The 111,254-nt window shown below is 64.9% G+C and carries 114 protein-coding genes, 1 pseudogene and 2 riboswitches (1 of these 117 only partly in view); of the genes and pseudogenes, 66 read left to right on the top strand and 49 right to left on the bottom strand.

The window, feature by feature from the left end:
- Positions 1-908: the 5' portion of a sigma-54-dependent transcriptional regulator gene (locus tag V7066_RS07155; RefSeq protein ID WP_334182376.1), read on the bottom strand. It extends 517 nt beyond the left edge of the window; the window shows 908 of its 1,425 coding nt (coding positions 1-908); its start codon is at positions 906-908; the stop codon falls past the left edge of the window.
- Between the two features lie 260 nt (positions 909-1,168).
- Here V7066_RS07155 and V7066_RS07150 point away from each other — a divergent pair, with 260 nt between their 5' ends.
- From V7066_RS07150 to V7066_RS07095, 12 genes are all read left to right on the top strand, one after another.
- The gene (locus tag V7066_RS07150) at positions 1,169-1,294 is read left to right on the top strand and encodes an aa3-type cytochrome c oxidase subunit IV (protein WP_334182375.1); all 126 of its coding nucleotides are present in this window, start codon (positions 1,169-1,171) and stop codon (positions 1,292-1,294) included.
- A gap of 3 nt (positions 1,295-1,297) precedes the next feature.
- Positions 1,298-2,431, top strand: coding sequence for an NAD(P) transhydrogenase subunit alpha (locus V7066_RS07145; RefSeq protein WP_334182374.1), 1,134 nt, complete (start codon positions 1,298-1,300; stop codon positions 2,429-2,431).
- Between the two features lie 26 nt (positions 2,432-2,457).
- On the top strand, positions 2,458-2,775 hold the full coding sequence (locus tag V7066_RS07140) for an NAD(P) transhydrogenase subunit alpha (protein ID WP_334182373.1): 318 nt from the start codon (positions 2,458-2,460) through the stop codon (positions 2,773-2,775).
- Positions 2,775-4,187, top strand: a complete 1,413-nt coding sequence (locus V7066_RS07135; RefSeq protein ID WP_334182372.1) for an NAD(P)(+) transhydrogenase (Re/Si-specific) subunit beta — start codon at positions 2,775-2,777, stop codon at positions 4,185-4,187. The genes V7066_RS07140 and V7066_RS07135 overlap by 1 nt, the downstream gene beginning before the upstream one ends.
- A 25-nt stretch (positions 4,188-4,212) precedes the next feature.
- Positions 4,213-4,530 carry a hypothetical protein gene (locus tag V7066_RS07130; RefSeq protein ID WP_334182371.1) on the top strand — a complete coding sequence of 106 codons (318 nt, stop codon included), beginning with the start codon at positions 4,213-4,215 and terminating at the stop codon, positions 4,528-4,530.
- A gap of 42 nt (positions 4,531-4,572) precedes the next feature.
- Complete coding sequence (locus V7066_RS07125; RefSeq protein ID WP_334182370.1) at positions 4,573-5,745, top strand: deoxyguanosinetriphosphate triphosphohydrolase; 1,173 nt, start codon at positions 4,573-4,575, stop codon at positions 5,743-5,745.
- On the top strand, positions 5,738-6,430 hold the full coding sequence (locus tag V7066_RS07120; RefSeq protein ID WP_334182369.1) for an NAD(P)H-binding protein: 693 nt from the start codon (positions 5,738-5,740) through the stop codon (positions 6,428-6,430). Before V7066_RS07125 ends, V7066_RS07120 begins: the two co-directional genes overlap by 8 nt.
- 91 nt (positions 6,431-6,521) lie before the next feature.
- Positions 6,522-6,625: riboswitch (glycine riboswitch) on the top strand.
- A gap of 1 nt (position 6,626) precedes the next feature.
- Positions 6,627-6,749, top strand: a riboswitch (glycine riboswitch).
- 88 nt (positions 6,750-6,837) lie between these two features.
- The gene (gene gcvT, locus V7066_RS07115) at positions 6,838-7,932 is read left to right on the top strand and encodes a glycine cleavage system aminomethyltransferase GcvT (RefSeq protein WP_334182449.1); all 1,095 of its coding nucleotides are present in this window, start codon (positions 6,838-6,840) and stop codon (positions 7,930-7,932) included.
- A gap of 12 nt (positions 7,933-7,944) precedes the next feature.
- Complete coding sequence (gene gcvH / locus V7066_RS07110) at positions 7,945-8,316, top strand: glycine cleavage system protein GcvH (RefSeq protein WP_334182368.1); 372 nt, start codon at positions 7,945-7,947, stop codon at positions 8,314-8,316.
- Between the two features lie 159 nt (positions 8,317-8,475).
- Complete coding sequence (gene gcvPA, locus V7066_RS07105; RefSeq protein ID WP_334182367.1) at positions 8,476-9,834, top strand: aminomethyl-transferring glycine dehydrogenase subunit GcvPA; 1,359 nt, start codon at positions 8,476-8,478, stop codon at positions 9,832-9,834.
- Positions 9,831-11,432: an aminomethyl-transferring glycine dehydrogenase subunit GcvPB gene (gene gcvPB / locus V7066_RS07100; RefSeq protein ID WP_334182366.1), complete on the top strand. Its 1,602-nt coding sequence runs from the start codon at positions 9,831-9,833 to the stop codon at positions 11,430-11,432. The genes gcvPA and gcvPB overlap by 4 nt, the downstream gene beginning before the upstream one ends.
- 4 nt (positions 11,433-11,436) lie before the next feature.
- Positions 11,437-11,952: a DUF1453 domain-containing protein gene (locus V7066_RS07095; protein WP_334182365.1), complete on the top strand. Its 516-nt coding sequence runs from the start codon at positions 11,437-11,439 to the stop codon at positions 11,950-11,952.
- Positions 11,953-12,049: 97 nt separating this feature from the next.
- Here V7066_RS07095 and V7066_RS07090 read toward each other — a convergent pair whose 3' ends face one another.
- From V7066_RS07090 to V7066_RS07080, 3 genes are all read right to left on the bottom strand, one after another.
- Complete coding sequence (locus V7066_RS07090; RefSeq protein WP_132263030.1) at positions 12,050-12,178, bottom strand: entericidin A/B family lipoprotein; 129 nt, start codon at positions 12,176-12,178, stop codon at positions 12,050-12,052.
- A 147-nt stretch (positions 12,179-12,325) separates the two neighbouring features.
- The gene (locus V7066_RS07085) at positions 12,326-12,457 is read right to left on the bottom strand and encodes an entericidin A/B family lipoprotein (RefSeq protein ID WP_147219672.1); all 132 of its coding nucleotides are present in this window, start codon (positions 12,455-12,457) and stop codon (positions 12,326-12,328) included.
- A 65-nt stretch (positions 12,458-12,522) separates the two neighbouring features.
- The gene (locus V7066_RS07080; protein ID WP_334182364.1) at positions 12,523-13,509 is read right to left on the bottom strand and encodes a DMT family transporter; all 987 of its coding nucleotides are present in this window, start codon (positions 13,507-13,509) and stop codon (positions 12,523-12,525) included.
- A 44-nt stretch (positions 13,510-13,553) separates the two neighbouring features.
- Here V7066_RS07080 and V7066_RS07075 point away from each other — a divergent pair, with 44 nt between their 5' ends.
- Positions 13,554-13,760 (top strand): hypothetical protein, encoded by a 207-nt coding sequence (locus V7066_RS07075; RefSeq protein WP_334182363.1) that lies wholly within the window; start codon positions 13,554-13,556, stop codon positions 13,758-13,760.
- Positions 13,761-13,770: 10 nt separating this feature from the next.
- Here the strand turns inward: V7066_RS07075 and V7066_RS07070 are convergent, their stop codons facing one another.
- Positions 13,771-15,267 (bottom strand): CpaF family protein, encoded by a 1,497-nt coding sequence (locus V7066_RS07070; RefSeq protein ID WP_334182362.1) that lies wholly within the window; start codon positions 15,265-15,267, stop codon positions 13,771-13,773.
- Positions 15,268-15,405: 138 nt separating this feature from the next.
- On the opposite strand from V7066_RS07070, the gene V7066_RS07065 reads away from it, so the two are divergent.
- Positions 15,406-15,699: an HNH endonuclease gene (locus V7066_RS07065; RefSeq protein WP_334182361.1), complete on the top strand. Its 294-nt coding sequence runs from the start codon at positions 15,406-15,408 to the stop codon at positions 15,697-15,699.
- Between the two features lie 96 nt (positions 15,700-15,795).
- Here the strand turns inward: V7066_RS07065 and V7066_RS07060 are convergent, their stop codons facing one another.
- The 5 genes from V7066_RS07060 to V7066_RS07040 form a co-directional block, all read right to left on the bottom strand.
- Positions 15,796-16,050, bottom strand: a complete 255-nt coding sequence (locus V7066_RS07060) for an ATP synthase F1 subunit epsilon (protein WP_086490360.1) — start codon at positions 16,048-16,050, stop codon at positions 15,796-15,798.
- Between the two features lie 6 nt (positions 16,051-16,056).
- A complete protein-coding gene (gene atpD, locus V7066_RS07055; protein WP_334182360.1) occupies positions 16,057-17,514 on the bottom strand; it encodes a F0F1 ATP synthase subunit beta in 1,458 nt (485 codons plus the stop codon).
- 24 nt (positions 17,515-17,538) lie between these two features.
- Positions 17,539-18,420: a F0F1 ATP synthase subunit gamma gene (locus V7066_RS07050; protein ID WP_334182359.1), complete on the bottom strand. Its 882-nt coding sequence runs from the start codon at positions 18,418-18,420 to the stop codon at positions 17,539-17,541.
- 100 nt (positions 18,421-18,520) lie between these two features.
- Positions 18,521-20,050 (bottom strand): F0F1 ATP synthase subunit alpha, encoded by a 1,530-nt coding sequence (gene atpA, locus V7066_RS07045; protein WP_334182358.1) that lies wholly within the window; start codon positions 20,048-20,050, stop codon positions 18,521-18,523.
- 13 nt (positions 20,051-20,063) lie between these two features.
- On the bottom strand, positions 20,064-20,618 hold the full coding sequence (locus V7066_RS07040; protein ID WP_334182357.1) for a F0F1 ATP synthase subunit delta: 555 nt from the start codon (positions 20,616-20,618) through the stop codon (positions 20,064-20,066).
- Positions 20,619-20,846: 228 nt separating this feature from the next.
- Here V7066_RS07040 and ada point away from each other — a divergent pair, with 228 nt between their 5' ends.
- Positions 20,847-21,995 carry a bifunctional DNA-binding transcriptional regulator/O6-methylguanine-DNA methyltransferase Ada gene (gene ada / locus V7066_RS07035; protein ID WP_442947309.1) on the top strand — a complete coding sequence of 383 codons (1,149 nt, stop codon included), beginning with the start codon at positions 20,847-20,849 and terminating at the stop codon, positions 21,993-21,995.
- Between the two features lie 28 nt (positions 21,996-22,023).
- On the opposite strand, the gene V7066_RS07030 is transcribed toward ada, so the two are convergent.
- Entirely contained in the window at positions 22,024-24,189 is a 2,166-nt protein-coding gene (locus tag V7066_RS07030) for a primosomal protein N' (protein WP_334182356.1), read from the bottom strand.
- A gap of 81 nt (positions 24,190-24,270) precedes the next feature.
- Here V7066_RS07030 and V7066_RS07025 point away from each other — a divergent pair, with 81 nt between their 5' ends.
- From V7066_RS07025 to cysS, 4 genes are all read left to right on the top strand, one after another.
- Positions 24,271-24,978, top strand: a complete 708-nt coding sequence (locus V7066_RS07025; RefSeq protein WP_334182355.1) for a DUF4197 domain-containing protein — start codon at positions 24,271-24,273, stop codon at positions 24,976-24,978.
- 112 nt (positions 24,979-25,090) lie between these two features.
- Entirely contained in the window at positions 25,091-25,741 is a 651-nt protein-coding gene (gene fsa / locus V7066_RS07020; RefSeq protein WP_132263009.1) for a fructose-6-phosphate aldolase, read from the top strand.
- Between the two features lie 90 nt (positions 25,742-25,831).
- Complete coding sequence (gene cobT, locus V7066_RS07015; protein WP_334182354.1) at positions 25,832-27,646, top strand: cobaltochelatase subunit CobT; 1,815 nt, start codon at positions 25,832-25,834, stop codon at positions 27,644-27,646.
- An 81-nt stretch (positions 27,647-27,727) separates the two neighbouring features.
- Entirely contained in the window at positions 27,728-29,179 is a 1,452-nt protein-coding gene (gene cysS / locus V7066_RS07010) for a cysteine--tRNA ligase (RefSeq protein ID WP_334182353.1), read from the top strand.
- Between the two features lie 43 nt (positions 29,180-29,222).
- Here cysS and V7066_RS07005 read toward each other — a convergent pair whose 3' ends face one another.
- Positions 29,223-29,627, bottom strand: a complete 405-nt coding sequence (locus V7066_RS07005) for a DUF3224 domain-containing protein (RefSeq protein WP_334182352.1) — start codon at positions 29,625-29,627, stop codon at positions 29,223-29,225.
- Between the two features lie 265 nt (positions 29,628-29,892).
- On the opposite strand from V7066_RS07005, the gene V7066_RS07000 reads away from it, so the two are divergent.
- Entirely contained in the window at positions 29,893-30,831 is a 939-nt protein-coding gene (locus tag V7066_RS07000; RefSeq protein WP_334182351.1) for a D-2-hydroxyacid dehydrogenase, read from the top strand.
- A 48-nt stretch (positions 30,832-30,879) separates the two neighbouring features.
- Here V7066_RS07000 and V7066_RS06995 read toward each other — a convergent pair whose 3' ends face one another.
- Positions 30,880-31,275 carry a hypothetical protein gene (locus V7066_RS06995; RefSeq protein ID WP_334182350.1) on the bottom strand — a complete coding sequence of 132 codons (396 nt, stop codon included), beginning with the start codon at positions 31,273-31,275 and terminating at the stop codon, positions 30,880-30,882.
- Positions 31,265-31,453 carry a hypothetical protein gene (locus V7066_RS06990; protein WP_334182349.1) on the bottom strand — a complete coding sequence of 63 codons (189 nt, stop codon included), beginning with the start codon at positions 31,451-31,453 and terminating at the stop codon, positions 31,265-31,267. The genes V7066_RS06995 and V7066_RS06990 overlap by 11 nt, the downstream gene beginning before the upstream one ends.
- A gap of 103 nt (positions 31,454-31,556) precedes the next feature.
- On the opposite strand from V7066_RS06990, the gene V7066_RS06985 reads away from it, so the two are divergent.
- Positions 31,557-32,225 carry a S24 family peptidase gene (locus V7066_RS06985; RefSeq protein WP_334182348.1) on the top strand — a complete coding sequence of 223 codons (669 nt, stop codon included), beginning with the start codon at positions 31,557-31,559 and terminating at the stop codon, positions 32,223-32,225.
- Positions 32,226-32,276: 51 nt separating this feature from the next.
- The gene (locus V7066_RS06980) at positions 32,277-32,960 is read left to right on the top strand and encodes an MBL fold metallo-hydrolase (RefSeq protein WP_334182347.1); all 684 of its coding nucleotides are present in this window, start codon (positions 32,277-32,279) and stop codon (positions 32,958-32,960) included.
- Positions 32,961-33,039: 79 nt separating this feature from the next.
- On the opposite strand, the gene V7066_RS06975 is transcribed toward V7066_RS06980, so the two are convergent.
- Positions 33,040-33,432, bottom strand: a complete 393-nt coding sequence (locus V7066_RS06975; RefSeq protein WP_334182346.1) for an MAPEG family protein — start codon at positions 33,430-33,432, stop codon at positions 33,040-33,042.
- A 161-nt stretch (positions 33,433-33,593) separates the two neighbouring features.
- On the opposite strand from V7066_RS06975, the gene rpmF reads away from it, so the two are divergent.
- The 5 genes from rpmF (at position 33,594) to V7066_RS06950 (ending at position 36,660) form a co-directional block, all read left to right on the top strand.
- The gene (rpmF, locus tag V7066_RS06970; RefSeq protein WP_031342399.1) at positions 33,594-33,773 is read left to right on the top strand and encodes a 50S ribosomal protein L32; all 180 of its coding nucleotides are present in this window, start codon (positions 33,594-33,596) and stop codon (positions 33,771-33,773) included.
- Between the two features lie 27 nt (positions 33,774-33,800).
- Entirely contained in the window at positions 33,801-34,862 is a 1,062-nt protein-coding gene (plsX, locus tag V7066_RS06965) for a phosphate acyltransferase PlsX (protein WP_334182345.1), read from the top strand.
- Positions 34,862-35,830: a beta-ketoacyl-ACP synthase III gene (locus tag V7066_RS06960; protein ID WP_334182344.1), complete on the top strand. Its 969-nt coding sequence runs from the start codon at positions 34,862-34,864 to the stop codon at positions 35,828-35,830. The genes plsX and V7066_RS06960 overlap by 1 nt, the downstream gene beginning before the upstream one ends.
- A 114-nt stretch (positions 35,831-35,944) precedes the next feature.
- The gene (locus V7066_RS06955; protein WP_334182343.1) at positions 35,945-36,238 is read left to right on the top strand and encodes an integration host factor subunit alpha; all 294 of its coding nucleotides are present in this window, start codon (positions 35,945-35,947) and stop codon (positions 36,236-36,238) included.
- Positions 36,239-36,279: 41 nt separating this feature from the next.
- Entirely contained in the window at positions 36,280-36,660 is a 381-nt protein-coding gene (locus tag V7066_RS06950) for a MerR family transcriptional regulator (protein WP_334182342.1), read from the top strand.
- Positions 36,661-36,678: 18 nt separating this feature from the next.
- Here the strand turns inward: V7066_RS06950 and V7066_RS06945 are convergent, their stop codons facing one another.
- Positions 36,679-37,224, bottom strand: coding sequence for a SixA phosphatase family protein (locus tag V7066_RS06945; RefSeq protein ID WP_334182341.1), 546 nt, complete (start codon positions 37,222-37,224; stop codon positions 36,679-36,681).
- Positions 37,225-37,246: 22 nt separating this feature from the next.
- Positions 37,247-39,988 (bottom strand): ATP-dependent DNA helicase, encoded by a 2,742-nt coding sequence (locus tag V7066_RS06940; RefSeq protein ID WP_334182340.1) that lies wholly within the window; start codon positions 39,986-39,988, stop codon positions 37,247-37,249.
- 197 nt (positions 39,989-40,185) lie between these two features.
- Between V7066_RS06940 and V7066_RS06935 the strand changes: the two genes are divergently transcribed.
- From V7066_RS06935 to V7066_RS06920, 4 genes are all read left to right on the top strand, one after another.
- Positions 40,186-40,926: a PadR family transcriptional regulator gene (locus tag V7066_RS06935; RefSeq protein WP_334182339.1), complete on the top strand. Its 741-nt coding sequence runs from the start codon at positions 40,186-40,188 to the stop codon at positions 40,924-40,926.
- Complete coding sequence (locus tag V7066_RS06930) at positions 40,923-41,216, top strand: DUF2218 domain-containing protein (RefSeq protein ID WP_334182338.1); 294 nt, start codon at positions 40,923-40,925, stop codon at positions 41,214-41,216. The genes V7066_RS06935 and V7066_RS06930 overlap by 4 nt, the downstream gene beginning before the upstream one ends.
- Positions 41,217-41,301: 85 nt before the next feature.
- Positions 41,302-42,906 carry a lysine--tRNA ligase gene (locus V7066_RS06925; RefSeq protein WP_334182337.1) on the top strand — a complete coding sequence of 535 codons (1,605 nt, stop codon included), beginning with the start codon at positions 41,302-41,304 and terminating at the stop codon, positions 42,904-42,906.
- Between the two features lie 8 nt (positions 42,907-42,914).
- Positions 42,915-43,445, top strand: a complete 531-nt coding sequence (locus V7066_RS06920; protein ID WP_334182336.1) for a DUF1003 domain-containing protein — start codon at positions 42,915-42,917, stop codon at positions 43,443-43,445.
- 4 nt (positions 43,446-43,449) lie between these two features.
- On the opposite strand, the gene V7066_RS06915 is transcribed toward V7066_RS06920, so the two are convergent.
- From V7066_RS06915 to ettA, 3 genes are all read right to left on the bottom strand, one after another.
- A complete protein-coding gene (locus V7066_RS06915) occupies positions 43,450-44,112 on the bottom strand; it encodes a prolyl hydroxylase family protein (RefSeq protein ID WP_334182335.1) in 663 nt (220 codons plus the stop codon).
- A gap of 153 nt (positions 44,113-44,265) precedes the next feature.
- Positions 44,266-45,345: an RcnB family protein gene (locus tag V7066_RS06910; protein WP_334182334.1), complete on the bottom strand. Its 1,080-nt coding sequence runs from the start codon at positions 45,343-45,345 to the stop codon at positions 44,266-44,268.
- A gap of 220 nt (positions 45,346-45,565) precedes the next feature.
- Entirely contained in the window at positions 45,566-47,239 is a 1,674-nt protein-coding gene (gene ettA / locus V7066_RS06905; protein WP_334182333.1) for an energy-dependent translational throttle protein EttA, read from the bottom strand.
- Between the two features lie 465 nt (positions 47,240-47,704).
- Here ettA and V7066_RS06900 point away from each other — a divergent pair, with 465 nt between their 5' ends.
- Together V7066_RS06900 and V7066_RS06895 are read left to right on the top strand one after the other, a co-directional pair.
- Positions 47,705-48,172 (top strand): GNAT family N-acetyltransferase, encoded by a 468-nt coding sequence (locus tag V7066_RS06900; RefSeq protein WP_334182332.1) that lies wholly within the window; start codon positions 47,705-47,707, stop codon positions 48,170-48,172.
- Positions 48,173-48,263: 91 nt separating this feature from the next.
- Complete coding sequence (locus V7066_RS06895; protein ID WP_334182331.1) at positions 48,264-49,652, top strand: M28 family peptidase; 1,389 nt, start codon at positions 48,264-48,266, stop codon at positions 49,650-49,652.
- Positions 49,653-49,821: 169 nt separating this feature from the next.
- On the opposite strand, the gene V7066_RS06890 is transcribed toward V7066_RS06895, so the two are convergent.
- Positions 49,822-50,703: an HpcH/HpaI aldolase/citrate lyase family protein gene (locus V7066_RS06890; protein ID WP_334182330.1), complete on the bottom strand. Its 882-nt coding sequence runs from the start codon at positions 50,701-50,703 to the stop codon at positions 49,822-49,824.
- Positions 50,704-51,210: 507 nt separating this feature from the next.
- Here V7066_RS06890 and V7066_RS06885 point away from each other — a divergent pair.
- From V7066_RS06885 to V7066_RS06865, 5 genes are all read left to right on the top strand, one after another.
- On the top strand, positions 51,211-51,441 hold the full coding sequence (locus V7066_RS06885; protein ID WP_334182329.1) for a biotin/lipoyl-containing protein: 231 nt from the start codon (positions 51,211-51,213) through the stop codon (positions 51,439-51,441).
- Positions 51,442-51,515: 74 nt separating this feature from the next.
- Positions 51,516-52,058: a peroxiredoxin gene (locus tag V7066_RS06880; RefSeq protein WP_334182328.1), complete on the top strand. Its 543-nt coding sequence runs from the start codon at positions 51,516-51,518 to the stop codon at positions 52,056-52,058.
- Between the two features lie 160 nt (positions 52,059-52,218).
- Positions 52,219-53,346 (top strand): peptide chain release factor 2, encoded by a 1,128-nt coding sequence (gene prfB, locus V7066_RS06875; RefSeq protein WP_334182327.1) that lies wholly within the window; start codon positions 52,219-52,221, stop codon positions 53,344-53,346.
- A gap of 102 nt (positions 53,347-53,448) precedes the next feature.
- Entirely contained in the window at positions 53,449-54,174 is a 726-nt protein-coding gene (locus V7066_RS06870; protein WP_334182326.1) for a class I SAM-dependent methyltransferase, read from the top strand.
- A gap of 75 nt (positions 54,175-54,249) precedes the next feature.
- The gene (locus V7066_RS06865) at positions 54,250-55,656 is read left to right on the top strand and encodes an NAD(P)H-dependent flavin oxidoreductase (protein ID WP_334182325.1); all 1,407 of its coding nucleotides are present in this window, start codon (positions 54,250-54,252) and stop codon (positions 55,654-55,656) included.
- A gap of 72 nt (positions 55,657-55,728) precedes the next feature.
- On the opposite strand, the gene V7066_RS06860 is transcribed toward V7066_RS06865, so the two are convergent.
- The 9 genes from V7066_RS06860 to miaA all read right to left on the bottom strand — a co-directional run bounded on the left by V7066_RS06860 (position 55,729) and on the right by miaA (position 65,223).
- A complete protein-coding gene (locus V7066_RS06860) occupies positions 55,729-56,592 on the bottom strand; it encodes a GGDEF domain-containing protein (protein WP_334182324.1) in 864 nt (287 codons plus the stop codon).
- Between the two features lie 204 nt (positions 56,593-56,796).
- A complete protein-coding gene (leuA, locus tag V7066_RS06855; RefSeq protein WP_334182323.1) occupies positions 56,797-58,473 on the bottom strand; it encodes a 2-isopropylmalate synthase in 1,677 nt (558 codons plus the stop codon).
- Positions 58,474-58,734: 261 nt separating this feature from the next.
- On the bottom strand, positions 58,735-59,364 hold the full coding sequence (locus V7066_RS06850; protein ID WP_334182322.1) for a TMEM175 family protein: 630 nt from the start codon (positions 59,362-59,364) through the stop codon (positions 58,735-58,737).
- Positions 59,365-59,439: 75 nt separating this feature from the next.
- Complete coding sequence (locus tag V7066_RS06845) at positions 59,440-59,760, bottom strand: I78 family peptidase inhibitor (protein WP_334182321.1); 321 nt, start codon at positions 59,758-59,760, stop codon at positions 59,440-59,442.
- A gap of 73 nt (positions 59,761-59,833) precedes the next feature.
- Positions 59,834-60,481: a YceI family protein gene (locus tag V7066_RS06840; protein ID WP_334182320.1), complete on the bottom strand. Its 648-nt coding sequence runs from the start codon at positions 60,479-60,481 to the stop codon at positions 59,834-59,836.
- Positions 60,482-60,591: 110 nt separating this feature from the next.
- On the bottom strand, positions 60,592-61,611 hold the full coding sequence (gene ilvC / locus V7066_RS06835) for a ketol-acid reductoisomerase (protein ID WP_334182319.1): 1,020 nt from the start codon (positions 61,609-61,611) through the stop codon (positions 60,592-60,594).
- 98 nt (positions 61,612-61,709) lie between these two features.
- A complete protein-coding gene (gene ilvN, locus V7066_RS06830; RefSeq protein WP_054441698.1) occupies positions 61,710-62,228 on the bottom strand; it encodes an acetolactate synthase small subunit in 519 nt (172 codons plus the stop codon).
- Between the two features lie 31 nt (positions 62,229-62,259).
- Positions 62,260-64,002, bottom strand: a complete 1,743-nt coding sequence (gene ilvB, locus V7066_RS06825) for a biosynthetic-type acetolactate synthase large subunit (RefSeq protein WP_334182318.1) — start codon at positions 64,000-64,002, stop codon at positions 62,260-62,262.
- A 219-nt stretch (positions 64,003-64,221) separates the two neighbouring features.
- On the bottom strand, positions 64,222-65,223 hold the full coding sequence (gene miaA / locus V7066_RS06820; RefSeq protein WP_334182317.1) for a tRNA (adenosine(37)-N6)-dimethylallyltransferase MiaA: 1,002 nt from the start codon (positions 65,221-65,223) through the stop codon (positions 64,222-64,224).
- On the opposite strand from miaA, the gene serB reads away from it, so the two are divergent.
- Together serB and V7066_RS06810 are read left to right on the top strand one after the other, a co-directional pair.
- Positions 65,216-66,100, top strand: coding sequence for a phosphoserine phosphatase SerB (gene serB / locus V7066_RS06815; protein ID WP_334182316.1), 885 nt, complete (start codon positions 65,216-65,218; stop codon positions 66,098-66,100). The genes miaA and serB overlap by 8 nt on opposite strands.
- A gap of 14 nt (positions 66,101-66,114) precedes the next feature.
- Positions 66,115-66,774 carry a DUF1345 domain-containing protein gene (locus V7066_RS06810; protein WP_334182315.1) on the top strand — a complete coding sequence of 220 codons (660 nt, stop codon included), beginning with the start codon at positions 66,115-66,117 and terminating at the stop codon, positions 66,772-66,774.
- A gap of 127 nt (positions 66,775-66,901) precedes the next feature.
- Here the strand turns inward: V7066_RS06810 and purL are convergent, their stop codons facing one another.
- Positions 66,902-69,073 carry a phosphoribosylformylglycinamidine synthase subunit PurL gene (gene purL, locus V7066_RS06805; RefSeq protein ID WP_334182314.1) on the bottom strand — a complete coding sequence of 724 codons (2,172 nt, stop codon included), beginning with the start codon at positions 69,071-69,073 and terminating at the stop codon, positions 66,902-66,904.
- A 139-nt stretch (positions 69,074-69,212) separates the two neighbouring features.
- Here purL and V7066_RS06800 point away from each other — a divergent pair, with 139 nt between their 5' ends.
- From V7066_RS06800 to tgt, 9 genes are all read left to right on the top strand, one after another.
- Complete coding sequence (locus tag V7066_RS06800) at positions 69,213-69,476, top strand: exodeoxyribonuclease VII small subunit (protein ID WP_147220516.1); 264 nt, start codon at positions 69,213-69,215, stop codon at positions 69,474-69,476.
- Positions 69,477-69,479: 3 nt separating this feature from the next.
- Complete coding sequence (locus tag V7066_RS06795) at positions 69,480-70,388, top strand: polyprenyl synthetase family protein (protein WP_334182313.1); 909 nt, start codon at positions 69,480-69,482, stop codon at positions 70,386-70,388.
- Positions 70,388-70,906: a pantetheine-phosphate adenylyltransferase gene (coaD, locus tag V7066_RS06790; RefSeq protein ID WP_334182312.1), complete on the top strand. Its 519-nt coding sequence runs from the start codon at positions 70,388-70,390 to the stop codon at positions 70,904-70,906. Before V7066_RS06795 ends, coaD begins: the two co-directional genes overlap by 1 nt.
- A 99-nt stretch (positions 70,907-71,005) precedes the next feature.
- A complete protein-coding gene (locus V7066_RS06785; RefSeq protein WP_334182311.1) occupies positions 71,006-71,692 on the top strand; it encodes a peptidylprolyl isomerase in 687 nt (228 codons plus the stop codon).
- 52 nt (positions 71,693-71,744) lie between these two features.
- Positions 71,745-72,779, top strand: coding sequence for a tRNA preQ1(34) S-adenosylmethionine ribosyltransferase-isomerase QueA (queA, locus tag V7066_RS06780; protein WP_334182310.1), 1,035 nt, complete (start codon positions 71,745-71,747; stop codon positions 72,777-72,779).
- 42 nt (positions 72,780-72,821) lie between these two features.
- The gene (locus V7066_RS06775; RefSeq protein ID WP_334182447.1) at positions 72,822-73,757 is read left to right on the top strand and encodes an ABC transporter ATP-binding protein; all 936 of its coding nucleotides are present in this window, start codon (positions 72,822-72,824) and stop codon (positions 73,755-73,757) included.
- On the top strand, positions 73,754-74,527 hold the full coding sequence (locus V7066_RS06770; protein WP_334182309.1) for an ABC transporter permease: 774 nt from the start codon (positions 73,754-73,756) through the stop codon (positions 74,525-74,527). The genes V7066_RS06775 and V7066_RS06770 overlap by 4 nt, the downstream gene beginning before the upstream one ends.
- A 17-nt stretch (positions 74,528-74,544) precedes the next feature.
- Positions 74,545-75,618: a DUF481 domain-containing protein gene (locus V7066_RS06765; protein WP_334182308.1), complete on the top strand. Its 1,074-nt coding sequence runs from the start codon at positions 74,545-74,547 to the stop codon at positions 75,616-75,618.
- A 19-nt stretch (positions 75,619-75,637) separates the two neighbouring features.
- On the top strand, positions 75,638-76,774 hold the full coding sequence (gene tgt, locus V7066_RS06760; RefSeq protein WP_334182307.1) for a tRNA guanosine(34) transglycosylase Tgt: 1,137 nt from the start codon (positions 75,638-75,640) through the stop codon (positions 76,772-76,774).
- Between the two features lie 85 nt (positions 76,775-76,859).
- Here the strand turns inward: tgt and V7066_RS06755 are convergent, their stop codons facing one another.
- The 7 genes from V7066_RS06755 to rpiB all read right to left on the bottom strand — a co-directional run bounded on the left by V7066_RS06755 (position 76,860) and on the right by rpiB (position 81,424).
- Positions 76,860-77,084: a hypothetical protein gene (locus V7066_RS06755; RefSeq protein WP_334182306.1), complete on the bottom strand. Its 225-nt coding sequence runs from the start codon at positions 77,082-77,084 to the stop codon at positions 76,860-76,862.
- 118 nt (positions 77,085-77,202) lie between these two features.
- The gene (gene rpsD, locus V7066_RS06750; protein ID WP_086490306.1) at positions 77,203-77,817 is read right to left on the bottom strand and encodes a 30S ribosomal protein S4; all 615 of its coding nucleotides are present in this window, start codon (positions 77,815-77,817) and stop codon (positions 77,203-77,205) included.
- Positions 77,818-78,158: 341 nt separating this feature from the next.
- On the bottom strand, positions 78,159-78,911 hold the full coding sequence (locus V7066_RS06745; protein ID WP_334182305.1) for an RNA methyltransferase: 753 nt from the start codon (positions 78,909-78,911) through the stop codon (positions 78,159-78,161).
- Positions 78,904-79,392 (bottom strand): transcriptional regulator NrdR, encoded by a 489-nt coding sequence (nrdR, locus tag V7066_RS06740; RefSeq protein ID WP_147220525.1) that lies wholly within the window; start codon positions 79,390-79,392, stop codon positions 78,904-78,906. Before nrdR ends, V7066_RS06745 begins: the two co-directional genes overlap by 8 nt.
- A 34-nt stretch (positions 79,393-79,426) precedes the next feature.
- On the bottom strand, positions 79,427-79,651 hold the full coding sequence (locus V7066_RS06735; RefSeq protein WP_147220526.1) for a hypothetical protein: 225 nt from the start codon (positions 79,649-79,651) through the stop codon (positions 79,427-79,429).
- A gap of 19 nt (positions 79,652-79,670) precedes the next feature.
- Positions 79,671-80,969 carry a serine hydroxymethyltransferase gene (glyA, locus tag V7066_RS06730; RefSeq protein ID WP_334182304.1) on the bottom strand — a complete coding sequence of 433 codons (1,299 nt, stop codon included), beginning with the start codon at positions 80,967-80,969 and terminating at the stop codon, positions 79,671-79,673.
- Between the two features lie 17 nt (positions 80,970-80,986).
- Positions 80,987-81,424, bottom strand: coding sequence for a ribose 5-phosphate isomerase B (rpiB, locus tag V7066_RS06725; protein ID WP_159827962.1), 438 nt, complete (start codon positions 81,422-81,424; stop codon positions 80,987-80,989).
- Positions 81,425-81,689: 265 nt separating this feature from the next.
- On the opposite strand from rpiB, the gene V7066_RS06720 reads away from it, so the two are divergent.
- Entirely contained in the window at positions 81,690-83,402 is a 1,713-nt protein-coding gene (locus V7066_RS06720; protein ID WP_334182303.1) for a M20/M25/M40 family metallo-hydrolase, read from the top strand.
- Positions 83,403-83,501: 99 nt separating this feature from the next.
- Complete coding sequence (locus V7066_RS06715) at positions 83,502-83,744, top strand: hypothetical protein (RefSeq protein ID WP_334182302.1); 243 nt, start codon at positions 83,502-83,504, stop codon at positions 83,742-83,744.
- A 52-nt stretch (positions 83,745-83,796) separates the two neighbouring features.
- On the opposite strand, the gene rpoD is transcribed toward V7066_RS06715, so the two are convergent.
- Genes rpoD through V7066_RS06700 form a run of 3 tightly spaced genes read right to left on the bottom strand, consistent with a single transcriptional unit; the run spans position 83,797 to position 88,234 of the window.
- Entirely contained in the window at positions 83,797-85,824 is a 2,028-nt protein-coding gene (gene rpoD / locus V7066_RS06710; protein WP_334182301.1) for an RNA polymerase sigma factor RpoD, read from the bottom strand.
- A 40-nt stretch (positions 85,825-85,864) separates the two neighbouring features.
- Positions 85,865-87,754 carry a DNA primase gene (gene dnaG, locus V7066_RS06705; RefSeq protein WP_334182300.1) on the bottom strand — a complete coding sequence of 630 codons (1,890 nt, stop codon included), beginning with the start codon at positions 87,752-87,754 and terminating at the stop codon, positions 85,865-85,867.
- Positions 87,755-87,781: 27 nt separating this feature from the next.
- On the bottom strand, positions 87,782-88,234 hold the full coding sequence (locus V7066_RS06700) for a GatB/YqeY domain-containing protein (RefSeq protein ID WP_147220533.1): 453 nt from the start codon (positions 88,232-88,234) through the stop codon (positions 87,782-87,784).
- Positions 88,235-88,397: 163 nt separating this feature from the next.
- On the opposite strand from V7066_RS06700, the gene carA reads away from it, so the two are divergent.
- From carA to greA, 5 genes are all read left to right on the top strand, one after another.
- Entirely contained in the window at positions 88,398-89,564 is a 1,167-nt protein-coding gene (gene carA, locus V7066_RS06695) for a glutamine-hydrolyzing carbamoyl-phosphate synthase small subunit (RefSeq protein WP_334182299.1), read from the top strand.
- Positions 89,564-89,734: a hypothetical protein gene (locus V7066_RS06690; RefSeq protein ID WP_334182298.1), complete on the top strand. Its 171-nt coding sequence runs from the start codon at positions 89,564-89,566 to the stop codon at positions 89,732-89,734. The genes carA and V7066_RS06690 overlap by 1 nt, the downstream gene beginning before the upstream one ends.
- Positions 89,731-90,108: a hypothetical protein gene (locus V7066_RS06685; protein ID WP_334182297.1), complete on the top strand. Its 378-nt coding sequence runs from the start codon at positions 89,731-89,733 to the stop codon at positions 90,106-90,108. Before V7066_RS06690 ends, V7066_RS06685 begins: the two co-directional genes overlap by 4 nt.
- Positions 90,109-90,155: 47 nt before the next feature.
- The gene (gene carB / locus V7066_RS06680) at positions 90,156-93,479 is read left to right on the top strand and encodes a carbamoyl-phosphate synthase large subunit (RefSeq protein WP_334182296.1); all 3,324 of its coding nucleotides are present in this window, start codon (positions 90,156-90,158) and stop codon (positions 93,477-93,479) included.
- Between the two features lie 129 nt (positions 93,480-93,608).
- Entirely contained in the window at positions 93,609-94,085 is a 477-nt protein-coding gene (gene greA / locus V7066_RS06675; RefSeq protein ID WP_334182295.1) for a transcription elongation factor GreA, read from the top strand.
- A gap of 85 nt (positions 94,086-94,170) precedes the next feature.
- Here the strand turns inward: greA and V7066_RS06670 are convergent, their stop codons facing one another.
- From V7066_RS06670 to V7066_RS06650, 5 genes are all read right to left on the bottom strand, one after another.
- The gene (locus V7066_RS06670) at positions 94,171-94,392 is read right to left on the bottom strand and encodes a DUF4170 domain-containing protein (RefSeq protein ID WP_334182294.1); all 222 of its coding nucleotides are present in this window, start codon (positions 94,390-94,392) and stop codon (positions 94,171-94,173) included.
- Positions 94,393-94,522: 130 nt separating this feature from the next.
- The gene (locus V7066_RS06665) at positions 94,523-95,116 is read right to left on the bottom strand and encodes a hypothetical protein (RefSeq protein ID WP_334182293.1); all 594 of its coding nucleotides are present in this window, start codon (positions 95,114-95,116) and stop codon (positions 94,523-94,525) included.
- Positions 95,103-95,423, bottom strand: a complete 321-nt coding sequence (locus tag V7066_RS06660) for a hypothetical protein (protein WP_334182292.1) — start codon at positions 95,421-95,423, stop codon at positions 95,103-95,105. The genes V7066_RS06665 and V7066_RS06660 overlap by 14 nt, the downstream gene beginning before the upstream one ends.
- The gene (locus V7066_RS06655; RefSeq protein WP_334182291.1) at positions 95,424-95,747 is read right to left on the bottom strand and encodes a phage holin family protein; all 324 of its coding nucleotides are present in this window, start codon (positions 95,745-95,747) and stop codon (positions 95,424-95,426) included. It abuts the gene before it with no gap.
- A gap of 81 nt (positions 95,748-95,828) precedes the next feature.
- Complete coding sequence (locus tag V7066_RS06650) at positions 95,829-96,341, bottom strand: hypothetical protein (protein ID WP_334182290.1); 513 nt, start codon at positions 96,339-96,341, stop codon at positions 95,829-95,831.
- A 213-nt stretch (positions 96,342-96,554) separates the two neighbouring features.
- On the opposite strand from V7066_RS06650, the gene eno reads away from it, so the two are divergent.
- Positions 96,555-97,841 (top strand): phosphopyruvate hydratase, encoded by a 1,287-nt coding sequence (eno, locus tag V7066_RS06645; RefSeq protein ID WP_334182289.1) that lies wholly within the window; start codon positions 96,555-96,557, stop codon positions 97,839-97,841.
- A 122-nt stretch (positions 97,842-97,963) separates the two neighbouring features.
- Here the strand turns inward: eno and V7066_RS06640 are convergent, their stop codons facing one another.
- The 3 genes from V7066_RS06640 to V7066_RS06630 all read right to left on the bottom strand — a co-directional run bounded on the left by V7066_RS06640 (position 97,964) and on the right by V7066_RS06630 (position 99,710).
- Positions 97,964-98,530, bottom strand: a complete 567-nt coding sequence (locus V7066_RS06640) for a MarR family transcriptional regulator (protein ID WP_334182288.1) — start codon at positions 98,528-98,530, stop codon at positions 97,964-97,966.
- A 202-nt stretch (positions 98,531-98,732) separates the two neighbouring features.
- Positions 98,733-98,879 carry a hypothetical protein gene (locus V7066_RS06635; protein ID WP_334182287.1) on the bottom strand — a complete coding sequence of 49 codons (147 nt, stop codon included), beginning with the start codon at positions 98,877-98,879 and terminating at the stop codon, positions 98,733-98,735.
- Positions 98,880-99,221: 342 nt separating this feature from the next.
- Positions 99,222-99,710 carry a GNAT family N-acetyltransferase gene (locus V7066_RS06630; protein ID WP_334182286.1) on the bottom strand — a complete coding sequence of 163 codons (489 nt, stop codon included), beginning with the start codon at positions 99,708-99,710 and terminating at the stop codon, positions 99,222-99,224.
- Positions 99,711-99,828: 118 nt separating this feature from the next.
- Here V7066_RS06630 and V7066_RS06625 point away from each other — a divergent pair, with 118 nt between their 5' ends.
- The 9 genes and pseudogenes from V7066_RS06625 to V7066_RS06585 form a co-directional block, all read left to right on the top strand.
- A complete protein-coding gene (locus tag V7066_RS06625; protein WP_334182285.1) occupies positions 99,829-100,071 on the top strand; it encodes a hypothetical protein in 243 nt (80 codons plus the stop codon).
- Between the two features lie 171 nt (positions 100,072-100,242).
- Positions 100,243-101,613: a TolC family protein gene (locus tag V7066_RS06620; RefSeq protein WP_334182284.1), complete on the top strand. Its 1,371-nt coding sequence runs from the start codon at positions 100,243-100,245 to the stop codon at positions 101,611-101,613.
- On the top strand, positions 101,610-102,638 hold the full coding sequence (locus V7066_RS06615) for an HlyD family secretion protein (protein WP_334182283.1): 1,029 nt from the start codon (positions 101,610-101,612) through the stop codon (positions 102,636-102,638). Before V7066_RS06620 ends, V7066_RS06615 begins: the two co-directional genes overlap by 4 nt.
- A complete protein-coding gene (locus V7066_RS06610; RefSeq protein ID WP_334182282.1) occupies positions 102,635-103,780 on the top strand; it encodes an ABC transporter permease in 1,146 nt (381 codons plus the stop codon). Before V7066_RS06615 ends, V7066_RS06610 begins: the two co-directional genes overlap by 4 nt.
- Positions 103,777-104,886 (top strand): ABC transporter permease, encoded by a 1,110-nt coding sequence (locus V7066_RS06605; RefSeq protein WP_334182281.1) that lies wholly within the window; start codon positions 103,777-103,779, stop codon positions 104,884-104,886. The genes V7066_RS06610 and V7066_RS06605 overlap by 4 nt, the downstream gene beginning before the upstream one ends.
- An 84-nt stretch (positions 104,887-104,970) precedes the next feature.
- Positions 104,971-107,253 carry a TonB-dependent receptor gene (locus V7066_RS06600; protein WP_334182280.1) on the top strand — a complete coding sequence of 761 codons (2,283 nt, stop codon included), beginning with the start codon at positions 104,971-104,973 and terminating at the stop codon, positions 107,251-107,253.
- A 24-nt stretch (positions 107,254-107,277) separates the two neighbouring features.
- A complete protein-coding gene (locus V7066_RS06595; RefSeq protein ID WP_334182279.1) occupies positions 107,278-108,912 on the top strand; it encodes an alkaline phosphatase D family protein in 1,635 nt (544 codons plus the stop codon).
- A gap of 163 nt (positions 108,913-109,075) precedes the next feature.
- Complete coding sequence (gene acpA / locus V7066_RS06590; protein ID WP_334182278.1) at positions 109,076-110,755, top strand: acid phosphatase; 1,680 nt, start codon at positions 109,076-109,078, stop codon at positions 110,753-110,755.
- A 133-nt stretch (positions 110,756-110,888) separates the two neighbouring features.
- Positions 110,889-111,254, top strand: a pseudogene (locus tag V7066_RS06585) (M20/M25/M40 family metallo-hydrolase); the annotation flags it as partial.

The following is a 111,254-nucleotide window of genomic DNA, read 5'->3' as shown; positions in this document are numbered from 1 at the left end:
AAATGGCCTTCGCTGACGAGGTCCTGCAAAGGCAGGTTGCTGGCAGCTATCAGGCGGGCATCGATGCGGAACGAATGGCGCGCACCGATCGGGCGCACGTCGCTCTTGCGGATCGATTCCAGCAGGCGTTCTTGCACGGAAAGCGGCAGGCGGTCGATCTCGTCGAGCGCGAGCGTGGCGCCGTCGCAATGTTGGAGCGCGCCGATCTGCCGGTCGAAAGCACCGGGGAAGGCGCCTTTTTCGTGGCCGAACAGCGTGGATTCGATGGAATTGGCCGGTAGTCCACCGACATTGACGATCCGCAGCGGCGATTTCGCGCGCGGGCTGGCCGCGTGCATCGCCCGGATCAGCATCTCCTTGCCTGAGCCGGTGTCGCCTTCGATCAGCACGGGACCATGCCCGCGCGCGGCCTTGGCGGCGACGGCCAGCGCCTTGCGGAAGTTCGGTGCGGCCCCGATCATCGATTCGAAATCGGGGTTGGAAGGCATCTTCTCGGTGAGCGGCGCCAGTTCGTCGCGCGGGGCTTCGCGTGTGGTGGCGGAGCGCAGGGCGTGCATCAGCCGGTCCGGAGCGACCGGTTTCACCAGATAGTCGGTCGCGCCTGCACGCATGGCCTCCACCGCGAGGAGCGGCGAAGTGCTGGCGGTGAGCATGAGGATCGGCAGGGCCGGGCGGCGGGATTTCAGCTCGGCGATCAGCGCGCAGGCGTCGTCTCCGGGAACCCATTGGTCGAGGATGATCGCGGAAAGCTGCATGCCCTGCCGCGTGCCGAGCGTGGCGATCGCGGTCTCGGAATCGCGCGCGATGACCGTGCGCCAGCCTTCCCGCGCCGCCAGCGCGGAGACCAGGCGGCTCTGGGCCGGCTCGTCATCGATGAGCATGAGGAGGCGCTGTTCCTGGTCCGCCATAATTCGCCCGCCCGTGTCGCCTCCTTGGTGTTGCCTAGCGCATGTAGAAGAAACCGGTAAAGAGCGGATTAAGGCTCCGATCGGTTCATTGCAAATATCGGAAGTCTATTCGGAAATTCGCGGTAGGCAAATTCCGGAGTGCCCTTTGGGTTTTTGCATCCGACCTGGATCATGTCACAGGTGCTTGGCTCTTGATGCGTGAGCATTCCTGCGGTTAAGTATCCTCCACAATAGCGATAATCATTAGGGGATACCGTTTCATGGCTTCAGGCAACGATATCAAGACCGCTACCGAGACCTACAACGGCTTCGTCAAGGTCACGGCCTGGAGCACCGGGGTCATCATCGTCATCGTCGCCTTTGTCGTCAGCCTGATCGCCCGCTAGGCCGTGGCGGCAGGCACGCGGATCGCCGTTCTTCGCGAGCGGGCATCCGGTGAGACGCGGGTTTCGGCAACGCCCGAAACCGTCCGCAAACTGATCGGCCTCGGCGCGCAGCTCGCAGTCGAAAGCGGGGCCGGATCGAGCGCCAGTATCGCCGATGCGGATTATCTGGCGGCGGGGGCTGAAATCGGTACGGCGGAGCAGGTGCTCGCCGGGGCCGATATCGTCTTCGGTATCCAGGGACCCGACCCTTCGCTGCTTGGGCCGGTTCGGCCGGGCGCCTGGATCGTCGCCGGTCTCGATCCTTTCGGCCAGCACGGCCGCGTGGAGGCTTACGCGGCGTCGGGGTTGGAAGCGCTGGCGATGGAATTCATGCCGCGCATCACCCGCGCGCAATCGATGGATATCCTGTCCTCGCAGTCGAATCTGGCCGGTTACAAGGCGGTGCTCGTCGCCGCCAACATCTATGGCCGCGCCTTTCCGATGATGATGACCGCCGCCGGTACGGTCAGTGCGGCCAAGGCTTTCATCATGGGCGTGGGGGTCGCCGGATTGCAGGCGATCGCGACCGCCCGCCGCCTCGGCGCGCAAGTGTCGGCCACGGACGTGCGCTCGGCGACGAAGGAGCAGATCCTCTCGCTCGGAGCCAAGCCGATCTTCGTCGAGAACGTCGCCGGAATCGAAGGCGAAGGATCGGGCGGCTATGCCACCGAAATGAGCGAGGAATACCGGCGCGCGCAGGCGGAACTGGTCTCCAGCCATCTCGCTAAGCAGGATATCGTCGTCACGACCGCCCTGATCCCCGGCCGCGCCGCACCGCGCCTGATCTCCGACGCGCAGATCGCGACGATGAAACCGGGCAGCGTGATCTTCGATCTCGCCGCACCGCAGGGCGGCAATGTCGAGGGCTGCGTGGCCGACGAGGTGGTGGAGCGTCACGGTGTCAGGATCGTCGGCTATTCCAACACGCCCGCGCACTTGCCCGCCGATGCCTCAGCCCTGTTCGCGCGCAACCTGTTCAATTTCCTCTCGGCATTCTGGGACAAGGAACAGGGCAAACCGGTCCTCGACGAGGAAATCGGCAACGCCATCCGCCTGACCCAGGGCGGGAAAGTGGTTCACGAGCGGCTGCTCGCCTGAAGAGCGCTTAGAAGGGAAGGGGGCTCATGGACTTCATCTCGATCCTGTCGATCTTCGTACTGGCCTGTTTCGTGGGCTATTACGTCGTCTGGTCGGTGACGCCGGCGCTGCACACGCCGCTCATGGCGGTCACCAATGCGATTTCCTCGGTCATCGTCGTCGGTGCACTGGTCGCCAGTGCGGCGCAGGGCTCGCCGCTGGCCAAGTGGCTGGGGCTGGGCGCGGTGGTGCTCGCCAGTGTCAATATCTTCGGCGGCTTCGCCGTCACCGAGCGGATGCTGGCGATGTACAAGAAAAAGGACAAGCCGGCGCCCAAAACCACCGATAACGGAGGCACGCGCTGATGGAGGTTCATGCCGTGAACCCATGGGTCGCCGGAGCCTATCTGGTGGCTGGGGTCTGCTTCATCCTCGCCTTGCGCGGACTGTCATCACCGGCCACGAGCCGAAGAGGCAATCGCTACGGCATGGTCGGGATGGCCATAGCGGTCGCGACGACGCTCGTGACTCACGAGATCGCCAGCCTGCCCGAGATCCTCGTCGCCATCGCGATCGGCGGCGGCTTCGGCTTCGTGATCGCCCGGCGCATCCAGATGACGGCGATGCCGCAGCTCGTCGCCGCGTTCCACTCACTGGTCGGTCTCGCGGCAGTGCTGGTCGGGATTGCTGCCTACTACAACCCGTCGGCGTTCGGCATTCTCGATGCGAGCGGACTGGATATCCTCAAGGGCAGCCGGATCGAGATGGGGCTGGGCGTCGCCATCGGCGCCGTGACGTTCTCCGGTTCGGTGATTGCCTTTGCCAAGCTCAATGGCAACATGAGCGGCGCGCCGATCCTGCTTCCCGCCCGTCATGTCATCAATCTCGGCACGCTGCTGGCGATCGTGGTGCTCGTCGGCCTGTTCCACTGGAACACGCCGACGCTGTTCTGGGCGATCGTGCTGCTCAGCTTCGCGATCGGTTTCCTGCTGATCATCCCGATCGGCGGGGCGGACATGCCGGTCGTCGTCTCGATGCTCAATTCCTATTCGGGCTGGGCGGCGGCCGCCATGGGCTTCACGCTGCACAACACGGCGATGATCATCACCGGGGCGCTGGTCGGTTCCTCGGGCGCGATCCTCAGCTACATCATGTGCCGGGCGATGAACCGCAGCTTCCTTTCCGTGATCGCCGGTGGTTTCGGTGCCGAGGCCGGAGCGGGCGGCGCGGCCGCCGCGACGGACCGACCGTGGAAACGCGGTTCGGCCGAGGACGCCGCGTTCCTGATGAAAGAGGCGGAGAACGTCATCATCATCCCCGGCTACGGCATGGCTGTGGCCCAGGCCCAGCACGTCCTGCGCGAGATGGGCGACCAGCTCAAGGCGCACGGCGTCGGCGTGAAATACGCGATCCACCCGGTCGCGGGCCGTATGCCGGGGCACATGAACGTGCTGCTGGCCGAAGCGAACGTGCCGTATGACGAAGTCTTCGAACTGGAAGACATCAACGGCGAGTTCGCCCAGTGCGACGTCGCCTTCATCATCGGCGCCAACGACGTGGTGAACCCCGCCGCCAAGACCGACAAGAGTTCTCCGATCTACGGAATGCCGGTCTTCGACGTGGAGAAGGCCAAGACCATCTTCTTCATCAAGCGTTCGATGGGCGGGCAGGGCTATGCGGGGGTCGACAACGACGTGTTCTACATGGACCAGACCATGATGCTCCTCGCCGATGCGAAGAAGATGGTCGAGGATATCGTGAAAGCGCTGGCAGACTGATGCGGCGGCCTTATAGGGCCGCCGCATGTTGCGCATCTTCAAGCGAATCCTGCTGCTCGTCGGTCTTGTCGTCGTGCTCGTTCTGGGCGCCCATCTCTATGCCGGGTGGCGGCTGCGCACGGCGCTGGTGGAGGCGGGCCTATCGGACCGGGTCGCCACTTGCATGTCGAAGCGCATGGTCAAGCGGCTCAGCCTGCCGCAACTGATGAAGCTGCGGAATCTCGAAGGCGACAAGCCGACACTCGGCGCCTGGGTTAGGGCCGTGAAGCAGGTCGACGACAGCGAGGTCATTCTCGTGACCACCTCGTCGGCGGCCTTGTGCAGGACGGGACTTGCTCGCTAGTAGGGCGCCGAGAGCAAGCCAGCTTTCGGGAAAGACACCAGCTTGACCCCTGAACCTACCCTTGCACCTTACGCTTCCGATCCGGCCCGTTCGCGCGGCCGCGAGTTCTCCGTGGACGCGAGCCTGCCGCGCGGCCAGCGCAGCCCCTACCAGCGCGACCGCGACCGGATCGTCCATTCGATCGCCTTCCGCCGCCTGCGCTACAAGACCCAGGTCTTCATCGCGCCGGATGGCGACCACTACCGCGTGCGCCTGACGCACAGCCTGGAAGTAGCGCAAGTCGCCCGCGTGATCGCCCGCATCCTCCGTCTGGACGAGGACCTGACCGAAGCGCTCGCTCTTGCGCACGATATCGGCCATCCGCCGTTCGGCCATGCCGGTGAGGACGCGTTGGATGCCGCGCTGCACAAGGCGGGTGGGTTCGATCACAACGCCAATTGCCTGCGCACGCTGATGCGGATCGAGAGTCCCTATTGCGAGCACGACGGGCTGAACCTGACCTGGGAGACGCTGGAAGGTCTCGCCAAGCACAACGGCCCGGTCAGTGAGCCGAACTGGGCGCTGGCCGAACTCGACGCGGCCTATGGCCTGGAATTGGGCACTTACGCCTCGCTCGAAGCGCAAGTGGCGGCGCTGTCCGACGACATCGCCTACGACAACCATGACATCGACGACGGCCTGCGCGCGGGCTTCCTCGATCTCGACGAACTGCTCGCGCATCCGTTCATCGTGCCGCGCTGGGCCGAAGTCGAGCGCCGCTATCCCGGCGTGCCTCGTGACCGCCAGCTCGCGGAGCTGATCCGCAGCCAGATCGGCTTCATGGTCAATGACTTGCTGGACGAAACGAAGAAGCGTCTGATCGGCATCGAGAGCGTCGATCAGGTGCGCAGCGCTGGCCGCCAACTCGTGGCCTTCTCGCCCGAAGTCGAGGAAGGCGAGCGCCAGTTCAAGCGCTTCATGTACGAAAAGCTCTATTACCACCCGGAACAGCTTGAGACTGCCCGCCGCGCTCGTGCGCTTCTGGCGGAACTCTACTCGGCCTACTCGCAGGAGCCGGTGTTGATGGAGGAGAGCTGGATCGACGGACTGCCGCGCCATGAACCGGCGCGCAGCCGCCATATCGCCGACTACATCGCGGGCATGACCGATCGCTACGCCATCTCCTGCCATGCCCAGATCTACGGCAGCACCCCTGAAGGGCTGCGCAATGTCTGATACGATTGCGGCGGGGCGACGGATCTGCCTCGTCGGTGCCAGCGGTCTCGTCGGTTCGGCGGTGATCGAGGAAAGCATTGGCCGCACGGACCTGCGCATCATCGGCGTGGCGCGGCGTGAAGTGTCCTTGCCGAAAGGTGCGCGGCTGGAAATCCTCCTCGGCGATACGGCGCAATGGCCGGTCCTGATCGAGGCCGCCCATGCCGACGTGTTCGTCTGTGCCCTCGGCACGACCCGCAAGGCGGCGGGCAGCGACGATGCCTTTCGCGTGGTCGATCATGATCTCGTGCTGGAGACCGCCAAGGCGGCGCGTCTGGCCGGGATCGACCGCATGATCCTGGTTTCCTCGGTGGGTGCCGATCCCGAGAGCGGCAATCTCTACTTGCGTACCAAGGGCGAAGTGGAAAACGCGCTCGGCGAACTCGGTTTTGCCCGTCTCGACATTCTTCGGCCCGGTCTGCTTCGTGGAAAACGCGAGGAAGACCGGCCGCTCGAATGGGCGGGGCAGGTGGTTGCACCCTTGGCGGACATACTGGTGTTTCATGCAAGACTGCGCCGGTTCCGCTCGATTGCCGCAGTCCGTCTGGCGCAAGTGATCCTGACGCTTTCCGGTGAAACAGTGCCGGGCCGGTTCGTCCATGAACACGATTCCATGGTGGAAATCCTGCGCGGCGCAAGATTCTGAGGTAATAGATCTACCGGTGGTGGAAATTGTGATGCAGTGCAGCGTGATTGCGTTGACTTGCACGCAGCGCTCCAGCAATTGACGAAATATCGCTGACAGCGCGGGAGAGACCTGCTGATTCGCATCTGCGAAAAGGTGGGCGCCGAAGGAGCAACCGCCCCGGAATCTCTCAGGCAAAAGGACCGCGCCAAGTCGATAGCGAGACTCTGGAAAGTGTCTCATTCCCATCGGGATTGAGGCCGCCGACGGTGTAACTTTGGCCTGCCTGTCATGGGCGTGTCGAGGGAAGCTCTCAGGTTTCCGTGACAGAGGGGGCACCTGGAATGGTGTGCCGAACTGTGCGGAGTCATGTCTTGAGCGAATACCCGATTTCCGATTCCGATCAGGAACCCGAAGAACTGGCCCCGATGCTGCTGCCGCTGGACGGCTGGCACCGCGATCACGGCGGCCGCATGGTCGAATTCGCCGGTTACATGATGCCCGTTCAGTACGAAGGCATCATGGCCGAGCACCTCTGGACGCGTGAGAGCGCTGGCCTGTTCGACGTCAGCCACATGGGCCAGCTGCTGGTCACCGGCGAGGAAGACGCGCAGACCGACGTGGAACCGGCGCTGGAAGCCGCGCTGCCGATCGACCTTTCGACGCTGAAGCTGGGCGCGGTGCGCTATTCGCTGCTGCTGGACGAGAACGGCGGCATTCTCGACGACCTGATGGTCTCGCGCTGGCCGGGCGGTTTCTACCTGGTCGTCAACGGCGCCACCAAGTGGGACGATATCGGTACGCTGCGCGAATATCTGCCCGACGACATCACGCTCAACCACCTGGACGATCGCGCGCTGCTGGCGCTGCAAGGTCCTAAAGCGGTTGATGCGCTCGAACGCGTTGCGCCGGGCGTTGCCGCACTCACCTTCATGAAGGGCGGCCGTTTCACGCTGGGCGGCGTCGATGCCTGGATCAGCCGCTCGGGCTACACCGGTGAGGACGGCTTCGAAATTTCGATCCCCGGCGAAGCTGCCGCCGACGTGGCCGACTTGCTGCTTGCCCAGCCCGAAGTGAAGCCGATCGGCCTTGGCGCGCGGGATTCGCTGCGTCTCGAAGCTGGCCTGCCGCTCTATGGTCATGACATGGATCCCGAGCGCGGCCCGGTTGAGTCCGGCCTTGCGTTCGGTGTCAACAAGCGCCGCCGCCTGGAAGGCGGCTTCCCCGGCGCCGAGCGCGTCCAGCGCGACTTCGCTGAGGGCACCGCGCAGAAGCGCATCGGGCTGAAGCTCGAAGGCCGTCAGGCCGCGCGTGAAGGCGCCAAGGTTTTCCATGGTGAACAAGAGGTTGGCGTGGTGACTTCGGGCGGTTTCTCGCCCTCGCTCCAGCATCCCATCGCCATGGCCTATGTCGACGCTGCCTTCGCGGCGGACGGCACGGCCCTTTCCATCGAAATCCGGGGCAAGAAGCTCGACGCCACAGTCGCAGCCATGCCCTTCGTCCCCAACCGCTATCACCGCTGAGGAAATTCTCCCATGACCCGTTATTTCTCGCAGGAACACGAGTGGATCGAAATCGAGGGCGACCTCGGCACCGTGGGCATCACCGATTACGCACAGGGCCAGCTTGGCGACATCACCTTCGTCGACCTGCCCGCCGAAGGCGCGACCTTTGAAAAGGGCGATTCGGTTGCCGTCGTCGATTCGGTGAAGGCCGCTTCGGACGTCTACACCCCGGTTTCGGGCACCATCGCCGAAACCAACGAAGTTCTGGCCGACCAGCCGGAACTGGTGAACACCGACGCCGAAGTCGGCGGCTGGCTGTTCCGCATCACCCTGTCGGACGCTTCGGAACTGGAAGCGCTGATGGATGAGGCGGCCTACAAGGAATATGTCGAAAGCCTCTGACGTCCAGTCCTCCCCGGAACGGGGAGGGGGACCGTCCGCAGGACGGTGGAGGGGACTTGCCGCCAGGCGCGACAGTCGCGCCAGGCCGAGAATCCCCTCCGTCAGCCTTCTCAGGCTGCCACCTCCCCCACGGGGGAGGACAATCATGCAGGAAACCCCATGCGCTATCTTCCCCTGACTCCGGCCGACCGTGCCGAGATGCTCGGCGTCATCGGCGCCGCCAGCGTTGACGATCTCTTCGTCGACGTGCCCGCCGAAGCCCGCCTGTCCGGCCCGATCGAAGGCCTGCCTGCTCACGCCAGCGAAATGGCTGTCGAGCGGCACATGTCCGCGCTTGCGGCCAAGAACCTCTCGGCCGGCACCGCACCGTTCTTCATCGGCGCGGGCGCCTATCGCCATCACGTTCCGGCCTCGGTCGATCACCTGATCCAACGCGGCGAGTTCCTGACCGCCTACACGCCCTATCAGCCGGAAATCGCGCAAGGCACGCTGCAGGTGCTGTTCGAGTTCCAGACGCAGGTTGCGCGCCTGTTCGGCACCGACATCGCCAACGCATCGATGTACGACGGTTCGACCGCGTGCTGGGAAGCCATCCTGATGGCCAGCCGCATCACCCGCAAGACGCGCGCCGTGCTGTCCAGCGGCCTGCACCCGCACTACGCCGAAGTGGTGCGCACGATGGCTAAGTTCACCGAAGACGACATCGTCTCGCTGAAGCCTGAACTGGTGGCCGAAGCCGATGACGCCGCCGTGATCGCCGCGATCGACGACAAGACCTCCTGCGTCGTCGTCCAGTATCCGGACGTGATGGGCCGCATCCCCGATCTGGCAGCGATTGCCGATGCCGCGCACGCCAAGGGCGCGCTGCTGGTGGCGGTCGTCACCGAGCCGGTGGCGCTGGGCATGATCGAGGCGCCGGGCGCGCTGGGTGCCGATATCGTCGTAGGCGAAGGCCAGTCGATCGGCGTTGGCCTGCAGTTCGGCGGTCCGTACCTCGGCCTGTTCGGCTGCCGCGAGAAGTTCGTGCGCCAGATGCCAGGCCGTCTCTGCGGCCAGACCGTGGACGCCGAAGGCAAGCGCGGCTTCGTGCTGACGCTCTCCACGCGCGAACAGCACATCCGCCGCGAGAAGGCGACCAGTAATATCTGCACCAATTCAGGGCTTTGCGCGCTGGCTTTCAGTATTCACCTGACCCTTCTGGGCGGTGAGGGCCTGGCGCAGCTTGCTGCCGTGAACCACGACAAGGCGCAGACCCTGATCGAGCGTCTGGCCAAGGTGCCGGGCGTGAAGGTCCTGAACGACGCCTACTTCAACGAGGCAACCGTGGTGCTGCCGCGCGACGCCCGCGAAGTCGTCCGTGACCTCGCCGACCGCAAGGTGCTGGGCGGCGTTTCGCTCGGCCGCCTGTTCCCGGAGAACAGCGATCTGCACAAGGGCCTGCTGGTAACGGCGACCGAGACCGTGACCGACGAGGATATCGAAACCTTTGCCCGTGAGCTTGAAGGAGTGCTGGCATGAACGCGGTAAACGCAAGCGGCTGGCGCCCGAGCATGGGTGAAGCCGGTGAAGGCACGACCTTCAAGACCGCTTCGGGCGACTATGGCCTGATGCTGGAAGAGGCGCTGAGCTTCGAACTCGGCTCGTCCGAGAAGTGCGGCGTCGATCTCGACAAGCCCAGCCGTCCGGCGGCTGCGGGCCTGTCGAAGTTCCTGCGCAAATCGACCCCGGCGCTGCCGGGCCTGACCGAGCCGGAAACCGTGCGCCACTACACCCGCCTGTCGCGCCAGAACTACGCGATCGACCTCGGGCCGTTCCCGCTCGGTTCGTGCACGATGAAGCACAATCCGCGCCTGAACGAGAAGATGGCCCGCCTGCCGGGCTTTGCCGACGTTCACCCGCTCCAGCCGCAGAAGACGGTCGAGGGCGCGCTGGAAGTGATCGAGCAGCTGGCCGACTGGCTGATCACGCTGACCGGCATGGCCTCGGTGGCGATGAGCCCGAAGGCCGGTGCGCATGGCGAACTTTGCGGTCTGCTCTGCATCCGCGCCGCACTCGATGCGCGCGGTGAGAAGCGCGATGTGGTGTTGGTGCCTGAAAGCGCCCACGGCACCAACCCGGCGACCGCCGCTTTCGCGGGCTTCAAGGTCCAGTCGATCCCGGCGACCCCGGAAGGCCGCGTCGATGTAGAGGCGCTGAAGGCGAAGCTCGGGCCCAACGTCGCGGGCGTGATGATCACCAACCCGAACACTTGCGGCTTGTTCGAGCCCGATATGAAGGCGATCGGCGATGCTGTCCACGCAGCCGGCGGCTACGTCTACTGCGACGGCGCGAACTTCAACGCCATCGTCGGCAAGGTGCGCCCGGGCGACCTCGGCGTCGACGCCATGCACATCAATCTGCACAAGACCTTCTCCACCCCGCACGGCGGTGGCGGCCCGGGTGCCGGTCCGGTCGTGCTGTCCGAAGCGCTGGCGCCTTTCGCGCCGCTGCCCTTCGTCAGCCGCGGTGAAGACGGCCGCGTCCACCTCGTCGAAGAGGAAAACGCGGGCGAGGGCCATGCGCAGGCATTCGGCCGCATGGTCGCCTTCCACGGCCAGATGGGCATGTTCACCCGCGCGCTGACCTACATCCTCAGCCACGGCGCGGACGGTCTGCGTCAGGTGGCCGAGGACGCGGTGCTCAACGCCAACTACGTCCTACGTTCGTGCGAGGACCTGCTGCCGGCACCCTTCGCCAAGAGCGGCCCGTGCATGCACGAAGCGCTGTTCAGCGATGCCGGTCTGGCCGAGGGCTTTTCCACGCTGGATATCGCCAAGGGCCTGATCGACGAGGGCTTCCACCCGATGACGGTCTACTTCCCGCTGGTGGTGAAGGGCGCGATGCTGGTCGAGCCGACCGAGACGGAGAGCAAGGCCGGCCTCGATCGCTTCATCGGTTCGCTGCGCAGCCTGGCCCAGCGCGCCAAGGACGGCGATCAGAGCCTGCACAGCGCACCGCACTTCGCACCGCGTCGCCGTCTTGACGAAACGCTCGCGGCGCGCAAGCCTGTGCTCGTGTGGCAGGGCACGCCGGGTGAGCCGGCGACGCCCTCGCTGAGCGAATTCGGGGGTAGCTGAGCTTATGGGGGGAAACGGATACGCGGCCTGGCTGCCGTTGCTGATATTCGCCGGGATCATGGCCTGGCGCTTTCGCAGCCTTGAAAAGGCCCGGCCGCTCCGTCTCCCCCTGCTCTGGATCGCGCCGGTGATCGTCGCGGCGGCGGTAAGCGTGGCGCTCTACGGCATGCCGCCCAGTCTGTTGGGCTGGACGGCGCTCGCGGCAGGCTTCGCCATCGGCGGCGGGATCGGCATGCAGCGATCGCGCCTCATGCGGCTCCATGTCGAGGGCGAGGGAAACGAGGCGCGGGTGATGATGCGCCAGTCGCCGCTGGCGTTGCTGTTGCTGCTCGTGGTCTTTGCGGCGCGGCGCATGATCCTGCCCGGCGGCATGGCCATGGGCGCGTCCCATCCCGCGGCGAACGCGCTGATCATGACCGACGCCATGCTGGGCTTCGTGCTGGGGATGGTGGTGGTGAGCCGCCTCATCCTCTGGCAGCGGGCGCGGGCGATGGTCGCCGCGCATATAACCGACAGCTGAGACTTCCTCCGCGACCTTCCTTCGAAAAAAATGCGGCGCGAAACGGGGTTTTCCGTTTCGCGCCGCATTTGTGTTCGAGCGGGTCGCTGACGTCGTGTCAGGTCGCGCGATCGACTGCGTTTGCCGCCGATTCGATGTCCTGGCCAACGCCGCGAACGGTATTGCAGGCCGCCGCTCCGAGCACGAGGCCCGAGACTGCGAGCGCCAGAACCGCTTTCCTGATCATGATGGCTTTACCCTTCCAAAGGCGGCGCTCGCGGTGAGCGCCTCCATCCGTCGCTAATCCATTCGGAAATCGAGGGGAAGGGGCCTGTGTTCGCGGCCTGCCATGCCGATGCGGCGTTATGTCGCACCGGCAGGCATTCGCTTCAGGTTACTTGATGGCGTCTTCGCCAGCCTGGCCGACCGACTGGACGTCCTTTCCGGCGCCCTTCACGGTATTGCAGGCCGATGCCGAAACGACGATGCTGCCAACCACGAGGGCGAGAACCAGTTTCTTGACCATTGTCGGACTCCTTATTCATGCGGGTTCCCGGCATTTCATGCGGGAGCGAAAGGAGCAACTCGCAGTCAGGCGCGCGGTTCCCGGATGTCGGGCGTGGCGGGAACGGTTTCCTCCGCGGCGCTTTCGTCGAGCGCCGATGTGGGCGAAATCCGCCGGGACAAGTGATGCTCGCGCCAGGTGATGATGAGCCCGGCGGCGATGATGAGCGGGGCGCCCAGCCAGGTTGCGGCAGGTGGCAGGTGGTCGAAGATCGCGTATCCGTAGGCCGTAGCCCAGATCAGCGCGGTGTAGTCCATGACCACCACGGTGGCGACCGCGCCATGGCGCAGCGCGGCGGTTATGAGCAATTGCGCGAGCGTTCCCGCCAGCCCTACGGCGACGAGCAGCAGCCAGATCTGGGGCGGGTGCCGCTGGCCGTAGAACGGTAGGAGGACGGATGCGAACAGCGAGCCGAAAAAGGCGAACCAGAACACGCAGGCGATCGGGGCTTCGGTCCGGGCGAGGTCGCGGATCTGGAAGCTGACCATGGCGACGATCACGCCCGCGCCAAGTCCTGCGGCAAGACCCGCGAGGGGCAGGGCTCCGGCTTTTCCGCCGATCAGGGTCGCGGGCTGGGTGATGATGAGCACGCCCACGAAGCCCAGCAAGACCGCCAGCCAGCGCCATGGTCCCACGCGGTCGCGCAGGACCACAGCGGTTATCAGCACCGCGAAGAGCGGCGCAGTGAAGCCCAGTGTCGTACCCACCGAGAGCGGCAGCAACATCGCCGCCGTCACATTGCAGACGAGGCCCAGCGTGCCCGAAGTGGCGCGGAAGGCATGCGAGGAGAGGCGACGCGTCTTGAGCGCGCCGATCCTGCCCGTCGCCAGAAGCCATCCGGCAATGAGCGGCACGGCCATGGCCTGGCGCCAGAACACCATTTCCGGGGCCGAGACGCCGCGTTCGCCCGCCAGCTTGATGAGCATGAACATCGTCGAGAGCATCATCATCGCCATCAGCCGCAAGGCGATGGCGAGCAGGGGGCGGTCTTGGCGGGATGGGACGGTGCTCACCGACTGGGCTTTAACTTCGCCGCAGAAGGAGGCAAGGGCGCTGCATGAACGATTCGGACAAGATCATGGGCGCCGTGGGTGCCCTGGCGGCGCTCGTGGCAGCTGTTGCCTGGATCGGCGACCGGCGCCGGATGAAGCGCCGCGACCTTGACCGCGTGGGCTTCATGCCGTGGACGTCCGTGTTCTTCTTCGCACTGATGGCGGCGGTGTTGCTGCTGGGCGTGGTCGGCAAGGACCTGTTCAGGGGCTAGTTCTGCCTGTTCAGAGGCAGGCTTCGAGATAGGCCTGGTCGAAGCCGAACTGGCGCGCCTTTTCCAGCGTGTAGGGGCGCAGGCCGGAGCTACGGAATTCGCCGATGATCTTGCCGTCGTCGGTCTCGTCCAGATACTCGAACTTGAAGAGTTCCTGGGTGACGATCACGTCGCCCTCCATGCCGATGACTTCGGTGATGTTGGTGGTGCGACGCGAACCGTCGCGAAGGCGCTTCACCTGCACGATGATGTCGACCGACTCGGCGATCTGGCGGCTGATGGCTTCCTTGGGGATCTTGATGTCGCCCATCAGGATCATGTTCTCCATACGGCCAAGGCACTCGCGCGGGCTGTTGGCGTGGAGCGTACACATCGAGCCGTCGTGGCCGGTGTTCATGGCGGCGAGCAGATCGAAACATTCGGCGCCGCGAATTTCGCCGAGGATGATGCGGTCGGGCCGCATGCGCAGGGCGTTCTTCACGAGGTCGCCGATGGTGATCGCGCCTTGCCCTTCGAGGTTCGGCGGACGGGTTTCCAGCGGCAGCCAGTGCGGCTGCTGGAGGCGCAGTTCGGCGGCGTCCTCGATCGTCAGCACGCGCTCGCCCGGGTCGATCATCTTGGATAGGGCATTGAGCATCGTCGTCTTGCCCGAGCCGGTGCCGCCCGAGATGACGATGTTCATCCGGCAGGCGCCGGCGATCTTGAGCGCGGTGGCCATCTTGTCGCTCATCGAACCGAAGTCCTTGAGCATGTCGATGGTGATCGGCTTCTCGGAGAATTTACGGATCGAAATGGCAGTGCCGCGCAGCGAGAGCGGCGGCACGATCACGTTGACGCGGCTGCCATCCTTGAGGCGGGCGTCGGCCAGCGGAGTGGTCTGGTCGACGCGGCGGCCGACCTGGTTGACGATGCGCTGGGCGATCTGGAACAAGTGCTGCTCGTCGCGGAACTTGGTGGGGGCGAGCTGGAGTTTGCCCTTCTTTTCGATGTAGGTCTGGTTCGGACCGTTGACCATGATGTCCGACACGTCGGGATCGTTCAGCAGCTCTTCCAGCGGGCCGAAGCCGAGCAGTTCGTCGATCAGCACTTTTTCCAGCGCGAACTGTTCGCGGCGGTTGAAGGTGATCTTGAGCTCGGCGAGGACTTCCATGATGATCGGACGGAATTCCTCGGACAACTCGTCCTTGGTCAGCGTCGCGGCGGCTTCGGGATCGACGCGTTCCAGCAGGCGCGGAAGAACCTGCTCCTTGATCTTGTGGATCGAGGCTTCGAAGCCGCTCTGCTCGGACTGGTCCTCCTGCACGGCATTGGCACGGTCGGCGAGGCGCGACATGGCGTCCTCGCGCGAATTCTTCGGGCCGGTGCGCTCGGCGGGAAGAGGGAAGGGATCGGCCGCAAGAGGAGCAGTCGCTTCCGCGCCCACCTTGAGCGGCTTGGCCACGCCGAACGCGGGCCGGGCGCCCTGACCCAGACCGCCCATGCCGCCGCGTCGCCCGAATGCAGTCATCTCTTCGTCAACCCTTTCAACGCCCGGCTTTCAGCCGTGGCGGAGCACCCGTGATGCGCGCAGGATTAAGGTTGAAACTTTGATAACTTCCTAATGGGGGGCTAATGGCGAGAAGTCTGGAGCGGAGAGCGAAGACAGGTGAAGACCGGCGAAACGCCTGATGAGACGAGAACCTGTTGGCTTTGCGCAAGGCCGCTTGGACGGAAGGTGGAATGGCACCACCCCGTGCCGAAAAGCCGTGGCGGTCGCACGGTCGTGCCGCTTCATCCGATCTGCCACCGCACCATCCATGCGACTTTCACCAATGCCGAACTGGCGCGAATGCCTGCGGCTGCGGAAGTGCTGCTGGAAAAAGAAGAAATCCGGCGCTTCGTGCAGTGGGTGGGAAGCAAGCCACCGGATTTCCATGCGCCGACTGCGCGACGGAAGTGAGCTTGGCCGACGAATGCGAGCAGCCTAAACGAAAAGGGCGCCGCCGGACTTGCCGGCGACGCCCTTTCGAATGCGATCCGCGAGGATCAGTGTGCGTCAGCCCACGTGCTCCGCGAGCACGGTCAGGCCCTTGTCGCCCACTTCGGCGAAACCGCCGGTGATGCGGATCTCTTCCGGGGCCGCGCCGTCGGTCTTGTAGACCTTGAGCGCGCCGTCGGCGATCGTCGACATGAAGGGCGCGTGGCCCTCCAGCACGCCGAACTCGCCTTCGGTGCCGGGGACGACCACCATGTGGACGTCTTCCGAGCGGACGAGCTTGGCCGGCGTGACGAGTTCGAAGTGCAGAGCCATGATCGATTACGCCTCTTCGGCCAGCTTCTTGGCCTTTTCGACCGCTTCATCGATGCCGCCGACCATGTAGAAGGCTGCTTCCGGAAGGTGGTCGTACTCGCCTTCGACGACGGCCTTGAACGACTTCACGGTGTCTTCGAGCTGGACGAACTTGCCCGAAATGCCGGTGAAGACTTCCGCGACGTGGAACGGCTGCGACAGGAACTTCTGGATCTTGCGGGCGCGGGCGACGGTGAGCTTATCTTCTTCCGAAAGCTCGTCCATGCCCAGGATCGCGATGATGTCCTGAAGCGACTTGTACTTCTGCAGGGTTTCCTGAACCTTGCGAGCGGTCTCGTAGTGCTCGGCGCCGACGACGCGGGGCTCAAGGACGCGCGAGGTCGAGTCGAGCGGGTCGACGGCCGGGTAGATGCCCAGTTCCGAGATGGCGCGGTTCAGCGTGGTCGTTGCGTCCAAGTGGGCGAACGAAGCGGCCGGTGCCGGGTCGGTAAGGTCGTCCGCGGGAACGTAGATCGCCTGAACCGAGGTGATTGAACCCTTGGTGGTCGAGGTGATGCGTTCCTGCAGCTGGCCCATGTCGGTGGCGAGGGTCGGCTGATAGCCCACGGCCGAAGGAATACGGCCGAGCAGAGCCGACACTTCCGCGCCCGCCTGGGTGAAGCGGAAGATGTTGTCGACGAAGAACAGAACGTCCTGGCCTTCCTGGTCGCGGAAGTACTCGGCCATGGTCAGGCCCGAGAGAGCGACGCGAGCGCGGGCGCCCGGCGGTTCGTTCATCTGGCCGAACACGAGAGCAACCTTCGAACCGTCCGAGGTGGCGTTGCCTTCGGCGTCCTTGGCGATAACGCCGGCGTCGAGGAACTCGTGGTAGAGGTCGTTGCCTTCACGGGTACGTTCACCGACGCCCGCGAAGACCGAGACGCCGCCGTGGCCCTTGGCGATGTTGTTGATCAGTTCCTGGATGAGAACCGTCTTGCCCACGCCGGCGCCGCCGAACAGGCCGATCTTGCCGCCCTTGGCGTAAGGCGCGAGAAGGTCGATGACCTTGATGCCGGTGACCAGGATCGAGGCTTCGGTCGACTGGTCGATGAAGGCCGGGGCTTCGGCGTGGATCGGGGCGAACATGTCCGAACCGACGGGACCACGCTCGTCGATCGGGTCGCCGACGACGTTCATGATGCGGCCGAGGGTCTTCGGGCCGACGGGGACCGAGATCTGCTTGCCGGTGTTGGCGACGGGCTGACCGCGGGTCAGGCCATCGGTGCCGTCCATGGCGATGGTGCGGACGGTGTTCTCACCGAGGTGCTGCGCGACTTCGAGAACCAGCTTCTGGCCGTTGTTCTCGGTCTCGAGCGCGGTGAGGATCGCCGGCAGTTCGCCTTCGAAGGTGACGTCGACGACGGCGCCGATGATCTGGCTGATCTTGCCAGTGGCGGTCAGGTTTAGCACGGGTGCGGTGGCCATTTTGGTTTCCTTGCCTGCGGTTACTTACAGCGCTTCCGCGCCAGCAATGATTTCAACGAGTTCAGTCGTAATCGCGGCCTGACGGCTGCGGTTGTACTGGATGGTCAGCTTCTTGATCAGGTCGCCCGCATTGCGCGTCGCGTTGTCCATCGCGGTCATCGACGCACCCTGTTCGGAGGCGGCGTTTTCCAGGAGGGCACCGAAGAGCTGCGTGCGCAGGTAGCGCGGCAGCAGCGCGGCGAGGATTTCTTCCTCTTCCGGCTCGTATTCGGTCACCGCATCGGCGGCAGCCGTAGCGGCAACGGCCTTCGGCGCGGGAACGGGGATGATCTGCTGGTCGGTCGGTTCCTGCAGCAGGGCCGAACGGAACTTCGAGTAGAACAGGTGTGCCACGTCGAACTTGCCGGCCTCGTAGAGGGCGACGAGTTCGTTGGCGACGCGTTCCGCTTCGTTGAAGCCGGGGTCACGCACGTCGGTGGTGTCGAACATGTGCGCGATCTGCTTCGGGAACTCGCGGCGCAGCGGCGCGCGGCCCTTGCGACCCACGAGGTAGAACAGAACGGTCTTGCCCTGTGCTTCCAGTTCCTTCGCCTTGACACGCGCGGCCTTGACGATGTTCGAGTTGAACGCGCCGCACAGACCCTTGTCCGAGTTCGCGACGACGAGCAGGTGCACCTTGTCGCTACCCGTGCCGGCGAGCAGCTTGGGGCTGTTCTCGCTGACCGTGATCTTGCTCGCGAGCGAGCCCATCACTTCGGCGAGGCGGGCAGCGTAGGGACGCGCGGACTCTGCGGCGGCCTGCGCCTTGCGCAGCTTGGCCGCAGCGACCATCTGCTTGGCCTTGGTGATCTTCTGGGTCGACTTGACCGAGTTGATGCGGCCTTTGAGTTCCTTGAGCGAAGCCACTCAATTTTCTCCATTCGTCATCCCAGCGAAAGCTGGGACCGTTGGCAACCAAGCGAAGCCTGGCCGAGAGCGACCCCGGCTTGCGCCGGGGCGGCCCAGATCAGGCGAACTGCTTGGCGAAGGCGTCGAGCGCAGCCTTGGTCTTCGCCTTGGCGTCGTTCCCGAAGTCCTTGGTCGTGCGGATCAGTTCGAGGACGTCGGCATGCTGTTCGTGCATGAAGTCGAGCATTTCGGCTTCGTACTCGGTGACCTTCGAAACCGGCAGGGCGTCGAGGTAGCCGTTGGTGCCGGCGAAGATCGACACGGTCTGCTCTTCGAACTTCAGCGGCGAGAACTGCTTCTGCTTGAGCAGTTCGGTCAGGCGCGCACCGCGGTTGAGAAGCTTCTGGGTCGAGGCGTCGAGGTCCGAACCGAACTGCGCGAAGGCAGCCATTTCACGGTACTGAGCCAGCTCCAGCTTGATCGAGCCGGCAACCTTCTTCATCGCCTTGGTCTGGGCCGAACCGCCGACGCGCGACACCGACAGACCCACGTTGATGGCCGGACGGATGCCCTGGTAGAACAGGCCGGTTTCAAGGAAGATCTGGCCGTCGGTGATCGAGATCACGTTGGTCGGAATGTAGGCAGAAACGTCGCCGGCCTGCGTTTCGATGATCGGAAGCGCGGTGAGCGAGCCGTTGCCGTTCTCGTCGTTCATCTTCGCGGCGCGCTCCAGCAGGCGGCTGTGGAGATAGAACACGTCGCCCGGATAGGCTTCGCGGCCCGGAGGACGACGCAGCAGCAGCGACATCTGGCGGTAGGCGACGGCCTGCTTGGAAAGGTCGTCATACACGATCACGGCGTGCATGCCGTTGTCGCGGAAGAACTCGCCCATGGCAGCGCCGGTGTAGGGCGCGAGGTACTGCAGCGGAGCCGGTTCCGAAGCGGTGGCGGCGATGACGATGGAGTATTCCATCGCGCCGTTCTCTTCGAGCTGGCGCACGATCTGCGCGACGGTCGAGCGCTTCTGGCCGACAGCGACGTAGATGCAGTAGAGCTTCTTGCCTTCGTCGTCGCCCGCGTTCGCTTCCTTCTGGTTGATGAAGGTGTCGATCGCGACGGCGGTCTTGCCGGTCTGGCGGTCACCGATGATCAGCTCGCGCTGGCCGCGGCCCACGGGAACCAGGGCGTCGATCGCCTTCAGGCCGGTCTGCACGGGTTCGTGCACCGACTTGCGCGGGATGATGCCGGGAGCCTTGGCTTCGACGCGGGCGCGCTTTTCGGCGACGATCGGGCCCTTGCCGTCGATCGGGTTGCCGAGGGCGTCCACCACGCGGCCGAGCAGGCCCTTGCCGACGGGAACGTCGACGATGGTGTTGGTGCGCTTGACGCTGTCGCCTTCGCGGATTTCGGCGTCCGAGCCGAAGATCACGACGCCGACGTTGTCAGCTTCGAGGTTGAGGGCCATGCCCTGAACGCCGTTGGCGAATTCGACCATTTCGCCGGCCTGAACCTTGTCGAGGCCGTGGATGCGGGCGATGCCGTCACCGACCGACAGAACCGAGCCGACTTCGGAAACCTGGGCTTCGGTGCCGAAGCTGGCGATCTGGTCCTTGATGACCTTCGAGATTTCTGCTGCGCGGATATCCATTGTTCTGCCTTTCTTAGCCCTTCATGGCCTGGGCGAGCGAATTGAGACGAGTGCGGATCGAGCTGTCGATACGCTTGGACCCGATGGTGACGACGAGGCCGCCGAGCAGGTCGGGGTCGACGCTGGTCCTGACCTTGACCTTGCGGCCCTCGCGCAGTTCCAACTTCTGGCGCAGTTCCTCGACCTGCTGGTCGGTCAGCGCGTGAGCGGACGTGACTTCGGCGGTCGATTCGCCGCGCTGGGCGGCCGCGATCGAAGCGAAGGCGCGAATGATCTCGGGCAGGGCGGCCAGGCGGCGGTTGCCGGCCAGAACGCCCAGGAAGTTCTTGGTCAGCGGCGCGAGGCCGAGGACATCGGCAACGGCGTCGATAGCCGCACCGGCAGCCTTGCGGCTGACTTCGGGGTTGCGAATCAGCTCGGCCAGATCGGCGCTTTCGCTGATGGCGAGGGCGATCTTGTCGAGGTCGGATTCGACCGTCGTTACGATGCCGTTCTCGCTGGCAAGATCAAACAGCGCCGAAGCGTAGCGTCCTTGCAAGCTGGCCTTGATGCCGCCGGAATTCTCCACGCGTGTCCTATCCTTACATCGGGTGGGCTGGGACACTTTGGGGCGCACGACAATGACGTGCCCCCCGGCCCGCAGACGGGGCGCGCATAGCGACGATAGTGTCATGATGCAAGCTGCGGGAGACGGCTTGGGGACAATGCTCGGGAAAGCGCTTTAAAAGCAAGGGGCGGGAAGTATCGCCCAAGCGGCTGTTGCAAGGTCATGACAAAGGATTGAACGGAGTTTGCCATGACCTGTCGAATCAGCGATGTCTTCCAGCCGCTTCATACCGCCAATGCGATATATGGTGGGAAGGCGATCGGAACCGTGCCGGAAGAGGTGCAGCGGAGAGGGATTGTGAACGGGATCGAGACCGGCGTGAGCGATGAACGGGCCTGGCAGGCGGTTGAGGCGCGCGACCGCACGTTCGACGGGCGCTTCGTCACCGGCGTGCTGACCACGGGCATCTATTGCCGCCCGTCCTGCTCGGCGCGGCATCCCCGGCGTGAGAACGTGCGCTTCTTCACCGACGCAGGCGCAGCAGAGCAGTTCGGCCTGCGCGCCTGCCTGCGCTGCCGCCCGAACGACGTTTCGCGGGACGAGGAGGCCGTCGCCGCCGCACTGCGGATGTTGGATGCGGGCGAGGAGAAGGCGCCGGGCCTGGCCGAACTGGCCGAGGCGGTGGGGTATAGTCCCACCCATTTCCAGCGGGTGTTCAAGCGTTCGGTGGGTCTTTCGCCCTCAGAGTATCTGCGCGCGAAGCGCGTCGAGCGGGCCGGAGATGCGATGAGCGGCGGCGCCAGCGTGACCGAGGCGATCTACGAGGCCGGGTTCGGCGCGAGTTCGCGGTTCTATGAGGCCAGCGAAGGCAGGCTGGGTATGGCGCCCTCCGCCTGGCGCAATGGCGGACGGGGGGTGGCGATCCACTGGGCGGTCGTGCCGACCAGTCTCGGCCGGATGCTCGTTGCGGCGACGGAGAAGGGCGTCTGTCGCCTCTCGTTCGATGAGGGGCGCGAAGAACTGGCTGCGCGGTTCCCGCAAGCGGAACTGATCGAGGGCGGCGAGGCGTTCGAGAGCCTGCTCGAAAGCGTCGTGGCGGCGGTCGAGCAGCCGGGGCAGTCGCGTGCGATCCCGCTCGATGTGCAGGGTACCGCCTTCCAGGAAGCGGTCTGGCGCGAGTTGCAGCGCATTCCTCCCGGCGAGACCCGCAGCTATGCCCAGATCGCGGCGGCGGTCGGCAAGCCGGGCGCGGTGCGCGCGGCGGGGTCGGCCAACGGCGCGAACAATGTCGCAGTGCTGATCCCCTGCCACCGGGTGGTCCGTTCCGACGGCACGATCGGCGGTTATGCCTATGGCGAGGCGATCAAGCGGGAATTGCTGAAGCGCGAGCGGGAGTAAGCGCAGGGCGACATCGATCCCAATTCATTCAAACGAACGAATAGGGGTCGATGTCGATATTCACCCGCACCCCGCGCGGGAACTGAAGCGGCTTCAGCCACTCCCGCAGGGTCTTCTGCAATTCCGCCGAGCGACGTGCATTGATGAGCAGGCGGAAGCGGTGGCGCCCGCGTAGCAGGGAGAGCGGGGCGGGAGCCGGGCCGAGCACCAGCATGTCGGGATGGTTGGGCGCGGTGCCGCCGATGGCGCGAGCGGCGGCCTTGGCTTCCGCCTGATCCTCCGAGGAGACGATGATCGCTGCCCAGCGTCCGAAAGGCGGGGCGTTGGCATCGCGCCGGGCCTCGATTTCGGCGGCGTAGAAGGCGTCACGGTCTCCGGCGGCCAGCGCCGAGATCACTGAGGCTTCCGGATGACGCGTCTGGATCAGCACCTCGCCGGGTTTCTCGCCGCGACCGGCACGTCCGGCGACCTGCGCGACTTGCTGATAGGTCCGCTCCGCCGCCCGCAAGTCGCCGCCTTCGAGGCCGAGGTCGGCATCGACCACGCCCACGAGCGTGAGGTCCGGGAAGTGATAGCCCTTGGTGACGAGCTGGGTGCCGACGATCACGTCGATCGCCTTGCCCTCGGCCTTGGCGACGAACTCGCCGACCGCCTCTGCGGTGTTCATGGTGTCTGAGGTGACGAGGGCGACGCGGGCTTCGGGCAGGATTTCCGCCACTTCGTCGGCAATGCGCTCGACGCCGGGACCGCAGGCGACGAGGCAATCGCCGGTGCCGCACTCCGGGCAAGCATCCGGCACCGGGACTTCATGGCCGCAATGGTGGCAGGCCAGCCGCTGAGAGAAGCGGTGCTCCACCAGCCAGGCCGTGCAGTTCGGGCACTGGAAGCGGTAGCCGCAGTGGCGGCAGAGCGTCAGCGGCGCATAGCCACGGCGGTTGAGGAACAGCAGCGACTGTTCGCCGCGCGCCAGCCGTGCCTTCATCTCCTCGACGAGGCGCGGGGCGAGCCACTTGCCGCGCTCCGGCGCTTCCTGACGCAAGTCGAGGATCTTGATGTCCGGCAATTGCGCGCCGCCGAAGCGAGAGGGCAGGTCGATCTTGCGATAGACCCCGGCCTCGGCCAGCTGCATCGATTCCAGCGCCGGGGTGGCACTGGCCAGCACGACCGGGATCGCCTCGAACTTGGCGCGCATCACCGCCACGTCGCGGGCATTGTAGCGCACGCCGTCGTCCTGCTTGAACGAGATTTCGTGGGCCTCGTCGACGACGATCAGGCCGAGGTTCGCGTAAGGCAGGAACAGCGCCGAGCGGGCGCCGACCACCACTTGCGCCTCGCCCGCCCCGATCGCGCGCCAGGCGCGGCGGCGCTCGCTGGACTTGAGCGAGGAGTGCCAGAGGATCGGCGGCACGCCGAAGCGATGCTCGAAACGGCGCAGGAAGTTCTCGGTGAGGGCGATCTCGGGCAGCAGCACGAGGACCTGCCGCCCCAGCCGCAGGGCCTCCGCCACGGCCTCGAAGTAGGTCTCGGTTTTGCCCGAGCCGGTCACGCCGTCGAGAAGGAAAGGCGCGAACTTGTGGGCTTTCACGGCCTCGACGAAGATGTCGGCCGCCGCTTGCTGGCCTTCGGAAAGCGTAGGCTGGGCGTGTTCGGGCCGGGCAGGGGGATAGCGGCGGTCGAGATCGACCACGACCGGCTCCAGCAGTCCGGCGCCGACCATGCCGCGCAGCACGCCTTCCGAGACCGAGGCTAGTTCGGCGAGTTCCTTGATCGAGGCCTGCTCGCCCTGGAGCGCATCGAGCGCGGCCGCGCGCTGCGGGGTGAGGCGCGCGGGTTCCTGTCCGGTCAGGCGGTATTCGGTGGTCGTGCCGCCGCCGCGCAGCGCTGCCATGCTGCCCAGCGCCATGCGCGCCACCGAGGACAGCGAGGCGCAGTAGTAGTCGGCGGTCCATTCGATCAGGCGGCGCAGGCGCTCGGGCAATGGCGGGACCGGCAGTGCTTCCAGCAGCGGGCGCAGCTTGGATTCCGGCACGTCCTGCGCGCTCAGGCGATCGGGTTCCCAGACGATGCCCAGCACTTGCCGGGGGCCGAGCGGCGCAATCACAACGGAGCCGAATTCTATCGCCATGCCCTCGGGGACGCGGTAGTCGAGGACGCCAAGTGCGGCGTTGAAGACAAGGATTCGGACGCGTTTCATGTGGGTTGCATATAGGCACTGCTGCCTGGGGGCGTGAAGGAGTTGATAATGGTGAACTGGGGAACAGGGGATAATTCGGCAGTGGCGGCTGAGAATGACGGTGCAGAAACCGGTGCTGACTGGAGCCGTCGCGGGGTTCTCATGGGCCTGCTCGCTACGGGTGTGTTGATGCTTCCGGGATGTTCCACCCTCGCCGGTTCGGGCAGTTCGGCCAGCGCCGATCCGGTCCGCCGCCTCATGCGCACATCCTCGGAGCGTGCCTTTGCATGGCTGGGGCAGCCCGAAGGTTTCTGGACCAGCCCGGTGGCGCGCATCCCGATGCCGGTGCTGTTCGGCCGTCCGGGCCGGACCACCACCGGCGTGCTCAAGTCGAAGGCTTTCCGCGACAAGCTCCAGTACCAGCTCAACCTCTTCGCCACGCCCGGCGCGCGCGCGGCGGGGCCGCTGGTACTCAAGACCGTGCAGAGCGTGGCGATCCCCAACCCCGGCGAAGTCCTGACCGGCGGCAATACCGCCGCGACCACGCTGCTGCGACGGGCCATGGGTCCGGCGCTCGTCAACGCCATGATCCCCGAGATCGAGCGCGCCATCAACGAGGCTCAGGACTCCACGCTGAACCAGGCGATCGCCGCGCTGAAGGGCGTGACGGTGCAGGACACCGCCCATGCCCTTGCGCTCGATGCCGACAACGGCATCTGGTACGAGATCGGCGCGGCCGAGGCGGCGATCCGTCAGGACCCGGCGGAAACGGGCGATGCGGTGCTGATCGGTGCGCTGAAGAAGGGCTGATTCGGCAGGCCGAGGGAAGGGTAGCGGGGACGGGCGCGCTTCCCTATAGGGAGCGCCAGAATCGACGGGCACCGAATGCCCGTCGGCACCCCCGCACCACAGGAACCGCGCCATGAAGTTCTTCGTCGACACCGCCGACACCAACGACATCGCCGATCTCGCCGCCACCGGCCTGCTCGACGGCGTTACCACCAACCCCTCGCTGATCGCCAAGTCCGGCCGCGACTTCCTGGAAGTCACCAAGGAAATCTGCGGTCTCGTCGATGGTCCGGTCAGCGCCGAAGTCGTTGCGCTTGACCATGAAGGCATGATGCGCGAGGCCGAAATCCTCCGCAAGATCGCCGACAACGTCTGCATCAAGGTGCCGCTGACGATCGACGGTCTCAAGACCTGCAAGAAGCTGACTTCGGACGGCACGCTCGTCAACGTCACGCTCTGCTTCTCGGCCAACCAGGCCCTGCTGGCCGCCAAGGCCGGCGCCAGCTTCGTCTCGCCCTTCGTCGGCCGCCATGACGACAACGGCTTCGACGGCATGGATCTGATCCGCGACATCCGCCTGATCTACGACAACTACGCCTTCGAGACCGAGATCCTCGCGGCCTCGATCCGCCACCCCGTCCACGTTCTGGAATGCGCCCGCATCGGCGCCGACGTCGCGACGATGCCGCCGGCGGTCATCAAGAACCTCGTGAAGCATGTCCTGACCGACAAGGGCATCGAAGGCTTCATGGCCGACTGGGCCAAGACCGGCCAGTCGCTCTGATGATAGAGGGCACCGCTCCGGGAGAACCTGGAAGCGGTGCCCGTTTATCCCGGCTTGCACCGGGCGGGCTAAGCCGCCATTGAGCGTGCCATGTCCGAAGAAACTCCCGTCGATCGCTTCAAGCTGGCCCTGACCGGCGCCTCTCGCGCCATTGCGCAGGATGCCGAAGTCGAGGTCAACTGGACCGCCGACGCCCCCAGCTCCACCGGCCAGACCTTCCGCGTGCCGATGCCCGGCCGCTCGATTCCGCAAGCGGCGGTCATGCAGGCGCGCGGCTATGCCGACAGTTTCGCGCTCCGCCTGAAGCACCATAACGACAAGCTGCACATGCGTAACGCTCCGGCCGATCCTTCGGCGCGGGCCTGCTACGACGCGGTCGAGACGGTGCGCTACGAAGCGCTGGGGGCCAATCACTACGAAGGCATGCGCGCGAACCTCGACGCCTCGCTCGAGGCGCGCATCGCCAGCGATCCGATCACCCGCGCGGACAGCCCTGACGGCGTGCCGATCCCGACTGCGCTGGCGCTGCTGCTGCGCGAGCGCCTGACCGGCCAGCCCGTGCCCGAAACCGCGCAGTTCGGTGTCGACATGGTGCGCCGCTGGATCGAATCGAAGGCTGGCGACGATTTCGAGGCGCTCGCCGGTTCCCTCGAAGACCAGAAGGCGTTCCAGAAGCTGTCGCTCGACATGCTCATGCACCTGGAAATGACCCAGGCCGAGCAGATCGAGCAGCCGCCCGAAGAGTCCGAGGACATGGACGGCGACGACGAGACCGAGGAAGACGAGACCGGCGACGAGAGCGGCAAGGAGGAACAATCCACCGAAATGGCCGCGGAACCCTCCAGCGGTCAGGACGAAGGCGAAAGCGAGGCCGAGGGCGAGAACTCGGACGAGATGGAAGACGGCGAAGAGGGCCAGGAAGGCGAAGAGGGCATGATGCCTGTCCGCCCGAACCGCCCCTGGACCGACATTCCCGACAGTTTCGACTACAAGGTCTTCACCGAGGCCTATGACGAGACCGTGGTCGCGTCAGAGCTTTGCGACGACGAAGAACTGACCCGCCTGCGCGCCTATCTGGATGCGCAGCTCAAGGGGCTTCAGGGCGTCGTCACCCGCCTTGCCAACCGGCTCCAGCGCCGCCTCATGGCGCAGCAGAACCGCTCGTGGGACTTCGACCAGGAAGAAGGGCTGCTCGATGCCGCGCGGCTGGCCCGCGTGGTCGTTTCGCCCGGCCAGTCGCTGTCCTACAAGGTCGAGCGCGACGTGGAGTTCAAGGACACCGTCGTCACGCTGCTGCTCGACAATTCCGGCTCGATGCGCGGCCGCCCGATCTCAATTGCGGCAATCAGTGCCGACGTGCTGGCCCGCACGCTGGAGCGCTGCGGCGTGAAGGTCGAGATTCTCGGCTTCACCACCCGCGCCTGGAAGGGCGGGCAGAGCCGCGAGTCCTGGCTGGCGGGCGGGCGTCCGCAACATCCCGGCCGTCTCAATGACTTACGTCACATTATTTACAAGAAGGCTGATGAGCCCTGGCGCCGGGCGCGCAAGAATCTCGGCCTGATGATGCGCGAAGGCCTGCTGAAGGAGAACATCGACGGCGAGGCGCTGCTCTGGGCGCACAACCGCATGCTCGCGCGGCCCGAGGATCGGCGGATCATGATGGTGATCTCCGACGGCGCGCCGGTGGACGATTCGACGCTCTCGGTGAACTCGGCCGGTTATCTGGAAGCGCACTTGCGCCGGGTGATCGAATGGATCGAGGCGAAGTCGCCGATCCAGCTCGTGGCGATCGGCATCGGTCATGACGTGACCCGCTACTACCGCCGCGCCGTGACGATCATGGACGCCGAGCAACTCGGCGGCACGATGATCGAGCAGCTTGCGGGGCTTTTCGAGGAAGAGTGATCGCTTTCAAGGGCTGGTGAACCGCCGGGCGCGTCGCTCATGGCTTGACTGCGCCCGGCTCGTGCCTAATTGCCCTGCGTCATGACCGAGACGCAAAGCCTGACGCTGTTCAACAGCCTGACCCGCCAGCTGGAGCCGTTCCAGCCCGTTCACGCCGGTGAGGCGCGGGTCTACAGCTGCGGGCCGACGGTCTACAACTACCCCCACATCGGCAACATGCGCGCCTATGTCTTCGCGGACATTCTCGGCCGAACGCTGAGCCACAAGGGCTATAAGCTCACTCACGTCATCAACATCACCGACGTTGGCCATCTGACCGATGACGCCGATGCGGGCGAGGACAAGATGGAGAAGATGGCGCGGGCCCAGTCCCAGTCCATCTGGGACATCGCCGCGCACTATACCCAGGCCTACTGGGCAGACATCAAGGCGCTCAACATCCGCCAGCCGGCCAAGTGGTCGATCGCCACCGACTATGTGCCGCAAATGATAGAATTTGCCGAGAAGATCGCGCCAAACCACTGCTATGAATTGGACAGTGGTCTTTACTTCGACGTCACCACGGTCGCCGATTACGGTCGCCTCGCACGCGCCGTGACCGATGAGGGGGAGGGCCGTATCGAAGCCGTCGAAGGCAAGCGCAATGCCGCCGACTTCGCGATCTGGCGCAAGACGCCTGAGGGCGAGAAGCGGCAGATGGAATGGGATTCGCCTTGGGGCCGGGGCGCGCCGGGCTGGCATCTCGAATGCTCGGTGATGTCGGGCGACCTGCTCGGCTTCCCGTTCGACATCCATACCGGCGGCATCGACCACCGCGAGATCCATCACCCCAACGAGATTGCCCAGAATCAGGCATTCTGCTGCACGAATGGTCTCGACTTGGCCTCAAATTCCGGCGCCAAAATATGGATGCACAACAATTTTCTTGTCGAGCGGTCCGGCAAGATGAGCAAGTCCTCGGGTGAGTTCCTGCGTCTGCAATTGCTGATCGACAAGGGCTATCATCCGCTTGGCTACCGCATGATGTGCCTTCAGGCGCACTATCGGTCGGAACTGGAATTCTCGTGGGAAGGCCTCGCGGCCGCGCTGGTGCGGCTCAAGCGCATGATCATCGTGGTCGAACGCCTCGGCGACGTTGAGGCGGGCGACCCGAACCACCCCAAGCTCGCGCCCATGCTCGAAACTTTCGAGAAGGCGATTGGCGACGATCTCAACACGGCCGTCGCGCTGACGGCGCTGGAAGAGGTGTTGGCGGCCAAGAAGGTCGATCCCGCCGCCAAGCGCGCCGTCGTCGAACGGATGGATGCCGTACTGGGCCTCGATTTGTTCGGCACGAGCCGCGCCGATTTGCGCCTCCGCCCCAAGGCCGCTGAGATCACCGAAGCGGAGATCGAGGATGTGCTGGTTCGCCGCAAGGCCGCGCGTGCGGAAAAAGACTTCGCGACCTCGGACGCTCTGCGCGATGAACTCGCCGCCAAGGGTGTCGAGGCGATGGACGGTGATGCGCTCGGTTGGGAATGGAAGCTCGGCTGATTTCCGCCGGGGAGTAATCAGCCGAATTGATTCCTCCCCGGTATCAGAGCTGGTACTCCAGCCAGATCCGGTGCGTGCCGTCTGCGTCTATGGCAATGCCGCCGGAGCCGGAAATTCCAACCAGATCGCGCGTTCCGCTGCCATCCACGATCCGGAACACTTCGTTTTCGCGGCTTCCGCTTTCCGTTGATGCGGAATGGAGGAAATTGAACGAGCCGGATTTTTCGTTCACGGTTCCGTCGAAGCTCTCCATTGCCACATACGTGCCTTTTCCTGCGGCGCGGTCGAACGCTGCGGTAAAGACCGTCTCGGACGTGCCCGTCATCTCGCCCGCGTAGCGCTTCAGCATCGTCGACACGGAGACGGGCAGAGCCGTCTCGATGGATGAACCTGCGCCGATGTCGGCCGGTCGGAAGTTTTCGACCGAGAACGTGGCGAGAGCTTTCATGCATATCTCCGTTCCGACTCTCTCGCTATCGGGAGCGGAGGTCTAGTAATCTCGTTCTCTTATTGTTCCTATTTGGCGCTGTCAAACCGCGAGCCTGACATGGGGCAGTGGGGGGCAAGAACTTGCGATCGGGTGCCTCTCTTGCAGCAGGCGCTATCGCTGCGTCCAAATGCGCAATGGATAGGCGCGAGGCTCGCACTTGCGATTGCCGTTCGCCTTGCCGATCTCTCAAGTCCTGGATTTTGCGCAATTTCGGAGTCTGTCAATGACCATCGCCGTGATCAACGCCAAGTCGCGTGCCTTGCTGGAAGGGCGCCTGCCCGAAGGCATCGAACCGCTCTGGTACGAGGGTGGCGAGCAGCTTCTCGAACTGGCGCCGCGGGCCGAGATCGCCTGGCTGGACCCCGTCTCTCCGGCTTTGGCGGCGGAGTTCATCGCGGCGGCGGACAAGTTGGCCTGGTATACGGCGCTCTCGTCGGGCGTCGATTGGCTCCCTCTGTCGCTGATCGCGGAGCGCGGCATTAAATTGACCAACGGCTCGGGGATTCATGCCCAGTCGGTGGCGGAATATGCGGTGATGGGAATGCTGACGGTCGCGAAGGGTTGGCGCGAGGTCGTGCGGGCGCAGGACCGGCACGAGTGGCTGGCACAGCCTCCCGGCAAGCGCGAACTTCTCGGCTCGAAAGTGCTGGTCGTCGGTGCCGGTGAGATCGGCGGCCGGATCGCGGAGATCCTGCGGGTGTTCGGCGCCGAAGTGACCGGCGTGCGCCGCCGCCCGGGGCCGGACGACCTCGGTTCGGACGACTGGCGCGGCGAACTCGGCCGCTTCGACTGGGTGATCGCGATCGTGCCTTCCACCCCCGAGACGCAGCGCATGTTCGGCAAGGCGGAGTTCGCGGCGATGAAGCCGGGCGCGGTTTTCCTCAATTTCGCACGGGGGACGGTGATCGAGCAGGATGCGCTGCTGGCGGCCATCGATTCGGGACATCTCGGTGGCGCTTTCCTCGACGTGACCGAACCGGAGCCGCTGCCTGCCGACCATCCGCTATGGTTGCGCGAGAATGTCCATATCTCGATGCACCTGGCGGGCCGTGCGCAGGACACCTTGTTCGAGCGGGGGGCGGCGCGCTTTCTTGCCAATCTCGAGCATTTCGTGCGCCAAGAGCCGCTGGAGCACGACGTCGATCTCACCCAGGGGTATTGAATAAGGGGAAGGCAGGACTTCCGCCCTGCCTTCCTGTTTTCCCGCCGATCAGCACTCCTCGAGCAGGAGCAGTTCGAGTTCCAGCCTGAGACACGGCGGCGGTCCGGCGCGGTGATCGGCCTCGGCCACGGTCGCATCCGCGACCAGTTGGCGGGGAATCGCGAACTCGTGCTCTGGCAGGGCCTCGATCAGGCGTTCGCCATCGGCAATGGCGTCCTTGTCGGTGAAGGCGAGGGCCACACTGTGGCGCGACCCGGAAAATGTCGCGCTGTTCCAAGGGCGTTCGGCGTGGCGCAGGAACTCGGCGCGCGGACCGGCAAGCTTGAGAATTTCGGCCAGCAGGAGCAGCCAGGGCCCCCGTAGGAACATCCCCTCTCCAGAGTCGCCCATGGCCTTTCGAGCCGACTGGAGCATCGAGCGGTCGCGGGCAAAATTAACGTGCATGTGGGCTCTCCAGGTAAGTCGTCATGAAAAGTCGGATGCGATCGGCGGTCGGCGCGCGGGGGCGGCGTCCGTTGCGCAAGTCGCCGACAAATCGCGGATCCTGTGCGGCCAGGCGGCCGAACTTCGTCCAGGGCATCCGGGTCAGGCGCAGGAAGCGCTCTATCTGGCGTAGAAGCATGGGACGCGTGGCTCCGACAGTGAGGGAATCGCGATTTGTGTTCCCATTATGTTCCCATCAGGTGAGCCTTGTCTAGGAAATTTCCTACGTGTAGGATTACAAGATGGACAATGCCGAAATCCGCCGTCGCTTGCTGGAGCTGGCTGAAGAGCGCAGCGTAAGCCTTTCCTCCCTGTCTCGAATGATTGGGAAAAATACGACATATCTCCAGCAATTCATTAGAAAAGGAAGTCCTCGGAAACTGGAGGAGGGTGATCGCGGGATGCTGGCGCGCTTTTTCGGGATCGACGAATCGGAGTTCGGCAAGATTTCGGGATCAGGCAGGTCGAAGGAAAAATCCTACGATCTTGGCAGAAATTCCTACGCAGAGGATTGGGTGGATGTTCCGCGTCTGGCTGTCGGCGCCTCAGCCGGGCCGGGTGCCTTGCTGGACGGCGAAGAGGTGTTCGGGACCATCCGGTTTTCGCCTCGCTGGCTCCGTTCCATGGGGCTGCGGCCGGAGATGCTCTCGGCCATCGTCGTCAGCGGCGATTCGATGGAGCCGGTGCTGCGCGACGGCGACGAGATCCTGGTCGACCGGGACTGGCGTCCGTTGCGCGACGGCATCCATGTCGTCCGGCTTGACGATACGGTTCTGGTCAAGCGTCTGGAATCCGGCCGGGCAGGGCGTCTTGCGTTGCTCAGCGACAATCCGGCCTACCGTCCGATCGAATGCGCTCTGGAGGAAATCGAGGTGATCGGCCGTGTCGTCTGGAAGGGCGGGCGAATCTGAGGGGGCGGCGCGAGGTTGCATTCCTGCCGGCGAGCCGTCATTTCCGCAGGCATGAGCGAGACCCAAGAGCAGCAGCCGATGCGCGTCGGCATCATCCCCGTTACGCCGCTTCAGCAGAACTGCTCGCTGATATGGTGCACCAAGACCATGCGCGGCGCTTTCGTCGATCCGGGCGGGGACCTGGCCAAGCTGCGCCAGGCGCTGGAGAAGACCAGCGTGACGCTGGAGAAGATTCTCGTCACCCACGGGCATCTCGATCACTGCGGCATGGCCGGAGTCTTCGCGAAGGAGATGGGGGTTCCCATCGAGGGGCCGCAGGAAGAAGACCGCTTCTGGATCGCGCAGCTCAACGACGATGGACCTCGCTGGAACATGGAGGCCCATACTTTCGAGCCGAACCGCTGGCTGGAAGATGGCGATAAGGTCACGGTGGGCGAACTGGAACTGGATGTGGTCCATTGCCCCGGCCACACGCCGGGCCATATCGTATTCCACCACGCGCCCAGCAAGTTCGCGATGGTGGGAGACGTGCTGTTCCAGGGTGGAATCGGTCGCTGGGATTTCCCGCGCGGCAACCTGGAAGATCTTGTCGATTCGATCACGGGCAAGCTCTGGCCGCTGGGTGACGATGTGACTTTCGTTCCGGGGCACGGGCCGATCAGTACGTTCGGGGATGAGCGGCGGACGAATCCCTATGTCGGCGATGCGGCACTGGAGCGCGGGCTTCCTGCGTGAATTGCCGAGCAGCTGAGTCGCTGCGCTGCAATATTATATTGGTAAAGGGCGGTGCCGTCGGCGCCGCCCTTTTTGATTCTCAGAACCGTCCAAGCGCGATCAGCACGGCTACGACGGCAAAGCCGAGCAGGGTGAGGACGGTGAGGAGGACGCCGACGATCCGCAGCGGATTGGGCCTGTCGATGTCCATGCCGAAGGCGTGGGCGACGCGGCCCAGCATGAACAGCGAGCCGGCAATCGCCAGCCAGTTGCCGCCTTTTCCGCTCATTTCGATGGCTGCGGCGAGGATCAGCACGAAAGGCGTGCTCTCCACGAAATTGAGCTGGGCGCGCATGCGGCGCGACAGCAGGTCGTGTCCGCCGTCGCCGAACAGCACCTTTTCTCGCATGCGTAACCGGGCGATACGCACTATATGCCAGAAGGTGATCACGCCCGCGGCCGCCGCGAGGCACAAAGTTGTCTGTAGAATCATGGATCGATTTCCCTCTGGGTGAATTTCGCTGTCATGCTGCGCAGAGGAACGGGTTGCAACTCGTGCGAAATCGGTTATAGGCGCGCCTTCGCAAGCCGCCGGTCCGCGAATACGGTTTCCGGCGGCCTTTTTGACATTCAATTCCAGGAACAGGTGCCGAAATGGCTGTCCCTAAAAGAAAGACCACCCCCTCCCGCCGTGGCATGCGTCGTAGCCACGACGCGCTGAAGGTCGAGGCTTTCCACGAGTGCCCGAACTGCGGCGAACTGAAGCGCCCCCACAACCTCTGCAACGCTTGCGGCCACTACAACGGTCGTGAGATCGTCGCGGTCGAAGTCTAAGACCAAGACGATTTTCGGAGGTTGCCCATGAGTCTGCCGCGTATCGCTGTCGATGCGATGGGCGGCGACGAGGGCGTGCGCGTCATGATTGAAGGCGCTGCTCTCGCGCGCCGTCGTCACGATCGCTTCAAGTTCCTGTTGGTCGGTGATGAGCCGCGGATCAAGGCCGCGCTCGAAAATCATCCGAACCTCAGGGCAAGTTCCGAAATCCTGCACACTGAAGGCGTCATCAGTGGCGAGGATAAGCCCAGTCAGGCCTTGCGCCGGGCCAAGGGCACCTCGATGGGACGCGCTATCGAGGCGGTGAAGGCGGGTGACGCCGGAGCCGCCGTCAGTGCCGGCAATACCGGCGCGCTGATGGCGATTTCCAAGCTTGCGCTGCGCACGATGCCCGGCATCGATCGCCCGGCGCTGGCCGCTCTGCTGCCGACGCTGGAAGATCATGACCTCGTCATGCTCGACCTTGGCGCCAATGCCGAGTGCGATGCGCGCAATCTCGTGCAGTTTGCCGTCATGGGCGCCGCCTATGCCCGCATCGTGACGGGACGGGAGCAGCCGCGGGTGCGCCTGCTCAATATCGGCACCGAGGAAACCAAGGGCACCGAGGATCTGCGTGACGCAGCGGCGATGCTCAAGGCATCGGCCGGTGATCTGTCGATTTCCTTCGACGGCTTCACGGAAGCCGACAAGCTCGGCCGCGGCGACATGGATGTCGTCGTTACCGACGGTTTTTCCGGCAACGTTGCGCTCAAGGCCGTAGAAGGCACGGCGCGATTCGTGGCCGACCTGCTCCGGCGTGGTTTCAGCAGTTCGCTGCGTTCGAAGATCGGATTCCTGATCTCGAAACCGGCGACCGAGCTGCTCAAGTACCATCTCGATCCCAACAATCATAACGGCGCGGTTTTCCTGGGTCTCAACGGTATCGTGGTGAAGAGCCATGGCGGTGCGAATGCCGCCGGCGTCGCCAATGCCGTCGCGGTCACCGCACGCCTCCTGGAGGAAAACGTGACCGAGCGGATCTCTGCCGACCTCGCCCGCCTGGGCGGGACGTCTTTGCGCAAGCCCCGCGTCCAGCAAGAGAGCGCCTGATGCTTCGTTCGGTTCTTGTCGGCACCGGCTCGGCCCTGCCGCGTCGTTCGGTCAGCAATGCGGAACTCGCAGAGCGAGTCGATACGAGCGACGAATGGATCGTCGAGCGGACCGGCATCTCCAACCGTCATATCGCCGCGCCTGACGAGACGACCTCCAGCCTCGCCACCGATGCGGCGCGCAAGGCGATCGAGGCTGCCGGTTTCGAGGCTTCGTCGATCGACCTGATCGTTCTGGCCACGGCAACGCCCGACCAGACTTTCCCGGCCACGGCCACGATTGTCCAGAACAACCTCGGCTGCCGGGGCGGAATCGCCTTCGACGTCGCTGCGGTCTGCTCGGGCTTCCTCTATGCGGTCGGCGTTGCCGATTCGATGCTGCGTTCGGGCATGGCTAAGCGCGCGTTGGTGATCGGTTCGGAAACCTTCAGCCGTATCCTCGACTGGGAAGATCGGACCACTTGCGTCCTGTTCGGCGATGGTGCCGGTGCGATCGTTCTGGAAGCGCAGGAACAGGATGGCGAATCGGCGCGCGGGGTTCTCGCCACGCGCCTCCATGCCGACGGCGCGCATAACCAGTTGCTCTACGTAGACGGCGGTCCCTCGACCACCGGCACGGTCGGCAAGCTGCGCATGAAGGGCCGCGAGGTGTTCCGCCACGCTGTCGTCAACCTGGCTGAAGTTCTCAAGGAAGTGCTTGAGGAAACGGGACATTCTCCCGAGGATATCGATTGGCTGGTGCCGCATCAGGCCAATGCCCGCATCCTCGATGCAACGGCGCGCAAGCTCAATCTTCCTGTCGAAAAGGTCGTCATGACCGTCGGTCAGCACGCCAATACCTCGGCTGCTTCGGTGCCCCTGGCGCTCGATCATGCGGTCCGCGACGGACGCATTCGCGAAGGCGATCTCGTGGTGCTGGAAGCGATGGGCGGCGGCTTTACCTGGGGTGCCAGCGTTATCCGCATCTGATTTTCGCCCCATTGCGGAACATCGGCGAAACACTTGCCGGGAACCATTGCTTTTCCCACATATTTTCATAATATTGTTGGAAGGGGGGTTGTCGCAGGAGGGGATGCGGGACTTATGCGCTCCACGGACACATTGACCAGGGCGGAAATCGCTGAAGCCATCCACAGGAAGCTCGGTCTGTCCAGATCCGAGTCGCTTGCGATGGTGGAAACTATATTGCAGCATATGTCTGACGCCCTCGCTGAGGGGGAGAACGTCAAGATTTCGGGCTTCGGAACTTTCCTTTTGCGCGACAAGGGCGAAAGGATCGGACGCAATCCGAAAACCGGCGTGGAAGTGCCGATCACTCCGCGCAGGGTCATGACGTTTCGGGCCAGCCAGATGCTGAAGGATCGCATTACCGGCTGATCCGGATACGGCATCAAGTCGGTGATACGGAGAATTCAGGAATGACGGATTCCATCTTCAACGATGGGAAGGCGCCGGACGCGCTTCGCACGATCGGTGAAGTGACGAAGGCGCTCGGCATTCGCCAGCATGTCCTGCGTTACTGGGAAGAGCAGTTTCCTGCGCTTCAGCCGATCAAGCGCAGTGGCAACCGTCGCTATTACCGGCCTGAAGATGTCGCGCTGATCGCCGGCATCGACAGGCTGGTCAATCGCGAGGGCTATACCCTGCGCGGTGCCCGGATGGCGCTGGAAGGCAACGAACCTACCGAGATCGTTGTCGCCCGGGTCGCTGAACCGGCACCTGCGGCTCTGCCGGATTTCGTGGAACAGCACTTGCTGCGGATTCGCGCCCGTCTGACCGACGCCCTCGCGGCGGCTTGATTCCGGTCCAGCCTGAACTCAGTCCAGCGGGGTGGGGCCCAGATCGGGGTCGAGGTCGCGCGGGCGCTTCAGGTGGACCAGACGGCCACCGTTTTCGCTGATCTGGTCCCAGGATTCGATGTTGAGTTCGATCACCGCATAGGCGGCGGTCGGGAACTTCTCTTCCACCATGTCGCGCATGGGGCTGCTGCCGTCGTCGGGAACCAGATCGAAGATCAGGTCTTCGAGGCCGGGATTGTGGCCGACCAGCATGATCGAACGCGGATCGCCGGCCTGTTCGCGCAGGAGATCGAGCAGGGTGGCAGAACTCGCGAGATAGATTCGCCGGTCCCAGGTAATGGGCGGCATTTCTCCGGCCGCCTCAGCGGCGAGTTCGAGCGTCTGGGTGACGCGGACGGCGGGCGAGGCGAGTAAGCGCTTCCAGCCTACCGCATGATCGCGGATATGCAGCCCCATCAGGGCCGCGCCCTTGCGGCCGCGCTTGTTCAGCGGGCGGTCGAAGTCCCGCAGGCGGGCATCGTGCCAGTCGGACTTGGCGTGGCGGAAGATTCCAAGCGTTTTCATGCGAGCCCTTAAATGGCGATCTTCAGGCGTCCGGGGCGAACGGCGAAACGGATGACCGTGCCGCGCTCTCCTGTCTTTCGCCTTCTCCTGAACCATTATGGGCCACGCGGCGCAAGGCCTCCTCCAGCGAAATGCGGAGAACCGGGGTTCCGGCGGGGAAGGCGCTGAGCAGGCGCGACGGGAATGCCGAGGACAGCACCACGAAATGGCCGCGGTCGCCCTTGCTGCGGATCAGGCGGCCGAAGGCCTGGGCGAGCTTGGCGCGGATCAGGCCGTCGTCATAGATCGAGCCGCCGCCCGCCACGCGCCGTGCGCGATGGAGAATGGTCGGACGCGGCCAGGGAACCTGCTCCATGACGACGAGGCGCAGCGATTCGCCGGGAACGTCCACGCCGTCGCGCAGGGCATCGGTGCCGAGCAGCGAAGCGGCGGGATCGTCGCGGAAGATATCGACCAGGGTGCCGGTGTCGATCGGGTCGACGTGCTGGGCGTAGAGCGGCAGGCCGCCGCGCGCGAGGCGATCGGCAATGCGGCCATAGACCGCGCGCAGGCGGCGGATGGCCGTGAACAGTCCGAGCACACCGCCGCCGGCGGCCTCGATCAGCCGCCCATAGGCGCCCGCGAGCGCCGGGATGTCGCCGCGCGGAACATCGGTGACGATCAGCACTTCGGCCTGTGTGGCATAGTCGAAGGGGCTGAGATGTTCGGACAGTTTCGGCGCGACGTCGATATGGTTCACGCCGGAGCGGGCGATGGCCTTGTCCCAGCTTTCGCCGTCGCGCAGGGTCGCCGAAGTCATGACCACGCCGTGGGCGGGTTCGAGGACCGTGCTGGCGAAAGGCTTCATCGGATCGAGCCAGTGGCGGTGGATGCCGACGTCGTACTCGCGCGCTTCCGAACGGTCGAGCGCCAGCCAGTCGACGAATTCCGGATCGGCGGGGCCGCCGAGACGGCCCAGCATCGCTTCCCAGGCCAGGAGGATATCGACGCGCCAGCCCAACGACTGGCGCGCGCCTTCGATGCGGGCGCGGCCCGGGCCGTCGAGCCAGTCCGGTCCGTCTTCCAGAAGGGCTTCGAGCCGCAGGCCGAGGCGAACGAGAGGCTGGCGCAGTTCGCCCAGCGCCTCGCGGGCGGCTTCGGCCACTTCGACGAAGGAGCCGTCCAGCCCGGCCGCTTCGGTTTCCAGGCCATAGCCCGCTTCCTGCCCGCCGCTTTCGTCGCGCGCGTAGACGGTGGCGCGCACGGCTGCGAGCAGGTCCTCGATCGGGCCGGAAGGCTCGCCTTCGGTCAGGCGCTGCATCCAGCCGTCACCGGGAAGCGCTTCGGCGGCGGCGCGGGCGGCGTTGATGGCCTTGGCCCCGGCTTCGTCATAGCTGGCGACATCGGCGAGGCGGGCCGAAAGACCGCGCCTTCGCCCGCGCGAGGCCTTTTCAGGGCCGATCACCCAGCGGCGCAGTTCGATCGCTTCCGCGCCGGTGAGCGCAGCGGCGAAAGTCGAATCGGCAGCGTCGAAGACGTGATGGCCTTCGTCGAAAACGATACGCGTGGGCCGGGCGGCATGGTCGCGGCCCCGGGCGGCGTTGATCATTACCAGCGCGTGGTTGCCGATCACGAGGTCCGCCCCGGCGCTGGCGCGGGCGGCGCGTTCGATGAAGCACTTTCGGTAATGCGGGCAACCGGCATAGACGCATTCGCCGCGCCGGTCGGTGAGGGCGGTGATGCCGCGCTGGCGGAACAGGGTGCCGAGCCAGCCGGGCAGATCGCCGCCGATCATGTCGCCGTCCTGCGTATAGGCCGCCCAGCGCGCGACGAGCTGCGCCATGATCGCCGGGCGCCCGGTGAAGCCGCCTTGCAGGGCGTCTTCCAGATTGAGCAGGCAGAGGTAGTTCTCGCGTCCCTTGCGCACGACCACCGGCGGGGTGCCGTCCGCGCGCCGTTCGGGCCAGGCGCGGCGGCTCTCCTTGCGGAGCTGGCGTTGCAGCGCCTTGGTATACGTGGATACCCAAGTCGTGCCGCCCGAGAGGCCGCTCCAGAGCGAGGCGGGCGCCAGGTAGCCCAGCGTCTTGCCGATTCCGGTCCCGGCCTGGGCCAGCACGACATGGGGGCGTCCCGAGGACTGGCGGGGCGCGAAGGCGGCGGCAGCCTCGGCGGCATAGGCCTGCTGCGAGGGGCGCTGCTCGGCGCTGCTGCCGGTCAGTTGCGCGAGACGTCCGAGAACCTCGTCCTTGTCGAGCACGATCTGCCGGGGCTGCGGCAGTTCGGGGCTTTCCTCCCATTCCGGCAGTTTGGTGAACAGCCAGCGCTCGGCCCGTTCGGGCTTGGCAATGCGCGGGCCGAGCAGGCTGGCCCAGGGCCAGCGCATGCGCACGAGCGATTGCAGCGAGGTCCAGGCGCCTTCGCGCTCCGACCAGGTCGGGCTTTCGCATAGGTCGAGCAAGGCGCCCGCCGCTTCCTGGAGCAGGCGGGGCACGTCGGCATCGTCCTGCGGCACATCGAGGTCGAGCGCCTGGGCGAGGCCCTTCGGCGTCGGCACGACGAAGCGGGCCGGATGCACGAAGGCATAGAGTTCGAGCAGGTCGAGTCCGGACAGGTCCGGGTAGCCGAGACGCGTCGCCACCAGCGGAGCGTTAAGGATCAGCAGCGGGGTGTCGGCCGCCGCAGTAACCGATTCGCCCTTCGAGACCGGGCGCGTATGGCCCGATCCGTCGCGGAGCCAGGAACCGCCATGGCTGGCATGAAGGGCAGGAATGGGCAGGGCGGCCATGGCCTCCGTCTTAGGCATGGCGCGGACAAAAGGGAAACCTCGCAGTCGCCGCTTTCGTCGATAACCAAGCTCTCACGATAAAAAATACATCAAGATACATTTTAGGGTCTTGTAGATCGCGCTTTAAGATATATTTTGAGTCCATCATGAAGAGGAACGAAAACGACATGAGAGATCATCATTCTCACAGGCGCGGCATGGACCGCGCAGAACGCGGCGAGTGCCGCACGGGCCGCCACCACGATTATCCCGGTGATCGTCATCGCGGTGGGTGCCGCGAGGATCATGCGCCGCATGGCATGCGCGGACGCGGTGGCTTCGGTATGGTGCGCGGTCCGTTCGGCCGCGACGATGACGGCTTCGGCGGCGGATTTCCGGGAGGCCGGGGACGTGGTCGCGGTGGACGCGGTGAAGGTTTTCGCGGCGGCTTCGGCGGTGGACCCGGCGACGGGCGCATGGGCGGCGGGCGTCGCAAGCGCCTGTTCGATCAGGCCGAGCTTCAGATCCTGCTGCTTGCGCTGATCGCCGAGACCCCGCGCCATGGCTATGACCTGATCCGCGAGATCGAAAACCTGTCCGGCGGCGACTATGCGCCGAGCCCCGGCGTGGTCTATCCCGCGCTCACGTACATGGAGGAGTCAGGTCTGATCGCTCCGGCGGCCGACGCCGGCTCGCGCAAGTCCTACGAGACGACTGAGGAGGGCCGGGCACAGGCTGCAGCCGATGCCGACAAGGCCGAAGCACTCAAGGCCCGTCTTTCCGCTCTTGCCGAGGCGCGCGAGAAGGTCGACCCTGCGCCGGTGCGCCGTGCCATGCACGCGCTGAAGATCGCGATGTTCGACCGGCTGTCGAAGGACGGCGCCAACCGGGAGGTGATCCTCCAGATCGCCGATGCGCTAGACGAGGCGACCCGCAAGATCGAAAGGATCGAAGGATGAGCACGATCACGGCCCGCGTGGCTACGGAGAGCGGCGGCAAGTATGTCCGCCAGCTCTGCAAGCACTGGAGCCACAAGCTCCAGACCGAAGTGGACGGCGATACCGGTACGGTGACCTTCCCGAACGCCGTCGCCACCATGGCGGCGGACGGCGAGGGCATCACCATCGCGATCACCGGCGAGAAGCGCGAAGATGTGGAGGGCCTGACCGACGTGGTCGCGCGCCACATCGACCGTTTCGCCTTCCGCGAGGCGCCGCTCGCCTACGACTGGCAGTGGCAGGAAGCGTGAAAGCGCCTTGGCGCTTTGGGCATTTCGCGGGGAGCGCTTGCCTTGGCCCTTGCGAAATGCGCGCTTTTGGCCAAAGAGCGCTGCCATGACTGAACAAGCCCTGATCGAAGCCGCACGTGTGTCCAAGGCCTGGCCCTTCCAGGAGGCCCAGAAGCTGCTCAAGCGTTATCCGCAGGGCAAACCTGGTGGCGCGCCGGTGCTCTTCGAGACCGGCTACGGTCCCTCGGGCCTGCCGCATATCGGCACGTTCCAGGAAGTTCTGCGCACCACGCTCGTCCGCCGCGCCTATGAAGCGCTGACCGGCGGCGCGCCGACGCGCCTTGTCGCCTTCTCGGACGACATGGACGGGCTGCGCAAGGTCCCCGAAAATATCCCGAATTCGGAAGTGCTAGCCGCCAATCTCGGCAAGCCGCTCAGCCGCATTCCCGATCCTTTCGGCACGCATGAAAGCTTCGCACATCACAACAATGCGATGCTGCGCGACTTCCTCGACCGTTTCGGTTTCGACTACGAGTTCGTTTCGGCCAGCGACCGCTATAACTCAGGCGAATTCGACGCGGCGCTGACCCGCGTGCTGGAATGCAACCAGGGCATTCTCGACATCATGCTGCCGACCCTGCGCGAGGAGCGTCGCAAGACCTATTCGCCGGTTCTGCCGGTCTCGCCGACCACGGGCGTGGTGCTCCAGGTGCCGGTCGAAGTGCTGGACCCTGCCACCGGCATGATCCGTTTCACCGACGAGGACGGCAGCGTCGTCGAGCAGTCGGCGTTCGGCGGCAAGGCCAAGCTCCAGTGGAAGGTCGACTGGGCCATGCGCTGGTATGCGCTCGGTGTCGACTACGAGATGTGCGGCAAGGACCTGACCGACTCGGTCACCCAGTCCGGCAAGATCGTGCAGGTGCTGGGCGGCCGGAAGCCGGAAGGCCTGATCTACGAACTGTTCCTCGACGAGAACGGCGAGAAGATTTCCAAGTCCAAGGGCAACGGCCTGACCATCGAGCAGTGGCTGACTTACGGCACGGAGGAGTCGCTGGGCTTCTACCTGTTCCGCGAGCCGAAGAGCGCCAAGCAACTCCACGTCGGCGTGATCCCCAAGGCGGTCGACGAATACTGGCAGTTCCGCGGCAACCTTGCCGGGCAGGCGCTGGACAAGCAGCTCGGCAATCCCGTGTGGCATCTGCTGCGCGCGAGTGGCGATGGTGAGGGCGCGGGCGATACCGTGCCGGTGACGTTCTCGCTGCTGCTCAATCTCGTGGGCGTGCTCGGCGCCGATGCGACGGCGGATCAGGTCTGGTCCTACCTCGGCAACTACGTGGCCGACGCCAATCCCGAGGCGCATCCCGAACTCGGCGAAATGGTCCGGGCGGCGCTGGCCACCAACCGTGACTTCATCGCGCCGACCCTTCAGCGCCGCGCCCCCAGCGCCAACGAGGCCGAGGCCCTGAAGGTGCTCGACGCCGAACTGGAGAAGGCCGGTCCCGAGGCGACGGCCGAGGAACTCCAGAACGTGGTCTATGAAATCGGCAAGAACGAGGCCTATCAGTTCGAGAGCCTGCGCGATTGGTTCAAGGCGCTCTACGAGACGTTGCTCGGCAGCCCGCAGGGGCCGCGCATGGGAAGCTTCATCGCGCTTTACGGCGTGCCCGAAACGCGCAAGCTGATCGCTGAGGCTCTGTCCCCGGCGAACTGAGGCCGCAAATGCACAAGAACCCCAGGACGCCCGAGGAACTCGCCGAAGAGCTGCTCGGGCGTCGGTTCGGCGATCTCGACAAGGAGGACCGGGAGGTTCTTCGCCGCATCGCGACCGGAACCGTCGTCGGTCCCAATGCCGATGAACTGGCGGCGCTTCACGCCACGCGCGGGGACCGGCTGGCCGACCGGGTAGCGGCGGTTGGGGGAAGCTGGGGTTTCATAATCGCATTCGCACTGGTGCTGTTTGGCTGGATGCTGCTCAACAGCAGCGTTCTGGAAGCCCTGGGGGTCAAGCCCTTCGACGGCTATCCCTATATCTTCCTGAATCTGATGCTCTCCATGCTGGCGGCGATCCAGGCGCCGGTCATCATGATGAGCCAGAACCGGCAGGCCGAAAAGGATCGCATCACCGCGCGGCACGACTACGAGGTGAACCTGCGGACCCAGCTGGAAATCATCCGCCTGCACCGCCGGTTCGATCATCTCATGGAATATCTGGAAACGCGGCGCTCTGCGGAAGACGGCGAGGAAGTCTGAGAGCTTATTTCCAGGGTCTCGCTCGGAACCACTTCGTCGCCACATACTTGACCCCGCGCAGCACCGGCCGGGCCGCATGCATCGTCAGCGGGTTCGGTGAGCCGTCCGGCAGGGCGTTGTTCCAGATCAGCAGCGATCCGGCGGCAGGCACGACCTTGAGGTTGAGATGGACGAAATCGGTGGTGCCGCCTTCCTCCACGGCATTGAGATAGATCATCGCCGTCCAGCTGCGCTGCCCGCCGTTGCGGCTTTCGCGGCGCCAGTAGGGGGCCTGGGTGTCGAACCAGTCCCAGTGTTCGTGATAGTACTCGCCCCGGTTGTAGCGCTGGCCCTGCACGGATTCGCCGTGACCGGGAGCGATGCCGGTCAACGCGGCGAGCCGCTCGTCGAGCGCGTGGATCACGCCGTCATGCGGATCGACGTCGCCGGAGAAGCTGGTCCGGTATCCTTCCCAGTCCTTCTCCTCCACAAGGCGGGAGGGGCAGGCGACATCGTCGATCAGGCCGATGATGTGCCGGCAATGCGCGTCGCTGAGAAATGCAGGGGAGCTGTAGATTTCAGCGCCATCGACCGCGAGGCGGGCAAGCGCGGAGTTCTCCGCCAGGCGCTCGCGAACGCGGTTGCCCGTCCTTGCCAGAGCGTCGCAATCGGGATGGGCGGGTTTCATGCGGCCGAGACTAACCGCGCTTGAGCGGGGATCAATCGGACCAGGCTACGAAACTGTGGGCTACGAAACTGTGGTTGATCTTTCGGGTGATCTTCGGAAGCCGACGCGAAAAGCCCCCCGGATCGCGGGATCCGGGGGGCTTCGTTTGCGCAATTACCAGAAGAAGTCGTAGATCACGTCCACCACTTCGCCGGAGTAGACGTCCACCAGCAGCACGTCGTCGTAATAGCGGACCCAGCGATAGGGGCCGTAGACGGGCGGCAGGCGATATTCCCAGGGATCGTTGATCCAGTAGTTGCTGCCATAGAACAGCGAACCCAGCGAGAAGCCGATGCTCAGGCGGCGGTAGGAATAACCCCGGTACGGCGCGTAATAGCCGCCCATGCGGTAGACCGAACGGTTGCGGTCGCGATAGTGCTGCCAGTCGTAGCGATTGTCGCGGCGCCAGTCGCTGCGGTCCCAACGGCGGTTGTCGTTACCGGCCCAACGGCGATCGTCATTGCGGCGATCCCGGCCCCAGGCATTGCGGTCGGGGCGGTTGTCGTTGTTGTTCCAGCGACGGTCGTCACCGCGCCGATCGTCATTGGGGCGGACTTTGCCCCAGGCGTTCCGATCAGGGCGATTGTCGTTGTTGTTGTTCCAGCCGGGGCGCCCATCCGGACGATTGTCACCGGGGCGGACGTCGGGGCGATCCGGACGGTCTGGGCGATTGCCGGCGCTCCAGCGACGATCGTCATTGCCGCGAGAGCCCTGCCAGCCGCTCTGCGAGCCGTTATTCTGCCAGCGATTGCCGGACTTCCAGCTCGGCTGCCCCTGAGCAGGGCTACGGTCGGGGCGGTCATTGCCCCACGCGCGGCCGCCTTGCTGGGTGGGGGCGGGACGGCCCTGCTGCGGTTGCGCCTGAGGTTGTGGCCCCGGTTGTGGTCGCGATTGCGGCTGGGGGCGATCACCGCCGCCGCGCCAGGCAGAGGGGCGCTGCGCTCGCTCGGGCGCCTGTGGGCGCTGGACTTCGGGGCGGGCGACTTCGGTTCGCGGCTGCGGAGCAGGGCGGTTGGCGCCGCCATTCCCGCCTCGGCCTTCGCCGCGATCGCGCCCCTGACCCCAGGCGCGCTCCTGACGGGGCTCGGCCATGGCGGCGGTGGGAACGGCAAGTCCCGCGGCGGCAATGGCCATTGCGCCGAGCGCGGCGGCGGAAAGCAGCTTCTTCGCCTTCAGTGTATGTTCCTTTGTCATTTTCCGGTCTCCAAACCGGATTTCCCGCCCGGCGATGACGGTTCATCCTGGGTTTGTTTCTAGACGAAGCGCGCTGTCGGAATGGTGAACCGAGACAACGCCGATTGTTCAGATTTGGTTTGCCCTGAATGAACAAAGCCGCCGTCCAGTGGCCCGGACGGCGGCTTCGCTTGGCTCATCTGATCGGAAGGATCAGCGGGTCAGCTTCTTGCCCAGCGCGTCAGCGCGTCAGCTTTTTGTAGGCCAGACGGGTCGGACGGTCGGCCGCATCGCCAAGGCGGCGGCGCTTGTCTTCTTCGTAAGCCTCGAAGTTGCCTTCGAACCATTCGACGTGGCTGTTGCCTTCGAACGCCAGGATGTGAGTCGCCAGACGGTCGAGGAAGAAGCGGTCGTGGCTGATGACCACGGCGCAGCCTGCGAAGTTCTCGATGGCTTCTTCCAGCGCGCCCAGCGTTTCGACGTCAAGGTCGTTGGTCGGTTCGTCGAGCAGGAGGACGTTGCCACCCTCCTTCAGCATCTTGGCCATGTGGACGCGGTTGCGTTCACCGCCCGACAGCTTGCCGACGTTCTTCTGCTGGTCGGCGCCCTTGAAGTTGAACGCGCCGACATAGGCGCGGGTCGACATGTCGTGGCCGTTGACCTTCATGTAGTCGAGCCCGTCGGAGATTTCCTCCCAGACGTTCTTCTTGGGGTCGAGGTGATCGCGGCTCTGGTCCACGAAGCCCAGGTGCACGGTCGAACCGATGTCGATCGAACCCTCGTCCGGGGTTTCCTTGCCGGTGAGCATCTTGAACAGCGTGGACTTGCCGGCGCCGTTCGGGCCGATCACGCCGACGATGCCGCCCGGCGGCAGGATGAAGGACAGGTCCTCGAACAGCAGCTTGTCGCCGAAGGCCTTCGAGATGTTCTTCACCTCGATGACCTTGCCGCCCAGACGCTCAGGCACCTGGATGACGATCTGGGCCTTGCCGGGCTTGCGGCCGGCCTGGGCTTCCTGAAGCTGTTCGAACTTGCGGATACGCGCCTTCGACTTGGTCTGGCGGGCGGCGGGGGTCTGCCGCATCCACTCCAGCTCGTCCTTGAGCGCCTTCTGGCGGCCGGATTCCTCGCGGTCCTCCTGCTCCATGCGCTTGGCCTTCTTCTCCAGGTAGGTGGAGTAGTTGCCTTCGTAGGGGAAGTACTTTCCGCGGTCGAGTTCGAGGATCCAGTCCACCACGTGGTCGAGGAAGTAGCGGTCGTGGGTGATCATCAGCACCGCGCCCGCGTATTCCTTCAGGTGGTTTTCCAGCCATTCGACGGATTCGGCGTCGAGGTGGTTGGTCGGTTCGTCGAGCAGCAGGATCGACGGCTTCTGGATCAGCAGGCGGGTGAGCGCCACGCGGCGCTTTTCACCGCCGGACAGGCTTTCGACGGGCCAGTCGCCCGGCGGGCAGCGCAGTGCTTCCATCGCGATTTCGAGCTGGTTGTCGAGCGTCCAGCCGTCGACCGCGTCGATCTTGTCCTGTAGCTCGCTCATCTCGGCGCCGAGCGCTTCGAAATCGGCGTCTTCCTCGCCCATTTCCATGCCGATCTGGTTGAAGCGATCGACCATGTCGGCGGTCGCGCGGGCGCCGTCCTTGACGTTTTCGAGCACGGTCTTGGTCGGATCGAGTTCCGGTTCCTGCTCGAGGTAGCCGACGGTGATGTTCTCACCCGCCCAGGCTTCGCCGGTGTAATCGGTGTCGATGCCGGCCATGATCTTGATCAGGGTCGACTTGCCGACGCCGTTCGGGCCGACGATGCCGATCTTGGCACCCTGGTAGAACTGCAGGTTGATGTCGTTCAGCACCGGCTTCGGGGCGCCGGTGAAGGTCTTGGTCATGCCCTTCATGACGAAGGCGTATTGGGCAGCCATCGGTTTCCTCTGGAAATAGGATCTGGATCGGAAAAGTTGCCGCTCGCTCTACAGGTGCGAGGCCCGGTTGCCAAGGGTAGGGCCGGACGCTCCGAGAGTGTGACGCGCCGGTTGACACGAAAGGTCCGAAATGTGTCCGCTTGCCGGGTCTTCAGGCGATCGAAAGCGGGCGGGAACCGGGGAAGACTTCCATGCCGACAGGGACCGGGACGTGTGAACTTCGGCAAGGCGGAAATGTGAGCTGTTCGAACAGGGCACCGGCTTGCTCCATTTCAGGGCCATCTGAATTTCGGGGTCACACGATCTCGATCCTCTCAGAACCGGGCGGTGTAGGAAACCGCCGGGCTGGGACGCTCTTCACAAAAAGGGTTGATCGCTGCTGCGTCAGCGCCCAGTCGCCCAGCTACCCAGTCTCGGTGTGGCAAAATCTTGTGGCTGTAGCTGGATTTGAGGAACGACAAGACCATGAGCGACATCTCCATCAGGCTCGACGATCCCGCGGCGTCGCACGTTGCTCACCTTCTGGAGTATCACCTCCGCGAGTTGCAGGAGGTCATGGGGAACCATGCCTTCGCTCTCGATGCCAGCGGACTGTCGGATCCGAGTGTCAGCTTCTGGACGGCGTGGAACGGCGATACGCTCGCCGGTTTCGGAGCGCTCAAGGAACTGGATGCGTCGCGGGGTGAAGTGAAGTCCATGCGGGCGGCGCCCTCCGCGCGCGGGACCGGCGTGGGACGGGCCATGCTCGCGCATATCGTCGCGGAAGCACGGGCGAGGGGCTATGCGTGCCTGAACCTCGAGACCGGCACGGCGGCGCTGCATGTTCCGGCGATTTCGCTCTACCGGAGCGCCGGTTTCGTCTCGTGCGAGGCCTTTGCCGACTATCGGCCCAGCCCGCACAATCAGTTCATGCGGCTGGACCTTGTGTCCTGATCTCGCGCGGCCGACCAACCAGGGCCGTTCAATCACGCGGAAGGGGGACAGGCCGGTTGGCAGGAGCGACGGGGCGCGTTAGGCACCTGTCATGCAACGCAGATTCTCCCGCGCGGCGCTTCTCGCCGCCTCTCCGCTCCTCGCCGCCGTCCCGCTTCTGGCGGCTCCCGCACAGGCCACGCCGACCGAAGGTTCGGGCGTCGCCTGGGAGATCGTCGAAGGCCTGACCACCGAGATCGGTGCGCGCCTTGCCGGATCGCCCGAAGAAGGCCAGGCCCGCCTCTGGGCCGAGGCCAAGCTCAATGCACTGGGCTTCCAGAATGTGAAGATCGAGCCGTTCAAGACGCTCGCCTGGAAGCGCGGCGAAGAACGGGCGAAGCTGACCGCGCCTTACACGCAGGCGCTGGCGATCGCCGCGCTCGGCCTCTCGGCGCCGACACCCGCCAAGGGCATCCAGGCCGAGATGGTCTATTTCCCGACGCTCGATGCCCTCAAGGCTGCACCGGAAGGGTCGCTCAAGGGCAAGGTCGCCTTCGTGGACCACGCCATGCGCGCGGCGCAGGACGGTTCGGGATACGGCCCTTACGGCGACGTGCGCCGCCGCGGTCCCTCGATCGCCTCGCAGAAGGGCGCTTCGGCCATCGTCATCCGCTCGGCGGGTACGGACAACCACCGCAATCCGCATACCGGCGTCACCGTCTTCGCCAAGGATGTCGCCGCGATCCCGGCCGGGGCGGTCTCCAATCCGGATGCCGACCTGATCGCCCGCATCGCCAAGCGCGGCAAGCCGATGAAGATCGACCTCACCCTGCTCGGCAAGCCGTTCCCGGATGCGCCCTCGGGCAATGTGATCGCCGACCTGCCGGGCCGCGATCCCTCGCTGCCGAAGATCGTGCTCGCCTGCCATCTCGACTCCTGGGATCTGGCGACCGGCGCGATCGACGACGCTTCGGGCTGCGGCATCGTCACCGCCGCAGCACTGGCCGCGCAGAAGGACGGCAAGACCCTGCGCACGATCCGCGTGCTCTGGGCGGGCAACGAGGAAATGGGCGTCACCGGCGGCGGCAGCAAGGCCTATGCCGAGATGCACGGCAACGAACCCCACGCCGTGGCGATGGAGAGCGACTTCGGCGCCGACAAGGTCTGGCAGTTCCGCCTGACGCTGGCCGACAGCAACAAGGCCGTGGGCGAGAAGATCAAGGCGGCGCTCTGGCCGATGGGCATCGTCCATCACGACGGCGCGGCTACCGGCGGCGCGGATGTCTCGGGCATCATCGCCAAGCAGGAACTGGCGGTGGTCGACCTCGGGCAGGACGGCATGCACTACTTCGACCTGCACCACACGCCGGACGACACGCTCGACAAGGTCGATCCGGCCGCGCTCCAGCAGAATGTCGATGCCTGGACGGCGGTGCTGAAGGTCATCGCCAACGAACCCGGCGAGATCGCGCGGGTGCCCGGATCGAAGGGCGAAGGTTAAGAGAAAGAGCAGGGGGCCATCGCCCCCTGCACCCCCAAGACTGTCGAGGTCGTGACCTGCGCTATCCGTCGTGCGCTCATGGCTGCGCCGCAGGGAGCGCGCACCGGATAGGTAGCGCGCAAGGTAGACATTCCGAGGGTCTGGGGGATCATCCCCCAGGACTTCCCTCTTACTTCATCCCCTGAATCAGGCCGTGGATTTCGACCAGCCGCCGCGCCTGCTCCAGATGCAGCAGTTCGGTCATCTTGCCGTCGACGCGGATCGCGCCCTTGCCCTGGTTCTCGGGCAGCGTGAACGCCTCGATCACGCCATGCGCCCAGGCGAGGTCGGCCTCGCTCGGCGAGAAGACGGTGTTGCAGGGTTCGATCTGCGCGGGGTGGATCAGGCTCTTGCCGTCGAAGCCGAACATCAGCCCCTGGCGGGCTTCGGCCTCGAAAACGGCGAGGTCGCGGAACTCGTTGCAGACGCCGTCGAGGATGGTGAGGCCATGGGTGCGCGCGGCGGCGACCGCCATGGCAAGGAAGGGCAGGAACGGCGTGCGGCAGGGTGTGAGCTGGGCGCGCATTTCCTTGGCGAGGTCGTTGGTGCCGAGGATCCAAAGCGACAGCCGCGTGGTGCGGGCCATGGCGGCGAGCCGGGGCAGGTTGCCGACGCTCTCGCAGGTCTCGATCATCGTCCAGAGCTGCATGTTTTCGTGCGCGCCGGAGAGGGCGGCGTGATAGCGCGCGATATCCTCCGGCGTGCCGACCTTGGGCACGAGCACGGCATCGGCCCGCGAGGCGGCGATGGCGACGAGATCGGCCGCGCCCCATTCGGTATCGAGGCCGTTGGCGCGGATGGCGACCTGACGGTGGCCGAAGCCGCCTTCGGCAACGGCGGCGATGGCGGCGGCGCGGGCCTCTTCCTTGGCTTCGGGGGCTACCGCGTCTTCGAGGTCCAGCACGACCATGTCGCAAGGCAGGGTGCGCGCCTTGGCAATGGCTTTCGCGTTGGAGGCGGGAAGGTAAAGCGCGCTGCGGCGCGGGCGGTTGTCGTGCTCGGAGGCGGTCATGGTCGGGGGTTCCTCTCGGTTGCGTGAGGCATTGCGGAGAGGAAACGGCAGGTCAAGGCCGCGGGAACGGCGCCAGCTATTCGGCAAATAAATTGCGTTACGGCTTGCTACAGCGCTGTTGGGTAGTGCAAACGTTTGAGAAATCTTGTAGCAGCGCGCTGTCGTTATCGATCGTACCTCCTCCACGATCGATCGTGCGGGCCGTTTTCACGGCCCACGCTGCGACAGCCCTTACGGGTCGCATGCCGTCCCGCGACCGCTTCACGAATAGAAGCGGCGCGGGACGGTTTTCCCGTCAGGCAGCGGGTTCGAGGATTTTTTCCGGAATTCGATCGACAAGGCGGCCAATGTCGTGCGCGGGGATGGTCTCGACGAAGCCTGTCATATCGCCTGCGCGGATAGCGGGGCGTGCTGCTTGCCTGTCCTGCGCCTTTCGGTAGTCAGAATGGCGATCACGGCAGCGAGGAAGAACTCGCCAAGCCGATATTCCGGAGGACTGAAAGCACCATGACAGTTGAAGTTCTGCTCCCCAAGATCGGCTTCTCGATGCAAGAGGGCCAGGTGGCCGAATGGCTGGTGTCGGATGGTGGGACCGTCACTGAAGGCGAGCCGCTGTTCTCGCTCGAAGCCGACAAGTCCACCAACGAAGTCGAGGCGCCTGCTTCCGGAACCCTGCGGATCGTCGCTTCCGTTGGCGAGACTTACGAAGTGGGCACGGTGCTCGGTTATATCGACTAGGCGGTAGAGCAAGGTCGGGAAATCGGGGCGGGAAGGGGCTGGACAGTCCCTTTTCCCAGGTCCAGATTACCGGCATGCGCAAGATCCTGCCTGCCGCCGTAGCGGCACTCGCCCTCGCTCTTTCCGCCGGTGCCGCTCAGGCGGCCTTGCCGGTGGGCGCCAAGGCTCCGGCCTTCTCGACGCAGGGTGCCAAGGGCGGCAAGGTGATGTCCTTCGATCTCAAGTCGGCCTTGAAGAAGGGGCCGGTGGTGCTCTATTTCTACCCCAAGGCCTTTACGCAGGGGTGCACGCTGGAAGCCCACGCCTTTGCCGATGCGACCGATGATTTCGGCAAGTTCGGGGCGACGGTCGTGGGCATGTCGAACGACGACCTGCCGACGCTCCAGAAGTTCTCGACCGAAGCCTGCCGCGACAAGTTCGCCGTTGCCGTCGCCACGCCGGCGGTGATCAAGGCCTACGATGTCGCCCTGAAGCGCGAAGGCGCTCCGGCGGGCATGACCGATCGCACCAGCTATGTGATCGCGCAGGACGGGCGGATCACAATGGTCCATTCCGATCTCGATTACCGCGATCATGTCAAGCTGACGCTGGAAGCGGTGAAGAAGCTCAAGCATTGAGGCTGGCGGCAGGGCGGAGCGGGCACGTTCACTTCCTGCCTTGAACAAGCCCCCCATTGGCGCGTAAGAGCGCCCTTTCCCCGCGCGGTGCTCCGCGCGTGCTTTACATATGCCGTCGCTGCGCTATGCGCGCGCTGTCGCTTCTTGGGAGTTTCAAGTCATGCGTGCCGAAGGGCAGGCCCACATTGCGCGTATCGAGAAGGCCCTCGCGCTGGTCCGCAAGTTCCTCGACTGGGACCGCGCCCTGCGCCGGTTCGACGAGCTGAACGCGCGCGTCGAAGATCCCACGCTTTGGGACAAGCCCAAGGAAGCCGAAGCGGTGATGAAGGAACGTCGCCGTTTGGAAGCGTCCATCGGCGCCGTGAACGAGATCAGCCGCGAGATGCAGGACGCCGTCGAGTTCGTCGAACTGGGCGAGATGGAAGGCGACGAGGATACCATCAACGAAGGTATCGCCGCGCTTGCCGCGCTGGCCGAGCGTGCCGACCACGACAAGGTGACCGCGCTCCTTTCGGGCGAGGCCGATTCCAACGATACCTACCTCGAAGTCCACGCCGGTGCCGGCGGTACGGAGAGCCAGGACTGGGCCGAGATGCTCCAGCGCATGTACACGCGCTGGGCCGAGCGTCACGGCTACAAGGTCGAGCTGGTCGACTACCACGCCGGTGAAGCCGCGGGCATCAAGAGCTGCACCCTGCTGATCAAGGGCGAGAACGCCTACGGCTATGCCAAGACCGAGAGTGGCGTCCACCGCCTGGTCCGCATCAGTCCTTATGACAGCTCGGCGCGCCGCCACACCAGCTTCTCGTCGGTCTGGGTCTACCCGGTGATCGACGACAGCTTCGAGATCGACATCAACCCCTCGGACCTGAAGATCGATACCTATCGCGCTTCGGGTGCGGGCGGCCAGCACGTCAACACCACGGACTCGGCGGTGCGTATCACCCACGCGCCTTCGGGCATCGTCGTGGCCAGCCAGATCGACCGTTCGCAGCACAAGAACCGTGAAATCGCGATGGGCATGCTGAAGGCGCGCCTGTTCGAGGAAGAGATGCGCAAGCGTGAGGAAGCCGCCAGCGCCGAACACGCCAGCAAGAGCGACATCGGCTGGGGCCACCAGATCCGTTCCTACGTCCTTCAGCCCTATCAGCAGGTGAAGGACCTGCGCACCGGCGTGGTCTCCACCGCGCCGGGCGACGTGCTCGACGGCGCCCTCGATCCCTTCATGGCCGCCGCGCTCTCGCAGCGCGTGACGGGCGAGAAGGTCGAAGTGGAAGACGTCGACTGAACCCGTGAACGGCCCGCACCGGCATGACTTTGCCAAGTGCGGGCCGAACCGCTAAAGGGCCGCATGCGCTTGTCCTTCCGCCTTTCCTGTCGAGCTGCCGTAATGGCTTCGACGCTCGCTTTCGGGCTGACCCTTGGGGCCTGCCACCGCGAGCGGGTGGACGAATCGCGCCCTGAAAGCGTGCGGGCCTTCCCGGTGGCGGACCGTCCAGTCTCCAAGACGCCGGACGGCGCCGTCGGCACCGAAGTCCAGCGCGACAGCCTGAACGAAGCGCAAGTGGTCATGGATCTCGCGAAGATCGAGCCGGGCATGAGCGTGGCCGATCTCGGCGCGGGCGAGGGCTACTACACGGTGCGCCTGGCCCAGCGCGTCGGCGCCAAGGGCCGCGTGCTGGCCGAGGATATCGACCGCGAGGCGAACGAGCGACTGGGCAACCGCGTCATGCGTGAGGAGCTGGAGAACGTCTCCATCAAGCTCGGCACGCCGGACGATCCCAAGCTGCCGGAAGGCAGCTTCGACCGGGTGTTCCTGGTCCACATGTACCATGAAGTGACCGAGCCTTATGCCTTCCTGTGGCACTTGCGCCCGTCGCTGCGCGAGGGCGGCCGTGTCGTCGTGGTCGACGTCGATCGGGCCAGCGACAGCCACGGCATTCCGCCGCAACTGCTTTTCTGCGAATTTGCGTCCATGGGGTTCCGTCTGACGGAATTTGTCCGTAAGCCGGAGCTCCAGGGCTACTACGCACAGTTCGAGGTTGCCGGTCCAAGGCCGGAACCGGAAAACATCGTACCTTGCCGGATATCCGGCAACACCATGACGCAAAAGTAGTGCGTCAGTAGCACAGGGCGTATACAGGGCCGCTGAACCGGCGTGCCACGCGCCGGGGGAAAGACGAAAGAGAAGATGGGTTTCAAGGGTCTCAAGCCGATTGTCTATGGTGGACGCGAAGTCTGGCCGCTCGTCGAGGGCGGCAAGGGCGTTGCCGCGACCAACCACATGAGTTCGGGCGCCTGGGCGGCGGCGGGCGGCATCGGTACGGTCAGCGCCGTCAATGCCGACAGCTATGACGCCGAAGGCAAGATCGTCCCGCAGGTCTACAATGCCCTGACGCGCAAGGAGCGTCATCAGGAACTGATCGACTACGCCATCGACGGCGCGGTCGAACAGGTCCGCCGTGCCTACGAGATTTCGAACGGCAACGGCGCGATCAACATCAACGTCCTGTGGGAAATGGGCGGCGCCCAGACCATTCTCGAAGGCGTTCTGGAGCAGACCCGCGGCATGGTCACGGGCGTTACCTGCGGCGCGGGCATGCCCTACAAGCTGTCCGAGATCGCGGCGCGCTTCAATGTGAACTACCTGCCGATCGTCAGCTCGGGCCGCGCTTTCCGCGCGCTGTGGAAGCGTGCCTATCACAAGGTGCCCGATCTGTTGGGCGCGGTGGTCTATGAGGATCCGTGGCTGGCGGGCGGTCATAACGGCCTCTCGAACGCCGAAGATCCGCTCAAGCCGGAAGATCCCTATCCCCGCGTCAAGGCGCTGCGCGATACCATGCGCGCAGAAGGCATTGCCGACACCGTGCCGATCGTCATGGCCGGCGGCGTGTGGTTCCTGCGCGACTGGGAAAACTGGATCGACAACCCGGAACTGGGTTCGATCGCATTCCAGTACGGCACCCGCCCGCTGCTGACGCACGAAAGCCCGATCCCGCAGGCGTGGAAGGACCACCTCCGCACGCTCGAACCGGGCGACGTGCTGCTGCACCGCTTCTCGCCGACGGGCTTCTACTCCTCGGCCGTGCGCAACCCGTTCCTGCGCAACCTCGAAGCGCGTTCGGAGCGCCAGATTCCCTACTCCAAGGTTGAAGCAGGCGAGCATACCGTGCGCCTCGACGTCGGCGTAAAGGGCAAGAACTTCTGGGTGGCGCCCAAGGACCTCGACCGTGCGCGTGCATGGTCGGCGCAGGGCTTCACCGACGGCCTGCGCACGCCCGACGACACGATCATCTTCGTGAACCCGGCCGAGCGCGACGAGATCCGCAAGGACCAGGCCGACTGCATGGGCTGCCTGTCGCACTGCGGCTTCTCCTCGTGGAAGGACCACGACGACTACACCACCGGCCGTCTCGCCGATCCGCGCAGCTTCTGCATCCAGAAGACGCTCCAGGATATCGCCCATGGCGGTCCGATCGACGAGAACCTGATGTTCGCGGGCCATGCCGCCTACAAGTTCAAGCAGGACCCGTTCTACTCGAACGGCTTCACCCCGACGGTGAAGGAACTGGTCGATCGCATCCTGACCGGCGACTGATCGCTTCGGTCTTGCAGACACAGGAAAGGGCGGCCTTCGGGCCGCCCTTTTTCGTTCCCGGAGGAGGAAAGCCTATCCTGCCGCCTGCGGATCGCTGGCGGGAAGCGCGCGGCAGATGCGGTCGCGCCCGGATCGCTTGGCTTCGTAGAGCGCTTCGTCCGCGAGGTGCAGGGCCGCCTCGATATCCTCGCCGCTCCAGCAGCAAAGCCCGGCGGAGAAGGTGATCGGGCGCCCGTCCACCGTGCCGATCGGCTCCTCGCGCATGCGGGCGGCGATGCGGGAGAGGGTCCAGTCGGCCTCGTCCTCGATGCATTCATGGAACAGGATCGCGAATTCCTCGCCGCCCCAGCGCGCCACCATGTCGGCGCGGCGGATCTGCGAGGAGAGGCGGTCGGCGAAGGCGCAGAGCACCCGGTCGCCTTCGTCGTGGCCCAGTTTGTCGTTGACCTGCTTGAAGAAGTCGATGTCGACGATGGCGACGCAGCCGCGGCGCTGCTCGGCGGGCAGGGCGTCCAGCTTCTCCAGGAAGCCGCGGCGGTTGGCGACCCCGGTGAGGGGATCTTCCAGTGCGGCGATGGTGAGGTCCTCCATCTGCGCACGGGTAGCCGTGGCGGCGCGGTGGACACCGGCATAGAGCGTCTGGATGACGTCGCCCACCTCGGGAAGCGCGGTGCCGTCTTCCTCGCTGCGGTTGAGCGCATCGGCCAGGGCGTGGATCGGGTCCAGGAGGGCACCTATCCCGAACAGGGCCAGCGCGGTGCCGATCACCGTCGCCAAAGTCAGCAGGACGAATTCGAAAAGGGCTATTCGTCCCGTGGACAGCCCCCAGGCGCAGTAGCCGAGCAAGGGAAGGTGCGTGGCGACAAAGCAGAGGGCGAACAACCTCAGTCGCAGCGAACGCGGAAAGATGAAGGACGTCGCAAGATAGAACTGCATAGGCATCCCGGTTCCTATTGGATTTGCCGGGAAAAATTGGTCGTGTCCGTAAACGGTTCCTAAAGAAACCTCGTTAATTTGCGTACGCAAGATGAGCCGTGCGCCGGTCATGCTCGGCCGTGTCACTGTGTGCGCAGTGAACATAACGAAAAAGGCGAGGGTCCGGAAACCCCCGCCTCAATCGATTTAAATTTGCTTCCGATGTTAGCCGGCGCGCACCGTGTTGGCGGCGCTGAGCACGGCGCGGACACTGGCCGTGGCCACGTCCTCGTCGATGCCGACGCCCCAGACCACGCGGCCGTCCGGCGTCACGCATTCGACATAGGCGGCGGCGCGGGCATCGGTATGCTGGCCCATCGAGTGCTCGGCATAGTCGCGCACGTCGAGCGAAACGCCGAAGCTCTCCGCCAGCGTCGCGGCAACCGAGGAAATCAGGCCGTTACCGCGTCCCGATACCGACTGTTCCTTGCCGTCCACGCCGATCTTCCCGGCGAAGACGCGGGTGCCGTCGGCGGCCTTGGCTTCTTCCCAGTCGATCAGCTGGAAGTGCTGCGGGTCGTCGATGCGGTAGGTCGTGCGGAACACGTCCCAGATGTCGGCGGCCTGGAGCTCGCGGCCCAGTTCGTCGGCCAGTTCCTGGACGTGCTTGGAGAAGTTGGCCTGCATGCGCTTGGGCAGCTTCAGGCCCTGGTCCTGCTCGATCACCCAGGCGAAGCCGCCCTTGCCCGACTGCGAGTTGACGCGGATCACCGCCTCGTAGTCGCGGCCGAGATCGGCGGGGTCGATCGGCAGATAGGGCACGGCCCAGATCTGGTCGTTGCGCTTTTCCTGCGCGGCGAAGCCCTTCTTGATGGCATCCTGGTGGCTGCCCGAGAAGGCGGTGAAGACCAGCTCGCCGCCGTAGGGATGGCGTTCCGCGACCTTGAGCTGGTTGCAGTATTCCACCGTCTGGATCACATCGTCGATGTCCGAGAAGTCCAGTTCCGGGTTCACGCCCTGCGTGTACATGTTCATCGCCACGGTGACGAGGCAGCAGTTGCCGGTGCGCTCGCCGTTGCCGAACAGGCAGCCCTCGACGCGGTCGGCGCCGGCCATCAGGCCCAGCTCGGCGGCGGCGACGCCGGTGCCGCGGTCGTTATGGGTGTGCAGCGAGATCACCGCCGATTCGCGGTTCGGCAGGTTGCGGCAGAAATACTCGATCTGGTCGGCATAGATGTTGGGCGTCGCCGCCTCGACCGTCGCGGGCAGGTTCAGGATGATCGGATTTTCCGGGGTCGGCTGGAGAATTTCCATCACCGCCTCGCAGACCTCGATCGAGAAATCGAGTTCGGCGGTCGAGAAGGTCTCGGGCGAATATTCGAACTGCCACTTGGTGCCGGGATACTTCGCCGCCTGGTCGCGCAGGATCTTGACGCCGCTCGTCGCGATGGCCTTGATCTCGTGCTTTTCCATGCCGAACACGACATTGCGCCACAGCGGCGAGACCGCGTTGTAGAGGTGGACGATCGCGCCGTGAACGCCTTCCAGGCTCTCGAACGAACGGGTGATCAGGTCTTCGCGCGACTGGGTCAGCACCTGGACCAGCACGTCTTCGGGAATGCGGTCGTTCTTGACCAGGCCGTTGATGAAATCGAACTCGGTCGCGCCCGCGCTGGGGAAGCCGACTTCGATTTCCTTGAGCCCGACCTTGACCAGCAGGTCGAAGAAGCGGTTCTTCTTTTCCGCGCCCATCGGGTCGATCAGCGCCTGGTTGCCGTCGCGCAGGTCGGTGGAGAGCCAGCGCGGCGCCTTGGTGATGACCTGCGAGGGCCACTGGCGGTTCGGCAGGTCGATCTGCGGGAAGGGGCGGTACTTGACCGAGGGGTCTTGCAGCATGGTCATGGGTATTCTCGCTCGGAAAAACTTCTTCAGTTCATGGCTTGCCGGTCCGTTCGGCCGGTCTTTTCCGGGTCCCCTTGAGCGCCGAGCGCGCCGTAGGACCGACGCGTCACCTCACGCCCAAGGGCGGGTAAGTCGCAGGGTAAGGCCTAGAAGAAGGTTCATTGCCGTGCCTATGGGCATTCGGAGCGCCGATGTAAAGCGAAAAGGCGCGGCTTCTTGCGCTACGCGTGGGCGCGTGCGCAACAAACTTGCCTAATTCAATCAGCTATCGGCGGGCGGTACGCGGTCGAGGAACAGGCGGTCGAGGACGCTCCAGGGCAGCATCCAGAACATCGCGACCACGGCGGCGCAGGCCACGCCCAGCCAGGGCGACAGGTACGTCAGCGGAATGCCGAGGGCATAGACGGCGGCAGCCGCCAGGCCCTTGCGGTGCGAAGCCTTGTGATAGCGCCGGGTGGCGACGGTCTGCGCCCCGGTCGCCGCGACCCGTGCCTGCAGCAGGACATAGGCGAGGGCGGGAGTCAGCATCGTGACCAGATAGAGCAGAGTCGCCTCGCGGCTGAAATGGTGCTCGCCGAGATAGGCGGTCGAGAACGGGATCAGCGAGAGCGTGAAGAGCAGCAGCATGTTCGACCACAGCAGCCCGCTCGTCACCACCCGCGCATGGCCGAGCAGGCGATGGTGGTTGACCCAGTAGATCGCGACGTAGGCATAGCTCAACACATAGGCGATGAAGATCGGCCAGAGCGTCCAGAGCGCGCTCAGCCCCTCGGTGACCGGGGTCTTCAGTTCCAGCACCATGATGGTGATGATGATGGCGAGGACGCCGTCCGAGAACGCCTCCACGCGGGTAAGGCTGTCCTCGCGTGTGATATCGTCTGCTTGGTTCATCCGGGGCTCCGTTACATTCCAGCAATGGCGCTTGGCGGAGCGGAGCGCCCGGATCAAGATGTTAGGCGGCAGGGATCAGGTGCAGGTGAACTTGCTGATCTTGCCGTCTTCGCCGACCTGGACGTTCAGACGATCCGGTCGGTAGTCCATGGTCACGGCCATGCCCGGCTTGATGACCCGCATCGGCTTGTCGCCGCGCGCGGCGGTGATGGCGGCGATGACGTCGTCGCTGGCGGTCTGGCCGATATAGGACGCGAACTGTTCGGCGCCGCAGCTCGGCTCCATGGATGGGGGCGGGGTTGCATCGGCCACTTTGTCATTCCCGGTGCTGGCGCAGGCCGAAAGGGCGAAGAGGGCCGTGGCCAGGGTGACAGTCGCAGTGATTCTGGTCTTCATGGCGATCTCCTTTCGGGCGTCTTTGGTCCGCGCTTATCGCGCAGGTGCCGTGAATGGTAGATTGCGCAGATATTTACTGCTTCTCGAAGGCGGCGTTGATGACGAGCACGGTCTCGTCGGAGACGACGGGCACATACTTCGAGACACCGAAATCCGAACGCTTGATCAGCGCGCGGCCGAGGAAGCCGATCGAGTCCTTCTTGCTCATCGGGTTCTGCGCGGCGCCGAAGAAGCGGGCCATGATCGTGATCGGCTTGCTGACGCCGTGGAGCGTGAGCGTGCCGTCGATCGCGGCGGCGTCCGGTCCGCGCGGCGTGACCGAGGTGGCGACGAAGGTGGCGGTGGGGAACTTGGCGGCGTCGAGCCAGTCGGCGCTGCGCAGTTCCTCGGTCAGCTTGTCGCTGGTGGTCTGGATCGACGTGACCGGGATGGTGACGCTGAGCTTGGTCGCCGAAAGCTTGTTCGGATCGAGGGTCATCGAGCCGCTGGCGCCCGAGAAAGTCCCGGCGAAAGGCGAGATGCCCATGTGGGAGACGCTGAAGGTGACTTGCGTATGGGCAGGCTCGACGGCGTAAGTCCCGGCCTTGACGTCGGCGGGGGTGCCCGACCCGTGGAGCATTTCCATGCGCCCTCCGGGGCCGCCCGCGCCCGGCTGGGCGATGACGGGAGCGGCGAGTGCGGCTGCGGCTGCAAGGGCAAGAGAAATGCAGGAAGGGCGCATGATCTACTCCTGACGGCACAAAGGAAAAGGCGGCGCATTTCTGCGCCGCCTTCGATTTCCCGTCAAACGGGTATTTGGAGGATCGGATTAAAATTCGATCCGCGACGAACTTAGTTCTTCGCCTTGTCCACCAGCGCGTTGGCGCCGATCCAGGGCATCATGGCGCGCAGCTTGGCGCCGGTTTCCTCGATCGGGTGACGCTTGGCGGCGATGCGCGAAGCCTTCAGTTCCGGCTGGCCGGCGCGGTTGTCGAGCACGAAGTCCTTCACGAAACGGCCCGACTGGATGTCTTCCAGAACGCGCTTCATTTCCTTCTTGGTCTCTTCGGTGATGATGCGCGGACCGGTCTTGATGTCGCCGTATTCGGCGGTGTTCGAGATCGAGTAGCGCATGTTGGCGATGCCGCCTTCATACATCAGGTCGACGATCAGCTTCAGCTCGTGAAGGCATTCGAAGTAGGCCATTTCCGGCGCGTAGCCGGCTTCCACCAGCGTTTCGAAACCGGCCTGGACCAGCGCGGTGGTGCCGCCGCAGAGCACGGCCTGCTCGCCGAACAGGTCGGTTTCGCATTCCTCGCGGAAGTTGGTTTCGATGATGCCCGAACGGCCGCCGCCAACGCCCGAAGCGTAGGCCAGAGCCACGTCCTGCGCGTTACCGGTCACGTCCTGGTGGATCGCGATCAGGCAGGGCACGCCGCCGCCCTTCACGTATTCGCCGCGGACGGTGTGGCCCGGGCCCTTCGGCGCGATCAGGAACACGTCGATGTCGGCGCGGGGCTCGATCAGGCCGAAGTGAACGTTGAGGCCGTGGGCGAAGGCCAGCGCCGCGCCGGGCTTCAGGTTCTCGTGGATGTCGGCGGCGTAGATCGCGGCCTGATGCTCGTCGGGTGCGAGGATCATGAGAACGTCGGCCCAGGCGGCGGCTTCGGCGTTCGGCATCACCTTGAAACCGGCGCTTTCCGCCTTCTTGGCCGAAGCCGAGCCTTCGCGAAGCGCGATGGCGACGTTCTTGACGCCCGAATCGCGCAGGTTCTGTGCGTGGGCGTGGCCCTGGCTGCCGTAACCCAGGATCGCGACCTTCTTGTCGGCGATCAGGTTGATGTCGCAATCGGCGTCGTAATAGACCTTCATTGTAGTACCCTTTCGACGGCCCGTTCCCGTGAGGCGGGGCCTGATTGATATGCGCCGTTCGGCGCGTGGTCGGTTGGTTCCGGTTTCTGGCCGGAGAATTAAGCTTCGTGCGGCCCGCGGATCATCGCGACGATGCCGGTGCGGCCGACTTCGACAAGGCCGAGGTCGCGCATCAGCTGTACGAAAGTATCGATCTTGTCCGGCGCGCCGGTGAGTTCGAAGATGAAGCTCCCGGTCGTCGTATCCACGGCCTTGGCGCGGAAGATATCGGCCAGACGCAGCGCCTCGACGCGCTTTTCACCGAGACCCGCCACCTTGATGAGCGCCAGTTCGCGCGCGACGTGGGGGCCTACCTCGGTGAGGTCGACCACCTTGTGCACCGGCACCAGGCGTTCGAGCTGGGCGTGGATCTGGTCGATCTGGCTCGGCGGACCGTGGGTGACGATGGTGATCCGGCTCACCGCATGGTTCTCGGTGATGTCGGCCACGGTCAGGCTGTCGATGTTGTAGCCGCGTGCGGTGAACAGGCCGGCGATCTTGGCGAGAATGCCCGCCTCGTTATCGACGGTGATGGTGAGGACGTGGCGTTCCTCGGCCTCTTGCTTGATGTGCATCATGATATGTCTTTCGGGTCCTGCGCGCGCGTTCTCAGACCAAAGCCTTGGCTTCGTCGTCCATCGTGCCGGCGACGGTATCGCCGTAGAGGATCATGTCCGTATGGGCCGCACCCGAGGGGATCATCGGGAAGCAGTTCGATTCCTTGGCGACGAGGCAATCGACGATGACGGGGCCGTCGTAGTCGATCATCTCCTGGATGCCGGCGTCGAGCTGGCTTTCGTCCTCGATGCGGATGCCCTTCCAGCCATAGGCCTCGGCCAGCTTCACGAAGTCCGGCAAGCTTTCCGAATAGGACTGCGAGAAGCGGCTCTCGTACGTCAGTTCCTGCCACTGGCGAACCATGCCCATCCACTCGTTGTTGAGGATGAAGATCTTCACCGGCAGGCGGTACTGCGTGGCCGTGCCCAGTTCCTGGATGTTCATCTGGATCGAGGCGTCGCCCGCGATGTCGATGACCAGGCTGTCCGGATTTCCGAGCTGCGCGCCGATCGCGGCGGGCAACCCGTAGCCCATCGTGCCGAGGCCGCCCGAGGTCAGCCACTTGTTCGGACCGAAGAAGTGGAAGTACTGCGCTGCCCACATCTGGTGCTGGCCGACTTCGGTCGAGATGACCGGGTCCTTGTCCTTCGTCAGCTCGAACAGGCGCTGGACCGCAAGCTGCGGCATGATCGCCTTGTTCGAGAGCGGGAAGTAGAGGCTGTTCTTGCCGCGCCATTCCTCGACACGCGCTTTCCACGGCGCGAGGTCCTGGCCCTTGCGGTCGCCCCAGAGCGTCAGGATCTGGTCGAGCACGGTGGCGCAGTCGCCGATGATCGGCAGGTCGACACGGACCGTCTTGTTGATCGAGGCGCGGTCGATGTCGATGTGGATCTTGATCGAATTCGGCGCGAAAGCGTCGAGGCGGCCGGTCACGCGGTCGTCGAAGCGGGCGCCGATGCAGACGATCAGGTCGGCCTGGTTCATCGCCAGGTTGGCCTCATAAGTGCCGTGCATGCCGAGCATGCCCAGCCAGTCGGCATGGTCGGCCGGGAAGGCGCCGAGGCCCATCAGCGTCGAGGTGACGGGCGCGCCGGTCTTGGCCTGGAGTTCACGCAGCAGCTCGGTGGCACGCGGGCCGGAGTTGATGACACCGCCGCCGGTATAGAGCACCGGGGCCTTGGCCTTGGCGATCAGTTCGACGGCCTGTGCGATCTCGTCCGCCGTACCTTCGGTGCGCGGGGCATAGCGCTGGCGGCGCTGCGTCGGCGTGTCGTTCCAGACGGCGCTGGCGATCTGGACGTCCTTGGGGATGTCGATCAGCACCGGTCCCGGACGGCCCGAGGTGGCGATCTGGAACGCCTCGTCGATCGTTGCGGCGAGGTCGGCCGGGTCCTTCACCAGGTAGTTATGCTTGGTGCAGTGGCGCGAGATGCCGACGGTGTCCGCTTCCTGGAACGCGTCCGAGCCGATCAGAGCGGTCGGGACCTGGCCGGTGATGATGACCAGCGGAATAGAATCCATGAATGCGTCGGCAATGCCGGTGATGGCATTGGTTGCACCGGGACCGGAGGTGACCAGAACGACACCGGGCTTGCCGGTCGAGCGGGCGTAACCTTCGGCGGCGTGGGCCGCACCGGCCTCGTGACGGACCAGGATGTGCCGAAGTCGCTCGTCGCCGAATAGAGCATCGTAGATCGGTAGCACGGCACCGCCGGGATAACCGAATACGAATTCGACTCCCTGCTTGACCAGGCTTTCGACCAGGATGTTCGCGCCGCTGCGCTCTTCAGTCACAACACTTTCCTTTTCCGACTCGTGGGCGTTTCCCGAGGGATGGGCTGCCCTTCGAATATTGCGCACTGTTTGCAGTGCGCATTACCAAAAAACCACAATTCGCCTTTGGGCGAACTATAATGAAAACCGACCCGGCACAGCGGGTGCCATGCCGGGTCCTCCCTCTCCTACCCGCATACTTTCATCAGCGGGTGAGGGCGCTCTAAGGGGACGAAAATATTACGTCAACCCCATAACCTGAAATAATCTATCTCTGAGAGATTTTTCGTCGAAATATTCGAACTCGATCCTTGCCCAATCTTGCGGCGGTTGATGGCGCAGCCAGGTGAACTGACGCTTGGCGTAGTTGCGCGTGGCCTGCGATCCGCGTGCGATGGCGGTCTCCAGATCGGTTTCGCCGCGCAGCACCTCGGCCAGCTCGGGAACGCCGATGGCGCGCATGACGGGAAGGTCGGGATCGAGATCGCGGGCGAGCAGGCTTTCCACTTCCGAAAGCGCGCCGCGTTCGATCATGCGCGCGAACCGCAAGTCGCAGCGGCGATAGAGCGCCTGTCGCTCGGGAAGCAGGATGGCGGCATGGACCGAGATCTGGTCGCCGATGCCGCCGCTGGTCTGCGCCTGCCAGTGGGCGATCGGAAGCCCTGTCGAGCGCACGACTTCGAGGGCACGGGCGATGCGCGCGGTGTCTGCCGGGGCAAGGCGGGCGGCGCGCTCGGGGTCTTCGGCCTGTAGTGCGGCATAGGCTTCGGCGACGGGCAGGGCGCGCACGGCTTCGCGCACCTCGGGATCGATGGGCGGGACGGGGGCGATACCGTCCAACAGGGTGCGTATATAGAGGCCGGTGCCGCCGACGAGGACGGGCACGGCCTGTTCGGCATGGATCGCGGCGATGGTCTCGCGCGCGGCGCGGGCCCATTCGGCGGCGGAACAGGTCTCGGCTCCGTCCCAGGCGCCGAACAGCCGGTGCTCGATACCGCCCATCTCCTCGGGCGTGGGGCGGGCGCTGAGGACGGTCAGGTCGGCATAGACCTGCGAGCTGTCGGCATTGACGACCACGGCCCGGCGTCCGCGCCGTTCCAGTTCCTGAGCGAGGGCCACGGCACAATCGCTCTTGCCGCTGGCGGTCGGCCCTGCGATGAGCGCGAGCGGTGGCTTGTGTCCCGCGGACGCGCCGCCGGTGGAATTTTCATACGCAGCTTCAAGGGAATTCGCAGTGCTCATTGCGCGGCTGATAGCAGAACCGGACCACCTCTCGGCAAGAATCGATGCGGCCCGTGCCGAAATGCAGGAAAGCGGCGTGCGGCTCGCTTCTGCGGCGATGCTCGACTTCTGCGAAACGACGATGCAGATCGCCTCTCCGGACGAGGATGCGGCGGCGCTGCGCAAGGCTCTGGACGATCACTTCGCGCCGACCGATGGCCTGGTCTGCGATCATGAGCCGACGATTCCCGGCCTGTTCATCTCCGACATGGATTCGACCATGATCGGCCAGGAATGCATCGATGAGCTTGGCGATTTCGCCGGTCTCAAGGAGCGCATCGCCGAGATCACCGAGCGGGCGATGCAGGGCGAACTCGATTTCGAGCAGGCGCTGCGCGAGCGAGTCGGCCTGCTCAAGGGGCTGTCGATCGACGCCATCGAGGAATGCCTGGCCAGCCGCATCAAGCCGATGCCGGGCGCGCGCACGCTGGTGGAGACGCTCAAGAAGTTCGGTTGCCGCACGGTACTGGTGACGGGTGGTTTCCACCACTTCGCAGACCCCGTCGCAGAGCGGCTCGGCTTCGAATATGTCGTCGGCAACCGGCTGGAAGTCGCGGACGGCAAGCTGACCGGCGGCCTTGCCGGGCCGATCGTCGACAGTTCGGTCAAGAAGGCGACCCTGCTGGCCGAAGTCGAGGCGCTGGGCGGTCATGTCACCAGCCTTGCCACCGGCGACGGCGCGAATGATATCCCGATGCTGGAAGCGGCGACTTACGGCATTGCCTATCATGCCAAGCCAAAGGCCCGCGCGGCGGCCAACGGCTGGGTCGACCGGGGCGACCTTACCAGCGTCCTGCGCCTGCTCGGTATCGACGAGCAGGAATGGGTTCGCGGCTGAAGGAGCGACATGCGATGGCCGACAAGGAAACCTCGATCCTGAACCGGCTGTCGCACCCCCGCTATCTTCTGTTCCTTGCCGTCCTGGCGATCTCCGTCTGGCCGCTGTTCGCGGTTATCGGCGGGGTCGAGGCGGTGGTTACCGCCTTCGATCTCGCGGTCATCGCATTTGTCCTGTCCTGCGTTCCCTTGTGGCGGAACGGCAGTCCCGAGGTCATGCGCCGACAGGCGAAGCGCGACGATGCCGGGCAGGTCCTGCTGCTCCTGCTGACGGGCGTGATCTCGTCGGTGATCCTGGCTGCGCTCGGCACTCTGGTGCTCGACAACAAGAGCCTCGTGCCCGGCGAGATCGCGCTGCTGGTGGTGACGCTGCTGGCCTGCTGGACCTTCGCCAACCTCATTTATGCCTTCCACTATGCGCGGCTTTACTACTCCGCGAAAGACGGCGGTGATCATCAAGGTCTCGATTTTCCAGGTGGTTGCGTGCCGGACTTCGCGGACTTCGTGAACTTCGCCTTCGTGATCGGCATGACCTGCCAGACGGCGGATATCGAGATCACCGATTCCGATCTGCGGAGGGTCTCGACCTTCCAGGGGCTGTTCGCCTTCGCCTTCAATCTCGGCATTCTGGCGCTGACGGTCAACGTGCTGGCCTCTTCCACGGGTGGAGGCTGAGCGGGCGTCAAGCTGGCACCCTATCTCGGAACATGACCGTCACGACATAATGACGAGAGGGAAGATGGCCAAAAAAAGGGCGCCCCTGGAGGCGCCCTTTTGATTTCCTATCCGGTGGAGGAAGGGATCAGGCTTCCATCCAGTCCTTGAAGAAGGCCTCGTTGGCTTCACGAAGTGCGGTGACTTCGTTGCCCAGAACCTTGGTGCCCGCGACCGTGCCGATGCGGACGGCGCCCGGAAGTTCCGTGCCTGCAGGTGCGGTGACGACATAGCGGCTCTGGTCTTCGCCGAAGGCCTCTGCCGTGGTCAGTTCCACTTCGAGGTTGCAGCCGAGGCCGCTGGCGAGCGCCATTTCCGCGAGCGCGACGACCAGGCCGCCGTCGCTGACGTCATGAACCGCGGTAACCTTGCCGGCGGCGATCCAGTCGCGGATCGAGGCGCCGTTCTCGCCCTCGGCCTTGAGATCGACCTTGGGGGCCTCACCGGCTTCCTGACCGGCAATCTCGCGCAGCCAGAGCGACTGGCCGAGGTGCGTGCCCAGCTTGCCTTCGACTCCGCCGAGCACGAAGATTTCGTCACCGGCGTTCTTGAAGGCGACGGTCGCCATCTTCTCGTGGTCGGCCAGCAGGCCGACGCCGCCGATCGCCGGGGTCGGCAGGATCGCCGAGCCGCCGCCGGTGGCCTTCGATTCGTTGTAGAGCGAGACGTTGCCCGAGACGATCGGATAGTCGAGCGCGCGGCAGGCATCGCCCATGCCGTTCAGGCATCCAACGATCTGCGCCATGATCTCGGGGCGCTGCGGGTTCGCGAAGTTCAGGCAGTTGGTGATGGCGAGCGGCAGGCCGCCGACCGCGCTGATGTTGCGATAGGTCTCGGCCACGGCCTGCTTGCCGCCCTCGTAGGGATCGGCGTAGCAATAGCGCGGCGAGCAGTCGGTGCTGATCGCCAGGGCCTTGGGCGTGTTGTGGATGCGCACCACGGCGGCGTCGCCGCCGGACTTCTGCATCGTGTCGCCGCCGACCTGGCTGTCGTACTGCTCCCAGATCCACTTGCGCGAGGCGAGGTCGACCGTGCCCATCAGCTTGAGCAGGTCGGCGCCGATGTCGGCGCTTTCCGCCACGTCGCCCATGGCCGGAACCTTGGCCCAGGCCTTGTATTCCTCAGGCGAAACGTAGGGGCGCTCGTATTCCGGCGCGTCGTCGGCCAGCGGGCCGAGCGGAATGTCGCAGACCACTTCGCCGTCGAATTCGAGAACCATGTGGCCGGTATCGGTCACTTCGCCGATCACGGCGAAATCGAGTTCCCACTTCTTGAAGATCGCCTCGGCCATCGGCTCCTTGCCGGGCTGGAGCACCATGAGCATGCGCTCCTGGCTTTCCGAGAGCATCATTTCGTAAGGCGTCATCGCCTCTTCGCGGCAAGGCACCTTGTTCATGTTCAGGCGAATGCCGGCGCCGCCCTTGCTGGCCATTTCGACCGACGAGGAGGTGAGGCCCGCTGCGCCCATGTCCTGGATCGCGACGATCGCGTCGGTGGCCATGAGTTCGAGGCAGGCCTCGATCAGCAGCTTTTCGGTGAAGGGGTCGCCCACCTGCACGGTCGGGCGCTTTTCGTCCGAATGCTCGTCGAAATCGGCCGAAGCCATGGTGGCGCCGTGGATGCCGTCGCGGCCGGTCTTGGAGCCGACGTAGACGATCGGGTTACCCAGGCCGGTGGCGGCCGAGTAGAAGATCTTGTCCGTCTCGGCGACGCCCACGGTCATGGCGTTGACGAGGATGTTGCCGTCGTAGGCCTTGTGGAAGTTCGTCTCGCCGCCGACGGTGGGCACGCCCACGCAGTTGCCGTAGGAGCCGATGCCCTCGACCACGCCCTGGACGAGGTGCTTCATCTTCGGATGGTCGGGACGGCCGAAGCGCAGCGCATTCATGTTTGCGACCGGGCGGGCGCCCATGGTGAAGACGTCGCGCAGGATGCCGCCGACGCCGGTGGCCGCGCCCTGGAAAGGCTCGATGTAGCTGGGGTGGTTGTGGCTTTCCATCTTGAAGATGGCGGCCTGTCCATCGCCGATGTCGATCACGCCGGCGTTCTCGCCGGGGCCGCAGATGACCCAGGGGGCCTTCGTGGGCAGCTTCTTCAAGTGGAAGCGGCTCGACTTGTACGAGCAGTGCTCGGACCACATGACCGAGAAGATGCCAAGCTCAACCAGGTTGGGCTCTCGGCCGAGCGCGTTCAGGACCCGCTCGTATTCCTCGGAATTGAGGCCGTGGGCCTCGACGACATCGGGGGTGATTTCGGACATGCGACGCGCCTTAGCGCCGAGTTGGGCGCTTCGCTAGACGGAAAAGCGAGGCGATATCGAGGTGATCGTCCGGGGTCTTCGATGCGGCGCCCCGCATCCCGCCTTGACCGGCGAACGCGGGGGCTTCATTGCATGGTTCATGACTGAGAAGAGTGCCGAAATCGGCGAAATCGCTGGGATGAGTTTCGAGGATGCGCTGCGCGCTCTGGAAGACGTGGTGCGCCGTCTCGAAAGCGGCGATGTGCCGCTCGACGATTCGATCACGCTCTACGAACGCGGCGAGGCGCTGCGCCAGCATTGCCAGAAGCGGCTCGACGCCGCGCAGGCACGGATCGAGCGCATCGTCGCCGGACCGGACGGGGTTCCGACCGGAACCCAGCCGTTCGATGCGGCGGATCGCTGATTCGTGGGTGAGGTCATCGTGACCGATCCGATCCTCTCCGAAGGCCTCTCGCGCATCGCCGAGGAGATCGACGGCGCTTTCGACGCGCTGCTGCCGGTCCCCGACGACGCCCGGGCGCGGCTGGTTGAGGCGATGCGCTACGCGTCGATCGGCGGCGGCAAGCGGCTGCGGCCGCTGCTGCTGACGGCTGTCGCGGAAATGTACGGCGTCGTGCGCGAGGCGGCGATCCGCGCGGCGATCGCCATCGAATCGATCCACGTCTATTCGCTGATCCACGACGACCTGCCGTGCATGGACGATGACGCGGTGCGTCACGGCAAGCCCACCGTCCATCTCGCCTTCGACGAGGCGACTGCAGTTTTGGCGGGCGATTCGCTCCATGCCTTCGCCTTCGAGGTGCTCAGCGATCCGGCGACCAGCGCAGATCCCTTCACCCGCATCGAACTGGTGCAGGCGCTCGGCCATGCCAGCGGTGCGCAGGGCATGGCGGGCGGGCAGATGATGGACCTCGTGGCTGAAACCAGCGAGTTCGATCTCCAGACCGTCACCCGTCTCCAGCAGCTCAAGACCGGCGCGTTGCTCGGGGCGGCGGTGGAGATGGGCGCGATCCTCGGCCGCCTGCCGCCGGAAGGACGCGCGCATCTGCGCGGCTATGCCCGCGACATCGGCCTCGCCTTCCAGATCGCCGACGACCTCATCGATCACGAAGGCGATGCGTCGGTGGCCGGAAAAGCCGTGGGCAAGGATGCCGAGGCGGGCAAGGAAACGTTCGTTTCGCTGCTCGGCCCCGACCGTGCCCGCGAACAGGCGCGCATGCTGGTCGAACAGGCGATCGGCCACCTCGCGCAGCATGGCAAGGAAGCCGACCTGCTGCGGGCCGTGGCGCGTTACATCATCGAGAGGGATCACTGATGGGTCTTGGGGAACGCATCGGGGTCTATCCCGGCACTTTCGATCCGATTACGCTGGGTCACGCCGATATCATCCGGCGCGGGGCCAAGCTGGTCGACCGGCTTATCATCGGGGTGACGACGAACCCCTCCAAGGATCCGCTCTTCACGCCGGACGAGCGCATGGCCATGGTCGAGCGCGAGGTTGCGGCCATGGGGATCGACAACGTCACTGTCGTCGGTTTCAACGCGCTGCTCATGAAGTTCGCGCAGAAGCAGGGCGCCAGCGTCATCGTGAGGGGGCTGCGCGCCGTCGCCGATTTCGAGTACGAGTACCAGATGGCCGGCATGAACCAGCAGCTCAACCCGAGCATCGAGACGGTGTTCCTGATGGCCGACGTCAGCCTTCAGCCGATCGCCTCCAAGCTGGTCAAGGAAATCGCCATGTTCGGCGGCGAAATCGCCAAGTTCGTAAGCCCGACCGTGCGCGAGGACGTGATGGCGCGGATCGCCCGGAACGGGTTCCTGGGCGACTACTGAGCCCCTCGAAAGCCACTTGCGACAAATTCATTCATTGTCACGTCAGCACCGGGGCACTATCGCCCCTGACCTGAACGGCTTCCTTCCTGTGAGTATTCGATGAAGTTCCGCCTGACCTTTACCGCGACGATGATCGGCCTGGCGCTGGCAGCAACGCCCGCTCTGGCCAAGAAGAAGGAAGACCCGACCCCGACTCCGCCGGTGGCGGCGCTGCCGACTTTCGTCGATCCGGACGTGACTCACCAACCCGAGAACGTGCTGCTGCTCGATCTTTCGGACGGCGGCCGCGTCGCCATCCGCCTCATGCCGGAATGGGCGCCGCATCATGTCGAGCGGATCAAGACGCTGGCCGCGCAGGGCTTCTACAACGGCCAGATCTTCCACCGCGTGATCGACGGCTTCATGGCGCAGACCGGCGACCCGACGGGCACCGGGCAGGGCGGTTCGCAGCTTCCCGACCTCACCGCCGAATTCAACGCGATGCCGCACGTCCGCGGCACCGTCTCGATGGCGCGCACCAACGAGCCGAACAGCGCGAACAGCCAGTTCTTCATCGTGTTCTACCCGCGCTTTTCGCTCGACCGGAAGTACACCAACTTCGGCCGCGTGATCTCGGGCATGCAGTACGTCGACGCGATCCAGCGCGGCGAGCCGCCGCAGAACCCGACCAAGATCGTGCAGGCGTCGCTGGCTTCGGAAAACAAGGCGCCGCCGCCGCCCGCTCCGGTCGCCCCGGTTCCGGCCAAGATCACGGCCGACCAGCTGACAAACTCGAAGTCGAACTGACTTTCGCGAAAAGGCGTGACGCGCAGGGAGCGCGCCTCTAGAGGGGCGCCCCATGCGCGTTGACCTTTTCGACTTCGAACTTCCGCCCGAGAACATTGCCCTTCGCCCCGCGCGTCCGCGCGATTCGGCGCGGATGCTGGTGGTGCAGGGCCGTGACCAGGGTGCGCTGGACGAGCGCAAGGTGCACGATCTTCCCGGCGAACTGCGCGCCGGGGACGTTCTGGTCTTCAACGACACCCGCGTCATTCCCGCCCAGCTCGAAGGGCGCCGCGGCGAGGCGAAGATCGGCGCGACGCTCCACAAGCGGATCGATTTGCGCCGCTGGCAGGCTTTCGTCCGCAATGCCAAGCGCCTCAAGGCCGGCGACCGCATCGAATTTCCCGCCGACGTCACCGCACTCGCCGAAGAGCGTCACGAGGACGGCAGCTGGACGCTGCTGTTCGAGGGCGGCGAGCCGGTCGAAGTCCTGCTGGAACGGGCAGGGCGCATGCCGCTGCCGCCCTACATCGCGGGCAAGCGCGATACCGACGAGCAGGACGCCAGCGACTACCAGACGATGTTCGCGCGCGAGAAGGGTGCCGTCGCCGCACCGACTGCCGCGCTGCACTTCACGCCCGAACTGATCGAGCGGCTGGATGCGGCGGGTATCAAGCGCGAGACGCTGACCCTCCATGTCGGGGCGGGCACTTTCCTGCCGGTCAAGGCGGACGAGACGCAGGACCACAAGATGCATGCCGAATGGGGCCGCATCGATGCCGAGACGGCGGACCGCCTCAACGCCGCGCGCGCGGCGGGCGGCCGGGTCGTTGCGGTCGGCACCACCAGCCTGCGCCTGCTCGAAAGCGCGACCGGCGAAGATGATGTGATTCGGCCGTTCGAAGGCGACACCTCGATCTTCATCACCCCCGGCTACCGCTTCAGGGCGATCGACGGACTGATGACCAACTTCCACCTGCCCAAGTCCACGCTCTTCATGCTGGTCTCGGCGCTCATGGGGCTGGAGCGGATGCAGGAAGTCTACGGCCATGCCATCGGCGAGGGTTACCGCTTCTATTCCTACGGAGATTCCAGCCTTCTTTTGCCCTGAGGGGACTTGGAACTGTCACCGGTTTCGCGCATCACGCGGGGCATGGAACCCATTCTCGAAATCAGCGGTCTGACCAAGACTTACGCCGGGGGCTTCACGGCACTCCAGGGCGTGGACCTCACGATCAACAAGGGAGAGATCTTCGCGCTGCTGGGGCCGAACGGCGCCGGCAAGACTACGCTGATCGGCGCGGTTTGCGGGCTGGTGCGGCCCAGCAGCGGCACCATGCGGGCCTTCGGCGAGGACATGAGCCGCAACTGGCGAAGCCTGCGCGCGCGGATCGGTCTGGTTCCGCAGGAACTGGCGACCGACATGTTCGAGACGGTTCTCCATTCCGTGAACTACTCCCGCGGCCTCTATGGCCTTGCGCCGAACCCTGAGCGGATCGAGGAAATCCTGCGCGCGCTCAGCCTCTGGGACAAGCGCAAGGCGCAGATCCGCGCGCTCTCGGGCGGCATGAAGCGCCGCGTGCTGATCGCCAAGGCGCTGGCCCACGAACCCGATCTGCTGTTCCTCGACGAGCCGACCGCCGGTGTCGACGTCGAACTTCGCCGCGACATGTGGGCGCAGATCGCCAAGCTGCGCGACCAGGGCACGACGATCATCCTCACCACGCACTATATCGAGGAAGCCGAGGAAATGGCCGACCGGGTCGGCATCATCCAGGCGGGCAGCATTCGCATGGTCGAGGAAACCCGCTCGCTGATGAAGCGCCTGGGTCGTACCGAGGCCCATATCGGCCTGGCCACGCCTTTGGCCGCGGTGCCGGACGTGCTGGCTGACTACAATCTCACGCTCGCGGACGGCGGGCAGGAACTGCTCTACCGCGGCGGCGACGGCGTGGGCGGCGGCAAGGCGGCGGTGGCGCAGCTTACCAAGGACCTCGTGGCCAACGGCATCGATTACACCTCGATCGACATTCGTGAATCGAGCCTCGAAGACATCTTCGTCGATCTTCTGGAAGGAGCGGCGGCATGATCGCCTTCAACGCGCGCAGCGCCTGGACCATCTACAAGCGCGAAGTCATGCGTGCCCTGCGGACTGCCATGCAGTCGATCCTGGCGCCGGTCCTGACGACGACGCTCTATTTCGTCGTGTTCGGCGCGGCGATCGGGTCCAAGATGGATTCCGGGATGACCGGGGTGAACTACGGCGCCTTCATCGTGCCGGGTCTGCTGCTGCTGACGCTGCTCAGCGAGAGCACCTCGAACGGCAGCTTCGGCATCTACATGCCCCGCTTCACCGGCGCGATCTACGAACTGCTCTCGGCGCCGGTCGGCGTGGCCGAAACGTTGATCGGATTCGTCGGAGCAGCCGCTACCAAGTCTCTGATTCTAGCTGCAATCATCCTCGTAACCGCGACATTCTTCGTCGATTACACGATCGCCCACCCGTTCTACGCTCTCGGTTTTATCCTCTTGGTTTCAGCCAGTTTTTCCCTTCTTGGCTTTATTCTGGGGATCTGGGCCGACAGCTTCGAAAAACTGGGCATCGTTCCGGTGCTGTTCATCATCCCGCTTACATTCCTCGGCGGCACGTTCTACTCGATCGACCTTCTGCCCGAGCCTTGGCGCTCGGTCGCGATGGTGAACCCGGTGGTCTATCTGGTGAACGGTCTGCGCTGGTGCTTCTACGGCAGTTCCGATTTCCCCATCGGCCTGTCGCTGGGCATGACGCTGGGCTTCCTCGTGCTCTGCGTGGCGGTCATCGCCTGGATCTTCCGCACGGGCTGGCGCCTGCGCGCCTGAGTAGGTAATATCGTTTCATGACAATGCGTTTCGCTGTTTCCTTGGGTGCCTCTTCTCTGGTTGCGGCGCTCCCCGCACAGGCTCAGGATCTCCCTTCGAACCCGTTCGACGCATTCCAGTTTCACGTCTTTCCAGGTCTTGAAGTCGTTCCGGTGGATCCCGTGGAGGAACTGCCGGTGCGCCTCGTGCTGCCCGACTACGTCGCGCCGCCGCCCTTCATCGCCGCGCCGGCGCCGCGTCTTCCCGACACTGTCAGGACGATGATCCAGGCGGCGGTAAAGACCAAGGATTCCGCGGTCGTCGGCGCCGTGGTGAAGGCGGCGCTCGCGACCCAGCCTTACGACAAGGATGAGATCCGCGCGATCCACCAGGTCTTCCTCGATGCGAATGCGCAGGAAATCGCGGACAAGGCCAATGCCGAGCGCGAGCGTATCCGTCGCGCCGCCTTGCTGGAACTCTGGACCGGTAAGGTGGAGCTGGGCGCCTTCCGGGCAACCGGGAACACCAGCAATTTCGGCTATACCGGCGCGGTCAAGCTCGACCGCAAGGGCCTCAACTGGCAGCATACGGTCCAGCTCAACGCGGACTATCAGAAGGATCGCGGCGTCGTCTCGCGCGAGCAGTATGGCGCCAGCTACCAGCCGCGCTACACCCTGAACGACGGTCTCTTCACCTACGGCCGCATGCAATACGAGAAGGACCGCATCCAGGGCTTCCTCGACCGTTACTCGCTGTCGGGCGGTCTCGGTTATCGCGTCCTGAAACGCGACAATGTGACGCTGTCGATGGAAGTCGGCCCGGCGCTTCGCCGCACGCGCTATGTCACCGTGCCCAAGGAGACGACCTGGTCGGCGCTCACTTCGATCGATTTCGACTGGCAGATGAGCCCAACGATCAAGTTGACGCAGGATGCCTCGTCCTATGTCGAGACCGGCAACAGCACCTTCACTTCGGCGACCGGCCTCGAAGCCGGCATGGCCAAGGGGTTGAAGGCGCGCATGTCCTATTCGATCGAGCACGAAACCTCGCCGCCGGACGGATCGCTGCGGACCGACACGATCTCGCGCTTCTCGCTGGTCTACGGCTTCTGAAGTCTGTAACGGGCGGGGCATGAACCCCCGTTTCGAATTCTCCATCCACGCCACCGACGGCAAGGCCCGCACCGGCACGATCAAGATGCGTCGCGGCGAAATCCGCACGCCGGCCTTCATGCCGGTCGGCACGGCCGCCACCGTGAAGGCGATGAAGCCGCAGGACGTGCGCGCCACCGGCGCCGACATCATCCTGGGCAACACCTATCACCTGATGCTGCGTCCCGGCGCCGAGCGCGTCGCGCGGCTGGGCGGGCTGCACAAGTTCATGAACTGGGACCGCCCGATCCTGACGGACAGCGGCGGCTATCAGGTGATGAGCCTGTCGGACCTACGCAAGATCACCGAGAACGGCGTGACCTTCGCCAGCCACCTCGACGGATCGCGCCACCTCCTGACGCCCGAGCGCTCGATGGAAATCCAGCGCCTGCTCGGCTCCGACATCGTCATGTGCTTCGACGAGTGCCCGAAGATCGACCAGCCCCGCGACGTCATTGCGCGCTCGATGGAAATGTCGATGCGCTGGGCGAAGCGTAGCCGCGACGCCTTCGACGCGGGCGGCGAACATGCCGCCAATTCCGCACTCTTCGGCATTCAGCAGGGTGCCCTCGACGAGGGCCTGCGCAAGGCCTCGGCCGACGCGCTGATCGATATCGGCTTCGACGGCTATGCGATCGGCGGCCTTGCCGTTGGCGAGGGGCAGGAGGCGATGTTCTCGACCCTCGAATTCGCACCCGGCCAGCTTCCGGCCGATCGTCCGCGCTATCTCATGGGCGTGGGCAAGCCCGACGATCTCGTCGGCGCGGTGGAGCGCGGCGTCGACATGTTCGACTGCGTGCTGCCGAGCCGCTCGGGCCGCAACGGCCAGGCGTTCACCTGGAACGGCCCGCTCAACTTGCGCAACGCCCGCCATGCCGAGGACAACAACCCGCTCGACGAGCGCTGCAAGTGCCCGACTTGCGGCACCTACAGCCGGGCTTACCTGCATCATCTCGTGCGCTCAGGCGAAATTCTCGGATCGATGCTGATGACCGAGCACAATATCTCGTTCTACCAGCAACTCATGCAGGGCATGCGCGATGCCATCGCTGGAGGGGTGTTCGCGCAGTTCGCCGCCGACTTCCGGCGCGATTATTTCCGGGGGCGTGGCGGATAGCTTTCAGCCACAAGCCAGCACTGGAAATGCGATCAGACACCCGGGAAGCAGCGATGCTTCTCGGGTGTATTCGTATCTAACGGGATCAGGCTGGCTCCAGGCCCTCTTGCAGATCGTCGTGGAGGGCGCCGATTTCGAGTTTGGTGCCTACATAGGCAACGAAGCGGCCGGTTCGGGAATCCAGGAAACCTGCACCGATCTCCGCCGCGAACTGCTTCGCGGTTTCGAGGTCGGGATACCATTTGCCGGTGCGGTTTGGGGTAATGAATCGATATCGGGACATGGTGAAAACCCAATGCACAAGTTCCATGTCCGTTCCCTGACAGCACGCTCGATTCGGCTCATTTTCCGGCGGTTTGGCGCATAAAGAAAAAGGGCGGCTCCGCGAGGGAGCCGCCCTTTCTATTTCTGGCCGATAGGCCCGAAACTTAGCGCGAGTAGAACTCGACGACCAGGTTCGGTTCCATCTTCACCGGGTAGGGCACTTCGTCGAGCGTCGGGACGCGGACGAAGGTCACCTTGTCGGTGCCGTCCTGAGCGACGTAGTCGGGGACTTCACGCTCGGGCAGGTTCTGGGCTTCGATGATCAGCGCCATTTCCTTGGCTTTGTTGCCCAGGCTGATGACGTCGCCGACGCGGATGCGACGCGAAGCGATGTTGCACTTCACGCCGTTCACGCGGATGTGGCCGTGCGAAACGATCTGGCGAGCCGCGAAGATGGTCGGAGCGAACTTCGAACGGTACACGACCATGTCCAGGCGCTGTTCGAGCAGGCCGATCAGGTTCTGGCCGGTGTCGCCCTTCATGCGCGAGGCTTCCTGGTAGGTAGCCTTGAACTGCTTCTCGGTCACGTCGCCGTAGTAGCCCTTGAGCTTCTGCTTGGCGCGCAGCTGCAGACCGTAGTCCGACAGCTTGCCCTTGCGGCGCTGGCCGTGCTGGCCGGGGCCGTAGCTGCGGCGGTTGACCGAGCTCTTCGGGCGACCCCAGATGTTCTCGCCCATGCGGCGGTCGAGTTTATACTTGGCGCTTTTACGCTTCGACATAAGTCGTCTCCTTTTCTGCTGCCGCTTCCACTGTGGAGGCGGTCCATGTTTTCCCGGGGCGCACCATTCCACCTATTTCGCGGAATGCGGCCGCCGCTTCACCGGGGTGCGGGGCCGAATGGACGGACCTGTCAAGAAGGCAGGCGCCATGTGAAGGGGTGCCCCATACGGGCTCGGGTGTGAAAGTCAAGCGAGATGTGTTTTTGAAGAATTCGCTGCTAGCGAATTCTTGCGGCACCGGCCCACGCCCCCACCCGACCTCCCATCGGCAGTATACTTGAGTGGGAGGTCGGGTGGGGGCGTGGGCCGGTACCGCAACCCGGCATCAGCCGGGCCAAAAATCAACTCCGCGGGCGACGCTCGTTTCCGAGGGCAGAGAGCACACCGCGAAGGGTGCGCACTTCGAGGTGATTCCAGCCCGGCTTCGTCAGCAGGTTGCGCAAGGTCAGCCGATTGGCTGCCGCACGCGTTTCGGGCCAGAAATAGTTTTTGGGTTCGAGCAGTTGCTCGAAGTGGCCGATAAGGCCTTCCAATTCGTCTTGCGGGGCAGGGGGAAGCAGTTCCTCCTGCGTGGGCTGCGCGAGTTCGCCCGAGCCGACGGCGCCCTTCGACCATTCGTAGGCGCAGAGGATCACCGCCTGCGCCAGGTTGAGCGAGGCGAACTCGGGATTGATCGGCACCGTCAGGATCGCGCGGGCCAGCGCAACGTCTTCGGTTTCCAGGCCCGAACGCTCGGGGCCAAACACGTAGGCCGAGCGGCCCCCGGATGTGCGGGCTGCTTCATGCACTTCGCGCGCGGCCTGCTCGGGGGTGACCACCGGCTTGGTGACGCCGCGCTTGCGGACGGTGGTGGCGTAGACGTTGGCGCAGTCGGCCACGGCTTCGGCCAGCGTCTCGAAGACTTCGGCATGTTCCAGCACCACGTCGGCACCGGCAGCGGCCGGACCGGCCGAGGGGTTGGGCCAGCCGTCGCGCGGGGCGACGAGGCGCATTTCGGCCAGGCCGAAGTTGAGCATGGCGCGCGCCGCCTTGCCGATATTCTCGCCCAGCTGCGGGCGGACCAGCACGATGACCGGCTTCTGTACGTCAGTCATCGCTGCGACCTTCCATGGCGCCCGGACCTGCGACATCGCGCACCGTCCCGGCAAATTCCTCGAAATCGCGCGCTTCGTTGAAGGCGCGGTAGACCGAGGCAAAACGAATATAGGCTACCGAATCGAGCTGGCGCAGACCTTCCATCACCATCTCGCCGATCTCGCGCGAGGAGACTTCGGATTCGCCGAGGGTCTCGACCTGCCGCTGCACGCCGGAGACCAGCTGGTCGATCTTTTCCCGCTCGATCCCGCGCTTGCGGCAGGCGAGCGTGGCCGACTTCTCGATCTTGGCACGATCGAACGGCTCGCGGGTGTCGTCGCTCTTGACGACGGTGATCTCGCGAAGCTGCACGCGTTCGAACGTGGTGAACCGCGCGCCGCAGCTGGAACACTGGCGGCGGCGGCGGATCGCCGTGTTGTCCTCGGTCGGGCGGCTGTCTTTGACCTGGGAATCATCGTGGGCGCAAAAAGGACAGCGCATTCAGTCGGTTACTCTCAAGTCTTCACAACAGTCTTCAGGGGCGCACGCGCTTGTAGAACTGGTATCCCGCACCGACCGCAAGGCCGAGCGGGATAGACACGAACGGCAGCACGAGGCCGGCGACCGCCCCGGCCGCGCCCCAGGCGAGCACCGGCTTGGTCGACGGATGGTCGAGACCATCCTGAAGCATTCCGGCAAGCTCGTGGCGAGCGTCCGAGATGAAATCACCGTTGTCGTTGGGGCGGTTCGGGTCGGTCATGGCACCAAGGCTCCTGAAATCAGTCCTCGTAGATCGGGAATCGATCGCACAGAGCCTCAACGCGCGCGCGCACGTTCTGCTCCACCTGAGCGTCGCCCGCTTCGCCGCACTTGGCAAGGCCGTCGAGCACGTCGGCGACCATGTTGCCGATTTCGCGGAACTCTTCCGGGCCGAAGCCGCGGGTGGTGCCGGCGGGCGAGCCCACGCGGATGCCGCTGGTCTTCATCGGCGGCAGCGGATCGAAGGGGATGCCGTTCTTGTTGCAGGTGATGCCCGCACGTTCCAGCGCTTCGTCCGCGTCCTTGCCGGTCACGCCGAGCGGCGAGAGGTCGATCAGGGCGAGGTGGGTGTCGGTGCCGCCCGAAACGATCGCGGCGCCGCGCTCCTTGAGGGTTGCGGCGAGGACCTGCGCGTTCTCGATCACGCGCGCGGCGTAGTCCTTGAACTCGGGACGCAGCGCTTCACCGAAGGCAACGGCCTTGGCGGCGACGACGTGCATCAGCGGGCCGCCCTGAAGGCCGGGGAACACCGCCGAGTTGATCTTCTTGGCCAGCGCCTCGTCATTGGTGAGGATCATGCCGCCACGGGGGCCGCGCAGCGTCTTGTGCGTGGTGGTGGTGGCGATGTGCGCGTGCGGGAAGGGCGAGGGGTGCAGACCGGCGGCCACGAGGCCGGCGAAGTGCGCCATGTCGACCTGGAACAGCGCGCCCACGGCGTCGGCGATTTCGCGCATGCGCTTGAAATCGATCACGCGCGGATAGGCCGAACCACCGGCGATGATCAGCTTGGGCTGGTGTTCCTTGGCGAGGGCTTCGACCTCATCGTAGTCGATCAGGTGGGTGTCCTTGGTCACGCCGTACTGTACGGCCTTGAACCACTTGCCCGAAAGCGCGGCGCGGGCACCGTGCGTAAGGTGGCCGCCGGCATCGAGGCTCATGCCCATGATGGTGTCGCCGGGCTTCACGGTGGCGAGGAGAACCGCACCGTTGGCCTGCGCGCCCGAGTGGGGCTGCACGTTGGCGAACTGGCAATCGAACAGCTGCTTGGCGCGTTCGATGGCGAGCGTTTCGACTTCGTCCGAAGGTTCGCAGCCCTGGTAGTAGCGCTTGCCGGGGTAGCCTTCGGCGTACTTGTTGGTCAGCACCGAGCCCTGCGCTTCGAGCACGGCCTTGGAGACGATGTTCTCCGAGGCGATCAGCTCGATCTGCTTGCGCTCGCGGCCGAGTTCGTGGCCGATCGCCTTGGCGACGGCGGGATCGCTCTGGGCAACGCCGTCAGTGAAGAAACCGGCGGAACGGATGGCGGTATCTACAGTCATGTTCGGGTTTCTCCGTTTCAGAAGACGGGGTTGGAAAGCTTTTCGACGCGGCCCGCGTGGCGTCCGCCACCGAACTCGGCCGAGAGGAAGGCATCGAGGCAGGCCTTGGCCATGTCTTCGCCGGTCAGGCGCGCGCCCATGGCGATGACATTGGCGTCGTTGTGCTCCCGCGCGAGCGCGGCCGAGAGCGGCTCCGAAACGAGCGCGCAGCGGCAGGCGGGATCGCGGTTCACGGCAATCGAGATGCCGATGCCGGAGCCGCAGAGCGCGACGCCGAACTGGGCGGTGCCGTCGGCGACGACCGAGGCCAGCTTGTAGCCGTAGTCGGGGTAATCGACACGGTCGGCGGTTTCGGGGCCGAGATCGGCGACTTCGTGGCCGAGTTCGATGAGATATTCACGCAGTGTCGCCTTGAGGTCGACGGCGGCGTGGTCTGAAGCAATCGCAATGCGCATGGGATCGGGCTGCCTGTCCTGATGCGGAGATTCGTTGCGCCTCCCCTTAGTCGCGAGTTCGTCTTATTGCCACCATTGTTGGCAATCGGCGGCTACGATTGCCGGAAGTGGTCAAATTCGAAGCGTTTTTCGCAGGAATGCGGGGAATGCGGCAGGGGCTGGTCCAGTTGACGCCGCATTTTCAACCATTCAGGGGAAAGGCCGCGGGGAATTGACACTATCTGCTTCAAGGCGGATGTTTCTGCCGTCTATCAAGGGGTTGGCGGTGAAATCTTCGAGGCACCTGATCGTTGCGCTGGCTCTGGCACTGGTTCTGGCGGTTCTCGGAACGACTCCGCCGCGCCCGGCGCCCGCTGATGCGCCCCCTGAAGAATTCTCCGCAGGGCGGGCCATGGCGGACATCGAACGCATCGCGCGTGCGCCGCATCCCAGCGGTTCGGCCGAGCACGCAGCCTTGCGCGGATACCTGATGCAGCGCCTCGGCGAACTGGGTCTGACCGTGCGCACGCAGGAAGGGCAGTTTCCTGCCGAAGCCCGCGCGGAACTGGACCGGCGGGGAGGCAAGGCAGCGGCGCGCGTTCCTCTGACCAATGTACTGGGCCTGCTGCGGGGGACCGATCCGAACCTGCCCGCCCTGGCACTGATGGCGCATTACGACAGCGTGCCCGGTTCGCCTGCCGCCGCCGACGACGGGGCGGGGGTGGCTTCCATCCTGGAAACCTTGCGCGCGCTCTCGCTCGACCGGCAACGCAAGCGCGACGTGCTGGTGATCCTGACGGACGGCGAGGAATCGGGGCTGCTCGGCGCCCGGATGTTCTTCGCGCAGGCCGCGGAGGCACGGCGGATCGGAGCGATCGTCAATCTCGAAACGCGCGGGGGAGGGGGCAAGGCCAACCTGTTCCAGACCTCGGCCCGCAATGGCGAGGTAGCCCGCCTCTGGGCGCAGACCGCGCCGCATCCGGCGGGGACGTCGCTGGCAACCTTCATCTACAGCGTCCTGCCGAACGATACCGATCTGACGGTTGCCCTTCCGCACGGCTATTCGGCCTGGAACTTCGCCTTCATCGGCAGGCCGGGCCTCTATCATTCGCCGTTGGCGACGGCGGCCAACCTCGATCGCGGTTCCTTGCAACAGATGGGCGAGCAGACGCTCGGGCTGGCTCAGGCCCTGACGCAGGCGACGGATCTGCCCAGCCGCGCCCCGGATCTGGTGTTCTTCGATGTCTTCGGCCTTTTCGCTGTCCATTATGCGCCGTCGTGGGGCTGGGCGATGCTGGCGGTGGCGCTTGTCGGCTATGGCCTGCTCGCCTCGCGGCGGCCGGACCCCGCCGAAATGCTGCGCGGCGCGGGGAGGATGCTGGCGCTGGTCGTTCTTACCGGAGCGCTGCTCTGGGCGCTGAACATGGTCTCCGGTGCGGACGGGCCGGTGAACTATTACGATCGTCTGGCGGCGATACCCCGGCTTCAGGGCATTGCTCTCTGCGTTTCGATGGCGATGACGGTGTTCCTGCTGGGGCGACGACCGGCCTCGGTTTCCGGCGAAGTGGGGCTGGTCCTGCCGGTCTGGCTGGCCGCCGCCGCGTTCCAGGCTTTCGCGCCATCGGCGGCCTATGTGCTGACCCTGCCGCTGCTGCTTGGCGGTGCGGCGGCCTTGGTGCGCGGGCTTGTGCCTCGGCGCGAGCCGCGCGTGCTGCTCGTGATCGTTGCAGCGCTGATAACGGGATATGCGCTGCTGCTCGGCTATTCGCTGCTTCAGGCGGTGGGACCGGCGCTGCCGATGGTCTGCGTGCTTTCGCTGCTGATGGCCGTGCCGGTTCTCGTGCCGCTGCGGGCGCCGATGCCGGTCGGCGTTGTGCGCGGCACCGCAGGACTGCTGCTGATTGCGGCTTTCGGCCTAGCGCTATGGGTGCGATGGGACGCGCCCGCCGCGAGTATTGCGACTTACGAGCAAGTCCGGAGCCTCGGCGAGAAGGGCTAGGTTCCTTTCAGGACGGGAAACGCCGCATAGGCTTGCGAAAATCGCAGCGCTGGGTCAGTCTCGCTTGGCCGGCGCAGACCGGCAAACGGGAGATCGGCCATGAAGCGTATCTTGCTGTCGTCGTTGGGCATTGCAGGTGTTCTGGTACTGGCGGGATGCATGGAAACGATGCCGGGACCGGATCGTCCGCACCGACCGCGCCCGGAAAAACCCGCCATGTGTACCCGCGAGTATGCGCCGGTCTGCGCCGTGAAGCGGGGTAAGCGCCAGACGTTCAGCAATGCCTGCATGGCGCGCGCGAAGGGGTACGCGGTGGTCGACCAGCGGCCCTGCGGACGGTAGGCGAAAAAAAGCCCCGTCTCGGCGGGGCTTTTCTCTCAATGATCGCGGTTCCTTACTGATCGAGGAAGGAACGCATCTTGCGGCTGCGGCTCGGGTGCTTGAGCTTGCGCAGCGCCTTCGCTTCGATCTGACGAATGCGTTCGCGCGTCACCGAGAACTGCTGGCCGACTTCCTCGAGCGTATGGTCGGTGTTCATGCCGATCCCGAAGCGCATGCGCAGCACGCGTTCCTCGCGCGGGGTCAGCGAGGCAAGGACGCGGGTGACCGTTTCCTTGAGGTTTGCCTGGATCGCCGCATCCACCGGAATGATCGCGTTCGTATCCTGGATGAAGTCGCCGAGGTGCGAATCTTCCTCGTCGCCGATCGGCGTTTCGAGCGAGATCGGCTCCTTGGCGATCTTCATCACCTTGCGCACCTTTTCGAGCGGCATCGACAGACGCTCGGCCATTTCCTCGGGCGTCGGCTCGCGGCCCTGCTCGTGGAGGAACTGGCGGCTGGTGCGGACCAGCTTGTTGATCGTCTCGATCATGTGGACCGGGATGCGGATCGTGCGGGCCTGATCGGCGATCGAGCGGGTGATCGCCTGACGGATCCACCAGGTGGCATACGTCGAGAACTTGTAGCCGCGGCGGTACTCGAACTTGTCGACCGCCTTCATCAGGCCGATGTTGCCTTCCTGGATGAGATCCAGGAACTGCAGGCCGCGGTTCAGGTACTTCTTGGCGAGCGAGATCACCAGACGCAGGTTCGCCTCGACCATTTCCTTCTTGGCGATGCGCGCCTCGCGCTCACCCTTCTGGACCATGTTGACGATGCGGCGGAACTCGGGAAGCGCCATGCCGGTGGCGGCGGCGATGTCCGCGACTTCCGCGCGGATGCGCTCGACCGGATCGGCTTCGGCGTCCGCGAAGGCGGCCCACTTCTTGTCCTTCCCGGACATTTCGGCAAGCCAGGTGTCGTCCAGTTCACGACCGACGTAGGTTTCCAGGAAGTCGGCGCGCTTGACCTTGTGACGCTCCGCCAGGCGCAGCATCTGGCCGCCCAGCGTGGTGAGGCGGCGGTTGAAGGCGTAGAGGTTGTCGACGAGGTATTCGATCTTCGTCGCGTGGAACTTCACCGATTCGACTTGCGCGGTCAGTTCCTCGCGCAGCGAATGGTACTGGTCTTCCTTGGCGGCGGGGAAATCGATGCCGAGCGCCAGCGCTTCGAGGCGCTCCGACTGGAGGCGTTCGAAAGTCTGGAACAGCTCGGTGATGAGCAGGAACTTCTCAAGCGCTTCAGGTTTGAGGGCCGCTTCCATCTGGGCGAGGCTGAGGGTGTTGTCCTCTTCCTCTTCCTCGGCCTGACGCTTGGGGATCGGGTTGCCGTCCTCGTCGACTTCCTCGGAGTTGTCCTCGTCCGAATCATCGTCGTCCTTGAACGAGGGACCGGCGGTCTTTTCGCTGATCTCGCCGTTGTCGTCGCTCTCGCCGTCCTCATTGAGGCTTTCGGGCGCAGGCTCCTTGGTCAGCATGGCGTCGAGATCGAGGATCTCGCGCAGCTGCATCTCGCCGTTGTTGAGCGCCTCGGACCACTGGATGATGGCGTGGAAAGTGATCGGGCTCTCGCAGAGGCCCAGGATCATCATGTCGCGGCCGGCTTCGATCCGCTTGGCGATGGCGATTTCGCCTTCGCGGCTCAGCAGTTCGACGGCGCCCATCTCGCGCAGGTACATGCGCACGGGGTCGTCGGTACGCTCGACCGTTTCCTTCTTCTTGGTCTCGACGGCCATGCGCGGACCGGAATCTTCGCCGTCCGCTTCGTCGGTATCGGCATCGCGGTCCGAATCGCCGTCTTCCTGACCTTCGGCATCGGCATCGTCATCGCTCTCGACGATGTTGACGCCCATCTCGTTGAGAGCCGAGGTGATGTCCTCGATCTGGTCGGACGACATGTCCTGCGGGAGCGCTTCGTTCAGTTCATCGTAAGTAATCACGCCGCGGCGTTTGGCGCGGGCGATCAGCTTCTTGATGGAAGCTTCGTTGAGATCGATCAGCGGCGCGTCGTCGTTCTGGTCGCCGGAGTTGTCGTTCTTGCTCATTCTTCGCCGTTATCCCCGTGCATTCGACCTGATTATACCATCAGGACGACGCCGCCTGTCTTGTCGCCATTTGCCTGAGACGACTGTCAAATTCCAGCTTTCTCTTGAGGAGGCGTTGTTGCTCGGCAAAAGCATCGTCCGACAATTCGCTTTCGAACCGTGCCGTCGCGCGTGCCAAGGCCGCGTCCAGAACCGGACGCTCAACCAAGAGATCGACTGCCTGGGCCAAATCCTCTGCCGCCTGGTCAGCGCCTGTCTCGGTGTTCAGGAACCCGAAGCGCAATCCTGAGTATTCTGCGGTGCCGGGGATCTCCAGGCCGTTGTCGATCAATATGGTGGCAAGACGAGCGCTTTCAAGCGGTTCGCTTGCCTGGGAGAAATCGAGCAGCAATCCGAAGCGCGGGTCGAGATCCGGGGTGCGGGCGAGCGCCTCGGCATGGCGCCGGATCAGGCCGGGAAAGCGGATCAGCCCGGCGAGAACGGCGGCGGAAAGGGCGTCGCGCGCGCCCCCGCCGGTGGCGCGACGCAGGCGTTCGAGCGATTCCGGCGTCGATTCGGGCTGAGGTTGCCACCGCCCGTTCTGGAAGTTGCCTCGGCCGCCGCGCTGCTGGCCGGAACGGAACGGGCCGCTTTGCCCGCCGCCCTGCTGCCAGCGGCTTTCGCGCTTGGGGAAGGCGAACTCGGAATAGCGGTCCTGCAACTCGCGGCGATAGAGGCTGGCGATATCCGGGTGCTGGATGGCATCGACATGCGCCATCAGGCGGGCCTTGAGACCGGCCTTGTCCTCGGGCGTGGTGAGCGGCTGGGCATCGCGTTCGACTTCCCAGAGCACTTCGATCAGGCTCTGGGCCGCGTTCAGAACCTCTTCCATGGCCCGTGCGCCCTTGGCCTTGATCAGGTCGTCGGGGTCGAGGCCTTCGGGCAGGCGAACGATTCGCAGGGAATGGGCAGGGCGCAGCAGGGGCAGGGCGCGGGTCACGGCGCGCATCGCCGCGCGCTGCCCGGCGGCGTCGCCGTCGAAGCAGAGGATCGGCATTTCGACGTGGCGCCACAGCATCTCGATCTGCTGCTCGGTCAGTGCGGTGCCGAGCGGGGCGACGCATTCGCCGATGCCCGCCGCCGCCATCGCGACCACGTCCATGTAGCCTTCGACCACCACCATCCGGCCCGACTGGCGCGCAGCGGGTGCGGCGCGGTGCAGGTTGTAGAGGGTGCGGCCCTTGTCGAAGAGGGGAGTATCCGGAGAATTCAGATACTTGGGGGCGTCTGTTTTCTCCTTGGTGAGGATGCGTCCGCCGAACGCGATCACCCGGCCGCGCGCATCCTCGATCGGCAGCATGAGGCGACCGCGGAAGCGGTCGTAGGGATCGCGGTTCTCGACTTCGATCCTGAGGCCCGCCTCGACCAGCATGGCCTCGGGGAACGAGCCCAGCGCCTCCTTCATCGCCTGCCGCCCTTCCGGCGCATAGCCGAAGCCGAAGCGCTGAAGGGTGTGGGCGTCGAACCCGCGCGTCGCCAGATAGGCGCGTGCCGAATCGCCGCCGGGCGAGGAGAGGTTCTGCACGAACCAGCCCTGTGCGGCGGCCATCACGTCATGAAGCGTATCGCGCTTCTCCGCCGCCTTGGCCGCGCGCGGATCGGGGGCAGGGACGTCCATCCCCGCCTCGGCCGCCAGTTCCTTGACCGCGTCCATGAAGGACAGGCCCTGATGGTCCGTCATCCAGCGGATCGCATCTCCATGTGCGCCGCAGCCGAAGCAGTGATAGAAGCCCTTTTCGTCGTTGACGGTGAAGCTGGGAGACTTCTCGTTGTGGAACGGGCAGCAGGCCTTGAACTCGCGCCCCGCCTTTTGCAGGCGGGTCGAGCGACCGATCAGCGCGGACAGGGTTATCCGCGTGCGAAGCTGGTCGAGCCATTGAGGGGTAAGCACGGTCCTGCCGCCCGATCGCGTGTCAGGTCAGGCCAGCGCCGCCTTCACCCAGCCCGAAGCCTTGCCCATGTCGAGTTCGGCCCCGTGGCGCGCCTTCAGCGCGGCGACGACCTTGCCCATGTCCTTCATGCTCTCGGCGCCGACTTCGGCCTTGATGGCCTCGATGATCGCCTTGGTCTCTTCCTCGGAGAGCTGGGCGGGCAGGAAGGTCTCGATCACGTCCAGCTCGGCCTTCTCTTCGGCGGCCTTCTCGGGGCGACCACCTTCTTCGAAGAGCTGGATCGATTCGCGGCGCTGCTTCACCATCTTCTGGAGCACGTCGATCACCATGGCATCGTCGTCCGGAAGAGAATCGGCAGTGCGCAGTTCGATGTCGCGGTCCTTGATCTTGGCAAGGATGAGGCGAACTGCGGCGAGGCGCGGCTTGTCGCCTGCCTTCATCGCAGTGATCTGGGCGGCCTTGATCGAATCACGAAGCATTGTTTTCCTGCTGTTCTGATAGGTTTGGGAAAGTGTCGTGCCGCAAAACTAGCAAGCTGCGCGCCAAATTGCACCTGTCGCGCCTTGACGCGGTGCACAACCCTGTCTAGCGGGCGGGCCTTAGCACACATTGTCAGAAACGCCGTAAACGGAGCGACCCACCATGGCCGACGCCGCATATACGCTTGCGCCCAAACCTGAAGGGGCGACAGGCGTTCTCGTCCTGAGCGATGGACACGTGGTCTGGGGCCGCGGCTTTGGAGCCGTCGCCGAAGCAGTCGGCGAAGTCTGCTTCAACACCGCGATGACCGGATATCAGGAAGTGATGACCGATCCGTCCTACGCGGGCCAGATCGTCACTTTCACGTTCCCCCACATCGGCAACGTCGGTGTCAACGACGAGGATCTCGAATCCAAGGTCGACGGCGCCGTCGGCTGCGTCGTCCGCGAGGACGTGACGCTGCCTTCGAACTTCCGCTCCGCCGGTGAGTTCGGCGACTGGCTTGCCGCCAAGGGCAAGGTCGGTCTCGCCGGGGTCGATACCCGCGCGCTGACCCGCCGCATCCGCCTGCAGGGCGCACCCAACGCGGTGATCGCCCATAACCCGGCGGGTGAGTTCGACATTCCGGCGCTGATCAAGAAGGCGCAGGAATGGCCGGGCCTGGAAGGCATGGACCTTGCCAAGATCGTCAGCCGTGAAATCCAGGAGGGCTGGGAAGGCTCGACCTGGGAACTCGGCCAGGGCTTCGGTGCCGCCGAGGGTGAAACGCTCCCGCACGTCGTCGCCATCGACTACGGCGCCAAGGACAACATCTTCCGCAATCTGGTGAAGGCCGGCGCGCGCGTGACGGTGGTTCCCGCCGAAACCTCGCTCGATGCCATCCTTGCGCTGGAGCCGGCGGGCGTGTTCCTCTCGAACGGTCCGGGCGATCCGGCCGCGACCGGCACCTATGCCGTGCCCGTCATCAAGTCGCTGCTGGACCGCGACGTGCCGGTCTTCGGCATCTGCCTCGGCCATCAGATGCTCGGCCTTGCGGCCGGTGCCCAGACTTCGAAGATGCACCAGGGTCACCGCGGCGCCAACCACCCGGTGAAGCGCCTGACCGACGGCGTCGTCGAGATCACCTCGATGAACCACGGTTTCGCGGTCGACAACCAGACCCTGCCGGAGAACGTCGAGGAAACGCACGTCTCGCTGTTCGACGGTTCGAACTGCGGTATCGCGATCAAGGGCAAGAAGGCCTTCGGCGTGCAGTATCACCCCGAAGCCAGCCCCGGACCGCAGGACAGCTTCTACCTCTTCGAAAAGTTCGTGGGGATGCTGGCCTGATGGGCGTCACGGGTCGGTTTCTTGCTGCGGCGCTGGCGTCGCACCCCGCATCGGCGATCATTGCCGGTGCGGACCAGCGAGATTTCGACCCGGCATGTCGCTTTGCCTATGCACTGGGGTTCCCGGCCTTCGCGCCGGAAACCCGTGCAAAGCAAGGTGCCATGCAATGACCGCTCTTATCGACCACATGCTCGCTTACTATATTGCCGGACAGGCTGCCGAACTCACGGTTGCGCCGCGGTTCTACCCTTACGGTGAACTGCAGCTCATCTTCGAGGACAAGATCTCGGTAGCCGTTCGCAAGTTCGGCCCCAAGGTGCGCAAGCACGCAAAGGAAGCCGGCAAGGCCTTCATCGACCGGATGCTCGAAACGGGCGCCTGGTCGACGACGGAGGGCGAGTACGGCGGTTCGATGCACCAGTTTCAGGCTGACCGGTTCAAGGCGGTGATCCGCGAGGAACAGGACAGCAACCCGATCATTCTCCAAGCCAAAGCCGAAGGCCCGGATTACTGGGACAAGGCGTTTGGCGAGCTGGTGGCCTAGGCCGCCAGTCCGACATACAAGACACACAGGACACCCCAGGACAGCCCATGCCCAAGCGCACAGACATCTCCTCGATCCTCGTCATCGGCGCCGGCCCGATCATCATCGGCCAGGCCTGCGAATTCGACTATTCGGGGACGCAGGCGATCAAGGCGCTCAAGGAAGAGGGCTACCGGGTCATCCTGGTGAACTCGAACCCGGCCACGATCATGACCGATCCGGACATGGCCGACGCCACCTATGTCGAGCCGATCACCCCGGAAGTGGTCGCCAAGATCATCGAGAAGGAGCGCCCGGATGCGGTGCTCCCGACGATGGGCGGCCAGACCGCGCTGAACTGCGCGCTGGCGCTGTTCAACGACGGCACGCTGGAGAAGTTCGGCGTGCAGATGATCGGCGCCGACGCCGATGCCATCGACAAGGCCGAGGATCGCCAGCGTTTCCGCGACGCGATGGACAAGATCGGCCTCAATTCGGCCCGCTCGGGCGTGGCCCACACCATGGACGAAGCCTTCGCGGTGCTGGAGCGCACCGGCCTGCCCTCGATCATCCGCCCGAGCTTCACCATGGGCGGCACCGGCGGCGGCATCGCCTACAACAAGGCCGAGTTCGAGACGATCGTCCGCTCGGGCCTCGATGCCTCTCCCACCACCGAAGTGCTGATCGAGGAATCGCTGCTCGGCTGGAAGGAGTATGAGATGGAGGTCGTGCGCGACAAGCACGACAACTGCATCATCATCTGCTCGATCGAGAACGTCGATCCGATGGGCGTCCACACGGGCGACTCGATCACCGTCGCCCCGGCGCTGACGCTGACCGACAAGGAATACCAGATCATGCGCAACGCCTCGATCGAGGTGCTGCGCGAGATCGGCGTCGAGACCGGCGGTTCGAACGTGCAGTTCGCGGTCAATCCGAAGGACGGCCGCCTGATCGTCATCGAGATGAACCCGCGCGTCTCGCGTTCCTCGGCCCTCGCATCGAAGGCCACCGGCTTCCCGATCGCGCGCGTCGCGGCGAAGCTGGCCGTCGGCTACACGCTCGACGAGATCATGAACGAGATCACCGGCGCCACGCCGGCCGCGTTCGAGCCGACCATCGACTACGTCGTCACCAAGATCCCGCGCTTCGCCTTCGAGAAGTTCAAGGGCGCCAAGAACGACCTCACCACCGCGATGAAGTCGGTCGGCGAAGTCATGGCGATCGGCCGCAACATCAAGGAATCGATGCAGAAGGCCCTGCGCGGCCTCGAAACCGGTCTCGACGGTTTCAACCGCGTGGTCGAGCTGGAAGGCGCGGGCCGCGATGTGATCACCGCTGCGCTGTCGAAGGCGACGCCGGAACGACTGCTGCATGTCGCGCAGGCCTTCCGCGAAGGCTTCACGGTCGACGAGATCCACGCGATCGCGCACTACGACAAGTGGTTCCTGCGCCACATCGAAGAGATCATCGCTGAAGAAGCGAATGTCATGAAGCATGGCCTGCCGGTCGATGCGCAGGGTCTGCGCCGCCTGAAGGCCATGGGCTTCTCGGACAAGCGCCTTGCCACGCTCGCCGTGCGCTCGGTCGGCGTCGCGGGCGGCATGGGCGAGACCCAGGCCAAGCGCTCGGGCCTGCTGCACGACGCGCTGCTCGCCATGGCCGGTGCCACCAGCGAGGACGAAGTGCGCAAGCTGCGCACCAAGCTGGGCGTCCACCCGGTGTTCAAGCGCATCGACTCCTGCGCGGCCGAGTTCGAGGCGGTGACGCCTTACATGTACTCGACCTACGAAGCTCCGATCTTCGGTGAGCCCGAGAACGAGGCGAATCCGTCCGAGCGCAAGAAGGTCGTGATCCTCGGCGGCGGTCCCAACCGCATCGGCCAGGGCATCGAGTTCGACTATTGCTGCGTCCACGCCTGCTTCGCGCTGTCCGAGGCCGGCTACGAGACCATCATGGTCAACTGCAACCCCGAGACCGTCTCGACCGACTACGACACCTCGGACCGCCTCTACTTCGAGCCGCTCACCGGCGAGGACGTGCTGGAAATCCTGCGCGTCGAACAGTCGAAGGGCGAACTCGTCGGCGTGATCGTCCAGTTCGGCGGCCAGACCCCGCTGAAGCTGGCGCAGACGCTGGAAGATGCCGGTATTCCGATCCTCGGCACTTCGCCCGACGCGATCGACCTTGCCGAAGACCGCGAGCGTTTCTCGGCTCTTGTCGAGAAGCTGGGCCTCAAGCAGCCGGCCAACGGCATTGCCCGCAGCCGTGACGAAGCCGTCGCCGTCGCCAACCGCATCGGCTATCCGGTTCTCATGCGTCCCAGCTACGTGCTCGGCGGTCGTGCGATGGAAATCGTCGACAGCGAGCAGCAGCTTGACGACTACATCACCACTGCCGTGCAGGTTTCCGGCGACAGCCCCGTGCTGATCGACCAGTATCTGCGCGATGCCGTCGAGTGCGACGTCGATGCGCTTTGCGACGGCGAGCAGGTCGTCGTGGCCGGTGTCATGCAGCACATCGAGGAAGCGGGCATCCACTCCGGCGACAGCGCCTGCACCCTGCCGCCTTACAGCCTCCCGGCCGAGATCATCGCCGAGATGGAACGCCAGGCGGAAGCGCTGGCCTTCGGTCTCAGCGTGCGCGGCCTGATGAACATCCAGTTCGCGGTGAAGGACGGCGAGGTCTACCTTATCGAGGTCAACCCGCGCGCTTCGCGTACCGTGCCGTTCGTCGCCAAGGCGCTCGGTCAGCCGGTCGCCAAGATCGCCAGCCGCGTGATGGCGGGCGAAAAGCTCTCCGACTTCCCGCCGTTCAAGCGCGACCTGCCGTACATGGCGGTCAAGGAAGCGGTATTCCCGTTCGCGCGCTTCCCCGGTGTCGATCCGGTGCTGAGCCCCGAAATGAAGTCGACCGGCGAAGTCATGGGCCTCGATGCCGACTTCCCGCGCGCCTTCCTCAAGGCCCAGCTCGGCGCCAGCATGCGCCTGCCCGACAGCGGCACGGTGTTCGTGTCGGTGAAGGACAGCGACAAGGCCGTGATCCTGCCCGGCGTCCAGACGCTGGTGAAGGAAGGCTTCAGGATCGTCGCAACGGCGGGCACCCACAAGTACCTGACCGAAGCCGGCGTTCCGGTGGAACTGGTGAACAAGGTGGCGGAAGGCCGTCCGCACATCGTCGACAAGATCGTCGACGGCGAAATCGCGCTGATCTTCAACACCACAGAAGGCTGGCAGAGCCTCAAGGACTCGCAGTCGATCCGCGCATCGGCGCTGACCGGCAAGATTCCCTACTTCACGACTGCAACCGCAAGCGTCGCTGCTGCACAGGCAATTTCCGCCTTGCGCGGGACCCAACTTGAAGTGCGTTCGTTGCAGGATTACTATAGCTAAAATCGATCTAGCCTCCCCACATCGCTGCGGATCGGCCCCGTCCCAGGGAATACCCCGAGGGACGGGACAGGAAACTAGTCTCCTCCGACTGGTTTCGCGTGCGGGGAGGCAGCAGGAAGGAAGTAATTGATGGCCAGTATCGAAAAGCTCCCCATGCTCGCCGAGGGGTATGAGAAGCTGACCGCCGAGATCAAGGCGCTGCGCGAAGAGCGCCCCCGGATCGTCGATGCGATCGAGGAAGCGCGTGCGCATGGCGATCTCTCTGAAAATGCCGAGTATCACGCGGCAAAGGAACGCCAGGGCCAGGTCGAGGCGTCGATCGCCGACCTGGAAGACAAGATCACGCGCGCCCAGATCGTCGATCCGGCCACGCTGACGAGCGACAAGATCATCTTCGGGGCGACGGTGACGCTGCTCGACGAGGACGACAAGCCGGTGAAGTACCAGATCGTCGGTCCTTACGAGGCGGATGCCCGTATCGGCCGGATCAGCTACAACTCGCCGCTCGGCAAGGCGCTGATCGGCCGCAAGGTCGAGGAAGAAGTGGAAGTCACCGTTCCGGCGGGCGACAAGTTCTACCTGATCGAGAAGATCGAGTTCATCTGAGCCGATTTTTCGGGTTTCAGGCAAAAGAAAAGGCCGGCATTTCTGCCGGCCTTTTTCGTTTCCGCCGTTTTCCGGCGAAAGAAGCTCAGGCTTCCGACTGGTCGGGCTGAAGCAGGCGGTGCAGGTGCACGATCACGTACTTCATCTCGGCATCGTCGACGGTGCGCTGAGCGGACGAGCGCCATGCATCTTCGGCCGAAGCGTAATCGGGGTAGACGCCGACGAGATCGAGTTCGTTGAGATCGGCGAATTCAAGGCTGCGGGGGTCTTTGACCCGGCCGCCCATCACAAGGTGAAGCTTCTGCATGGGACCGCTTTCGTGAGTGGGAAGAAAGATGCCGGTCCCATACGTTTTGACAGGTTGCAGGGCAAGAGCGGATCGCGCAGGCGATCCGCTCTCATTTCTGATATTGATTCTCAGTTGCGATAAGCCGAATTCAGTGCGGCAGGCGTTGAGCTAGCCCGCTGACGATCCCGGCGATGCGATGGGAGCCGGAACTGGCGGTTTCACTGGCATTCTTGCCGATCTTCTGGGCCTGGTGAGCAGCGATTTCACCCGCCTCGCTCACACGCTTGGCCGAGGCGCGACCCAGGGCACTTGCAGCAGCCAGCGCCGCCATGCCGTATTTTTCAAGTCGCTCTGCGGCCAGTTCGCCGCTTTTCTCGGCGCGGTCGGCGATCGTGCCGGCCTGCTTGCGCGCACCATGGCTGAGGTCGTGGACCTTTTCGGCCGCTTCCTTGCCGAAGAGGGCGGTTGCCGCCCCGGCAGCCTCTGCGAGATGGGCGCCCTTCGAGAGACCGCGCGATAGCACGCCGCGGGTGAGGCGGCGGGGCAGCAGGGCGCTGACGAGCACGCCCGCGGCGACACCGCCGGCTACGACCAGCACGGGGTGGCTCTTCACGAAGGCGACGACCTTTTCCGAAGGGCGCGGCTCTGCCTTCGCCGCATTGAGAGCCACCACTTGCCCGGTGTTCGCACCGCTGGCGGAGGTTTCGGGGATCTTGTGGGTGGTCGGTTCAGTCTTGCTCACCGTCGGACTCCTTCGGATGTCGGCCGGAACCGAACAGGCGTTCGATCCCGGCGATGATCGGGTTACGCAGAAGCCAAAGCACCAGCGCGGTGAAGGTTCCGCCGACCGCGACGGGATGTTCCTCCACGACGGCGACTGCTTCGTCGAGCATGTCGGCCGCCTGCTCCACGGCTTCGTCGAGAATGCGGCCCGTCAGGCCGCGCACCTCGAAATCTGCCTTGAGCGCGCCGTAGCGGGCGTCGAACACCGCCTTCGCGACATCGCGGGCCGCGCGATCCGCGGCGAGTTGCCGGGCGAGGGCGCTCATTTACGCATCCTCCCTATTGGAAAGCAGGGCCAGCATCCGTTTCACGCGCGAGCGCGCCGAAACCGCCATGATGGCTGCGACGACCAGCACTCCGGCGGGAACGACGATCATCGCCAGCCATGGTCCGATTAGCGTACCGAGCGCGATGACGAGGCCCAGCACCAGCGCCACGACCGCCAGCAGAACGAGAACCACGGCGCCGATGCCCAGCACTGCGATCGAACGGGTCTCTGCCCCCACGAAGGCGGCGCGGGTCTTCTGATAGGCCAGTTCAGCCTGTGCGAATGTGCGCGCCTCGCCCATGAGCAGGCGCACGTCTTCCATGAGCGAAAGGTCCTCCCCCTCCGCGGGGGGAGGGGGCAGGGCGGCTTGGGTGTCGAGCATCGTGATGCGAACGATAGGCGATCAGCTGCTCTTCTTGAACAGGCGGGCGATCAGGAAGCCCGCCGCCGCCGCCATGCCGACTGCGGCCACAGGGCTGCGACGCACGAACTCCTTCGCTTCCTCGCCCAGTTCGTCGAGCGATTTCTCGTCGAGCTTGGTGGCGGTGTCGGCAAGCGACTTCGATGCCGTGCGGGCGTAATCGCCGTACTTCTCACCGGCTTTTTCGTCGATCAGGCCGGCATTGTCGTCGATCAGCTTCGAAAGCCCGACGATCGCCTGGCTGGCCTTGGCCTTGCCCTGATTGGCAAGATCGGCGGCCTTGACCTTGGCGTCGTCGGCAAAGGCGCTGGCCTTGGCCTTGGCATCGTCCGAACGGACTTTCGCCTCGTCCGACCATTCGCCCTTGGTCTGGCTGAGCTTTTCGTGGCAGCTGTCGGCCATGGCGAGAACGCCGGCCTTGGCCTCGTCCACCGCCTTGCTGAAGTGGCTCTTCGCGTTGTCGGTGCCGTTTCCGGTGCTAGTCGTCTCGGACATTGCAGATTCCTTCCTTGCTTGCCGCTGCGCCACATTCGCCGCGCCATATTGACTTGTGTCTAGGCGATTAGCGCCAAGAGTAACACAACTTGTCGTCGAAATGGCAACGCAACTTGTCAGGCGTAGTTCCCCTGCTAAGACGCCGAACGAGAAGACGCTTCATGCGTCTCGGGGCTCGCCCGATGGCTCAGCTTGCAGGAGGATTATCCCTTTATGACCGCGATTATCGATATCCACGGCCGCGAAATTCTCGACAGCCGAGGCAATCCCACCGTCGAAGTCGATGTTCTTCTCGAAGACGGCAGCTTCGGACGCGCAGCGGTTCCCTCGGGCGCCTCGACCGGCGCGCATGAAGCCGTGGAACTGCGTGACGGCGACAATTCGCGCTATCTTGGCAAGGGCGTGCTCAAGGCCGTCGATTCCGTCAACGGCGATATTGCCGAAGCCCTCGTGGGCATGGACGCCGAAGATCAGCGCGATCTCGACCTCGCGATGATCGAACTCGACGGCACCGAGAACAAGGGCCGCCTGGGCGCCAACGCCATCCTCGGCGTCAGCATGGCGGCGGCGAAGGCGGCTGCCAATGCGCGCGGTCTGCCGCTCTATTCCTACGTCGGCGGTGTTTCGGCGCATGTCCTGCCGGTGCCGATGATGAACATCATCAACGGCGGCGAGCATGCCGACAACCCGATCGATTTCCAGGAATTCATGATCATGCCGGTCGGCGCCGATTCGATCGCCGAAGCGGTGCGCTGGGGTTCGGAAATCTTCCACACGCTGAAGAAGGGCCTGCACGAAAAGGGCCTGGCTACCGCCGTGGGTGACGAGGGCGGCTTCGCACCGAACCTTGCCAGCACCCGCGACGCGCTGGACTTTATCATGGCCTCGATCGAAAAGGCCGGTTTCAAGGCGGGTTCGGAAATCCAGCTTGCGCTCGACTGCGCTTCGACCGAGTTCTTCAAGAACGGCAAGTACGAGATCAGCGGTGAGGGCCTGAGCCTCGATCCGGTGGCCTTTGCCGACTACCTGGCCGACCTCACCGAAGCCTATCCGATCGTGTCGATCGAAGACGGCATGGGCGAAGACGATTTCGAGGGCTGGAAGGCGCTGACCGACAAGATCGGCCACAAGGTCCAGCTCGTCGGCGACGATCTCTTCGTAACCAACCCGAAGCGCCTGACCATGGGCATCGAGAAGGGCCTGGCCAACTCGCTGCTGGTGAAGGTCAACCAGATCGGCACCCTGACCGAAACGCTGGAAGCCGTCTCGATCGCCCAGCGCAGCGGCTACACCGCCGTGATGTCGCACCGTTCGGGCGAGACCGAGGACGCGACGATCGCCGACCTCGCCGTCGCCACCAACTGCGGCCAGATCAAGACCGGCTCGCTCGCGCGTTCGGACCGGCTTGCCAAGTACAACCAGCTCATCCGCATCGAGGAAGAACTGGGCAAGGCCGCGCGTTACGCCGGTGCTTCGGCTTTCGGTCGCCTCTCGCGCTGAGAAAGTAGCCGGTAACGGCAAGAAAAGACCCGGTCTCCTTACGGAGGCCGGGTCTTTTTTCGTCCGGAAGAGAAGTCGGGCAGCCGGTCGTCGTCGCATTCCCGCTTGCCCGATTACCCCCCTTATCGCGCTGCCAGGACCCCGGGGCGGGGGGCGTCGAGCAGCACCACGGAACGGGATGCGGAGGCGAAGTGTTCGAGCATCGCCGCGTAGCCCCGCGCGCTCAGCTTGACGTAGACGCGCCGGGCATCGCCGGGGTCGGCCTCGCGGACGAGAAGGCTCTGCTTTTCGAGGATGGTGATCCAGCGCAGGGCGGTGGTGGACGGCACGGCGGAGCCGATGCAGGCGCTCGTCACGGAGACGCGCCGCCGTTCCTTTGCGGCGATGAACAAGTCCAGCAGGATGTCCCAGGCCGGTTCGCCGAAGAGGTCTTCCGACTGGAAGATCTTGGTGCGGCGGCGGCGGTCCTCGTAAGTCTGGCGGGCCAGTTCCACCCAGATCGGGTGATCCTGACCGGCGGGCGCCCTGCCGCTTTCGCGTGCTTCCACCGGAATGCCGATATCCGCCAGGTGCGTGGCGACGCTTGATCCGATTTCGAGTTCGCGGGCCATCGCAAGAAGTTCGTTGGCGATACCGATCAGGCGAATGGCCTTCGCCCGATTGCACGTGGACTGATCGCTTTTCTCCATAAACAGTGCCGCCAATGCTTACCTGAAAAGTAGATCGCGGCATCATAATGGGACGCGGCACGATTTTGTTCGCAGGTGTTACTCCCCTTGTTCATAAACCTGGTTCGGAAACATTGCCGATGAAGCGATGATTTTCGAAAGCTGTAAAAGTTCGTGAACAGGGTATGGATACCCACACTAGGGCGGTGCCGTCTCGCGCAGGTTAGTCCGGTTTGGAGCGAGTTTGCTCGATTGTGCAATGAGAGCGCAGGGACTCGATGGCGGCCTGAAGGTGGGCCGCGGCGACGTAGGCACCCATTTCCTCAAGTTCTTCCAATTTCGTGTCGAGTTCGCCGATCAGTTGAGTCATGCTTGCGTCCCTATCCACTTTATCGTTCTCCGGCAGGCGAATAAGGATCTCGCCTGGGTATGATCGGCCATAACGCAACAAATCCGACCTTCGGCAATGAATAGAGGTGGTTTGTTCCGTGAATGATCCAATTTCGATCAATATCGGATTCATCGATGGATGTTACAGAATTTTCATCGCTTCGTTGAAATTATATTTTTATTGTCCTACTTGTGGACGGCCTGTGAAATATTCCCGGTATGGATGGTGAACTTCGATCTGAGTATTTTTACTTATTCGGGTCGTTGGGGCGGCAGCTTGTCGTTAAGCGTGGTTGAGCAATCGGATCATGCATAACCCCCTTCAGAGCGGGCGCACGAGCATCCTTGCTTCGGGGCCGTAGCCCTTGGCCGGATCGAGCAGCCCGTCGCCGAGCAGGTCGAAGCCCTGCTTTTCCCAGAAGCCATGGGCGTCCCCCACGGCGATCAGCACCACGCGGGAAAGCCCACGCGCCTTGGCCTCGTCCAGCGCGATCCGCACGGCCTCGCCTGCAAAACCCCGTCCGCGCGTGGAAGCGCCAAGGGCGAGGTCGTGCAGGAAGTAGCAGTCGAACGGTTCGGCAAGGCCAGTCATCGGCTGGTCTATCACCGGCGGGCGGTCCTGCCGACCGGGGTGCGAGACGAGGTAACCGGCGACCTTGCCGTCATCCCCTTCCAGTACGTGGCAGCCGGACGGGTAATGCCGGAAGCAGGCGGCGAAGACCTCCGCGTTCTCGGGGTAGTCGAGGTGGACGATGTCCGCCACGTTCGCCACATGAGCCACGTCGTCTTCGCGCATTTCCCGCCAGTGCATCGTCTTGCCGTTCCCTCAATTCGCGCCGGATGGTGCAGCATCTGCTGCGCGGGTTCCCCGGCCTCAACCGGCGCGGATCCGGCCGCCGATGAAATCGGCGGTGTCTTGCAGTAGTCAGATGAAGTCGTCCACCTTGGTCATCGCGCCCACCGGGATCGCCGAGGCGGCCGAGCAGTCCGTGAGTCCGTTCGCCGGCATTGGAAAGCATCAGGTTGTTCATGGAAGTGGGGATGAAACGGGTCCTGCTCCTATCGCGGAAATTCGCGATCCGATTTGCCCGGCCATGGACTGGAAAATCGATCGAAATTGCTTTTCGTTCAAAGGGAAATATGTAATCCGTTGCAGGTCCCACTTCTGGTGAACCATGAGCGCTGGCAGCGATTTTCGAAATCGAACTGTAATCGGCTGGGCCGGTATCTTCGCGATTCTGGCTTGCTGTCCGATCTCTGCTTTTGCACAGGAGCTTGGTAGAGAACCTGTTCAGGACGAGAGTATCCCCGCTGCGCTGTCTTTCGATGCAGCCCGCCAGCGGTTGGACCGCGTATCTTCCGCGTTGGGTGCCGCTTCGGACGAGTTGAGCGCGGCGGAATCCACCGCCCATGCGTTCAAGGCGCTGAACCGCCCGGTCGTGTCCACTTCGGTCTCGGTGATCTCCTATCAGAAGTCGCTTTCTGTCGACCTGACGGGGCAAAAGGACAGCTTCAGCAATGCCGCCGGCCAGTTCCTCGAAGGTCTGCCCGGAGAGTTTCCGGCGGAGTTCTCGGGGATCGTTCAGCAAGTGACCGGGCGCGTCGGCGAGGCGCTTCCCGGACTGCTCTCGCAGAACCCGGACGAACTCGATTTCCGCGCGCGGCAGACGGTGATCCGGCCCAATGTCACGGCCGTCATGCCGCTTTACTCGGGCGGTGCGATCCCGGCGATCCAGCACGGGGCCGAGGCGGGAGCGGAGCTGGCGCGCGCCAAACAGGCGGGCGCGCAGGACCTGTCGCAAGTGCGGCTGGTGCAGAGCTATTTCGGCCAGCAACTGGCAGCGGCGCTGCTCGTTTCCGCCACCGGCACGCGCGATGCTTTCGACAGACATCTCGCCAATGCCCAGGCCCTGTTCCGGGAGGGCGTGATCCCCCGTTCACGCGTTCTGGAAGTGCAGGTGGCGCGCGATGCTGCGCAGCGCGCGCTTGAACGCGCACGCATGGAAGAGCGCAATGCCTCGGATTCGCTGGCCCGCCTGCTTGATGCGAGTGGCGGAGTCACGCCGACGACGCCGCTTTTCGTGAACGGCAACGGCCTTGAACCTTTGGACGATTTCCTGGCCAGCGCGACCTCGCCGGGGCAGCCGCAGATGCGCGCGGCGGAAGCGACGCGCCATCTTGCCGGTTCCGGCGTCGATCTGGCCAAGTCGCGCATGAGGCCGCAGGCCTTTGCGTTCGGATCGTACAATTTCAACCGCAGCGATGCGATCCCGGTCGATCCGGACTGGATCGTCGGCCTCGGCCTGCGCTTTACTCTTTTGTCCAACATCGACCGGCGCGACACGCTCGATGCGGCGCGCTCGCGGCAGAGCGCAGCGGAAAATGCTGCGCGGGATACGCAGAAGACCATCGAGATCGAGACGAGCCGCGCTTACAATCTGGTCGAGACTGCACGCCGCTCCTTCCTGCTGCTGGACAGCAACATGAAGGCTGCCGAGGAGAACCTGCGCGTTCACGAAATCGGGTTTCGCGAGGGCGAGGATACGGCCAGCCAGCTGATCGATGCGCGCAATGTGCTTTCGCTCGCCCAGACACAGCGGATCGCGTCCGCCTACGAATATGTCGTCGCGCTATCGGCCTTGCTGGCCGCCAGCAACCGGGGCGACAGCTTTCGCGACTATCTCCTCCGTCCCGACAGGATCACCGCACCATGAGCGAAGTCGAGCAGCCGCCTCCGGTCGTGCCGCCGGTGGCTGAAGCGCGCGGCAGGTTTCGCCTGCTGGTGGCGGGACTGGTGCTGCTGGCGGTTCTTCTGCTTGCAGGATTGTGGATCGCGGCGCGGCCCGCACCGGACCAGTTGCAGGGCATGGTCGATGCGGACGAGGTCAACGTGGCCACCAAGGTGCTGGCGCGCGTCGAGCGCTTGCTGGCGGAGGAAGGCGCCACGGTGACGGCGGGAACCGTGCTGGCGGTGCTCACCAGTCCCGAGGTCGACGGAGGACGTCAGCAGGCGCAGGGCGTGCTCGCGGGCGCCGAGGCCATGCGCAATCTTGCCGATAGCGGCGCCCGCAAGGAGGATGTGGAGTCGCTCCGCGCGGTCTGGCAGGCCGCACAGGCGGGCGCCGACCTAGCCGCCGTCACTGCGCGGCGGGCGGACAATCTCTACGCGGAAGGCGTGATCGCCGCCCAGCGCCGCGACGAGGCGCGTGCCGCGCGCGAAGCGAGCGCTCGTCAGGCGGAGGCCGCGAAGCTGCAATATCTGAAGGCCCGGTCCGGCGCGCGTGCGGAGGAGAAGGCGGCCGCACAGGCCCAGGTCCAGGTGGCGAAGGGCGGGCTTTCCATTGCCGATGCGCTCGGTGCCGAAAAGACGCTGGTAGCGCCGATCGGCGGCGAAGTGGTTCGGCGGCTGGCCGAGCCGGGCGAGATCGTCGCACCGGCGGTTCCGGTGTTCCAGATCGTCGACACGGCGCATCCCTGGGTTTCGCTGAACATCCGCGAAGACCAGTTCAATTCGCTGCGGAAAGGTCAGGAGCTTGCTGGAACCGTCCCGGCGCTGGGGAACCGCAAGGTCCGGTTCCGCGTGACCTATATCAGCCCGCAAGGCGACTTCGCGACATGGCGGGCGACGCGGCAATCCTCGGGGTTCGACGTGCGCAGTTTCGAGGTGAGGCTCCATCCCGCCGAGGCGGTGACGGGGCTGCGCCCCGGCATGAGCGTGCTGTTCGACTGGCCGCAATGACGCCCGCCCACTTCGGTTTCGGTAAAGCCCTGCGCCGCGAAATCGGCCATCTGCAAAGGGATCGCTGGGACCTGGCGATGCTCACGCTGTTTCCGGGGCTGGCGATCCTGATCGTGGCGGCCATGTTGATCGCCGGTGTCCCGCGCGCCTTGCCGATCGCGGTGGTGGACGAAGAAAACGGCACCCTCAGCCGCGCGATCGTCCGCGGGGTGGATGCCAGTCCGGCGGTCTCGATTACCGAACGACCGGAAACGATGGTGGAGGCCGAGCGACTGGCGCGCGCCGGGCAGGTCTGGGCGATCCTGCGTATCCCGCGCGGCGTGGGCGATGGGCCGGAGCGCGCGACCACCCCGGCGATCCAGATCTTCTACAATGCCTCGTTCCTGACGATCGGCGGCAGTGCGGAATCGGGTATCCGCTCGGCAGTGGACGCGGTGCTGATCGAACGCGGACTGGACGCGGCGCGGGCGAGGGGGCTTCCGGCCATCCGCATCCGCCCGCCCGTGGTTCAGGCTACCGTCCTGTTCAATCCCCAGGCCAGCTTCGAATGGTATTTGCAGGCGCTGATCCAGCCTGCCGTGCTGCACCTGCTGACCGGTTGCGTTGCCGTGATGGCCATGGGACGCGAGTTGCAGGGGCGCTCGCTTGCGGGCTGGAAAGCCGCGACCGGAGGAGGCCTTGCCGCGCTTGCCGGAAAGCTCGCGCCTTACGTCGCGGCGATCTCGATCTGGGGCATGGTCTGGATGATCTGGCTCGTCGGGATTCGCGGCTGGACGATGAACGGCAGCCTGCTCCTGACCCTGGCGGCGCAGAGCCTGCTCTTTGCCGGAACCTCGGCGATCTCCGCGCTGCTGGTGATCGCGGTGCGCAAGCCGAGCTTCGCCTTCTCCGCCACCGCGCTCTATGCGGGTTCGGCACTTGCCTATTCCGGAGGAACCCTGCCGCTGAACGGCGGATCCGGTTTTGCACGCGGCTGGAGCGAGGCTTTGCCGTTTACCCATTACCTCCGCCTGCAGATGGATCAGTTCCTTGGCGCGCCGGTCTCCGTCGCGCTGCCGCAACTGGCCGTGCTGTCGCTCTATCTGGTGGTGCCGCTGGGTCTCTGCCTGCTCCTGCTGCGCCGGGCGGAGCCGGTGGAATGACGTTCGCGCAAGGCTTCGCTTCGGTCTTCAGGGCCGTGCTTTCCACTTTCGCCGTGGCCTCGATCGTCGTCCTGGCCGTGGTGCTCTACGGCTTCTATTACCCGGCGCCCTATGCGCAGCAGACCGCGCGCCAGCTTCCGGTCGTGGTGGTGGACGAGGAACGCAGCGATCTGACCCGCGCTCTGGTGCGCAGGCTGTCGGACTTGCGGGAAGTGCGCATAGTGTCGGAGGCGGATTCGATCCGCACTGCCGAGCAGCAGGTCCGGAGCCGCGAGGCAGACGGCGTCCTTCTGCTGCCGAGGGGCTTGACCCGCAGCCTGCTCACCGGCGCGCCGGGCGGCGGGATCGGCATCTGGGTCAACGGCACCTATCTGATCCGGGCCAGGGACATCGGCGGGGCCGTTCAGAACGCAGCGCTGGCCGTAGCCGCCGAGCGGCTGGGACCATTGGCCCAGGGGCTGCATCTGCGCGCGCCCATCGCTGTGGTCGAACGGCCGCTGTTCAACACACGGGAAGGCTATGCCGACTATGTCTTCCCGGCCGTTGCGGCGATCATCCTGCAGCAGACGCTGCTGTTCGGCACGGCCATGCTGGCGGCGGCGCAGACGGCGAGGGTCCGTGAAGGCAAGGCAGCGCCGCTCTCGCCGCCGGGCTTTCTCGGCGTATGGAGCGCGCTGGGACTGATCGGCTGCCTGGCGGCCATGTTCTATTTCGGCTGGATATTCTGGTATCAGGACGTGCCCCGTGCCGGGAATGTGGCGGCACTGTTCCTTGCCGTCCCGCTCTTCGCCGCCGCCGTTTCGGCGCTGGGCCTGTTGCTCGGGAGCCTGTTCGACAGCGCCGAGCGTGCCTTGCAGGTGCTGATCCCGACCTCGATCGTCCTGTTCTTCCTGGCCGGTGCGGCCTGGCCCCTGTCCTCCATGCCCGGTTGGGTAGCGGGCCTGGCCCACCTCTCGCCCGCGACATTCGGTGCGCAGGCCTTCGTGCGCCTCAACGAGATGGGCGCCAGCCTTGGAGAAGTCGCACCGCAACTCGCGGGACTTGTCGTGCTAGGCCTGGTCTACGGGGCTGCGGCGGCATGGCGCCTCACGAAGTCAGCGGCATAAAACCGTCACGGTAACGCCATCCAACCTTCATCTGCCGGGCGTACCCCGCCGAGCCGTAAGCGCATTGGCTCAGGGGAAACGGCAATGAAATTCGGTACTTGCGTCGCAACTCTACTCGCAGGTTCGGCCCTCGCAGGGCTTCCCGCGGCAGTCCACGCAGCCGAGGCGGAAAGCGCCGAAAGCACCGATCCGAACGCCATCATCGTCACCTCGCAGAAGATCGAGCAACGGGCGGTGGATGTGCCCATCACGCTCTCGGTCCAGACCGGCGAGCGCATGCGCGAACTGGGCGTGACCGATATCGGCGAACTGTCGAACTACGTTCCGGGCCTCAATGTCCAGGTGCAGAGCGCCAACAACCCCGGCTTCGTCATTCGCGGCATCACCTCGGACAGCGGTTCTGCCCAGCAGGGGCCGCGCGTCACGCTCTACTATAACGGCATCGACATTTCGCGCTCGCGCGGCGCCTATCAGGGCATCTACGATCTCGACCGCGTGGAAGTGGTGAAGGGACCGCAGGCAACCCTCTTCGGCACGGCGGCCACGATCGGCGCGATCAGCTTCGTTTCGGCCAAGCCCGAGGCAGGCACTTCGGCCTCGCTGACCGGTGCCTACGGCAACCTCGACGCCACCCGCATCGAAGGCTTCGTGAACGCGGGCAACGACGTGATCGCCGCGCGCATCGCCGGGCAGTGGAAGAAGCGCGACGGCTATATCGAGAACCTCGCGCCGGGGCAGGACGATCTCTACGCGCAGGACCAGCTCGGTCTGCGCGGGTCGCTGCGCTACACGCCGAGCAGCGATTTCACGGCGGACCTCGTCTTCACTTACGATCGCCAGCGTAATTCCGGCACGCCGTTCCTGTCGAAGAACCTCGGTTCGACCTCGGTGGAGGGACTTTATGACGCGGCCTACCTCGGCGGCTCGCCGCTGTCCGGGCAGCTTCTGGGCTCCGACAAGCTGGGTCTCGACCGCGACGTCTACGATGCCAACCTGACGCTGGGTTGGGATTTCGCGGACGGCTGGAACTTCACCACCGTCAACGGCTATCGCCATTTCGACGCTCTGGAAGTCTTCGATGCAGATGGTTCCGCTGCCTGGTTCCTCGAATTCGCGGAACATGCCAAGGGCTGGCAGGCCAGTCATGAGGGCCGCTTCACCTATAGCGACCCGAAGTGGCGCGCCTCGTTCGGGTGGAACTACTTCATCGAGGATTCCTCGCAGTACGTTCCGTTCTCGACCGAACTCGGCACGTTCCTTCAGTGCTATGCCAATGTCATTCCCGGTCTCGGCTGCGTCGCGCCGAACAACAGCGTGCCCGCTTCGGCGACTGCTGGGCTGGTCAGCGGCGGTTTGCTGACGTCGCTGCCCTATTCGAGCTGGACGAAGAACTACGGCCGCAACCAGACCTGGTCGATGTTCGGCGATGTCAGCTGGACCCCCGTTCCGGCTCTGGAAGTGACCGCCGGCGCGCGCGTGCTGATCGAGAAGCGCCGGTCGGGATATGCGTCCAACCAGCCGGTTGCGCCGATCTACGGCGCGATCCTGCTGCCGTTTCCCGACACTGCGGGCGAGATCGTCCAAGCGCGTCGTTCCTATGCGGCGGTGCTGCCCCGCCTCAACGCGCTCTATCGCCTGACGCCGAACCTCAATCTCTACGCCACGATCTCCAAGGGACGGCGTTCCCCGGTCGTGCAGCTTCCCAACGCGCTCAATACCGTGGCCTTCGCGGACGAGATCGCTTCGGAAACGGTGTGGAACTACGAGGCGGGCATCAAGGGCTCGGTCGGCATGTTCTCCGGCTCGCTGGGGGTCTATTACGACAAGTACGACAACTTCCAGGTCTCGGTGATCGAAAACGGCCGGGCCGTTACCCGCAGTGCCGGTACGGCGTCCAACCTCGGCGTCGAGGCGGAACTGGAAGCGCGCTTCACCGACTGGCTGAGCGCCTTCGGAAACGTCGGCTTCATCAGCGGCGGTATCGACGACAAGGCATCGAACGGCGTCTTCGCGGGCAACCAGTTCCGCCTTCAGCCCAAGTGGCAGTGGGCCGCCGGGTTCAACCTCAATCTCCCCGTCACTCAGAACACCAGCGTGTTCCTGACCCCCAGCGTGACCTACCGCAGCAAGATCTACTTCGAGATCCCCAACAGCGAGGCGATCAGCCAGAGCCCGGTTACGCAGGTCAACCTTCGCGGCGGCGTCTCGCTGATGGACGGCAAGTTCCAGGTCGCCGGCTATGCCCGCAACCTGACCGACAAGAAGTACCTGCTCGACGCGGGCAACACCGGCGGTTCGTTCGGCTACCCGACCTTCATCCCGGCCGAGCCGCGCACTTACGGCATCGAGATCACCGCGCGCTACTGACCCGATCAGACCCAAGGAAAATCCATGACTCTTCAACTCGACCGCCGCCTGCTGCTCCAGGCGGGCGCCTTCGGTCTCGCCGCGCTCTCGACGCCGGGCGTCGCCCAGATCCTCACCGCGCGCGGCTTCACGCACGGCGTGGCGAGCGGCGAGCCGGCGGCCAACTCGGTGCTGCTCTGGACCCGCTATGTCGGCAGCGGCGATACGAAGCTGCGCTGCGAGGTCTCGGCAGACGAGAGCTTCCGCAAGGTGGCGGGCGGCGGCGAGGTCGTCGCCTCGCCCGCGCATGACAGCTGCGCCAAGCTGGTGGTCTCCGGCCTCACTCCCGGCCAGTGGTACTTCTACCGCTTCATCGCGCCGGACGGCACCAGGAGCGAAGTGGGCCGCACCCGCACGCTGCCGGTGGGCGAGGTCGACCGCTTCGGCATCGGTCTGTTCTCCTGCTCGAACATGCCGTTCGGCTGGTTCAACGCCTATGCCCATGCCGCCGCGCGCGACGATCTCGACCTGATCGTCCATGTCGGTGACTACTTCTACGAGTACGAATACGGGCACTATCCCGACAATCCGATGGCGGGCCGTCCGATCGAACCGCAGAACGAAACGGTGTCGCTTGCCGACTACCGCCTGCGCTTCGCCAGCTATCGCCTCGATCCGGACCTGCGCCGCATTCACCAGCGCTTCCCGATGATCGCGCAGTGGGACGACCACGAATTCGCCAACGACACCTGGAAGGGCGGCGCGGAGAACCACCAGCCCGACAAGGAAGGCGAATGGTCGGTGCGCCGGGCGGCGGCCGAAAAGGCCTATCGCGAGTGGATGCCGGTATCGGACGCCCTCTACGACAGCTTCCAGATCGGTTCGCTGGCCACGCTGTTCCGCCCCGAGACCCGCGTGAGCGAGCGCATGGAGCAGCTCGATTTCGGCGCGGTGATAGCTGGCGCGGCAAAAGGCGGGCAGGCGGAAATCGCCAAGGCTCTGGTGCAGTTCCGCGACGGGCCGTGGATGTCCTCCGACCGCACGCTGATGGGCGCAAAGCAGGAAGCCTGGCTCTCCAAGGGGCTGGCGGATTCCGTGAAGTCCGGCACGCGCTGGCAGGTTCTGGCACAGCAGGTCGTCATGGGTTCGCTCAAGGCGCCGCCGCAGATGGCGGATCTCGTTCCGGCAAGCGGCGATCCCAAAGTGCGTCAGGCGCTCATGGCCATCGCGGGTGCTTCGCAAGTGGGCTTGCCGTTCAACATGGACTCGTGGGACGGCTATCCTGCCGCACGCGAACGCCTGTTGCGCGCGGCCCGTCAGGCCGATTGCAACCTCGTGGTCCTCGCCGGTGACAGCCACAATGCCTGGGGCAGCGAGCTTTCGGTCGATGGCACGGCGGCGGGTGTCGAATACGCGGGACACTCGGTCACGTCGCCCGGCTACGAGGCCTATCTTCCCTCGGTGCCGCCTGCCGATCTCGCCAAGGCACTGCGCGGCGCCAATCCGGGGCTCGCTTATGCGGATACCAGCCGCCGCGGCTATGTATCCCTGCAAATGACGCCGGAGCAGGTCCGCGGCGAGTGGCACTTCGTGGGCACGATCGCGCAGCGCACCACGGCGGGAACGACAAGCGAAGGCCTGTCGGTGAACTGGAACGAGCGCCGCTTCGCCAAAGCCTGAACCTTTCGGACATCATGGGTGGGCGTCCCGAGTTCTCGGGGCGCCCATTTCGCGTTCGGAGCGTGCATGGCGCTTGCTTGCGATGATACAAAATATCCTAAACGGTTGACGCGCCTCCGCCGGGACAGCAAACAGCCGGAAATATATCTCCCAAGGAACTCCCATGACCGACTCCGATCTCCCCGAACCGCAGGCCGAAAACGCGGCCGTGCGCCCGGACCGCCGCGACTTCCTCGGCGGTCTCGCCGCCGCGATCGGTGCCGCTGCCGTTGCCGGTGGTGCAACGGAAAGTGCCGAGGCGCGCCCTGCCAGGGGTTCGTCTTCGCGCCCGGTCAGCGATGCCAGGCTGCGCGAGGCGATCGACACGGTCGTCGTGATCTTCGCGGAAAACCGCAGCTTCAACAATCTCTTCGCCGATTTCCCCGGTCTCCAGCAGCCGCTGGCCGAAGTCCCCGCCGAGCGTACCCGCCAGCGCGACCGCGACGGCAAGGTCATGGAGCGCCTGCCGAAGATCTGGGAAGGTCTGGTCCCCAGCAAGCAGGTGGTCGAGCACACCGAATACCTGATCGGCCCGGACGACATCGCGCCGCTGCCGAACGCGCCTTTTGCGCTCAAGACGCCCGAGGGCGATCCGCTGCCGCATGGCCTCGTCACTCGCGATCTCGTCCATGCGTTCTACCACAACCAGATGCAGATCAACGGCGGCGCCAACGACCAGTTCGTGGCCTGGGGCGACAGCGGCGGCCTGGTCATGGGCCACTATGGCGACATGCGCGCGCAGCTTCGCACGTGGCAGATCGCGCGCGAGTTCACGCTCTGCGACAACTTCTTCATGGGCGCGTTCGGTGGTTCGTTCCTCAACCACCAGTACCTGATTGCCGCGCAGCCGCCGTTCTATCCGGATGCGGACAAGAGCCCGGCCGCCAAGCGCATCGCCAAGCTTGAAGGCAGCGACCCCAAGGGCACGCGTCTCAAGCTGGACCCCAAGACGCCCGCCAGCGCGCTCGACGGTCCGGCGGTGTTCGGCCCCAACACGCTCTCGCCGGACTTCTGGGCTGTCAACACGATGCTGCCGCCCTATGCGCCGACTTACGAACTCGATGCGACGAAGCCCGGCTATGCCAATGCGGACAGCGCTCATACGCTGGTGCCGCAGCAGCACAAGACCATCGGCGACATGCTCTCGGCCAAGGGCGTGGACTGGGCCTGGTACGCGGGCGGCTGGGACGCGGCGCTGGCAGGAAACATGAACGACGCTTCGTTCCCCTCGCGCCCGAACTTCCAGCCGCATCACCAGCCGTTCAACTATTACGACCGCTTCGCCCCCGGCACCGCCGACCGCGCGAAGTTCCTGCGCGACGGCGGCGAGGGCAGCACCGCGCGCACCAACAAGTTCCTGGCCGATGCCGAGGCGGGCAAGCTTCCGGCGGTTAGCTATTACAAGCCGCAGGGCAATCTCAACATGCATGCCGGCTACTCGGACATCGATGCGGGAGACCGCCATATCGCCGCCGTCATCGACGGCCTGCGGGCCAGCCCGCAGTGGGAGAAGATGCTGGTCGTCATCACCTTCGACGAGAACGGCGGCTGGTGGGATCACGTATCGCCGCCGAAGGGCGACCGCTGGGGACCGGGCACGCGTATTCCGGCGGTCATCGTTTCGCCCCATGCGAAGAAGGGCGCAGTCGACCACACGATCTACGATACCGGCTCGATCGCCCGCTTCCTCACCCGCCGTTTCGGGCTGGAAAAGCTGGAGGGCCTGAAGATGCGCGAGGACGCGATGGTCGCAGCGGGCGGCGTGGCGCCGGGCGACCTCACGGGAGCGCTCGATCTGGCCTGAGCCACGCTTAAACAGGTGCGTCTGTCCCCCGATTGCGACAATGTGTCTGGCCGGAACCGATTCTCCATCGGTTCCGGCCAGACATAAATTTCGGATCGCACTAATTCTTCAAATTTCAGGGGGCAGAACATTCATGCGGATAATCGCATCCACCGTCTTCACGCTCGGCACCATTCTCGCGATGTCCACCGGAGCCCATGCTGCGCCCAAGGCCTATCCCGAGGCCGAGAAGCAGGTTCTCGAAATTTCGAAGCAGGCCATCGCGCTGCGCTCGGTCGAAGGTGAGGGCAACCAGACGCAGCAGGTCGCGGAACTCTTCCGGAAAGAACTGCTCGCAAACGGCTGGGACGCCCGGGACATCGATATCGTTCCGCACAAGGACACTGCCTACCTGATCGCCACCTGGCCCGGCAGCGATCCCTCACTGAAGCCGCTGGTGGTCTCGGCGCATATGGACGTGGTGGAGGCCAAGGCCGCCGACTGGGAGCGCGATCCGTTC

The organism is Novosphingobium sp., from assembly GCF_036820275.1.
In the GTDB taxonomy this organism is placed as follows: Bacteria; Pseudomonadota; Alphaproteobacteria; order Sphingomonadales; family Sphingomonadaceae; genus Novosphingobium.
The sequence above is the reverse complement of the archived record's forward strand: the minus strand, read 5'-3'. Positions and strand labels throughout refer to the sequence as shown.

Excerpts from the sequence above, each read along its gene's own strand:
- V7066_RS06845 (WP_334182321.1), bottom strand. The coding sequence starts at position 59,760 with ATGAAGACCAGAATCACTGCGACTGTCACCCTGGCCACGGCCCTCTTC.
- V7066_RS06910 (WP_334182334.1), bottom strand. The coding sequence starts at position 45,345 with ATGACAAAGGAACATACACTGAAGGCGAAGAAGCTGCTTTCCGCCGCC.
- V7066_RS07000 (WP_334182351.1), top strand. The coding sequence starts at position 29,893 with ATGACCATCGCCGTGATCAACGCCAAGTCGCGTGCCTTGCTGGAAGGG.
- gcvT (WP_334182449.1), top strand. The coding sequence starts at position 6,838 with ATGCTGCTGCCGCTGGACGGCTGGCACCGCGATCACGGCGGCCGCATG.
- V7066_RS06715 (WP_334182302.1), top strand. The coding sequence starts at position 83,502 with ATGAAGCGTATCTTGCTGTCGTCGTTGGGCATTGCAGGTGTTCTGGTA.
- V7066_RS06955 (WP_334182343.1), top strand. The coding sequence starts at position 35,945 with ATGCGCTCCACGGACACATTGACCAGGGCGGAAATCGCTGAAGCCATC.
- nrdR (WP_147220525.1), bottom strand. The coding sequence starts at position 79,392 with ATGCGCTGTCCTTTTTGCGCCCACGATGATTCCCAGGTCAAAGACAGC.
- V7066_RS06915 (WP_334182335.1), bottom strand. The coding sequence starts at position 44,112 with ATGAAACCCGCCCATCCCGATTGCGACGCTCTGGCAAGGACGGGCAAC.
- miaA (WP_334182317.1), bottom strand. The coding sequence starts at position 65,223 with ATGAGCACTGCGAATTCCCTTGAAGCTGCGTATGAAAATTCCACCGGC.
- plsX (WP_334182345.1), top strand. The coding sequence starts at position 33,801 with ATGAGTCTGCCGCGTATCGCTGTCGATGCGATGGGCGGCGACGAGGGC.
- acpA (WP_334182278.1), top strand. The coding sequence starts at position 109,076 with ATGACCGACTCCGATCTCCCCGAACCGCAGGCCGAAAACGCGGCCGTG.
- V7066_RS06670 (WP_334182294.1), bottom strand. The coding sequence starts at position 94,392 with ATGCAGAAGCTTCACCTTGTGATGGGCGGCCGGGTCAAAGACCCCCGC.
- V7066_RS06900 (WP_334182332.1), top strand. The coding sequence starts at position 47,705 with ATGAGCGACATCTCCATCAGGCTCGACGATCCCGCGGCGTCGCACGTT.
- ettA (WP_334182333.1), bottom strand. The coding sequence starts at position 47,239 with ATGGCTGCCCAATACGCCTTCGTCATGAAGGGCATGACCAAGACCTTC.
- V7066_RS06765 (WP_334182308.1), top strand. The coding sequence starts at position 74,545 with ATGACAATGCGTTTCGCTGTTTCCTTGGGTGCCTCTTCTCTGGTTGCG.
- prfB (WP_334182327.1), top strand. The coding sequence starts at position 52,219 with ATGCGTGCCGAAGGGCAGGCCCACATTGCGCGTATCGAGAAGGCCCTC.
- V7066_RS06615 (WP_334182283.1), top strand. The coding sequence starts at position 101,610 with ATGAGCGAAGTCGAGCAGCCGCCTCCGGTCGTGCCGCCGGTGGCTGAA.
- V7066_RS06810 (WP_334182315.1), top strand. The coding sequence starts at position 66,115 with ATGGCCGACAAGGAAACCTCGATCCTGAACCGGCTGTCGCACCCCCGC.
- V7066_RS06890 (WP_334182330.1), bottom strand. The coding sequence starts at position 50,703 with ATGACCGCCTCCGAGCACGACAACCGCCCGCGCCGCAGCGCGCTTTAC.
- V7066_RS06985 (WP_334182348.1), top strand. The coding sequence starts at position 31,557 with ATGGACAATGCCGAAATCCGCCGTCGCTTGCTGGAGCTGGCTGAAGAG.
- V7066_RS06755 (WP_334182306.1), bottom strand. The coding sequence starts at position 77,084 with ATGGAACTTGTGCATTGGGTTTTCACCATGTCCCGATATCGATTCATT.
- V7066_RS07095 (WP_334182365.1), top strand. The coding sequence starts at position 11,437 with ATGGGGGGAAACGGATACGCGGCCTGGCTGCCGTTGCTGATATTCGCC.
- V7066_RS06930 (WP_334182338.1), top strand. The coding sequence starts at position 40,923 with ATGAGCACGATCACGGCCCGCGTGGCTACGGAGAGCGGCGGCAAGTAT.
- V7066_RS06605 (WP_334182281.1), top strand. The coding sequence starts at position 103,777 with ATGACGTTCGCGCAAGGCTTCGCTTCGGTCTTCAGGGCCGTGCTTTCC.
- V7066_RS06745 (WP_334182305.1), bottom strand. The coding sequence starts at position 78,911 with ATGACTGACGTACAGAAGCCGGTCATCGTGCTGGTCCGCCCGCAGCTG.
- V7066_RS06630 (WP_334182286.1), bottom strand. The coding sequence starts at position 99,710 with ATGCACTGGCGGGAAATGCGCGAAGACGACGTGGCTCATGTGGCGAAC.
- V7066_RS06950 (WP_334182342.1), top strand. The coding sequence starts at position 36,280 with ATGACGGATTCCATCTTCAACGATGGGAAGGCGCCGGACGCGCTTCGC.
- rpmF (WP_031342399.1), top strand. The coding sequence starts at position 33,594 with ATGGCTGTCCCTAAAAGAAAGACCACCCCCTCCCGCCGTGGCATGCGT.
- cobT (WP_334182354.1), top strand. The coding sequence starts at position 25,832 with ATGTCCGAAGAAACTCCCGTCGATCGCTTCAAGCTGGCCCTGACCGGC.
- queA (WP_334182310.1), top strand. The coding sequence starts at position 71,745 with ATGCGCGTTGACCTTTTCGACTTCGAACTTCCGCCCGAGAACATTGCC.
- V7066_RS06935 (WP_334182339.1), top strand. The coding sequence starts at position 40,186 with ATGGACCGCGCAGAACGCGGCGAGTGCCGCACGGGCCGCCACCACGAT.
- greA (WP_334182295.1), top strand. The coding sequence starts at position 93,609 with ATGGCCAGTATCGAAAAGCTCCCCATGCTCGCCGAGGGGTATGAGAAG.
- eno (WP_334182289.1), top strand. The coding sequence starts at position 96,555 with ATGACCGCGATTATCGATATCCACGGCCGCGAAATTCTCGACAGCCGA.
- gcvPB (WP_334182366.1), top strand. The coding sequence starts at position 9,831 with ATGAACGCGGTAAACGCAAGCGGCTGGCGCCCGAGCATGGGTGAAGCC.
- V7066_RS06975 (WP_334182346.1), bottom strand. The coding sequence starts at position 33,432 with ATGATTCTACAGACAACTTTGTGCCTCGCGGCGGCCGCGGGCGTGATC.
- V7066_RS06920 (WP_334182336.1), top strand. The coding sequence starts at position 42,915 with ATGCACAAGAACCCCAGGACGCCCGAGGAACTCGCCGAAGAGCTGCTC.
- V7066_RS06885 (WP_334182329.1), top strand. The coding sequence starts at position 51,211 with ATGACAGTTGAAGTTCTGCTCCCCAAGATCGGCTTCTCGATGCAAGAG.
- V7066_RS06895 (WP_334182331.1), top strand. The coding sequence starts at position 48,264 with ATGCAACGCAGATTCTCCCGCGCGGCGCTTCTCGCCGCCTCTCCGCTC.
- rpsD (WP_086490306.1), bottom strand. The coding sequence starts at position 77,817 with ATGTCGAAGCGTAAAAGCGCCAAGTATAAACTCGACCGCCGCATGGGC.
- V7066_RS06775 (WP_334182447.1), top strand. The coding sequence starts at position 72,822 with ATGGAACCCATTCTCGAAATCAGCGGTCTGACCAAGACTTACGCCGGG.
- glyA (WP_334182304.1), bottom strand. The coding sequence starts at position 80,969 with ATGACTGTAGATACCGCCATCCGTTCCGCCGGTTTCTTCACTGACGGC.
- V7066_RS06640 (WP_334182288.1), bottom strand. The coding sequence starts at position 98,530 with ATGGAGAAAAGCGATCAGTCCACGTGCAATCGGGCGAAGGCCATTCGC.
- V7066_RS07030 (WP_334182356.1), bottom strand. The coding sequence starts at position 24,189 with ATGAAACGCGTCCGAATCCTTGTCTTCAACGCCGCACTTGGCGTCCTC.
- V7066_RS07135 (WP_334182372.1), top strand. The coding sequence starts at position 2,775 with ATGGAGGTTCATGCCGTGAACCCATGGGTCGCCGGAGCCTATCTGGTG.
- ilvN (WP_054441698.1), bottom strand. The coding sequence starts at position 62,228 with ATGATGCACATCAAGCAAGAGGCCGAGGAACGCCACGTCCTCACCATC.
- leuA (WP_334182323.1), bottom strand. The coding sequence starts at position 58,473 with ATGACCATGCTGCAAGACCCCTCGGTCAAGTACCGCCCCTTCCCGCAG.
- V7066_RS07060 (WP_086490360.1), bottom strand. The coding sequence starts at position 16,050 with ATGGCTCTGCACTTCGAACTCGTCACGCCGGCCAAGCTCGTCCGCTCG.
- V7066_RS07150 (WP_334182375.1), top strand. The coding sequence starts at position 1,169 with ATGGCTTCAGGCAACGATATCAAGACCGCTACCGAGACCTACAACGGC.
- atpD (WP_334182360.1), bottom strand. The coding sequence starts at position 17,514 with ATGGCCACCGCACCCGTGCTAAACCTGACCGCCACTGGCAAGATCAGC.
- V7066_RS06880 (WP_334182328.1), top strand. The coding sequence starts at position 51,516 with ATGCGCAAGATCCTGCCTGCCGCCGTAGCGGCACTCGCCCTCGCTCTT.
- V7066_RS06785 (WP_334182311.1), top strand. The coding sequence starts at position 71,006 with ATGAAGTTCCGCCTGACCTTTACCGCGACGATGATCGGCCTGGCGCTG.
- V7066_RS06995 (WP_334182350.1), bottom strand. The coding sequence starts at position 31,275 with ATGCACGTTAATTTTGCCCGCGACCGCTCGATGCTCCAGTCGGCTCGA.
- fsa (WP_132263009.1), top strand. The coding sequence starts at position 25,091 with ATGAAGTTCTTCGTCGACACCGCCGACACCAACGACATCGCCGATCTC.
- V7066_RS06800 (WP_147220516.1), top strand. The coding sequence starts at position 69,213 with ATGACTGAGAAGAGTGCCGAAATCGGCGAAATCGCTGGGATGAGTTTC.
- ada (WP_442947309.1), top strand. The coding sequence starts at position 20,847 with ATGACCTGTCGAATCAGCGATGTCTTCCAGCCGCTTCATACCGCCAAT.
- rpiB (WP_159827962.1), bottom strand. The coding sequence starts at position 81,424 with ATGCGCATTGCGATTGCTTCAGACCACGCCGCCGTCGACCTCAAGGCG.
- tgt (WP_334182307.1), top strand. The coding sequence starts at position 75,638 with ATGAACCCCCGTTTCGAATTCTCCATCCACGCCACCGACGGCAAGGCC.
- V7066_RS06650 (WP_334182290.1), bottom strand. The coding sequence starts at position 96,341 with ATGTCCGAGACGACTAGCACCGGAAACGGCACCGACAACGCGAAGAGC.
- V7066_RS07085 (WP_147219672.1), bottom strand. The coding sequence starts at position 12,457 with ATGGTCAAGAAACTGGTTCTCGCCCTCGTGGTTGGCAGCATCGTCGTT.
- V7066_RS06770 (WP_334182309.1), top strand. The coding sequence starts at position 73,754 with ATGATCGCCTTCAACGCGCGCAGCGCCTGGACCATCTACAAGCGCGAA.
- V7066_RS06840 (WP_334182320.1), bottom strand. The coding sequence starts at position 60,481 with ATGCGCCCTTCCTGCATTTCTCTTGCCCTTGCAGCCGCAGCCGCACTC.
- V7066_RS06925 (WP_334182337.1), top strand. The coding sequence starts at position 41,302 with ATGACTGAACAAGCCCTGATCGAAGCCGCACGTGTGTCCAAGGCCTGG.
- V7066_RS06685 (WP_334182297.1), top strand. The coding sequence starts at position 89,731 with ATGACCGCTCTTATCGACCACATGCTCGCTTACTATATTGCCGGACAG.
- V7066_RS06700 (WP_147220533.1), bottom strand. The coding sequence starts at position 88,234 with ATGCTTCGTGATTCGATCAAGGCCGCCCAGATCACTGCGATGAAGGCA.
- V7066_RS06595 (WP_334182279.1), top strand. The coding sequence starts at position 107,278 with ATGACTCTTCAACTCGACCGCCGCCTGCTGCTCCAGGCGGGCGCCTTC.
- carA (WP_334182299.1), top strand. The coding sequence starts at position 88,398 with ATGGCCGACGCCGCATATACGCTTGCGCCCAAACCTGAAGGGGCGACA.
- V7066_RS06990 (WP_334182349.1), bottom strand. The coding sequence starts at position 31,453 with ATGCTTCTACGCCAGATAGAGCGCTTCCTGCGCCTGACCCGGATGCCC.
- cysS (WP_334182353.1), top strand. The coding sequence starts at position 27,728 with ATGACCGAGACGCAAAGCCTGACGCTGTTCAACAGCCTGACCCGCCAG.
- V7066_RS06865 (WP_334182325.1), top strand. The coding sequence starts at position 54,250 with ATGGGTTTCAAGGGTCTCAAGCCGATTGTCTATGGTGGACGCGAAGTC.
- carB (WP_334182296.1), top strand. The coding sequence starts at position 90,156 with ATGCCCAAGCGCACAGACATCTCCTCGATCCTCGTCATCGGCGCCGGC.
- V7066_RS06660 (WP_334182292.1), bottom strand. The coding sequence starts at position 95,423 with ATGAGCGCCCTCGCCCGGCAACTCGCCGCGGATCGCGCGGCCCGCGAT.
- V7066_RS06735 (WP_147220526.1), bottom strand. The coding sequence starts at position 79,651 with ATGACCGACCCGAACCGCCCCAACGACAACGGTGATTTCATCTCGGAC.
- V7066_RS07070 (WP_334182362.1), bottom strand. The coding sequence starts at position 15,267 with ATGACTGCATTCGGGCGACGCGGCGGCATGGGCGGTCTGGGTCAGGGC.
- gcvPA (WP_334182367.1), top strand. The coding sequence starts at position 8,476 with ATGCGCTATCTTCCCCTGACTCCGGCCGACCGTGCCGAGATGCTCGGC.
- V7066_RS06980 (WP_334182347.1), top strand. The coding sequence starts at position 32,277 with ATGAGCGAGACCCAAGAGCAGCAGCCGATGCGCGTCGGCATCATCCCC.
- V7066_RS06655 (WP_334182291.1), bottom strand. The coding sequence starts at position 95,747 with ATGGAAGACGTGCGCCTGCTCATGGGCGAGGCGCGCACATTCGCACAG.
- purL (WP_334182314.1), bottom strand. The coding sequence starts at position 69,073 with ATGTCCGAAATCACCCCCGATGTCGTCGAGGCCCACGGCCTCAATTCC.
- V7066_RS07005 (WP_334182352.1), bottom strand. The coding sequence starts at position 29,627 with ATGAAAGCTCTCGCCACGTTCTCGGTCGAAAACTTCCGACCGGCCGAC.
- V7066_RS07090 (WP_132263030.1), bottom strand. The coding sequence starts at position 12,178 with ATGATCAGGAAAGCGGTTCTGGCGCTCGCAGTCTCGGGCCTCGTGCTC.
- V7066_RS06635 (WP_334182287.1), bottom strand. The coding sequence starts at position 98,879 with ATGACTCAACTGATCGGCGAACTCGACACGAAATTGGAAGAACTTGAG.
- V7066_RS06625 (WP_334182285.1), top strand. The coding sequence starts at position 99,829 with ATGAAGTCGTCCACCTTGGTCATCGCGCCCACCGGGATCGCCGAGGCG.
- V7066_RS06850 (WP_334182322.1), bottom strand. The coding sequence starts at position 59,364 with ATGAACCAAGCAGACGATATCACACGCGAGGACAGCCTTACCCGCGTG.
- V7066_RS06860 (WP_334182324.1), bottom strand. The coding sequence starts at position 56,592 with ATGCAGTTCTATCTTGCGACGTCCTTCATCTTTCCGCGTTCGCTGCGA.
- V7066_RS07075 (WP_334182363.1), top strand. The coding sequence starts at position 13,554 with ATGAACGATTCGGACAAGATCATGGGCGCCGTGGGTGCCCTGGCGGCG.
- coaD (WP_334182312.1), top strand. The coding sequence starts at position 70,388 with ATGGGTCTTGGGGAACGCATCGGGGTCTATCCCGGCACTTTCGATCCG.
- atpA (WP_334182358.1), bottom strand. The coding sequence starts at position 20,050 with ATGGATATCCGCGCAGCAGAAATCTCGAAGGTCATCAAGGACCAGATC.
- V7066_RS06610 (WP_334182282.1), top strand. The coding sequence starts at position 102,635 with ATGACGCCCGCCCACTTCGGTTTCGGTAAAGCCCTGCGCCGCGAAATC.
- V7066_RS06600 (WP_334182280.1), top strand. The coding sequence starts at position 104,971 with ATGAAATTCGGTACTTGCGTCGCAACTCTACTCGCAGGTTCGGCCCTC.
- rpoD (WP_334182301.1), bottom strand. The coding sequence starts at position 85,824 with ATGAGCAAGAACGACAACTCCGGCGACCAGAACGACGACGCGCCGCTG.
- V7066_RS06690 (WP_334182298.1), top strand. The coding sequence starts at position 89,564 with ATGGGCGTCACGGGTCGGTTTCTTGCTGCGGCGCTGGCGTCGCACCCC.
- V7066_RS06945 (WP_334182341.1), bottom strand. The coding sequence starts at position 37,224 with ATGAAAACGCTTGGAATCTTCCGCCACGCCAAGTCCGACTGGCACGAT.
- V7066_RS06960 (WP_334182344.1), top strand. The coding sequence starts at position 34,862 with ATGCTTCGTTCGGTTCTTGTCGGCACCGGCTCGGCCCTGCCGCGTCGT.
- V7066_RS07130 (WP_334182371.1), top strand. The coding sequence starts at position 4,213 with ATGTTGCGCATCTTCAAGCGAATCCTGCTGCTCGTCGGTCTTGTCGTC.
- V7066_RS07140 (WP_334182373.1), top strand. The coding sequence starts at position 2,458 with ATGGACTTCATCTCGATCCTGTCGATCTTCGTACTGGCCTGTTTCGTG.
- V7066_RS06940 (WP_334182340.1), bottom strand. The coding sequence starts at position 39,988 with ATGGCCGCCCTGCCCATTCCTGCCCTTCATGCCAGCCATGGCGGTTCC.
- V7066_RS07120 (WP_334182369.1), top strand. The coding sequence starts at position 5,738 with ATGTCTGATACGATTGCGGCGGGGCGACGGATCTGCCTCGTCGGTGCC.
- ilvC (WP_334182319.1), bottom strand. The coding sequence starts at position 61,611 with ATGAAGGTCTATTACGACGCCGATTGCGACATCAACCTGATCGCCGAC.
- V7066_RS06870 (WP_334182326.1), top strand. The coding sequence starts at position 53,449 with ATGGCTTCGACGCTCGCTTTCGGGCTGACCCTTGGGGCCTGCCACCGC.
- gcvH (WP_334182368.1), top strand. The coding sequence starts at position 7,945 with ATGACCCGTTATTTCTCGCAGGAACACGAGTGGATCGAAATCGAGGGC.